This window comes from Janthinobacterium sp. SUN137 (assembly GCF_030587265.1).
GTDB lineage: Bacteria > Pseudomonadota > Gammaproteobacteria > Burkholderiales > Burkholderiaceae_D > Janthinobacterium > Janthinobacterium kumbetense.
This window is the reverse complement of the sequence record NZ_JAPWHZ010000001.1, coordinates 1,027,217-1,142,301: the sequence shown is the minus strand read 5'-3', so window position 1 is coordinate 1,142,301 and position 115,085 is coordinate 1,027,217. Positions and strand designations below refer to the sequence as shown.

The window sequence follows — 115,085 nt, the reverse complement described above, 5'->3', positions numbered from 1 at the left end:
GCTGCCCAGGCCCGTCGCCAGCATGGCCGGCGTCAGCCCCAGGGCGGCCACCGTGGCCGTCATCAGTACGGGACGCATGCGGTCGCGCGCGCCTTCCAGCACGGCCTCGCGCAGGCTTTTTCCCTCGTCGCTGCGCAAGCGGTTGATCTGCGCCAGCATCAGCACGGCATTCAGGACGGCCACGCCGAACAGGGCGATGAAGCCGACGGCGCTTGACACGTTCAAGGTCATGCCGCGCAGGTGCAGCGCGGCCAGGCCACCGAGCATGGCCAGCGGCACGGCCAGCAAGACCAGCGCGGGCTGGCGCAGGTTGCGGAACTGGCCAAACAGCAGCAGGAACATGGCGCCCAGGGTCATCGGCAGGATCAGCGCCAGCCGGCTTTGCGCGCGTTGCAGGTTTTCGAACTGGCCGCCCCATTCGACGCTGATGCGCTGGTGTTCATCGGCCACGGCTTGCGCCACCAGCGGGCGCGCTTCGGCCAGGAAGCTCGCCAGGTCGCGCCCGCGGGCATTCAGGCGCACGATGATGTGGCGCCGTCCCATTTCGCGCACGATCACGCTTTCGCCCGAGGTGGTGCTGATGGTGGCCACTTGCGCCAGCGGAATCCTCGCGCCGTTGGCGGCGTTGAGCTTCAAGTTGGCGATGGCGTCCGGGCTGGAACGCGTGGCCGGCGGGAAGCGCACGGCGATGTCGTAGCTTTTCTCGCCCACGTACACTTGGCCGATGGGCGCGCCGCCGATGCCGGTGGCAATCAGGTCGACCACGTCCGCCGCGTTGATGCCGTAGCGGGCCGCCTTTGCCCTGTCCAGTTCCACCTTCAGGTTGGGCAGCGGCGGCTCCACGTCCACCGCCACGTCGGAGGCGCCAGGGATAGTCTTGAGGACATTTGCCACCTTGCCGGCGATGCCGCGTACTTCGTCGAGGTCATTGCCGAAGATTTTCACCGTCAGGTCGCTGTGCGCGCCCGACAATTTATCCTGCACGCCGTCGATCATCGGTTGCATGAAAGCCACGGTGACACCGGGCATGCTGGCAAAGCGCGCGTTCATTTTGGCGATCAGCTGCTGCTTGCTCATGCCTGACTTCCAGCTCTTGTACGGATGCAGGCCCACGCTCGCTTCGATGTGCGACGGCGTCCAGTAATCGGTGCCGTCGTCGTTGCGCCCCGTCTGCGTGACGATGGTCGACACTTCGGGGAATTCCAGTGCGGCGCGCCGCAGTTCGCTGGCCATCTCGGACGCCTTGTCCAAGGTGATCCCGGGCGGCATCTGCACCTGCAACCACAAGGAGCCTTCATCGAGGTAGGGCAGGAAGTCGCGCCCGATGCTGCCGCCCAGCAGCGCCAGGCACGCCAGCGAGGCGGCGCACACCATCGCCACCCAGCGCTTCTTGCCCACCATGCGTTCGAGGAAACGCCCGTACGCGCCCGCCAGCTTGTCCAGCGCGCGGTTATGGAAGGTGCGGCGCGGCTTGCGCAAGGCCAGCCAGGCCAGGCCCGGGATCAGCACCAGCGCCACCACCAGCGCGCCCACGAGCGCTGCGCCCACCGCATACGCCATCGGCGAAAACAGCTTGTATTCGATGCGCTGGAAGGCGAACAGGGGTAAATAAGCGGCGATGATGACGGCCATGCCGAACATGATGGGGCGCGCCACCTGCAGGGTCGCATCGATGGCGTCCTGCAGGGTGAGAGGCCGTTCCTGTTCCCGTTCGCGGCGGCGCAGCATGTTTTCCAGCACCACCACGGAACCGTCGACGAGGATGCCGAAGTCGATGGCGCCCAGCGACAGCAGGTTGGCGGGAATTTTAAAATGGTGCATGAAGATGAAGGCGATCAGCAGGGCCAGCGGAATCGTCAGCGCGACGATCGCGGCCGCGCGCGGGCTGCCCAGATACAGCAGCAGCACGAGGGCGACGAGCAGCATGCCTTCGCCCAGGGTGTAACTGACCGTGTGCAAGGTGGCGTCGATCAGCGAGCTGCGGTCCAGGTAGGGCACGACCTTGACGTCCTTCGGCAGCAGATTGGCATTCAGGTCGTCGACGGCCGCATGGATGCCCGCCAGCGCCTCGGACGGGTTGAAATCCTTCAGCAGCAGGGTGATGCCTTCGATGGTGTCGGGATTGTCGTCCTTGCCGAGGATGCCGCGCCGCTCCACGTTGCCGTAGGCCAGCTTGCCCAGGTCTTTCACCAGCACGGGCACGCCATTCTTGCTGCTGACGACGACGTTGCCCACGTCATCGAGCGAATGCAGCAAGCCCACGCCGCGCACCACGTACGATTGCTGGCCGCGGTCGATGACGCTGCCGCCGCCGCTGATGTTGTTGGCGTTGATGGCGTCCTTGACCTGCGCCAGCGAAAAGCCGTAGCTGTCGAGTTTTGCCGGGTCGAGTTCCAGCATGAATTGCGTGGTCAAACCGCCGAAATTGCTCACATCGGCCACGCCGCGCACCTGCTTCAGGCGCGGGATCACGGTCCAGAACTGCAGCTCGGACAGTTCGCGCAGGCTGCGCGACTTCGATTCCAGCGTATAGCGGTAGATCTCGCCCGTCGGCGAGGTATAGGGATCGAGGCCCGGCTTGGCCTCATACGGCAGGTTGACGCTGGCGAGGCGTTCCTGCAGCCGCTCGCGCGTGAAATAGCCGTCGCTGCCATCCTCGAACACCACCGTGATCAGCGACAGCGCGAACAGGCTGCGCGTGCGCAGCACGTGCATGCCTGGCGTGCCGAGCAGGGCGCGTTCGAGCGGAATGGTGATCTGCTGCTCGATTTCCTCGGCGCCCAGGCCCGGCACCTGCGTGACGATTTGCGAGGTGACGTCGGCGATGTCGGGATACGCTTCGATGGGCAGTTGCTTCCAGCAGTAGACGCCGTAGGCGGCGACGAACAGCAGTACCAGCCAGACGATGCCGCGCCGCTGGCAGCAGGTGGCGATGAAACGGTCAATCATTGAGCAGCACTCCTTCCTTGACGACGATGCGTTCGCCCGCCTTCAGGCCGGAGACGATTTCCACCTGGTCGCCATGGCTGGCGCCCACTTCCACCGCGCGCGGCGAGAACACCAGCGCGCTGCGTTCGACCATCACGCGCGTCGAGGGCCCGCTTTGCAGCAGGGCGGACGCGGGCACGAGGAGGGCGCGGCGGCTGGCGCCGGCGAACCCCGCGTGGGCGAACATGCCGGGCTTGAAGGCACCGCTGCGGTTGTCGATGGCCACGCGCACCTTCACCGTGCGCGTCTCGGGGTCGAGCACGGCGCCCACATACGCGACCTTGCCTTCGAAAGCCTTGCCGGGCCAGGCGTCGACGGTGATGCTGGTCGTTTGTCCCACGGCGACCTGCGCCAGGTCCCTTTCGGCCACGTTGGCCGACAGCCACACGGTGGACAGGTCGGCCACCGTCATCACGGGCGCGTTGATATCGTTCCAGTAGCCGCCCTGGGCGCCTTCCATGGCGATCACGGTGCCGGCGATCGGCGAACGCAGCACATAGTCGCGGCGCGACCCGCGCGCTCCGGCGCCATACTGCGCCAGCTTGTCGGCGCTGGCCTGGGCGTCGCTGCCGGCCTGCGCAAAAGTGGCCTGCGCCGCCTCGTACTCCTTGCGCGCGGCGATTTCCGCCTCGAACAGGGTTTTCTGGCGTTCCAGTTCCTGGCGCGCCTGCAGCAGGGCGGACCTGGCTTTGCTGTCGTCCGCGTAGGCGGCGCTCAGTTCCGCCGAGTCCAGCGTGAACAGCGGATCGCCCGCCTTCACGCTATCACCCAGGGCGCGCTGCAAGCGCGTGATGCGCCCGGCCAGGGGCGGCGTGATCTTCACCAGCTTTTCCGGCATGGCTTCGATGCTGCCCGGCGCTTCCGTCTGCGTGGCGATGTCCTGTTCCAGCACGGCGGCGACCTGCAGGCGCTGGCGCAGCGGCGACATCTTGTCGACGGCGATGCTGCCGTCGTCCAGATGCATCGCTTGGACGGGCGGCGTGGCTGCCGCCGTCGGCTTGGCGCAGCCGGCCAGGGCCGAGCAGGCGAGAGCGAGGGCGCAGCTGGCGCCCAGGGCGTTGCGGGTGGTCGTGTTCATCCCGTGTTTCCTTGTTATTGATGGTGAGGGGGCATGCGTGGATGCCGTGCCCAGGCGGGCAATGAGAGGGGCGCAGGTGGCGCAGGCAGCGTCACAACAGCGCCGGGAAAGCATAGCAATGTGGTCCTGAAGAAGCGCCCAAGAACGCCTGAATCATTCTTCAGGTTCCGTGCGCGCACGGTGCGGCGCGGTAAAATGCCAGCATGGAAAACACGGCGCAATGCGAAAGGCAGGCATGAGAATCCTCCTGGTGGAAGATGACCGCAAGGCGGCGCGCCTGCTGGCGCGCGGCTTGCAGGAAGAAGGCTTTGTCGTCGACGTGGCGCACAGCGCGGAAGAGGGCGAGGACGAAAGCTACGCCGTCGACTATGACGCAATCGTGCTGGACTGGATGTTGCCGGGCAAGCAGGGCATCGATTTTTGCCGCGACTTGCGCGCGCGCGGCATCCAGACGCCCGTGCTGATGCTCACGGCGCGCGACGCCACGGCCGACCGGGTGGCGGGCCTGAACACGGGCGCCGACGATTACCTGACCAAGCCGTTCGAATTCGAGGAGCTGCTGGCGCGCATCCGCGCCTTGCTGCGCCGCTCCGACATCAGCCGCCCGCTGGTGCTGGCGCTGGCCGACCTGACGCTCGATCCCGTCAGCCACCAGGCGACGCGGGCCGGCACGCCGCTGGTGCTCACGCCCAAGGAGTATGCGATCCTGCTGATCCTGCTGCGCCAGGCGGGCGAAGTGGTCAGCCGCGCGCGCCTGGCCGAGCAGATCTGGCAGGCGGACCTGATCGGCATCGATAACCTGATCGATGTCCACGTGCGCAACCTGCGGGGGAAAGTGGATGCGCCGGGCTTGCCGGCCTTGATCCACACGGTGCGCGGACGCGGCTTCCGCCTGGCGGAAAACAACGGTGGCTAGCTTTCGCCAGCGCCTGCTGCTGGTACACCTGGCCGTCATCCTCGCCATCGTCGCCTGTACGGCGCTGGCCGGCTACTGGGGGCTGTCGCGCGCCGTGCACGGCCAGCTCGATGCGGCCCTGCTGGCGCTGGCCGAGACGGAAATGGCCATGCTGCCGGCCGCGCCACGCCAGCCCGTGCAGGTGCACGAGGTGGCGCCGGGCCAGGCGCCGCCGTCGTTGACGCGGCTCGACCGCCTGGTGCAGATCATCGATGGCGAAGGCCGCGTGCTGGCGCGCAGCCGCAACCTGGAGGCGGCGCAATTGCCGGCCCCTCCCGCCTTGCTGGCGCGCCTGGCGGCCGGCGAAACCATTTTCGAGACCCTGCCCAAGTTCGGCGAAGAGCCGCTGCGCATGGTCTCGATTCCCGTGCCTTCGTCCGGCGCGCGCCTGGCGGTGCAGGTGGCCGGTTCGCTCGACGACACCAATCACGTGCTGGCCGCGGCCACCGTGCTGTTTGGCGCCATGGCGCTGGCCTTGCTGGCGGCCGTGGGCCTGGCCGGTGAAATGCTCACGCGCCGCGTGCTGGGCGCCATCGACGACGTGGTGGACCAGGCGCATTCGATCGGCGAAGCCAGCCTGCACCAGCGCCTGCCCCATCCCGGCACGCAAGACGAGATCGGCCGCCTGGTCGATACCCTGAACGCCATGCTGGACCGCCTGGAGCACGGCTACGACGCGCAGCGCCGCTTCACGGCTGACGCTTCGCACGAATTGCGCTCGCCCCTGTCGCGCCTGCGCACGGAAATCGAAATCACCCTGCGCCGCCCGCGCGAGTCGCCCGAATATGTCGATGCGCTGGCATCGTGCCTCGATGAAGTGCAGCGCCTGACGACCCTGGTGGAAGAGCTCTTGATGCTCACGCGCCTGGATGTGGGCCAGGAGCGCAACGCGGTGGAAACCATCGCACTCAATCCGCTCGTGCGGGCGGCGGCGCAGCGCCTGGAAAAGGCGGCAGCGCAGCGCGGCATCCGCATCGTCTTCGATGCAAGTGCAGACGTGCAGGCCAGGGTGGCGGCCGGCCCGGTCGACCTGGTGCTGGCCAATTTGCTGGATAACGCCGTGAAGTTCTCGCCGCCCGACAGCGTCATCAGCGTGCACGTGGCGCGCGATGGCGCGCATGCGATCGTCGGCGTGGCCGATGCGGGACCGGGTATCGGCGTGGAAGACTTGCCGCACCTGTTCGAGCGGTTTTACAGGGGCGCCCAGGCGCGCGCGGGCGAGGCGCCCGGTTTCGGCCTGGGCCTGGCCCTGTCGCAAGCCATCGTGCACGCGTATGGCGGCAGCATCGAGGCGCAGAACCGCCCGCAAGGCGGCGCGCTGTTCCTCATGCGCCTGCCCGCCTCAAGCTGAAGGCGCGACGCCTTCCCAGCGCACTTGCCGCACTTGCGGCCAGGCGCCCGCGCGGTTGACGAAGCGCACCAGCACGGCGCGCTGCATGGCCTGGCACAGCACCGTGGCGATCAGCTGCACCACTTGCCGGGCTTCGTCCCAGCTGCGCAGCATCTGCGACGGCGCCAGGCCAGCTCCCTTGAGTTCGGCCAGCAGCAGACGCACGACGTGGTCGGCCTGCGCCGCGGGGCAGGTGACGGTCAGGCGATAGGTGGCGACGGCAGGCCCCCGTTTGGCAAACCACAGCATCCATTTTTTCATCATCACACTCCCCGTTCGGCGACAAATTCCGCGTTGTTGACCAGCGCCCAGCGCACGGCCGAGACGCTGCCTTCCAGGCTGACCTGGCTGACGATCTGCTCCAGCAATCCCAGGCTGGACACGGGCGTAAGCAGGTCGGCCCGCACTTCGATGCGTCCGGCGTGCGCGGCATCCTCGCTGTGCAAGGATTGCAGCATCAGGGCCGGCATGCCGCTGATCATGCGCAGCATCAGGTTGCGCACGAGGATTTCCTGCTCCGCCTCGCACACGGCTGTCACGCGGTAGATGCTTTCCGTCTCGATGCCCGCTTCGCTGCCGTGCGCGTTGATGCGTTGCGCCAGGTGGCGCAGCACGAGGTTGGCCACCAGGACAAATCCCGTGCCGATGGCCGCTTCCAGCGCGAAGCCCAGGCCGCACAGAATGCCGATGGCAGCCGAGCACCACAGGGTGGCGGCCGTGTTCAAGCCGCGCACCGTCATGCCTTCGCGCATGATGACGCCGGCGCCCAGGAAGCCGATGCCGGAGACCACCTGCGCGGCGATGCGCATATGGCCGGCGCTATCGCCTTCGAGCACGGAAACCATCACGAACAGCGAGGCGCCGACGGAGACCAGCGCGTTCGTGCGCAGGCCCGCCATGCGCTGGCGCAGCTGGCGTTCGGCGCCGATCATGGCGCCCAGGGTCAATGCCGCGGCAACGCGCAGCGCAAAGTCAAATACCACCATCAGTTTCTCCCGGCTGGGGAGGAACAGGCGAGTGCAGGGGCGAAGACAATTCGCCCCGAAAGGGGGCAGCAGACGATAACGGTGGAACGATGAGGAGGGAAGTGGCGGCGAGAGAGTACTGCCGCTGATAAAACCGCACCTTGCCATGGGCAGGGCGGGCGGAATGCGCGCGTCTTGCCTAAGGCCGATCGCCGATGGTCAATCGACTACTGTCACTGGAACAAGCACCCACGAGTCACTCCATATCATTGATAACGGGGACAGTCTAGCCAGTGGGGCTGCTTTGGTCAACTGAAGCTCTCTTCAGGAAGCCGCCGCGTCGTCCCCGCCAATGCGGGGACGGTGAAGGCGACCGGTCAATCAGTGGGCGTGTGCTTTGCCGTCGTCGTCGGAGTCGGCGTGCTCGCCGCTGCCGCCGAAAAAGCGCGCGGCGCGCTTGCCCAGGCTGTCGAGGTAGGTGTAGGCGACGGGCACCACCACCAAGGTCAACAGGGTCGAGGTGATCACGCCGCCGATGACGGCGCGGCCCATCGGCGCCTGCGATTCGCCGCCGTCGCCCATGCCGATGGCCATCGGCAGCATGCCGAAGACCATGGCCAGTGTCGTCATCAGGATGGGGCGCAAGCGCACTTGCCCCGCTTCCATCAGCGCCTCGAACTGGCCCAGTCCTTCGCGCTGGCGCTGGTTGGTGAAGTCCACCAGCAAGATCGCGTTCTTGGTCACCAGGCCCATCAGCATGATGAAGCCGATCACGGAGAAGATGTTCAGGGTGCTGCCCGTAATGAGCAGGGCGGCCAGCACGCCGATCAGCGACAGCGGCAGGGACACCATGATGGCGATCGGCTGCAAAAAGCTGCCGAACTGCGACGCCAGCACCAGGTAGATGAAGATCACGGCGATCCCCAGCGCCATCATGGCGCCGCCCATGGTTTCGGCCATCTGCTGCGCATTGCCGGCCACGTCGAAGCGCACGCCGGGCGGCAGGTCGATGGACTTGATGGCTTTCTGCACGTCGGCATCGACGTCGCCGGCAGGGCGGCCCTGCGTGCCTGCATAGATGGCGACCCGGCGCTGCAAGGCCTGGCGCTTCAGCACCTGCGGGCTTGATGACGGCACGAAGTCGACCACCTGGCGCAGCGGGATCATGACGGGCTTGCCGTTCGCGTCAAGCTTGCTCGAGGCCAGCGACAGGTCGGCCAGGTCGGCCACCTTTTGCCGGCCCGACTTGGGCAGCTGCACGTTGACGTCGTAGTTTTGCCCGTCGCTGGCTAACCAGTGGCTGACCGTGTCGCCCGCCACGAACGGACGCAGGGCATTGCCGATCTGCTGCACCGACAATCCCAGGTCGCTGGCCAGTTCGTTATTGATCTTCACGGTGGTCGACGGATTGGCGCCTTCCTGGCTGTATTCCATGTCGGCCAGGCCCTTGATGCCGCGCATCTTGTCCATCAGGGTATGCGCCACCGCATCGAGCTTGCCTTCGTCCGTGCCCAAAATGGCGATGAAGATGGGGCGCTGGCCGACGGACAGGGTGATGCCGGCAATCGGCGCCAGGCGTTCGCGGATCAGCTTTTCCAGCTCCTGCTGCGAGCGGCGTTTGTGCTTCTTGATGTCCGTCAACTTCAGGTTCACCTCGGCCGTGTTGCGCCCGTCCTGCGTGCCGACATTGGCCACCAGGCTGTCGATTTCAGGGAATTCCTTCAGGGCCGTTTCGATCTGGCGCACCTTGGTATCCGTGTATTCGAGGCTGGAGCCGACGGGCGTCTTGAAGCGCAGGTTGACCCAGCCCTGGTCCGTTTCCGGGAACATCTCGCCGCCGATCATCGGCACGAGCATCAGGCTGCCCGCGAACAGGGCGACGGCCGTGGCCAGGGTCGTCTTGCGCCAGCGCAAAGCGACAGCCAGCACCTTGCCATACCATACATGCAGGCGGTCGATGCCCGTCTCGATCCAGGCCATGAAGCGGCCCAGCCACGGCGCGTACTTGAAGCGGTCCTTGACGGGGTCGCGCCAGACGGACGACAGCATGGGGTCGAGCGTGAAGCTGACGAACAGGGAGACGAGAACGGCGACGGCCACGGTGATGCCGAACTGCAGGAAGAAGCGGCCGATGATGCCGTCCATGAAGGCGACGGGGACGAACACGGCGACGATGGCGAAGGTGGTGGCCATCACGGCTAGGCCGATTTCATTGGTGCCGTCGTTGGCCGCCTTGTAGTGGTTCTTGCCCATGCCCAGGTGGCGCACGATGTTTTCGCGCACGACGATGGCGTCATCGATCAACAGGCCGATGCACAGCGACAGCGCCATCAAGGTGAGGAAGTTCAGGGTGAAGCCGAAGGCCTTCATGGCGATGAAACTGGCCAGCACGGAGATCGGCAGGGTCAAGCCCGTGATGATGGTCGAGCGCCACGAATGCAGGAACAGGAAGACGATCACCATGGTCAGCACGGCGCCTTCGATGATGGTGCGCTTGACGTTATCGAGCTGGCTTTGCACGCGCTCCGATTCGTCGTCCAGCACGCGCAGGGTGATATCGGGCGGCAGCGTTTTTTGCAGGTCCGCCGCCACTTTCAGGATGCCGGTGCCCACTTCGACCACGTTGGCGTCCTGCACCTTGGTGATTTCCATCGTCACGGCCTGCTGGCCGTTCATGCGCGAGATCGACAGTTCTTCCTGCTCGCCGTCGACGACGGTGGCCACCTGGTCCAGGTAGACGGGGCCGACGGCGCGGCGCGCGACGATGATCTTGCCGAATTCGCGCGCATCCTTGATCTTGCCTTCCACGCGCACCAGCTGTTCGGCCGCGCCATGGCTGATGGAGCCGGCCGGCAAATTGGTATTCGTCGCCTGGATGGCGCGGATCACTTCATCGACGCCGATGCCCTGGGCATTGAGTTCGATCGGCTTCATGCTGATGAGGATCTGGCGCGCGCGCAGGCCGCGCAGCTTGACTTGCCCCACGCCGGCCACGCCCTGGAAGCGCTTGCTGATGATCTGTTCCGTCATGGTCGACAGCGAACGCAGGTCATGCCCGGTGGACGTCAGCACGATGGTGGCGATGGGGCGCTCGTTGTCGCCTTCTGCTCGCGCGATGAACGGGTCCTTGGCTTCCTTCGGGAAGCGGGGACGCACCAGGGCCACCTTGTCGCGCAAGTCCTGCATGGCCTTGTCCATGTTCGTCGATAGCTCGAATTCCAGGTAGACGCCGGCGCGTCCTTCCCACGAGTTGGCGCGGATGGTCTTGATGCCGCTGACGGTGTTGACGGCGTCCTCGATGGGGCGCGTGATGTCGTTTTCCACGGCTTCGGGCGAGGCGCCCGGATAGTTCACTTCAATGGCGGCGAACGGGAACTGCACGCTGGGCATGCTTTCCACGCCCAGGCCCCGGTAGGAGAAGATGCCCAGTACCACCAGCGCCACCATGACCATGGTGGCGAAGACGGGGTTCTGGATACTGACTTTGGTCATCCACATGGCTTAATCCTTCCGTGCCAGCACGGCTGCCGGCGCGGCAGGGGCGGCGGCCGGTGCGGCGAAGGTCACGCCATGGCCCGGCTTGACGCCATCGAGCCTGGCGATGATGACTTTCGCGCCCGGCACCAGGCCGGATTTGACTTCCGCATAGCCTTCATCCTCGTTGCGCAGCCCCAGGGTGACGGGCTGGGCGACCACCTTGTTGTTCACCAGCGCGTACACGACGGGGCCCTGCTTTTCGTTGCGCACGGCCGTCAGGGGCACCAGCGGCGCCACGTTTGACCGTTCGGTGACGATGCTGCCCTTGGCGAACATGCCGCCGCGCAGCGCGCCATCGCCATTGTCGACGGCGATGTAGACCAGCATGGCGCGCGAACCGCTCTCGGTGGTGGGGTTGATGCGCGTGACCTTGCCGGCGAAGTCGCGCGCGCCGAAGCCGTCGACCTTGAAGTGCACGTCCTGGCCCAGCTTGATGCGGGGGATTTCCGCGCTGGGCACGGGCGCTTCCAGGGTCAGCTGGGCCAGGTTGACGATGGTGTAGACGGGCATGTCGGGCGAGACTTTTTCCCCGGCCTGCAGGTGGCGCTTGCTGACGATGCCGGCCATCGGCGCGCGGATCACCGCATCGGCCAGCGCGATGCGGGCGATATCGACCATGGCGGCGGCGGACTTGACGTTGGCGCGCGCCAGGTCGACCGAGTTTTGCGTCGTGTCGTACGCCGTCTGCGAAATGTATTTTTGCTTGAGCAGGGCCTGGCTGTTCGCTTCATTCTTGCTGGCCATCGACAAGCGCGCCTGCGCTTCGTCGAGCATGGCTTGCTGCTGCGTCAGGCGGGCGCGCAGGTCGGCCGCGTCCAGGCGCACGAGGATTTGCCCATTCGCCACTTGCTGGCCTTCCTGCAAGGTCGTTTCCTGGATCACGCCGGAAACCTTGGCCTTGATGGTGGCCTGGGTCACGGGCGCCAGCGAGCCGGACAGGGGCAAGCTGATGCTGAGCGCGCGCGCCGCGATGGCGGCCACGTCGCCCTGCGCCAGTTCATGCACGGGCGTCTTGGCCTGCTCCTTCTTCTTGCTCGCTTGCAGTTCGGCCGCCTTGGCGGCTTGTTGCTTCGATTGCATCACCGTCCAGCCGCCGCCGGCCAGGCCCAGCACGACCAGGATCAGCACGGGGGTGCGCCAGCGCCGGCGGCGCGTGGCTGCAAGGGGAGAGGCGGGGGGCAGGGTCTCGTTTTTCATAGGTATTTTTGGTCAGGAGCGGCGCAGGGGTTCGGCGCCAGGTCTCGGTGCGGACCCGGCCTGTCGCTGGCCGGGGGAATTCGGGTAGCGCATCACCGTGGCGGCCGCAGACAACACGCCTGCCGCTGCAGCCGTTCACGGCGATGCGCATGTTGCCACTTTAGGAAGAATCCAGCCCGGCCGCCATCGCCGTGCGACAGATTGCACAAAATCGGGGCTGGAATGCAAAAAACGGCGACCAAAGACACTGCCGGCATCGACGCCGTGCGCGTCACGATGCTTGCGCATCCTCAAGAAGCCGATTCGCCGGCGCGCAAGAATGGGTGGGATGGTTGCGCCACCGGACAGGCCATTCGCCCGCCGGTTGCCGTGCGGCCGCGCCACGGGGGGCTGATGTCTGAACGGATTGCCGGAGCCGCCCCGTCGCCGGGCCGTTTGCTGGCCGCTGCCGAACCGCAGGCGGGAGCGGCCGGCAAGGCGCTCGATCTGCTGTCCATCATCGTTGCCGCCGTCGAGCAGGCACCGGGTTTGGCCGTGCGCGGCATCGACCGCGATGGCATCGTGCGCTACTGGAGCTTGGGTGCGGCGCGCCTGTATGGCGTGACGGCCGAGCTGGCGCTGGGCCAGCCGTGGGCCAGGGTGGCCGCCTCGCTGCCGGATGCCACCCTGGCCGAGGAGCTTGCCGGCGAACTGGCGGCTGTGTGGGACAGCGGCAAGGCGCGCAGTGCGCGCCTGTGGAAGCTCGGCGCCGATGGGGCCGCGCCGCGCTGCATCTGTTCCACCGTGTTTCCTGTCATCCAGTCCGGGCGAGTGCGGCAAGTGGTCTGCATCGACGTGGACATCACGGCCAGCGGCCAGGATGGCGCCGCGCAGGGCGCCTTGTTGCTGATGGGCGACAATTTCCGCCAGTTGTACGAGAAATCCGCCGATGCCATCCTGCTGCTGCGTGACGAACATATCGCCGACGCCAATCCCGCCGCCATCGTCCTGTTTCAATGCGAGGGCCAGCCACGGCTGCTGGGGCGCCGCCTCAGCGATTTTTCGCCCTTGCGTCAGCCCGATGGCGAATTGTCAGCGTTGCGCGGCACGCAACTGGCGGCGCAGGCCCACGCGGACGGCAATTGCCGCTATGACTGGCGCTACCAGACGTGCGCGGGCGAGCTGTTCTGGGGCGAAGTGCTGCTCACTTCCGTCACGCTCGACCACACCTATCTGTTTTACGCCGTGATCCGGGATATTTCCTCGCGCAAACTTGCCGAGCGCGCCCTGTACCTGTCGGCGCAGGTGGTCGAGCATGCGCGCGAAGCCATCGTCGTGCTCGATCCGCAGCAGCGCGTGGTCAGCATGAATCCTGCGTACAGCGAGATCAGCGGCTATAGCCTGGACGACATGCTGGGCAAGCCCTTCGTCCTGCACGGCGCGGAGCCGGACGCGCCGGCGTTTTTCGACCACGTGTGGGACGAAGTCGGAGATAACGGATATTGGCAAGGAGATATCGTGGGCCAGCGCAAGGCGGGCGGGCGCTACCCGGCCTGGCTGTCGCTGACGGCCATCCGCGATTCGCAGGGGCAATTGAGCAATTACCTGGCCATCCTCAGCGATATCAGCGAGCGCAAGAAAAACGAGGAGCACACGCGCCACCTGGCCGAGCACGATTTCCTCACCGACCTGCCGAACCGGGTGCTGTTGCTGGACCGGCTGTCGCTGGCGCTGGCGGCCGCGCGGCGCAAGCTGAGCATGCTGGCCATTTTGTACCTGGACCTCGACCACTTCAAGCACATCAACGACAGCATGGGCCACCACGTGGGCGACTTGCTGCTCAAGGAAGTGGCGCGGCGCCTGGTGCGCTGCGTGCGCGGCGTCGATACGGTCAGCCGGCATGGCGGCGACGAGTTCGTCATCATCCTGGCCGAGGTGGGCGGCATCGACCAGGTGGCCCACGTGGCGTCCAGCTTGCTGCATGCCGTCACGCAGCCCTATCAGCTGGGTGAATACGAATTGCATGTGTCCACCTCGATCGGCGTGGCCATCTTTCCCAGCGATGGCGACAGCATCGATAGCCTCGTGCATAACGCCGACATCGCCATGTACCACGCCAAGGAAAGCGGGCGTAACAATTTCCAGTTTTTCAATGCCGAGATGAATGCGCAGATCGTCGAGCGGGCCAGCCTGGAGCAAGGCTTGCGCGAGGCGCTGGGTCGCGAGGAATTCGTGCTGGAATTCCAGCCTGCGCTCGATGTCGCCAGCGGGCAGATCGTCGGCGCCGAAGCGCTGTTGCGCTGGCGCCACCCGCAACTGGGCGTGCTGCCGCCCGAGCGCTTCATCGCCGTGGCCGAGGAGTGCGGCTTGATGGTGTCGATAGGCAACTGGGTGCTGCGCCACGCCTGCCTGCGCGCGCGCGCCTGGCACGACGCGGGCCATGCCTGGCGCGTGGCCGTGAATCTGTCGCCGGCGCAATGTCTGCACAATAACTTGTTGCTCAGCGTACAAGAGGCGCTGGCCGTGTCGGGCTTGCCTGCCGGCTGCCTGGAACTGGAAGTGACGGAGTCCTTGCTGATGAAGGGCGGCGCGCGCCTGGCCGGCGTGCTGGCGCAACTGCGCGCGCTGGGCGCCAGGCTGGCCATCGACGACTTCGGCACCGGCTATTCGCGCCTGGCCAATCTGCGCCATTACCCGGTGGATAAACTCAAGATCGACCCCTCGTTCCTGCCCGCCGCCGCGGACGGCGCGGCGGGCGAGTCCGACACGGCCGTGGCCGCCACCATCATCGCCATGGCGCGCGAGCTGCAATTGACGGTGATCGCCGAAGGCGTGGAGACGGCGCAGCAGCTGGCGTATCTGCGGGGGCAGGGCTGCCAGCAATACCAGGGGCGCTATGCCAGCGCGCAAGTGGAGGGCAGCGCGCAGGCGAAGTTGCTGCATTAGTGACTGAGTTAGTCAATATTTCCCAGCAGCTTGATGCGTGCCAGCACCTGGCCATGGTCGGAGGCGTGCCGCAAGCCCAGCAGCAGATGGTCGTTGAGATAGGTCACTTCCTGCAGCACGCCGATGGCGCGCGGCGAGGCGGGATGAAAATGTTCGGAAACGAGGATGTGGTCGATCGTCATGTAGGCGCTGTCGTGGATATTCGTGTAGCCCACGTGGCGCAGGGCGTCCTGGCGCTGCTGGATGGCGTTGGCGTCGTACAGGCGTTCGCGCATCTCGGCACCAGCTTCGCACGGCGCGCCCGCGCCCATGACGATGGCCGTGGTGACGGCATTGGCAATGTCGTTGAAGTCGCCCAGCACGATGCGGGGACGGCCGCTGTGGCCCAGTTCGCTTGCCAGCACGCGCAGGGCCACGGCTTCCGCGCCGCGCCGCTGCAGCGAGCGCAGGTTGGCCAGCGCGTAGGCGGTGGCATCGTTGCCGTCGCCATGGCGGTAGTCGGGGCGGCGCGATTTCAAATGCACCACGACCACGTCCGTGAGTTGTCCGCCAGGCAAGATGACCTGGACATGCAGCGGCGCGCGGGCGAAGCGGCCAGCATCGTCGTCGGCAGGCACGCTCACGCCGGCGGGAAAATTCGCCCAGGCAACACCGGCGCCAGCCAGCGGCAGCCGCGACACGAGCGCCACCGTGGGCAGCATGCGTCCGGCGGCATCGATGGCATCGTAGCCGGCCAGGGTGGCTGCGCGGTAATGGCGCGTGCGCGACAGCACGTCGCGCAGGGCAGCTTGCGAGAAAATTTCCTGGAAACCGATCACGTCGGCGTCGAGCAGGTCGATTTGCCGCGCCGTCCATTCCGCCTTGGCTTCGTATTGCGCCGGGCTCAACGGTTCCAGGTTGTCATACAATTTCGCCCCGGCGGGGGCAAGGTTGCAGACATTGAATGTGGCAAAGCGGATTTCTTCCTGCATAATTAGCACTCCTCACTGAACGATCAGCGTATCACGCATGGCTAAAAAAGAGCATATTTCCGAAACCCAGGCGACGCAGTTGCTGCGCAAGCATCAAGTTTCCTTCGAAGAACATCCGTATCCTTACGAGGAGCACGGCGGCACCAGCGTCTCGGCGCGCGAATTGAACGTGCCCGAACACGCAGTGATCAAGACCCTGGTGATGCAGGACGAGGCGGCCAAGCCGATGATCGTGCTCATGCATGGCGATTGCAAGGTGTCGACCAAGAATCTGGCGCGTGGCATCGGCTGCAAGTCCGTCGAGCCGTGCAAGCCCGAAGTGGCGCAGCGCCATTCCGGCTACATGATCGGCGGCACCTCGCCCTTCGGCACGAAGAAGGCCATGCCCGTGTACGTGGAGCAATCGATTCTGGCGCTCGAACGCATCTATATCAATGGCGGGCGGCGCGGTTTCCTCGTCTCGCTGGCGCCGCAGGTGCTCGTTGATTTGTTGCAAGCCAAACCGGTGCAGTGCGCCTTGCAGGATTAAGAGAGCAAGAAAGCGGGGCTCCGCCCTGTCCCTGGATGGGGCGCTGGTGTATATTCTGCTGCGCCAGCCTCGATGCTGGTGCAATAAACACAATAAAGGGAAGAAATGAATCCAGTAATCACAACCGTGGCAATGACAGTGGCCGCTTACTTGCTCGGCTCGATATCGTTTGCCGTGGTGATGAGCAAGGTCTACGGCATTGCCGATCCGCGCACCTATGGCTCGAAAAATCCGGGCGCCACCAACGTGCTGCGTAGCGGCAATAAGGGCGCCGCCATCATGACCCTGCTGGGCGATGGCGCCAAGGGCTGGCTGGCCGTGTTCCTGGCCGACCATTTTGCCAGCGCGCTGGGCGTGGGCGACACGGCCGTGGCCCTGGTGGCCATCGCCGTCTTCCTCGGCCATTTGTGGCCCGTGTTCTTCCGCTTCGTCGGCGGCAAGGGCGTGGCCACGGCCCTCGGTGTGTTGCTGGGCATCAATCCCTGGCTGGGCCTGGCGACCCTGGCCACCTGGCTGATCATCGCCTATGCCTTCCGCTATTCCTCGCTGGCAGCCCTGGTGGCGGCCCTGTTTGCGCCGTTTTACTATGGCTTGCTGTTCGGCGTCGATCCCATCTTGCTGGCCGTCATCGTCATGAGCGTGCTGCTCGCGTACCGCCACAGCCAGAACATCGCTAACTTGCTCTCTGGCAAGGAAAGCAAGATCGGCGGCAAGAAGGATGGGGCCAAGGCGCCAGCCAAGAAAAAGTAAGCGCTTGATTTCCCGCGGGCCGCACGCATATGCTGTGCTTGCGGCGCCGCGCGGTGCGGCCGCCACCGACTCGCGCAAAGGCTGCCCACCATGAGTTCCACTCCCGCCACACCTACCCCCATCCGTATCGATTTCGTTTCCGACGTTTCCTGCCCCTGGTGCGTGGTCGGCCTGAAATCGCTGGAGCAGGCGCTGGACACGCTGCAAGGCACCGTCCAGGCCGACATCCACTTCCAGCCCTTCGAGCTGAATGCCAACATGCCGCCCGAAGGCGAGGATGTCGGCGAACACATCGCCCGCAAATACGGCTCCACCCCGGAACAGATGGCGCAATCGCGCGAAGCCATCCGCGCGCGCGGCGAACAGCTGGGCTTTACCTTTGCCATGGACAAGCGCGGCCGCATCTACAACACGTTTGACGCGCACCGTCTGCTGCACTGGGCCGGACTGGAAGGGAGCCAGAAGGCATTGAAAATGGCGCTGTTCGATGCGTATTTCACGCAGGGACAGGATCCGTCCTCGCACGCGGTGCTGCTGGCCGTGGCCGGCAAGGTGGGGCTCGATAGCGTGAAAGCGGCCGAGGTGCTGGCCTCCGGCGCGTATGCGGACGAGGTGCGCGCGCAGGAACAGTTCTACCAGCAGAACGGCATCAATTCGGTGCCCGCCGTCATCATCAACGAGCGTCACCTGATTTCCGGCGGCCAACCTCCCGAAGTGTTCGAACAAGCCTTGCGCCAGATCATCGCCGGCGCTTGAGCGGGGCGCCAATGGCGCGCGCCATGGCGGACTTTTTGCGCTACACTCGGCGCAGAAGGAGGATGGTCAAATGCCAACAGCCAGCTGGAATGGCGCCGTCATCGCGCAAGCCACCGATGCGCAGGTGCAAGTCGTTGAAAACAATGTATATTTTCCTTTAGCTACCGTGACGCAGGAATACCTGCGTCCCAGCAGCCACACGAGCATCTGCCCGTGGAAGGGCACGGCCAGCTATTACGACCTCGTCGTCGATGGCCAGACGAATGCCAACGCGGCCTGGTATTACCCCCAGCCCAAGGATGCCGCCAAGCAAATTGCCGGCCACGTCGCCTTCTGGCGCGGCGTCAGCGTCGAGCGCTGACGCTTTCTTACGACCAATCAACCTGAAAGCAGACGATGGATTTACGCCTCGCCGTGTACCAACTCGCCTCGGACTATGCGCTCGATGCTCAACAAACCCGGCAGTTGCAGGAAGTGGCCGGCTTCCAGCGCGAACCCGCGCGCCTGGCCTACTGGCTGCCGCGCGGCGTGGCCGTGCTGGGCGCCGCACTGCTGGGCATGGGCTTGATCTGCTGGGTCGCCGCCAACTGGGAAGAGCTGGGCCGCATGGGCCGCTTTGCCCTGCTGCAAGGGGTGCTGGCCGCCGCCTGCGTGGGCGCTTTCGCCGTGCCCAAGGCGCGCGTGCCCTTGCTGCTGCTGGCCTTGCTGGCCATCGGCGGCCTGTTTGCGTATTTCGGCCAGACGTACCAGACGGGCGCCGACCCGTGGCAGCTGTTCGCCCTGTGGGCCGTGCTGGCCTTGCCCCTGTGCCTGGTGGCGCGCAGCGACGTGCTGTGGACGCCATGGATGCTGATACTGTCAACGGCCGCCACCCTGTGGATGCAGGCGCAGGCGCGCCACAGCTGGCGCATCGATTCGGCCGATCTGTCCATTTTCGTCAGCGGCTGGCTGGCCGTGCTGGCTGGCTGTGCGTTCGTCTCGCCCCTGCTGGCGCGCTGGACGGGCGCGGGCAACTGGGCCTTGCGTCTGGGCCTGGTGCTGGCCACCTTCCTCATCACGGGCACGGCCGTCAGCGCCCTGTTCGGCAGCGAGATCGAATCGCCGTACTGGGCCGGTCTCGGCTTGCTGGCCGTCGCCGGCGTCCTGCTGGCCACGCGCCAGTTCTTTGACGTGTTCGGCCTGAGCGCCGTCGCGCTGGGCCTGAACACCTTGCTGGTGTGGGGACTGGGGCACGTGCTGTTCCATGGCGGCGGCAATGGCGATGGCATCGGCAGGCTGGTGATGCTGGGCTTGTTCGCGGCCGTGCTGCTGGCGCTCACCGTGCAAGGCATTTTGTGGCGCACGCGCCGGGAGGCGGCATGAGCCATATCAATAGTCAGCGAGCCGATGCGCTCGCCACCCTGATCGACGATGCCACGCGCGCCGGCCTATTGCCGTCCGGCGCCGCCCGTCCCGTGCAGGATGTACGGCCGTGGCCGCTGGTAATGATGACGGCCCTCGGCGCCTGGCTGGCCGCCATCCCCCTGGTCCTGGCGCTGGGCGCGGGCCTGGAAAGCGTCGTGCGCCACGGCCCCGGCGCGTATGTCGTGGCCGCCATCGTGCTGGTGGTGGCCGTGCTGCTGATCCGCACGCGCGGCGTGGCGTTGTTTGTCGAGCAACTGGCCGTGCCATGCCTGCTGGTGGGCGGCAGCCTGCTCGGCTATGCCCTGTTCCGCGACTATGCCACGCAGACGGCGTCGCTGTTGATGTGCCTGGCGTGCCTGCTGACGGCCGCCGCCTTGCCGCGCGACTGGCTGCGTGTGCTGCTGGGACTGGTCGCCTGCGGCTTGCTGGGGCTGGGCATCATCGATAGCACGCGCGACTGGATTTTCGAGAACGACCCCACGCAGCTGTACAGCGCCTGGATGCTGGCCCTGGCATTCTGGCTGGGCGCCCACTGGCTGCAAAAGCAGGCCTTCAACGATGGCCGCGGCGCGTCCATCGCCACCTTCCTTGAATCGCTGTCGACGGGGTGGGTCCTGGCAATCTTGCTGGGGCTGGTCTTCTGGTCCGGCATGACCTTCATGCTGGGCGGTGCGCTGGGCGGCGGTATTGTCGGCGACGTGGCGCGCGAAGCGACCCGGCACCAGGCCGTTGCCTGGTATGCGCAAGTGTTGAATGGGGTGTCCCTCGTGCTGGCCACGGCGGCTGCCGCCTGGACGGGATGGCGCTGGCCGGCGCTGCGCCAGTTGCCCGCCATCGGCGTGGCGCTGGTGCTGATCGTGCTGGCGTGGTTCATGCCGGCGCTGGGGCCCGTGCTGCTGATCCTCGCGTATTGTTTGACGAGCGGGCGTTCGCGCGTGGCCGTGGCGGCAGCGCTGGCGGCGGCGTGGATACTCGGCAGCTTTTATTATCAGCTGGCCTGGCCGCTGGCCAGCAAGGCGGCGTTGCTGGCCATGGCCGGCGCGCTGCTGTGCGCCCTGTCGTGGCTGGCCACGCGCGGCGCCGTGCTGCATTTGGTGGAAAGCAAGCCGGCGGACGCGGTGCTTGAGCACCGCGCCGCGCGTCTGGGCGTACTGGGGGGCTTGCTGCTGGTGTTGCTGGTCGCCAATGGCGGCATCTGGCAAAAAGAGCAGCTGATTGCCAAAGGGCAAGCGATCTTCGTGGCGCTGGAACCCGTCGATCCCCGTTCGCTGATGCAGGGCGACTATATGCGCCTCAATTTCGTCAACCTGGGCGTCCTGTCCACCCTGGCCAGCGTGGACCGGGCGCCTGGCCGGCCCCTCGTGGTGGCGATGCGCGATGCGCGCGGCGTGGCGGAATTGCTGCGTCCATACACCCAAGAGGCGCTGGCGCCCGGCGAATTCCTGCTCGAACTGACGCCGAAGGATGGGAACTGGGTGCTCGTCAGCGATGCCTGGTTCTTCAAGGAAGGCGAGGCGGCGCGCTGGGAAAAGGCCCGCTATGGCGAGTTCCGCGTGCTGCCCGACGGCCGCGCCTTGCTGGTGGGCATGCGTGGCCCGGAGCTGGAGAAGCTGTAGCTTTGTCGCGCAGGCAGTCGTGCAAGAGCACGCCAGGGCGGGCATCCTGTAAAATTGCCCTATGGATAATATTACGCATTCGGTCATCGGCCTCGGGGTCGGCGAACTGGTACACCGCAGCCTGCCGCCCGAGCCGCAGGCCCCCGCACAGCGTACCCGGCGCGCGCTGTTTTTATTTTCGGCATGGTTTGCCAGCAACGCGCCCGACCTGGACCTGGTGCTGACCAGGCTGTTGCCGCGCCCGTTCGGCTACATGTTGCACCACCGCGGCCACACGCATACCTTGCTGCTGGCCTTGCCGCAGGCGCTGGTGTTGCTGGCCATGCTGTGGCTGCTGTGGCCCGGCGCGCGCCGGCTGCTGAAAAGCAGCGTACCCGCCCGCATCGGCCTGGCCGCTTGCCTGCTGCTGGGCTTTTGCCTGCACATGGGCATGGATTTCCTCAATTCCTATGGCTTGCACCCGTTCTATCCGTTTGACAGCCGCTGGCTGTATGGCGACATGGTCTTCATTGTCGAGCCCATGTTCTGGGTGCTGCTGGGCGTGCCCGTGATCATGTCCTTGCACTACGGCATCGTCAAAAGCGTGCTGCTGGCGGGGTTGACGGCGGCCCTGTGTTTCTTCACCTATAAAACCTATCTGGCGCCCGCTTCGCTGGTCATCCTGCTGGGGCTGGGCGCGATCCTGGCCGTGCTGCAGGGACGGGCTGGCGAGCGGGGGCGCGGACCGCTGCTGCTGGCCTTCGCGCTGGCCGCCACGTTCATCGGCACGCAGGGCGTGGCGTCGGCCCTCGGCCGTGCGCGCATCGAGGCGGCCGTGCAGCGCCTCGATCCCGGCACGCGCGTGTGGGACGTGGCGATGACGGCGTTTCCCAGCAACCCGCTGTGCTGGATCTATGTCTCGCTCGACAGCAAGACGGACGTGTACACCTTGCGGCGCGGCACCCTGAGCCTGCTGCCGGAGGCGCTGGCGCCCGCCGCCTGCCCTGCCGGCCTGGTGGAAACGGGTAAGCAAGGCCAGCAACTGGCGCCCGGCATCGCCGTGTCGGCCAAGGCGGAGGGCAGCCTGGCCGCCTTGCGCGCGCTGCAGGAAGACAATTGCTATGTCTACGCCTGGTTCCGCTTTGCCCGCATGCCCAGGTTGAATGCGGACAAGCTGACGGACGTGCGCTTCAACCCCGGCATGTTGCCTAATTTCACGACCGTCGAACTGCAGCAGTTCCGCAACCGGCCGTGTCCCGCCTACGTGCCAGGCTGGGGCCGCCCCCGCGCGGACATGCTGGCGCCGCCGCAAGCGGTGCGTCCGTAGGGAATTTGTTGCCTTGTGGCAAAATATCGTGTGTGCACTTACTTCGCCATGGCCGCGCATGCGACACGACCAATTCAGCATGAATGATATTTAGTTAGGATTATTTTGGAAGAGCAACACGCCTTACCGTATTTGCGGGAAACCCTGCTGTTTCTCGCCTTGGCCGGGATTTTTATTCCGTTATTGCAACGCCTGAAGGTCAACCAGGTCCTCGGTTTCCTGGCCGTGGGCGCCCTGTTCGGCCCGTTCGGCTTCGGCCTGTGGGCGGGCGACTTCACGTGGCTGACGTATTTCTCGTTCGTGCGTGCCGAGCAGGTCAGCGGCCTGGCCGAGCTGGGCGTGATGTTTCTGATGTTCATGATCGGCCTGGAACTGTCGACGGAACGGCTGTGGGCGCTGCGGCGCTGGGTATTCGGCGCGGGCGTGGGGCAGGTGGCCGTCAGCGCCTGCCTGATCGGCGGCGTCGCGTATTACTTTGGTTTGTCGCTGGAAGCGTCCATCGTGCTGGGCCTGGTGCTGTCGCTGTCGTCGACGGCCGTGGTGATGCAGTTGCTGACCGACCAGCGCTCCCTGCAGACGCCGGCCGGCCAGGCGGGTTTTTCCATTTTGATGTTCCAGGATTTGATGGTGGTGCCGCTGTTCATCCTGATCGACGTGTTCGCCAGCGGGCGCAGCGACGACCTCGCGTATCTGCTCAGCTTTGCGGCCGTGAAATCGGCCGGCGCCATCCTGCTGATCTATCTTCTGGGGCGCCGCGTGATTCGTCCGCTGTTCCAGTTTTTCGTCAAGAAACGCCAGCCCGACGTGTTCATGGCCTTGACCCTGCTCAGCACCCTGGGCATCGCGGGCTTGACTTACCTGGCGGGCCTGTCGATGGCGCTGGGCGCCTTGCTGGCCGGCCTGCTGCTGGCGGAAACGGAATTCCGCCACGAAGTGGAAGTGACGATCGAGCCCTTCAAGGGTTTGCTGATGGGCTTGTTCTTCATGTCCGTGGGCATGCAGATCGACGTGCGCGAAATCCTCAAGTCGCCCGTATTGATACCGTTGGCCGTGCTGAGCCTGTTTGCGCTGAAAACCCTGGTCATCAGCGTGATTTTCCGCATCGGTGGCTTCCACTGGGGGCGCGCCGTGGAAACGGGCGTGCTGCTGGGGCAGGGCGGCGAATTCGCCTTCATCGTCGTCGCGTATGCGCTGGGTACCAAGCTGATCGGCCCGCAGGTGGCGCAGTTCGTCATGCTGGTGGTGGGCCTGAGCCTGTTTGCCACGCCGGCGCTGGCCAAGGCGGCGCGCGCTTTCGGCAACTGGTGGGAGCAGCGCCACCACCATCAGCTGGCCGACCTGGCGCACGGCGCGCCGCCGCCGCAGGGCAGCACCGTCATCATCGCCGGTTTCGGCCGGGTGGGGCAGTTGCTGGCCAAGGTGCTGACGGAGCAGGATATCGCGTATGTGGCGATTGAAAATGATGCGCGCTTGGTGACGACCCTGCATCCGCGCGGCTTCCCCGTGTATTTCGGCGATGCGTCGCGCGCGGAATTGTTGCAAAAGGTCAATGCGGACCGGGCCGCCGCCGTGGTGCTGACGATGGACCATGCGGCGTCCGTGCTGCATGCCGTGAAATCGATCCGCCGCGAATATCCGCAGCTGCCCGTGTATGCGCGGGCGCGCGACGAGGCGCATGCCGTGGCCCTGATACAGGCGGGCGCCACCCTGGTCGTGCCCGAGGCGCTGGAATCGGCGCTGCAGCTGACGGCCACCGTGCTGCACACGGTGGGCCTGTCGGAAGCGCGCACGGCGGACATCGTGCAAGCCGAGCGCGACCGGCGCAATGCCGTGCTGCTGGCGAAAAAGCTGTCGTAGTGTTGCTGTAGTGAAATCTATAGCGCAACCGTGCGTGTCGCCGTGCTTTGTAAATTATCTATACAATAATAGTATATGAGCACATTACCCACATGAAAGCCGCGACGAAGAGCGGAGCGGCGCCCTTGACGCCGCAGCAACTGGCGGCGCAGGAAACGCAGCAGAAATATGGCAAGCCCGAGCGGGGCTGGCGCGAGCAGGTGTACACCGTCATTTTCGAGGCGGAAACGCGCACGGGCCGCGCCTTCGATTTGCTGCTGATCGCCGCCATCTTGATCAGCGTGACGGTGGTCGTGCTCAGCAGTGTCGCCTCCGTGGCCGAGCGCTATGGCACCTGGCTGACGGCGCTGGAATGGTTTTTCACCATTTTATTTACCATCGAATATTTCGCCCGCCTGTCGTGTCTGCAGCATCCGGTGCGCTATGCCAAGAGTTTTTTCGGCATTATCGATTTGCTGGCCATCGTGCCCACCTACATCGGCTTGCTGCTGCCGGGCGCCCACGTGCTGATCGACGTGCGCATTTTGCGCCTGCTGCGCATGTTCCGCATCCTCAAGCTCACGTCGTATGTGCATGAATACACGGTGCTGGGGCGGGCCTTGCTGGCCAGCCGGCGCAAAATCCTCATTTTCTTGTCTTTTGTCATGATGGTGGTCTTTCTGTTGGGTACTGTGATGTACGTGGTGGAAGGACCTGAGAACGGTTACAGCAGTATCCCCACGTCGATTTACTGGGCCATCAGCACCATGACCACCGTGGGTTTCGGCGATATCACGCCGAGGACCGACATCGGGCGCACCATCGCTTCCCTGATGATGTTGCTCGGCTGGGGCATCCTGGCAGTGCCTACCGGCATTATCAGCGCGGAAATGACGGTACAGCGCAGTTCCAAGCTGGTCACCACGCGTACCTGCCCCACGTGCCTGAAGGAAGGGCTCGATGACGATGCCAGTTTCTGCAAGAACTGCGGTGTTGCATTGCCGCCGCTGGCACGCGATTAGTGCATAGACCCTTCATCAACCGTATTTATTTTATTTTGTTAAGGCCAACATGATTCCAGTTCGCCTGATCGCGACGGGCAAGGCCGTGCCGTCGCAGAGTGTGACTTCCGCCAGCCTGGACCTGACTTTGGGCCATCCGGCTGGCTATACCCTGCGCAAGAGCGGCGTGCTGTCGCGCTTTGTCGCCGCGCCCGATGAATCGCAAAGCCAACTGGGCGCCGCCGCCCTGCTCGACGCGCTGAAGAATGCCAGCCTGCGTCCGGCCGACATCGACTTGTTGATCTGCGCCAACGGCGTGCCCGAGCAAGCGTTGCCGAATACGGCTTGCTTCGTGGCCGAACATGCGGGATTGCCACCAGGCACGCAAAGCTTCGACGTCAACGCCAGCTGCCTCAGTTTCATGGCCGCCTTCCGCGTGGCCGCGTCCATGCTGGCGGGCAGCGCCTACCGGCGCATCGCCATCGTTTCGTCCGACCTCGCCTCGCGCGGCGTCGACTGGAGCGAGCCGGAAGCGTCGATGATCTTTGGCGACGGCGCCGCCGCCGTCATCGTCGAGCGCGGCGATGGCAGCGCCGGCATCCGCGCCTACAAGATGGGCACGTATCCGGAAGGGCGGCGCTACTGCGAAATCCGCGGCGGCGGCACCGAGCGCAACCCGCGCAACGGCTGCGAACCGGGCGACTACCTGTTCCGAATGGATGGCAAGGCCGTGTTCCGCCTGGCCGTCAAGGTGATGCCGGATTTCCTGGCGGAATTAATGCTGGAATCGGGCGCGGGACTGGAAAAAGTCGACGTGGTCGTGCCGCACCAGGCCAGCCCGCTGGGGCTCGCGCATGCGGCGCGCATCCTCGACGTTCCCGATGCTAAAATCATCAAGATCTTTGAAACGCATGGCAACCAGGTGGCCGCGTCCTTGCCCACCGCCCTGCACGAGGCGGTGATGACGGGGCGGGCAGTGGCAGGCCAGCGTTTGCTGATGATGGGCACGGCCGCGGGTTTGACCATCGGCGGCATGATTCTTGACCTGTGAAGGTGGTGCGATGAGGCGGATACTGGTCACGGGAGCGACGGGCGGCTTGGGGCGCAATGCCGTGCGCACCCTGCTGGCGCAGGGCGTGGAAGTGCGCGCCACGGGCCGCAACGCCGCCGTCGGCCGCGAACTGGAACGCATGGGCGCGCAATTCGTCGCGCTCGACCTGGCACAGGCATCGCCACGCCAGGTCGATGAACTGGTGCGCGGCATGGACACCGTCTGGCACTGCGCCGCGTTGTCGTCGCCGTGGGGGCCGGAACGCGACTTCATCGCCGCCAACGTCACGGCCACGGGCCAATTGCTGCGCGCGGCCGCCAGCCTGCACGTGGCGCGCTTCGTGCACATCTCCACCCCGGCCATCTATTTCGACTACCGCAACCACCTCGAAGTGCCGGAAACCTTCCGCCCCGATACCTTCGTCAACGCGTATGCGCGCAGCAAGGCGATGGCGGAAAAGCTGGTGCAGGATTGCGTCGACCGCCACCGCGGCATGACGTGCGTGATCCTGCGCCCGCGCGCCATCTTCGGCCCGCACGACCAGGTATTGATCCCGCGCCTGGCGCGGGTGCTGCAGGAGCGCGGCGGCAAGCTGCCTCTGCCCAACGGCGGCGCGGCCACCATCGACATCACCTATGTCGACAATGTCGTGCACGCGATGTGGCTGGCCACCGTGCACAAGACCATCGCTTCCGGCGCCGCCTTCAACATCACGAATGGCGAACCGGCGCGCCTGTGCGACATCTTGCGCACCCTGTTCTGCGACCATCTGCGGCAGCCGTTCGAGATCGTCAGCGTGCCTTACCGCGTGCTGGCGCTGGTCGCGCGCCTGATGCAGTTCGCCTCGCGTTTTACCCGCCGCGAACCATCGCTCACGCCCTACAGCATCGGCGCGCTCAGTTTCGACATGACGCTCGAGAATGCCAAGGCGCGCAAGGTGCTGGGCTACCGTCCCATCGTCAGCCTGCAGGAAGGCATCGTCCTGACGGCGCAGTGGATGCGCCAGGAAGCGGCGGCGCACAAGGTGGGCAAGGAGCGCAATGGCTAGCATCACCGCGTTTCGCGTCGGCCACTGCACCCACCCTTCGTGCATGGTCTTGAAAGGCAGCGGGCTGGCCAGCCGCTGCTTCCCCTCGCGCGCCTACCTGATAGCGACGCGCGCGGGCCTGTACCTGTGGGACACGGGCTACGCCGAGCACTTCCGCGCCGCCACGTCGAAGGGCGTGTACCGCATATATGCGTGGGTGACGCCGATTTCCTTCGATGAGAGTGAATCGTTGCAGGGCCAGTTGCGCGCGCATGGCGTGGCGCCCGGCGATATCCACACCTTGCTGCTGTCGCACTTCCACGCCGACCATATCGCGGGCCTGCGCGACTTTCCCGGCGCGCGGCTGATGGCTTCCCAAACGGGCTGGGACGCCGTGCGGGGACTGTCCGGCGTGGCCGCCGTGCGCCAGGCCTTCGTACCGGAGCTGCTGCCAGCCGATATTGCGGATCGTTTGAGTTTTGTGGAAAGCGTGCCCGAGACGGCCTTGCCGGCGGCCCTGCTGCCATTCACGCACGGGCGCGACGTCAGCGGCACGGGTGAAATTTACATCGTCGACCTGCCCGGCCACGCCATCGGCCATCTGGGCGCCTTCGTGCTGCAGGATAGTGGCTGGACCTTGCTGGCGTCGGACGCGGCCTGGGTGCCGGAAAGCTTCCAGCAGCTGCGCGGACCGTCCGAACTGTCGTTTATCATCCAGCACAAACGCGCGCCGTACTACGCCACCCTGAACCGGCTGCACCAGCTGCACCAGTCGGGCAATGCGCACATCCGCATCACGCATGAAGACACGGCGGACTATGTTCCTGTGGCGGGCCGCCCGTGAAGCGTCTTTTCTGGCTGTTATTGTCGTACTGGCGCACGCGCCGCCTGCGGTTCACAAGCCGCGCGCAGCTGGGCGCCTACCAGCACAAGCAACTGGCGCGTTTCATCGAGGTGCTGTGCGCGCGCAGCGCGTATTTCGCCCCGTACCGCGATCTGCCCCTGGCGCAGTGGCCGACGATGAACAAGGCGCTGATGCTTGAACACTTCGACGCCATGAACACGCAAGGCATCACGCTGGCGCAGGCGATGGACGCGGCCATGGCGGCCGAGCATAGCCGCGATTTTACCCCCGCCGTGGGCGACATCACGGTGGGCCTGTCGTCGGGCACCTCGTCGCGGCGCGCCGTGTTTACCGTCAGCCCCCGCGAAAAGGCGCAATGGGCGGGCGTGATGCTGGCCAAGGCGCTGCCCGACGGCCTGTTTTCCGGCGAAAAAGTGGCGCTGTTCCTGCGCGCGAACAGCAATCTGTACACGGCCGTGCGCTCGCCGTGGCTGACCTTTGCCTTCTACGATTTGTTCGAACCGTTCGACAGCCTGTGCGCGCGGCTTGCGCAATATCAACCTTCCGTCATCGTCGCGCCGGCCCAGGTGCTGCGCCAGCTGGCCTTGCGCGTCATCGACGGCAGCCTGGCGCTGGCGCCGAAAAAAGTCATTTCGGTGGCCGAAGTGCTGGAAGCGCAGGACCGCGCGCTGATCGTGCAGGCGTTTGGCGCCGTGCATGAAATCTACCAGGCCACCGAGGGTTTCCTCGCCAGCAGCTGCGAGCATGGCGTGCTGCACTTGAACGAAGAGTATGTGCACATCGAGCCGCAGTGGCTGGACGCTGAACAGAGGCGCTTCGTGCCCGTGATTACGGACTTCACGCGCATCACGCAGCCCATCGTGCGCTACCGCCTGGACGACATCCTGCTCGCGCGCACCACGCCATGTCCGTGCGGCCGCGCCACGCGCGCCATCGACGGCATCGAAGGGCGCTGCGACGACATGCTGTTCTTGCCATCCTTGCCGTCGGCGAACGGCGGCGCACCCGTCGCCGTGTTTGCCGACGTATTGACGCGCGCGTTTGCGCAAGCCTTGCCGCCGGACGCCGATTACCGCCTGGTGCAGCAAGGCGAATCTGCCCTGCAGCTGCACGCGGCCCTGGATGCTGCCGGCCTGGCCGCCCTGCGCGCGCACCTGGCAGCGGTGCTGCGCGGCCTGGGCGTGGCCGTCGACGGCCTGGCCTGGACGGTGAGCGGCGAACTGCCCCCCTTTGACCCCACCATGAAACGGCGCCGCATCCGGCGCCTCGCAAGCGCATGAATCCTACTTCCATGACCGTACGCGGCCGCCTGCTGCACCTGCTGGCCGGCTGGGGCAGCGTCGGCCTCGTGTATTTTTCCAGCGACCTGCTGCAAGGGCAGGGCGTGCTGCTGCCGGAAACGGCCATCGACCGCGCCATCCCCTACACGGATGCCGCCATCTGGCTGTACCTGTCCTTCTTCATCCTGATTCCCTACGCCTATCTGGCGGCCGATGCGGCGAAGGTACGCTGGCTGGCGCGCGCCATGGCGCTTTCCGCGCTGGCTTGCGGCGTGGTCTTCCTGCTGTACCCGACCACGCTCGCGTATCCGCCCGTGGGCGAGGGCAGTGCCTGGAGCACGCAGGCGCTGCGCCTGCTGCAGGCGGCCGACTCCGCGCAAAACTGCCTGCCGTCGCTGCATGGGGCCCTGACATTGCTGTGCGTGTGGGCCTTGTGCGGCAGGCGCCACCTGCTGCGCTCCGCGCTGGCCGTGGTGCTGGGCGTGGCCATCTGCTATGCCATCATCGCCCTGCGCCGGCACGTGAGCATCGACCTGGCCGCCGGCCTGTTTGTTGGCGTCGCTGGCGGCATCCTGGCGAAAATGCAGGTATCCTTGGCTGCCCGCCGCGCCGTTTCCATAAAAACCGCATCATGATGAATCCCTTTGCCCTGTCGTTTTTGATCATGCTGGCCTTCGTGCTGGCCGAACTGCTGATCCTCAAATGGGTGCGCAAGACCCCCGTGCCGTGGAAGGACGTGATCTTCAACCTCAATTCCGGCCATATCCTGATGTGGGTGTTCCGCGGGGTGGAGGTGGCGGCGTTCGCCCTGCTGCTGCGCCATGCGAACCTGCACCTCGTCGACCAGTGGCCCGTGGCGGCGCAATGGGTCTTCGCCTTCTTTGCCTGGGATTTGTGCTTTTACTGGATGCACCGGCTGCACCATAAAATCCCCCTGCTGTGGGCCGTGCACGTGGTGCACCACCAGGGCGAGCATTTCAACCTGTCGCTGGGCGTGCGCAATTCCTGGTATTCGTCGCTGACGAATTTCCCCTTCATCGCCATCCTGGCCGTGCTGGGCGTGCCGCTGGAAGTCTTCCTCGTCGTCTCGTCCCTGCATTACACGGTGCAGTTCTACAACCACAATGCGCTGGTGAACAAGTCCGGCATCCTGGATAGCTTCATGGTCACGCCGTCGCACCACCGCGTGCACCACGGCACCGATAAACGCTACATCAACCGCAATTTCGGCGGCACGCTGTTGATCTGGGACAAACTGTTCGGCAGCTTCCAGCCCGAACTCGAGGGCGTGGAAATGCGCTATGGCGTGAAGGGCATGACACCAACGCATAACCCGCTGTTGGCCAGCAATGGCAAACTGTTCAAATGGCTGCGCGCGCGTTTCCCCCACTGGCAGTCGCGCGGCACTTTCCACGTGCCCGAGCTGTTCATCGGCACCGGCGGCGTGATCCTGTTTGGCCTGGTGATCTATTACGTCAACCATGAAGCGCTGCTGGCGGGCGCGCAGCAAGCCATCCTGTTTGCGCTGATCTTCGGCGGCACCCTGGCGCTGGGCGGCCTGTCGGATGCGAGACGCTGGGGCGCCATCGCCTGGGTCGCCATCGCCTTGGCCATGCCGGCCCTGTACCTGGGCTGGTATGGCGCGCGCGATGCGTGGGGCATGGCTTTCCTGGCCGCGCTGCTGGCGCATGGCCTCGACGGCGCGCGCCGCCTGTGGTGGCCGGCTGCGGCGAGGACGCGCGCGTGACGCAGCCTGTACCTTCGCTGCCGCCGCTGCGCTTCCAGCCCGCACGCGATTCCGCCTTCCGCTGCGAATTGCGCGCGCGCGCCGACGCCTACCTGGCGGACGAAGGAAAACACCGCTTCGGCGACGCGCGCCTGCATGCGAAAACCGTGTTCCTGGCCGCGCTGACGGTGGGGCTGTATGCGCTGGCGCTGCGCGCCGAAAGCACCTGGCCGTTTGTCGCCAGCTACGTGGCTTGCCTGGTCGCGGCCATGACCTTGGCCATGAATACCCTGCACGATGCGGCCCATAGCGCCATCTTCCGCCAGGGAGCCTGGAACCGCGTGCTGATCCGCCTGGTGAGCTTGCCCGTGGGCGTGGATACGGATTTCTGGACCATCCGCCACGTGCATTTCCATCACACGTATGCGAACGTGGAAGGCTATGACCTCGACACGGAACCGAATCCGTTTTTGCGCCAGACGCCATTCCAACGCTGGTCGCCGCAGTACCGCTATCAATACCTGTACTGGCCCGTGGTGGCGGCCCTGTCGCTGCCCTATTTGAACTGGTATGGCGACTGGCTGGACCGCTTCGGCAAGACGCCCGTGGCGGCGCACAGCCGGCTGCAGGGCTGGCGCGGCTGGCTGTCGTTCCTGGGCTGGAAGCTGGGCCATGTGGCGCTGGTGCTGGCGCTGCCCATGTGGGTGCTGCAGCAGCACGGCATCGGCTGGGGCGTGGTGCTGGGCGCGTATTTTGTGGGTCAGATGATCGCCTCGTGCGCGCTGGTGGCGCTGATCCTGGGCACGCACTGGGCCGAAGTCGAGTTTTTCCAGCCGGGCGCGGACGGTACGCTGCCGCACGACTGGTACCAGCACACGTTTTACACGTCTTGCGACTGGACGCCGCAGCCGCGCCGCCTGCGCTGGCTCGGTTACTGGCTCGGCGGTTTGAACCTGCACCTCACGCACCACTTGTTCCCCACCTGGAACCACCGCCACTACCCGGCGCTGGCGCGCATCCTGGCGGAACTGGCGCCGCGCCACGGTCTCGTGTACCGCGAACTCGGTTACGGCCAGCTGCATGCCTCGCAGCAGCAATTCCTGCGCGCCATGGGCCAGCCGCCCGCAAAGTCCTGACGAATCGTACTTGACTCGGTTTCTGTTCCGTCTTACATTTCTGTAACGACAGAAATAAGAGAAAATCATGAAATCAAGAACGCCTAACAGAACCGTAGCGAGCGGCAGTGATTTGTGGCCGAGAAGCGCAGCTGTGCTTGAGCACAGTGAGCATCGCAGACCGCAAAGCGCGACGCGGAGTAGATTATGGTAGGCGTTCTGAGTCCAACCACGCAAAAATACATTTTGCACTGGGGCGAGATGGGCACCCGCTGGGGCGTCAACCGCACGGTGGCGCAAATCCATGCGCTGCTGTTCCTGGCCAACGAACCCTTGACGGCGGAAGACATCGCGGCCAGCCTGAATGTGGCCAGGTCCAACGTCAGCAACAGCCTGAAGGAATTGCAAAGCTGGGGCCTGGCGCGCATCACGCACGTGATGGGGGACCGGCGCGACCATTTCGTGGCATTGCAGGATGTGTGGGAAATCTTCCGCGTCATTATGGAAGAGCGCAAGCGGCGCGAGATCGACCCCACCCTGACGGTGCTGCGCGAATGCGCGATCGAGGGCGAGCACGATGCGGCGATACCGCCGGCGACGCTGGAGCGCATGGGTGAAGTGCTGGCGTTTTTGGAAATGCTCAGCAGCACCTACAGCGACTATAAAAACCTGCCGCCGGCGACCCTGCAGCGCATGCTGTCGATGGGCGGCAAGGTGGCCAAGTTCCTCAGCCCGGAAGACAAACCGGGCAAGCGCGGGGAATCATGAACGGCCCCTCGGAAGGAGAACTGTTCAAGAAGGTGATGGGCGAGCAGTGGCTGACCCTGCACCCGGACATCCGCCGCCGCTTCGAGAAAAATCCCGCGCCGGGCCAGCCCCTGTACTACCGCGGTGAACTCAGTGAGCTCACCAGCTCGCGCCTGGGGAAATGCCTCGGCTGGCTGACGCGCCCCTTCATCGATGGCGCGCTGATTCCCCATGACGACCACGACTTCCCCGTGGATATCGAAGTCTATTCGCGCCCCGGCTGCCCCTTCATCTTCAAGCAGCGCACCTACCGCCTGCACGGGCGCGCGCCGATCCGCTTCACCTCCTATATGGCCGAAAGCGCGAAGGGCGAAGTGCTCGAATACGTGGGCATGGGCCTGGGCATGAAGCTGCTGCTCCACGTCGAGGATGGCAACCTGCACTTCACCAGCGACGGCTATTTTTGGGACCTGTTCGGCTGGCGCATGCCGCTGCCCGGCGTGCTCACGCCCGGCAAGACCTATCTGTGCCACCGCAACGAGACGCCGCAGCAGTTCAACATCCGCATCGAGATACGCCACGCGCTGTTCGGCACCACGTTCACCCAGGCGGGCGTGTTTCGCGAGTCCGCCGCACCGGAAATGAAGGAAACACCATGAATACGCATCTGCTGGCCCTGCAACTGATGGCGGCGCAAGGCTGCCTGGGCGCCTTCGACACCATCTACCACCATGAAATCACGGAGGCGCTGCCGCAAAAGGCCTCCGCACGGCTGGAATTGACCATCCATGCGACGCGCGCCCTGATCTACAGTCTGCTGTTCGTGGGCCTGGCCGCCTGGGAGTGGCATGGCGCCTGGGCCTGGGTGCTGGTCATCGTGTTTGGCGTGGAAATCGTGCTGACCCTGTGGGATTTCGTCGTGGAAGACCAGACCCGCCTCTTGCCCGCCACGGAGCGGGTCACGCACACGGTGCTGGCGATTAACGCGGGCGCCTTCATCGCCTTGCTGGCCCTGAACAGCAGCGAGTGGGCCACGTTGCCGACGGCCCTCGTGTGGCAGCCGTATGGCTGGCTCAGCGTCTTCCTCGCCCTGTGCGGCGTGGGCGTGGGCTTGTCCGGCCTGCGCGACGCGTATGCCGTGTGGCAGCTGGGCCGGCGCAAGGTGCAGGAAAAGCAAGAGCAGGAAGAGCACCTGCGCTTTGCCGTCGCGCCGCAGTCCGTGCTGGTGACGGGCGCCACGGGTTTCATCGGCCAGCAACTGGTCAGCGCCTTGCTGGCCGATGGCCACGCGGTGACGGTGCTGACGCGCCAGCCGAAACAGGCCGCCTGGACTTTCGATGGCCAGGTGCGCTGCATCGATTCGCTGGACGCATTGGCGGATGCGCAGCGCATCGACATGGTGGTCAACCTGGCCGGCGCGCGCATCGTCGGGCGGCGCTGGACGGAGGCGCGCAAGGCGGCGCTGCGCCGCAGCCGGGTGGCGCTGACGCAGGAGCTGGTGGCGTGGATCGCCCGCGCGCAGCACAAGCCGCGCGTACTGCTGTCGGCGTCGGCCATCGGCTATTACGGCGTGCAGCCGCAGGGCGACGCGACGGAGTTGACGGAGGAGAGCGCGCCGCAAGCCATCTTCATGTCGCAGCTGTGCCAGGAATGGGAAGCGGCCGCGCGCCAGGCGGAGGCATTTGGCGTGCAGGTGGGCTGCATGCGCTTTGGCCTCGTCTTCGGCCACCAGGGTTCGCTGCCGCAGATGCTGCTGCCGATCCGCTTCGGCGTGGGCGGCCCGCTGGGCAGCGGCAAGCAGTGGGTCACGTGGGTGCACGTGCGCGACGTCATCCGCGGCATCGCCCACCTGGCGCGCCGCAGCGAAGACCACGCGGTGAGCGGCGCGTATAACTTCTGCGCGCCGGAAGCCATCGAGCAGCGCCGCTTCGCCCGGGTGGCGGGCGCCGTGCTGCACCGCCCCAGCTTCCTGCCCACGCCGGCCTTCGTCATGCGCGCCATGCTGGGCGAGCAGGCCGACTTGCTGGTGGAAGGCCAGCGGGTCGCGCCGCGCCGGCTGCTCGGAGAAGGCTTTGCCTTCCGCTACCCACAGCTGGAAGGGGCGCTGCGCAGTTTATAAGTTGGCGTAAGATGGGGATGGGAGGAACCGAACCATGCCCCGTTTCAGCCATACGATAGACCACCATACCTATGCCTTCGCCAGCCTGAAGGAACTGCTGGCGAAGGCCACGCCGCCCCGTTCGGGCGATGTGCTGGCCGGCGTGGCGGCAGCCAGCGCGCGGGAGCGGGTGGCGGCGCAGCTGGCGCTGGCGGACGTGCCCTTGTTGACCTTTCTCAATGAGGCGCTGGTGCCGTACGAAGACGATGAAGTCACGCGCCTGATCATCGACAGCCACGAGCGCGCCGCCCTGGCGCCGATTTCCCACCTGTGCGTGGGCGATTTCCGCGACTGGCTGCTGGACGACGCGACGGATACGCCAACGCTGTCCCAGGTCGCCGCCGGCATCACGCCGGAAATGGCGGCCGCCGTCTCAAAAATCATGCGCCTGCAGGACCTGGTGCTGGTGGCCCGCAAGTGCAAGGTCGTCACGGCCTTTCGCAATACCCTGGGCCTGGAAGGCCGCCTGTCCACGCGGCTGCAGCCGAATCATCCGACGGACGACGCCACGGGGATTGCCGCCTCGATCCTCGATGGCCTGCTGCTGGGCAGCGGCGACGCCGTGATCGGCATCAATCCGGCCACCGACAATGTGGCGCAGGTGGTCTCGCTGCTGCACCTGCTCGATGCCGTCATTGATCAATATCAGATTCCCACGCAGTCGTGCGTGCTCACCCACATCACCAATACGCTCGAGGCGATACGCCGCGGCGCACCCGTCGACCTGGTATTCCAGTCGGTGGCGGGCACGCAGGCGGCCAACCGCAGCTTCGGCATCGACTTGTCCCTGCTGGCCGAGGGCCAGGCGGCGGCCCTGTCGCTGGGGCGCGGCACGGTGGGCAACAACGTCATGTATTTCGAGACGGGGCAGGGCAGCGCCCTGTCTGCCGGCGCACACCACGGCATGGACCAGCAAACGTGCGAGGCGCGCGCGTATGCGGTGGCGCGCGCCTTCCAGCCGCTGCTGGTCAATTCCGTGGTGGGCTTCATCGGTCCCGAATACCTGTACGACGGCAAGCAGATCATGCGCGCGGGGCTGGAAGACCATTTCTGCGCCAAGCTGCTTGGGCTGCCCATGGGTTGCGACGTGTGCTACACCAACCACGCGGAAGTGGACCAGGACGACATGGATGCCTTGCTGACCATGCTGGGCGTGGCCGGCTGCAATTTCATCATGGGCGTGCCGGGCGCGGACGACATCATGCTCGGCTACCAGAGCACCTCGTTCCACGACGCCCTGTACGCGCGCCGCGTGCTGGGCCTGCGTCCCGCGCCCGAATTCGCGGCCTGGCTGGCGCGCATGCGGATCACGGATGCGCAGGGGCGTCTGAACACGGCGCTGGCGCCCGCCTTCCAGGCGGCCCTGCTGCGCCTGGGCGACTAGGGAGGATACATGGACGAGAAAAGCCCGTGGCAGGCGCTGCGCGCGCATACGGCGGCGCGCATCGCGCTGGGGCGCCGCGGCGTCAGCGTGCCGACCAGCGCGCAGCTGGCGTTCCAGCTGGCCCACGCGCAGGCGCGCGACGCCGTGCACCTGGCGCTCGATGGCGGCGCCCTGGCGCAGACGCTGGCAGAACAGGGGCAAGCCTGCGTGCAGCTGCACAGCGCGGCCGCCACGCGTGCCGACTATCTGCAGCGGCCCGACCTGGGCCGCCGGCTCGACGATGCTTCACGCGTGCGGCTGGCCGCCTTGCCGCAAGGCGTGGATCTTGCGCTGGTGGCGGCCGATGGCCTGTCGGCGCTGGCCGTGCAGCGCCACGCGGCGCCCTTCCTGGCCGCCTTGCGCGCACGGCTGGCGCTGGAAGCGTGGACGCTGTCGCCGCTGCACATCGTGGCGCAGGGACGGGTGGCCATCGGCGACGAAATAGGGGAGTTGCTGAAGGCGCGCGCCGTGCTGGTGCTGATCGGCGAGCGACCGGGATTGAGTTCCCCGGACAGTCTGGGCCTGTACCTGACGTGGGCGCCAAAAACAGGCTTGCTGGACGAGCGCCGCAACTGCATCTCGAACGTGCGCCCGGAAGGGCTGGCGTATGCGCAGGCGGCGTACCGGCTGCATTATCTGCTGTCGCAGGCGTTCAGCCGGCAGCTGTCGGGCGTGGGCTTGAAGGATGAAACGGTGGCGGAAGGCGCGGCCCTGGCGGGCGCGCGCAACTTCCTGCTGGCGTGATCAGACTTCGCGGATTTCGTCCAGCGGCCAGCGCGGGCGCACATTGAACGAGTAATCGTGCTTGGCCGCCTGCGGGTTGATTTGCAGGCGCATGGCGCCGGCAAAGGCGATCATGGCGCCGTTATCGGTACAGAATTCCAGCTCCGGGTAATACACTTTGAAGCGCTTCTTGGCGGCGGCCGCGTTGAGCGAGGCGCGCAATTGCGCGTTGGCGCCCACGCCGCCGGCGATCACCAGGCGTTTCAAACCCGTGTGCTTGAGGGCCGCCACGCATTTGGCCGTCAGCACGTCGACGATGGCGTCGACGAAGCCGCGCGCGATGTTCGCCTTGTCCTGTTCGCAGATATTCGCGATGACTTTTTCTTCATGGTTCTTGACCACCGTCAGCACGGCCGTCTTCAAACCGGAGAAACTGAAATTGAAATCCTTCGAGTGCAGCATCGGGCGCGGCAGTTTATAGGCCAGCGGGTCGCCGAATTCGGCCAGGCGCGAAATGGCGGGGCCTCCCGGATAGCCGAGTCCCAGCAGCTTGGCCGACTTGTCGAACGCTTCGCCGGCCGCGTCATCGAGCGTTTCGCCCAGCATCGTGTACTGGCCCACGCCATCGACGCGCATCAGCTGCGTATGGCCGCCGGACACCAGCAGGGCGATGAAGGGGAATTCCGGCGGTTCCGACGCCAGCAATGGCGACAGCAGATGGCCTTCCAGGTGGTGGATGCCCAGCACCGGCTTGTTGATGGCCAGGCCCAGGCTGCAGGCTACGGAGGAACCCACGAGCAGCGCGCCGGCCAGGCCGGGCCCCTGCGTATAGGCGATGGCGTCGATCTCGGGCAGGGTGATGCCGGCCTTGGCCAGGGTTTCATCGAGCAGCGGGATGGCGCGGCGGATATGGTCGCGCGACGCCAGTTCCGGCACCACGCCGCCATATTGCTCGTGCATGGCTACTTGCGAGTAGAGGGCGTGCGACAGCAGGCCGCGTTGCGTGTCGTACAAGGCCAGGCCGGTTTCGTCACAGGAGGATTCGACGCCAAGAACAATCATGAAGGTACTGAATAGGGAGGAGTAATCCGCCATTGTAAAGGAAAGCCGGCTGGTCCACCGTGCGGCGGGCGCACCATTTCGGCGGCAGTGTGCACTTGCGCAGTGCGCCGCGCTGGGGTTTTTCCCCGCATGTTGGCCATTTTTCGCTCGTGCGGTACTGGCACCGCTCTTGCTTAGACAGGCGTGTGCCTTTCTCGAGGGAGCTAGCGATGTCGGAACAATGGAAAATGATTTGCCGCCTGAAGGACATGCCGCCGGCGGGCGCGCGCATGGTGCAGCGGGGCTTGGCGTGGCAGGACTTGCCCGGAGTGGCGTTGTTTCGCGCCCTGGATGACACGGTGTATGCGCTGCTCGACACGGTGCCTTGCCTGGGCGGCCCGCTGGCGCACGGGGTGCTGATGGAGAAAAACCTGATGGGGCCGAAGAACAGCTGGATCATCGAGCTCGATTCGGGCCGCCTGGTGGCGCCCGTGCAGGGCATGGCGCGCACGTACGCCGTGCGCATCCTGGACGGGCGCATCTACCTGGACGTCAATGAACTCAATATCCCGGCCAGCAAGGCGGAACAGGCGCTGGCGGGATCGTTCGCCGTGCTGCCGCATGTGCAGATGGCAGTGTGAAAAAAAAACGGCGCACAGGGCGCCGTTTTTCGTCTCCGCGAGAGGCTTACGCCGGGCGGTTCAACAAGTGCGCATGCGCGTCGCGCAGCATGGTCGCCGTCGTGTCCCAGTCGATGCAGCCGTCGGTGACGGAGCAGCCGTAGGTCAGTTGCGACAGGTCTTGCGGGATCTTCTGGTTGCCGCCGACGATGTTCGATTCGATCATCACGCCCACCAGCGAGCGGTTGCCCTGGCGGATCTGGTTGACCACGTCGGCCATCACCAGCGGCTGCAGTTCCGGCTTCTTGTAGCTGTTCGCGTGCGAGCAGTCGACCACCAGGTTGGCGGGCAGCTTGGCCTTGGCCAGTGCCTGTTCGGCGATGGCGATCGACACGGAATCGTAGTTCGGACGGCCGTCGCCGCCGCGCAGCACGACGTGGCCGTACGCGTTGCCGCGCGTGCGCACGATGGCCACGTTGCCTTCGCCGTTAATGCCCAGGAAGGAGTGCGGGTGCGCCGACGACAGGATGGCGTTGACGGCGATGCTGATGTCGCCATCGGTGCCGTTCTTGAAGCCGACGGGCGTCGACAGGCCGGACGACATTTCGCGGTGCGTCTGCGATTCCGTGGTGCGCGCGCCGATGGCCGTCCAGGCGATCAGGTCGCCCAGGTATTGCGGCGAGATGGGGTCCAGCGCTTCGGTGGCGGTGGGCAGGCCCAGTTCGCACACGTCGAGCAGGAACTGGCGCGCCTTTTCCATGCCTTCGTTGACCTTGAACGAGTCGTCCATGTACGGGTCGTTGATATAGCCCTTCCAGCCCGTGGTGGTACGCGGTTTTTCGAAATACACGCGCATCACCAGCAGCATCGTGTCCTTGACTTCCTCTTGCAGCGCTTTCAGGCGGCGCGCGTAATCGAGGCCGGCGACGGGGTCGTGGATCGAGCACGGGCCGACGACGACGAACAGGCGCTGGTCCTTGCGGTCGATGATGTTGCGCAGCGCTTCGCGGCCGCGGCTGACGGTGTCGAAGGCGCTTTCCGACAGGGGCAGCTTGGCGTGCAGTTCGGCCGGTGTCGGCATGGGCGCGAAAGAGGTGACGTTGATATTTTCGATGTCTGGCGTATTCATGATTCTGGCTCGGCTTTCGCTATTGCGTTCTTTAAGAGGCAATAGTGTAGCGGAAATGCGGCCTGGCGGCGGGGATGGGGCCAAAACTGGAATGGCTGAGTTGTTTTTATGGCAGGGCCGGCACGCCGCCGGCCCCTTGCTTCCGGGCGCTCAATGACCGCCGGCCAGGCTGGCGCCAACGCTGTAGCGGGCGATGCGCGGGTAGTTGCCGGCCAGCTCGGGCGGCCGGGACAGGCCGGGATGGCGCCGTACATGCGCGAGAATGGCGCTTTCGTGCTGGCGTATCTGCGTATCGAGGCAGGCGATTTGCTGGCGCAGCAATTGATGCAGCGCAATCTGGCCCGCATGGAAATGGGTTTCCAGGCGCGCCATTTCCTGTTGCCGCAGCTGCCGCACGGCTTGCAGGCGGCGCAGCCACTGGCGCAGCTCCATGTAGGCGGGCGAAGGCGGCGTCCAGGGGACAGGGCGTGCCGCCGCGCAATACTTGGCCAGCACCACGGCGCCGCGCACCGCGCCGCCGGGCAAGCCGCAGCCGCGCGCATACGCTTCCAGCCGCCCGGGCTCGGCATCGCAGACCAGCATGCCCATGCCGGCCAGCGCGCTGGCGGCCGCCTCGCTGTGCGCCTCGTTCACGCGCATGCAGACGCGCAAGCCCATGACGGACACGTCGTTCCTTTGCAGCCAGCTGCGCAGCCAGCGGTAGCCGGCCACGTCGTTTTCCAGCACCTTGCACAGCACTTCGCCGCCCGAGAGCAGCACGGCTTTCAGCAGCAGCTTGCTCGTTTCGATGCCGACGAAGGCCGTTTCCTGTTTGCTTGCGTGTTCCATGATGAGTCCTCCTGTGCAGTCTTATACGCAGCGGTGGCGCGTTTGGATGCAGTTCCATCCAAGAAATAGCTTGAAAGACTGTTGCATTGGCGTCCATGGCGGCTTCCAGCCCGTCTGCAAGGGGGAGAATCCGTGTAAACTGGCGCCATGACGACTGTTTCCATCCCCCATACCGATGTGGCCGGCGAGCCATTCCCCGCAGCACGTTTCATCAAGGAAATAGGGCGCGGCAAGAACGGCGCGCGCAGCATGACGCGCGATGATGCCCGCGCCCTGTACCGCGCCATGCTCGAGGGCCGCGTGTCGGACCTGGAATTGGGCGGCATTTTGTTGTCGATGCGCATCAAAGGCGAATCCGTGGACGAGATCGCCGGCTTCCTCGACGCGGCCGAAGCGTCATTCGTCCCGCTGGCCGCGCCGGCCGGCGAATTCGCGCCCATCATCATTCCCAGCTACAACGGCGCCCGCAAGATGGCCAATCTGACGGCCTTGCTGGCGCTGCTGCTGGCGCGCGCGGGGGCGCCCGTGCTCGTGCATGGCGTGACGGGCGACCCGGGCCGCATCACGACGGCCGAAGTGCTGGCCGCGCTGGGCGTGCCCGCCTCGCCCGACCATGCGCAGGCCGAGGCCGCCATGGCGCGCGGGGAAGCCGCCTTCCTGCCCATCGCCGCGCTGGCGCCGCGTCTGGCACACATGCTGTCCCTGCGGCGCGTGCTGGGCGTGCGCAATTCCACGCACACCCTGGTGAAAATCATGCAGCCGTTCGCCGGTCCCGCCCTGCGCCTGGTGTCGTACACGCACCCGGAATACCTGGAAATGCTCGGTGAATACTTCCTGACGGCATCAGATCCTGGGCGCGGCGACGCTTTCCTGATGCGCGGCACGGAAGGCGAAACGGTGGCCAATGCCAACAAGGCGCAGCAGATCGACTGGTTTCACGGGAGCGAACGCACGGTGCTGGTGGAAAAACAGTTGCTGGTGGAAGAGTTGCCGCACTTGCCGGCCGAGCGCGATGCAGTCACCACGGCCGCCTGGATCGCCGCCGTGCTGCGCGGCGAGGTGCCCGTGCCGCCGTCGATCGCCGGGCAGGTGGAGCAATGCCTGATGGCGTCGCGGCAGATTGCAGCACGGCCGCGCTAGCCGCGCCGCCGCAGTTTACAATGGCGTCTTTGTAATCAGCGGTGACCGGAATTCTTATGGCAAAACAATTTGATGTGGCAGTGATCGGCGCGGGCGCGGCCGGCATGATGTGTGCGGCTGTTGCCGCCCAGCAAGGCAAGCGCGTGGTGTTGATCGATCATGCGGCCAAGCTGGCCGAAAAAATCCGCATCTCGGGTGGCGGGCGGTGTAATTTCACCAATATTAACGCCACGCCACAAAATTTCCTCTCGGAAAACCCGCATTTCTGCAAGAGCGCCCTGTCGCGCTACACGCCGCAGGATTTCCTCGCGCTGGTGAAAAAATACCGGATCGGCTACCACGAAAAGCACAAGGGCCAGCAATTCTGCAATGAATCGGCCGAGCAGATCATCGAGATGCTCAAGGACGAGTGCGCCGCTGGCGGCGTGCATTGGCGCATGCCGTGCAAGATCGATAATGTTGCGCAGCAAGAAGATGGCGGCTTCGTGCTGCAGACGGACAGCGGCGACATCGAGACGGCCAGCATCGTCATCGCCACGGGCGGCCTGTCGATCCCGAAGATCGGCGCCACGGATTTCGCCTACCGCATCGCCAAGCAATTCGATTTGATGATGGTCGAACCCCGTCCGGCCCTGGTGCCGCTGACGTTCGACCCGGCCAGCTGGGCGCCGTTCGCGGAACTGTCCGGCATCGCGCTGGAAGTGGATGTGGAAACGGGCAGCTTGAAAGGCCGCAAGGCCACGGGCGCGCGCTTCCGCGAAGATTTGCTGTTCACCCATCGCGGCTTGTCGGGCCCGGCGATTCTGCAGATTTCCAGCTACTGGCTGCCGGGCGAGCCCATCGTCGTCAACCTGTTGCCGGAAGTGGACGTGGCGCAGACCTTGATCGAAGGCAAGGGCACCTTGAAGAAGCAGCTGGGCAATATCGTCGCGCAATGGCTGCCGCAGCGCCTGGCCGACTGTTTGCTGGCCGTCAACGGCCTGGCGCCGGATGCGCGCATCGCCGACATGCCCGACGCGCAGCTGCGCAAGCTGGGCCAGGCCATCAATGCCTGGTCCATCGTGCCGAACGGTTCCGAAGGCTATCGCAAGGCCGAAGTGACGCGTGGCGGCATCGACACGCGCGAACTGTCGCAGCAGACCATGATGGCGAATAAGGTGCCGGGCCTGTATTTCATCGGTGAATCGGTCGATGTGACGGGCTGGCTGGGCGGTTACAACTTCCAGTGGGCCTGGGCTTCCGGCGTGGCGGCAGGTATTGCCTTGCAGTAAGCAAGTCTGTAGGATGGGGTTCTGGCGCCCGGTGCGCCGACCCCGGTGCGTGGTTTACGCCACATTCCGGCAGCGACCGCAGGCTGCATGCCGCACGCAAGTGGGGGAGGGGCTTCCCTTTCCGAATAAAAGCTGCTACTATCTATCTCTTCCTATACACCACCTCAACGGTTTGAATTTTACATGACCACTATTCGCCTTAAAGAAAACGAGCCGTTCGAAGTCGCAATGCGTCGCTTCAAACGCACCATCGAAAAAACGGGTCTGCTGACCGAATTGCGCGCACGCGAATTCTACGAAAAGCCAACAGCTGAGCGCAAGCGCAAGCTGGCAGCTGCTGTCAAGCGTCATTACAAACGCATCCGCAGCCAACAACTGCCGAAAAAATTATTCTAAGACTGTTCAGTCAGAACCAACCCGGGTAGTTCGGCGCATTGTTCGCCACGGGTTTTGTTTTGATTCGCCTGAAGTGATACTTCAGATGAGTCGCATACCCGCTCCGGTTCGCCGCAGCGGGTTTTCGCTTTTGTGGCTGCCTGCTTGGAGAGCACAGATCAGCATCGAACCCCACTTACCAACACGAGGATTGCCATGAGCTTGAAAGAACAAATTACCGAAGACATGAAAAACGCCATGCGCGCCAAGGAAGCGGGCAAGCTGGGCACGATTCGCCTGTTGCTGGCGGAAATCAAGCGCAAGGAAGTCGACGAGCGCATCGAATTGACGGATGCCCACGTGACGGCCATCGTGGAAAAGATGATCAAGCAGCGCAAGGATTCGATCACCCAGTTCGAAGCCGGTGGCCGTGCCGACCTGGCCGACATTGAAAAAGCCGAGCTGGTACACCTGATCGGCTACATGCCTGCGGGCCTGTCGGAAGAAGAAGTGGCGGCCGAAGTGGCTGCCGCCGTGGCCGCCTCGGGCGCCGCCGGTCCGCAAGACATGGGCAAGGTCATGGCCATCGTCAAGCCGAAGCTGGCTGGCCGCGCCGACATGACGGTGGTGTCCGCCCTGGTCAAGAAAGCCTTGACGCCGGCAGCGTAAGCATACAATAGTAGCAAGGGCTGCCAGCCGTCGCGCTGGCAGCCTGTTAACAGCCCACACGTTGACCTGGCTCAACCTCAGGCCGCGTGCGGTAGTATAGTCTGACCTATAACAAGACCCGCCCTAGCCAGTGATACCTCAATCCTTCATTTCCGATTTGCTCAACCGCGTCGATATCGTCGACGTCGTGGGGCGCTATGTGCAACTGAAAAAAGGTGGCGCCAATTTCATGGGCTTGTGCCCTTTCCACAGTGAAAAATCGCCCAGCTTTACCGTCAGCCCCACCAAGCAGTTCTATCACTGCTTCGGCTGTGGCGCGCATGGCACTTCGATCGGCTTCCTGATCGAGTACTCGGGCATGGGCTTTGTCGACGCCGTCAAGGACCTGGCGCAGAACGTGGGCATGGTCGTGCCGGAAGCGGACGACAAGATCCCGCCAGCCCAGCGCGCGCAGATCCAGGCGCAAAGCCTGGCCCTGTCCGACGCCATGACGCAGGCGTGCGATTATTATCGCGGGCAATTGCGCCACGCACCGGAAGCCATCGCCTACCTCAAAAACCGGGGCTTGACGGGCGAAGTGGCCGCTCGCTTCGGCATGGGCTTCGCGCCCGGCGGCTGGGACAACCTGCGCTCCGTCTTCCCCGACTACGATGTGGTAGCCCTGGCCGAAGCGGGCCTGGTGATCGACAAGGTCGATGAAGAGGGCAACAACCGCAAGCGTTACGACCGTTTCCGCGAACGCATCATGTTTCCGATCCGCAATACCAAGGGCCAGGTCATCGCCTTTGGCGGCCGCGTGCTCGACCATGGCGAACCGAAATACCTGAACTCGCCGGAAACCCCCTTGTTTTCCAAGGGTTTCGAACTGTATGGCTTGTTCGAGGCGCGTCAGGCCATCCGCGACGCCGGCTATGTGCTGGTGACGGAAGGCTATATGGACGTCGTTGCCTTGGCGCAAATGGGTTTCCCGCAAGCCGTGGCCACCCTGGGCACGGCGTGCACGCCCACCCACGTGCAAAAACTGCTGCGCCAGACGGATAACGTGATTTTCAGCTTCGACGGCGACAAGGCCGGCCGCCGCGCCGCGCGCCGCGCGCTGGAAGCGAGCCTGGCCCACGTGTCGGACAATAAAACCATCAAATTCTTGTTCTTGCCGTCGGAACACGATCCGGACAGCTACATCCGCGAATTCGGCGCCGAAGGTTTCGAGCAGCAAGTGCATGAAGCCATGCCGCTGTCGCAGTTTTTGCTGAAAGAAGTGTCGGGCGAGCATGATCTGTCGGAGCCGGAAGGGCGCGCCCGCGTGCAGTTCGACGCCAAGCCGCTGCTGCAGCTGATGGCGCCGTCGTCCCTGCGCCTGCAGATCGTGCGGGGACTGGCGCAGCTGACGCAGTCCACGCCGGCCGAGATCGAAGCCCTGTTCGAGCTGGCGAAACCCGTTGCCGTGGCGCACCGCGCGCCGCCGAAATCGGGCCGCCCCGTGCCTGTCGGCCTGGAATTAAAGATCATGCGCATGCTGGTGGCGCATCCGCCGCTGACCATGCGCATCGACGAGGCCGCCCTGGCCGCCTTCCAGCACCTGGGGCCGGATGCGGCGCACAGCCTGGGGCAACTGGTGGCCGTGGGCCAGGCGCTGGGCGAGCACGGCAGTTTTGCCGCGCTGGCGCAGCAGTTGAAGGAGCTGGGCAGCGAGTACGATGAGATCATCGGCGAGATCGCGGCCGGTACGGAATCCGATTACGACAGTGAATTGTCGTGGCTGGTGAGCACCATCCGCGAGATCAAATTGAATGCCTTGAAGGCGGAATTGCAGCAATTGTTTGCGTCGGGTTTGCCATCCGAGAAAATTGGTGTACGCTACCGCGAAATCATGCAGGAGCAGGGGGCGCTGGAGCGCGAGCGCGATGCCGAGTTGGTGAATCGCTAACCTTGCCTTGAGGGTATGGCGCGCACTGGAAAAACATTTTTCGCGTGCTATAATTAAATGCTAAGTATTGTGTGCTTTGGCAAGCTAGTTCTGTTTCGTAAATAGTATTTGTTTTCAGTAAGTTAGGCTCTTGATCGGCGCGGTGGATCGTGTCGGCAGCCAGGGCCAACTGGCGTTTTCGGCGTTGCGGGCAAGGCTCGCAGACGCTGGCAAGCCGCGCCAGGCTCTCGCTCCCAACGCGGTCGATGCAGGAATTTTTGCCGAGGCGGCTGGCAACAGCCGGTGGACAGGAATTGCTGCGCTTCCCGCGGATCGTGGCCGATGAGGTGTAAGTAACGTAACAGTGTCGAATTTGCGTAGTCGGCAGGTTCGAAGATGGTGGTTCCCGCAGGTAGACAGGGAACTGGCAGCAAACTTTATCCTAATCCACCGTAAAGCAAGTCGTTGTGTAATCGAAAGCGCCTGTGCCAATCAAGAAACCCGAATCCAAAGCGGCTGCAAAGCCCACTAAAGTTACCACGAAAGCCGAAAAGGCGCTCGACCGGCCAGAAGCGCGCGTTACCAGCGCGCCCGTGGTCAGCCAGACCACCGACGCTGCCACCCTGGCAGCCATCGATACGTCCGGTTATGTCTTGCCGTCGGTAAAAGTGCCAGGCCGCCGCGGCCGCAAGCCAAAAGAATTCCAGCCAGAAAATGATGAAGTCGCCGCCCTGAACGCCGTCGAGCGGGCCGAACTGAAGGCCGTCGACAAGGCCAAGGCCAAGGACCGCAAGGCGAAAGAGCGCGCGCTGCTGAAGGACGCGTTCTCGTCCGATACGGAAGCGAGCGAGGAAGAACTCGAGCGCCGGCGCCAGAAACTCAAGACCCTGATCAAGTTCGGCAAGGAACGCGGTTTCCTCACGTACGCGGAAATCAACGATCACTTGCCCGAAAACATAGTCGATCCGGAGGCCATCGAAGGCATCATCGGTACCTTCAATGACATGGGTATCGCCGTCTACGAGCACGCGCCCGATGCGGAAACGTTGTTGCTGTCCGATAACGTTGCCGTCGTCACCAGCGATGACGAGGCGGAAGCTGCGGCCGAGGCCGCATTGTCGACCGTCGACTCCGATTTCGGCCGCACCACCGACCCCGTGCGCATGTATATGCGCGAAATGGGCTCGGTCGAGCTGCTGACGCGCGAAGGCGAGATCGAGATCGCCAAACGTATCGAAGATGGCTTGAAAGACATGATCCAGGCCATTTCCGCCTGTCCCGTGACGATCGCTGAAATCATCGCCGCTGCCGACCGCATCGCCAACGAAGAGATCAAGATCGACGAAATCGTCGACGGTCTCGTCGATGAAAACGAGCCGCTCGCCGCCGCCCCTGTCGTCGCCGCTCCCGTCGAGGAAGACGAGGAAGAAGGCGAAGCGGAAGAAGAGGAAGAAGAAGAGGAAGAAGAAGCGAGCGCTTCGGGTGCCGCCGGTTTCTCCGCGGAACAGCTGGAAACCCTGAAACGCACGGCGCTGGAAAAATTCGCCGTCATTTCTCAGCAATTCGACAAGATGCGCCGCGCCTTCGAAAAAGAAGGCTACAACTCGAAACCGTACGCCAAGGCGCAGGAAGCCATTTCGCAAGAATTGCTGGGCATCCGCTTCACGGCCAAGGTGGTGGAAAAGCTGTGCGACACCCTGCGCGGCCAGGTCGACGAAGTGCGCCATATCGAAAAGCAAATCCTCGACGTGGCCGTGAACCGCTGCGGCATGCCGCGCGCCCACTTCATCAAGGTCTTCCCGGGCAATGAAACCAACCTCGACTGGGTCGATGGCGAAGTCAACGCAGGACACGCGTACAGCGCCATCTTGGGCCGTAACATTCCGACCGTCAAGGAACTGCAGCAACGCCTGATCGACCTGCAGGCGAGGGTCGTGTTGCCGCTGCCGGACTTGCGCAACATCAACCGCCAGATGGCGGCCGGTGAAATGAAGGCGCGCAAGGCCAAGCGCGAAATGACGGAGGCCAACTTGCGCCTGGTCATTTCGATCGCCAAGAAATACACGAACCGCGGCCTGCAATTCCTCGATTTGATTCAGGAAGGCAATATTGGCCTGATGAAGGCCGTCGACAAGTTCGAGTACCGCCGCGGCTACAAGTTCTCCACGTATGCGACGTGGTGGATCCGCCAGGCCATCACGCGCTCGATCGCCGACCAGGCGCGCACGATCCGCATTCCCGTGCACATGATCGAGACGATCAACAAGATGAACCGGATTTCCCGCCAAATCCTGCAGGAAACGGGCGCGGAACCCGATCCGGCCACCCTGGCGATCAAGATGGAGATGCCCGAGGACAAGATCCGCAAGATCATGAAAATCGCCAAGGAACCGATCTCGATGGAAACGCCGATCGGCGACGACGACGATTCCCATCTGGGCGACTTCATCGAGGACAACAACACCCTGGCGCCGGCCGACGCGGCCCTGCACGCATCCATGCGGGGCGTGGTCAAGGACGTGCTCGATTCTTTGACGCCACGCGAAGCGAAAGTGCTGCGCATGCGTTTCGGCATCGAGATGTCCACCGACCACACGCTGGAAGAAGTGGGCAAGCAATTTGACGTGACGCGCGAGCGCATCCGCCAGATCGAAGCCAAGGCGCTGCGCAAGCTGCGCCACCCATCGCGCTCCGACAAGCTGAAAAGCTTCTTGGAAGGCAACTAGAAGCCAATAGGGCTTGACGTGCGCCCCTGATACCCCTATCCTCGCGTGTCCGTTTCCAAAACGGCCGCGCGAGGCGAGCATCAACAGCGCCGCCACGCCGCAGTCCCCGGGCCTCTAGCTCATGCTTGGTTAGAGCAGCGGACTCATAATCCGTTGGTGCCGTGTTCGACTCACGGGAGGCCCACCAATTAAATCAAGGACTTAGGTGAAAACCTAAGTCCTTTTGTATTTCTACTGTCAACAAAGTGTCAACCGAGTTTTATCGTTTAGCTAGCGCTCTTGGGCGGTCACGTTTGAGACTCAAGCTGCTTTAAGGCTGGCCAATGGGTTGAGGTGTTTTGCCTCTTGCAAATGTTCTGGGGCCAGGTGCGCATAGCGCATTGTCATTGTCAGACTTGCGTGTCCTAGGATGCGTTGCAAGACTAAGATATTACCGCCATTCATCATAAAATGACTGGCAAACGAATGCCTAAGGCAGTGCGTCAGTTGGCCGTCTGGAAGTTCGATTCCTGTTCTTCCAACTCCCTCCCGAAATGCAGAATACGCATAGCCAAATATTCGCGCACCATCCCCGTGTGCTTTGTAGTGTGCTTCGAGGTCGCTTTGCAATTCATCTGAGATTGGAACGGACCTTACCTTGCCGGACTTCGTTTTAGCGAATTGAATTTGTCCGTCTCTTACTTGGGTAGAGCGTAGCTCTTCCGCTTCGCTCCAGCGAGCGCCAGTACTCAAGCACACTCGGGTCACCAAGAAAACATGTGGGTTCTGTGCTGTTTTTAGTTCTAACAACAGCTTTTCTATCTGTTCGTAGGTTAGATATGAAAGTTCAGTTTGCTGGACCTTGAACTGTCGTAATTTTCCCAGTGGATTTTCCGCATTCCAGTAGCCTAGCCTTGCTAGCTCATTGAAGACAGAGCGTAGGTAAGCGTGTTCTCGGTTCATGCTATTCGCAGACAGACCTGCTTCTAGCCGTCTTGTTCGATACTCAGCGAACATGCTTGCATTAAAATTGCTGGCGATGGGGTCGCCGATCGCGTTAGCCATTGAGAGCAAGCGTTGTTTGGTATCCACCCCGGAACTGAGTCCAGTACCGTGGTAATCGAACCATAGGCCGATTAGGGCAGATAGCTTTCTTAAGTCTTTCTTCTTCGGTGCCCAATCTGCATCTTGACTTACCTGAGACTTGAGCCAAGCCTCATGCGCCTTCGCCTCTGCCTGCGTCTTGAATGTCTTCCGGAAGCGTTTTCCTCCTCTGCCGTTCGGTTGAGAGTCTACTAACCATCCACTGCTACTTTTTTTGATCGCCATCTGTTTTGCCAGCCTTATGTCTGAAATCGGGAAGATCATCTAGGTAGTTCTCCTCCGATTCTGGATATCTCTCGGTGTTCCGCGCTTGCCTAAAGCTTGAAATGTAATGTTCAATTTCTTTGAAACGCATTTCTTCCGTGCCGATTAGGGCTATTCTCTCCGCGCTGGATATTCCTCCGTCCCCCTTGTCATTCCTGCGTTGGTCAATCACTTCCCTCGTGGAAATTACTTCTCTGAAAAAACGACTGGAATAGGGTGATGCCTTGTCCTCCCACAACCCTAAATAGTCGAGCGTTTCGTCCTTGTTGGTGGCGATGCCAACGTGACCTGCGACTGGATCAGGGGTGCCAGTTACTAGCCAAAATGCATGTTCTGGCCATACTTTACTGACGCTTTCGATCATCTCTGCCGTTGGTCGTTGTCCCTTAGTGAATGCTTTCCGCCAGCTGACTGCGGCGATTCCAGATACCTCCTCTAGTTCTTTGAAGCGACGTGCTTCATGCGTTTTGGCACTAATAAGCGCCTGAAATCTATCAAAAAGGGTTTTTGAGCTTGACATTGGGTATTTATGGTATTAATGTGCGTACCATTGGTACTCGGCAGAGTACGTTTTGGGCGAATGTTAGGGTCATTATGGTCAATTCTCAAGTAAATTTCCAGTCGATTCCAGTGCCATTGATGACGCGCGAAGCATTTGCGTCTGCTATTGGCCTGCCACTCGGTGTTTTAGTCGGTCAGTGTGAGCGAGGCTATTGGCCGCAGGTAACCATCGGCAAGAGGGTATTCGTGAATGTTGAGGCTGTTCGCATGCATGCCGCGCAACGTGGTCAGGAGTTCTCGTTGTGACTAAATTTTCCTTTCCCTTTAAAGCTGACTGTGCATTTGCTTTAACAATGCAAGGCGTTGCTCAAATTGTGGATTTTGAGCACGGAGGGACAGCATGAGACCACCACGTCACTCCTTGGTAAAGCGCGTGCTTAAGAATACGTACAACCCTTATGCCGAAGCTTCTGGCTGTTCGACGCGATCCCGTGTCCCTGATTCACAAATGTATGGCGTCGGCGAACCTTCGCCAGGTCGCGCTGACCGTGCCGACAGCGCGCCAGCGCTGCCGGTGCGGAGCAGCGCGATTGCCGAAAACGCCCAGTTAGTGCCGAAAATATCGCATGTAGGCGCCACAGAGTGTTATCCCTTTAATAACATGGGGGAAAACTTAGAAGGCGCCTATTCTGACTCTTGGGAAAGCGTCTGTGATGAAGATTTCGGAGAAGTGAAGCTAGTTTTGGCTGGCAAAGGCGAAACGAAGACTTTGCTGGTTCGTCGTCCATCGTCAGCTCAATGCTGCGTAATCGATTGGATGAATTTCACGTTATCAGAAGATACCTGGTCAAAGACTGCTGGACGAACACTGATTAGTGACGAGGAATACCTAGAAGAGGCCAGTCGTCATTTCGAAAAGATTTTTGGTTTTGGCGTTACAACGCATCGTGGTCAGAGGCTAAATTTCTATACAGATTCGTGGGTACTTGGCGATGGTATGGGGTTTGTCGGCTTCGGAAAGCAAAACAGAACCATGTTGATCATGCTTTCGGGCCAGGGTTGTATGAATGCAATCCCAGGTTGGGAGAAGCGTCTGTATGACTTCCTAACGCAGGTAGCTGTACGTCCGTCGATCTCTCGTATAGACCTCGCACATGATGATTTTGACGGCTCATACCTATCCGTAGATTGGGCTTATCAACAGTGGAAGGATGGTGGTTTTAACTTTAGAAAAGGTGGTCGCCCGCCTGAAATTCAGAAGCTTGGAAATTGGGACCGTCCTAGTGGCAAGGGCCGTACGCTCACAATTGGTCAGCGTACTTCGAGCAAGTATTTCCGTTTTTACGAAAAAGGTAAAAAAGAAGGTGACAAGTCATCTCTGTGGGGGCGTGCTGAAGCTGAGTTGAAAAATAATAACACCATCATAGACATGGCAGTTTTACTGAATCCAAGTAGTGTCTTTGTTGGGCTATATCCATGTTTGGCACAGTTTGACAGCAGGCAGACCCCAGTGCGGTTGGTTGTTAAGGCCCGCGCTCAGAGCATTACGATTGAGGACTCCATTGCGATTACAAAGCGCCAGTTCGGAAAATATATACGTGTTTTTCGGGCGTTGTTCGGAGACAAGGAAACGCTCGATTTTATTACCAATGAGGACGAAAACGCCTTTCCAAAGCGACTTAAACCGTTTCTCAGTTTTGCTGATAGTGGACCGGTTCCAATGCATAAGGAAACACCGGTAAACATCCCCGAATTTATTTTTATTAAATCCGTCCCCGTCTTCCGGCCTAACGGGGCGAACGGTTTTGCATAGGCCAAGAAACTAAGGATATCCAATGAAATTTAGCTCAACACTCAAAGTCACCGGCATGAAGTTCAGCAAGGGAACAATGGAGAACGGCCAGTCTTACGACAGCACCAAAGTGTATGTCGAGACTGCGCTGGACAACAGCAAGGACTCTGCCATGGGAACTGCTTGCGCAGAGTACGGCCTCGGTAAAGCAGACGAGTACCAAAAATACAAGCACCTCGCCGATGCGTTTCCTTTCATGGCGTTGGCCGAAATGGAAATCGTCACGAACGGCAAGCTCCAAAAAACTGTAATTCATTCGCTGCGTCCGGTTGAGGCAGCCAAGGCAGCTACGCCGGGTGCCAAACATGTTGCCGCATGAGGTTGCGGTTAAGTTCGTAGTCCAAGATGAAGAGTCGGGATGTTTTTTGCTTCCTGTCCAGGGCGACGTAGGCTTTACCCGTTGGCTTCATGAAGCCGGACAGTTTGACGGGTATGACGAGGCTTGCGATACCGCCTCTGTGAACTGTCACGAAGGATATTTTGTGTCGCAGGTCTTATGCGCGGAGGTGTGTAAGTGGATTCAGTAACGCCAGAAATACTGATCAGCATCTCTGTCGTAGTTCTCTTCGCTCTCGGTTGGATTGCGGGAGGCCAACGATGACCGGCCTGTTCAAGTCGCTCGGGCCGATCCTATTCCTGACAGGACTATTTGTCGCCGCCGTCTATCTTGTCAAGTACGTCATTCATCGGATTGTGGACCACAAATGACCATTTACCAGGTTGTCGGCTACTGCCTAACTGCGTTCGGCCTGGGCTATGCGGGAGGCGCGATTCGACGTATTGCGCGTCAGGCTATCGAGTCGCTTGATTAAGCCTGTGATTTGTCACGATAAAGTTTTCGAAGCACTCCCCGGCATTGCCAAACCGGGGTTTTATTAACGGCATTTTTTAGAGAGTCACACATGAAAGTAATCACTAAACAGGCGCTGGTCGCCGCTTCCGCAATGGCCGCTACCGGTGCAGCCTTCGCAGCTGGCGATCCAGGCGTCGAGGCCATTACTGCGTTGTCCGCGGTTGGCCAGACGTATATCACCGCCGCTTTTGCTGTCGCCGTGACGGTCGCTGGTGGCTTCTGGGGTATCAAGATGATGAAGAAGGCTTTCGGTAAAGCTGGCTAATCCTATTCTGGGATTTTACCTTCGGCCAGCGTTTAGCGACTCTGGCCGTTTTTTATGCGCCTCACACCATGACATCTATCAAGAAAATTATCGCTGTCACTCTTGTTTCCGCCGCGCTTGTGGTCGTTCCTATGCGCTCGCAGGCTATCGTCCCCATCATTGCAGCTTGGCTGCTTGAGCTGACTGGCGGTTCTATCCTGATCGGTGACTTGATTGCGGGCCAGACCGGCATCATCAGTGCGATTCTTTGGTGGGACTGCAATAAATTCGCCTTGAGCGCACCTTGCACAAGCAAGACGCCTATTGCCTCAACCCAGCAGCCGAAGCCGGCGATTACGGTGAGTCTCAAGCCTGATACCAAGCGGCAGAATCCTGACCCGAAAAAGTTCAATGATCCTGCAGCCGGTAGTGCCAAGCGCGATGTGACTCCTAAGCCCGTCATCGCTGCTTCTGGTAAAGGTCCTCCAGCTAGTGCCCAGGAAGTTCCTGGTGTTCCAGTTGGACCTTCCGATATCGGAGTGCTTAAGCAGGCGAATATCGGAGTCGCAGGTACGGATGCTGAAGTGCAGCGTGCTCAATACAACGGATCATATTCCGCAGGCGGTCTTGTGACCGGGATTTTAGTCGTTCCCCAAAAATTACCGGCATCGCCGCTAGCCATTCCGTTCATTGCATTGCAAACCACGTGTGTGACTAAGAAGGATCAGGATTATCCAGATTGTGTCGGTCCTCTACGTGCCACAGAGAATTATCTTCAGCAGTTCAACGGTGGCAAGTTTATCAGCCAGGCTGTGATCGAGTGCTGCACCGGTAATGTCTATCGTTATGTCAGTGTCGCCTACCTGTTCGATCGGTCTACCGATGTGACTTTGGCGTGTGATCCTGGCTATGTTGATAGTGGTCAGGATCGTAGTGGTAATTATCAGTGCAGTTTGACCGACATTAGCAAGGTAAAAAAGCCGATTGATACCACTTGTGAAGTGTTATTTGATCCGGCTACAAAGCTATTTATGACTGATCGGGCTAATCCAGCCTGTGACGGCATTGACGATACGTCCAAGCTGACGCTCTCATCTGCTGACGGTTCCAAGTCTGTTGAGGTCGGAGCAAACGTTGGTAATGGTTTCGATATTGGGATTACAAAGCAGGACGGTAGTAAGACTGGCCTAGACACTGGAGTATACGACCCTGGGACCGGGGGCTATGTCATCGTTCACGTCAACATTACTCCTCCTGAGAAACCCGATAACGGCTTGGGTTGTGGCGGTCCCGGTCAAAGCGCGTGCAGCGTTGAGTTTGCGCGTGACGATGCCACTAATATTAAGTCCAGTGATACCAACGCCGCCAACCGTACTGCGGACACGGGCATGAAGGGCAAGCTCGATGCAATTAGCTCAAGTCAGTTCAACTGGTCTTTCATTCCCTCGATACCTACGGCGGTCTGTAAAAATCCGTCGCTCAAAAGTCCCATAGGCAACGTTACCATCAACATGGATATTTGCATCTGGTTTGACCGTCTCTCGTTCTTTATCAACGCTGTGCTTGGTGTGCTGTGCGTTTACGGTTGTGTTAACCAAATTCAATCGGCCATTCGGGACTGATCATGAGACGATTCCCTTTCCTAATGCTGGGTTTATCCGTTATATGCCTTGCAATGACAGCCTCTGCTAATGCGCAGACCACTAGCACGGCATGTGGTGGCTCTTCGCAGCCTCGTTGTCAAGTCACGGCACCTGCCGATCAAGCCACAACCGATTACACGAAATCAAACACGGACAATATCGGCTCTTGGAATACTTATTCTCAGTCGCAGGTCAATGTCGCATCGAGCCGTTTCACTTGGTCGTTTGTACCCAAAATTCCGACTGCGGCCTGCGTCAATCCCATGATTGATAGCCCCAATGATGGTGGTGCGGTGATGATGGAAATTTGCTCCCCACTTGCCACTTTTCAGACGTTCATTAATGGCGTCTTGGCTTTCTTCTGTCTACTGGGCTGTGTCCAGCAAATTCGGGCCGCACTGGCCGTCAACTAGGAGCATCATCATGTGGGCAACTCTTATTGGTTATCTCGGCTTCGAGAATACCGCCAAAGTCGGGATGCGCGTTTGGGCCGTCACCACGCTAACGGCAATGGTCGCAGCGTTATGGGCCGCTGGCCAGGTCTGCGCAAACGTTGTTTGCGGTCCCGTCATTCAAGGCATTAGCCAGTCTCACCCTAACTTCGCTGTGGGCTTGTCGCTTGCATTCAACCCGGTCACGTACACGCTCTCCAGCGTGTATTGCAGCGTGTGGGCAGCATGCGCCCTATACACGTATAAGAAGACCATCCTCGACAAGCTGATCTGACATGGCCGTTTACGCTATCACTGGCAAGCTCGGAAGCGGTAAAGGCAAGGGCGCGATGAAGCGGTTGCGCGACTACCTGCGCGCTGGCAAGCGCGTTGCGACTAACTGTGACGTGTTCATGGAGCATATGATGCCGGGGCAGTCGAAGCAGACCGTTATTCGTGTGCCGGACAAACCCACGGCAGCGGACCTGTACGCCATTGGCTCAGGCAACCGCTTCATCGACTTCGAGCCTGTGCTCAAATACACCGCCAAGGGGATCGAGTACACGCCGCCCGCGCCGCAGCTTCTCCCCGGTTTCGATGAGTCGCACAATGGGGCGCTGTTCCTCGACGAATGCGCGTCCTGGTTGAATACCCGGGACTTTCAAGCTGGCGGACGGAAGGAGCTGCTGGAATGGGCGATCCATGCACGTAAGTACGGATGGGATGTGTACTTCATCTGCCAGAATATCAGCCAGATTGACAAGCAGTTGCGCGACAGCCTGTTCGAGTACGTGGTGCGCATGAACCGACTCGACCGGATGAAAGTGCCGTTTGTTTCGGCCGCCTTCAAACTGATCACGGCTGGCTTCAGCGACGGCTCACTGCCCCGCATGCATATCGGCGTGGTGCGCCTCGGCTGCTCACCGGATGGCGTCGTAGCCGACCGCTGGCACTTCCGGGGTGATGACCTGAACCGGGCTTATAACACCACACAAGTGTTCTCGGACAGCTACCCGCATGCTATCCATTGCTTGCTGCCTAGCTGGCACTTGCAGTCACGCACCGGCATCCGTCCTGGCTTCGTTGGCCCGGTACGTATTCCCCAGGACTACGAACTTCTCGCAGTCCGCCCGATTCCTCCCAAACCACCGCACAAGCACATGACCAAGTTTCTCGCAATCGCTCTAATATTTGGCCTCGTACTCGGGGGCGTAGGCTCCCATGTACTTAGGCCGATGTTTTTCACCCCCTCTGTCGCCGTAGCCGATGCTGCCAAGCCGGTCAAGTTCTCCGAGACCGTTACTGGCAAAGGGTTTCTCACCAATTCCGGTTCCGTGAGCGTGGTTCTTTCCGATGGCCGTGTTGTATCGCCGCTGCGCTTCAAGTCTGGTGCCAGCGGCTGGGAGGCCGAAATCGAGACAGGTTTATGGGTCAGAGGAGGCGCGCAATGAGACGCTTCCTGTCGGCCCTGATCCTTGCCCCGGTCTTGGCGTTTGCCGCACCTGCCCCAGCTCCGGTTTCACTGAGCTTTAATGCCACGCCGCTGATGGCGTTCGGCGAAGCTATGTTTAAGGCGATCATGCATCGGGACTTCGTGGTATCCCCCGACGTCATCGGAATCGACAAACGAATTACGATCAACGTAAAGAACATCGACGCCGCCGAACTGCCACGCTTCGTTGAAGATCTGCTGCTGCGCGAGGGAATTACGACGACGCTCAAGGGCGGTATCTACTATCTATCACTGAACCGTGGGAGCGGCCCTCAGGATGTCATTGCAAGCCAGCAGCTACCTGCGCACTCGGCTAGTCAGGCAATGAGCCTCAGTAGCCCGCAAATCGCGCCGATGGGCATGGACGGTCACGTGATGCAAGATGCCGCAGGTTTTCAAACGAGGAAAGAAGACGAAGAATCGGAACTCTTTGCTCCCATTCACCGGACCAGCGAATTTGTGAGCGCAGTTGTCGCCGCTGGTTTTGGTGCTAAGGCTGCCACCGTCGCTGGCGAATTGGTGGTGCTTACTGGCTCTAAAGCAGCTGTTTCCAAGATGCTTTCGTTGTGCCGCAGTCTCGACACGCACGCCAAGATGGTCGACGTCTCGGCATCGTGGATTGAAGTCACTAACAGCAGCGGCTCTGGCCGTGGCATTTCATTGGCGGCTTCCTTTCTGGGGGCCAAGCTGGGAGCCTCGCTCGGTACAACTAATTCGGGTTCGGTCATCAGTCTGAAGAACACACGCTTTGAGCTGGTCATCGATGCGCTGAATAGCGATACCCGTTTCAAACAGGTTACGAACAGCCGTCTTGTTGGCTATGACAGGACCAAGCTTAAATTGACGGTGGGTGACAAGACGGCCACTGTTTCCAGTAGTGGCAACGACAATGCAGGCAATCGGGTTCAAAACATCGTGTATACGCCGTCCGGGGTCATCATTGATGCCTTGCCTCGCGTGTTGGGGAGCGGAGAGATTAGCCTGGACGTGGATGCGCAGATCAGTAGCTTTAAAGCAAATAGTAGCGGGCTTATCGGGTCCCCGACACTCATCCTGCGCCAGTTGACCACCACTGTAGGTCTTAAAGATGGTGACGTAATACTGCTGGGCGGATTGCAGGATACCCAGTCGTCGGAGTCGAAATCCGGGTTGAGTATCCTGCCTGCATCCTGGTCCGCTGGGTCGGACAGCAAGACTCAGACCGATCTAGTGCTCGTGGTATCTGCAAAAGTCTTGGCGGACTAGGGTAAATTGTATTGCTATTTGCAACAGCTGTAACAAGCTGATGAACGAACGTTTCATCGCCGTATGTTGTTGCGATTGTGGGATTATCATGGGATGGTTGGACGGGGTAAAGGCTCAACTAAATGAGGATGGCAACTCGGCTCAATCACGACGCGCACTCGACTTCTGAGTGTTTATGCGTACATATTTTGGGCTTCGTCCGTCAGGAAACTTTGAAGGCATTGACCGGTTTTATCAACGAGAATTTACCGTGAAAAGTCGCTAGTACCTAGCTATCGGCACTGACACCGAAGCGACCAAGGCGATGGGGAATCGTTGCCCCGTACCAATGATAAAAGGAAAAATAATGAAAACATATGTTCGCCTGACTGATGTCGGTTTCGCCGCCAAGATGGAAGATGGGCGTTGGATCGAGCGCTCCGATTTGCTTGACCTGGCTCATGAGCTACACGCCGCTGGTGTAAATGCTGACGATGTGTATTGTGGCGATTGGCGCGAAGGAGAGAATATTTTGATGTCAGGCCAACAGGTCGCCTTGAAATTTGAGTTGCGCCAACTTGGGTTGCGCACATGATTATATTCTTGGATTTTGGCGCTGAAGTCGAGTTGCCCTTCAGCGTCAAACCCGAGTGGCTCTAGCGATCTGAGTGTTTATGCGTGAAAATTCCTCGGTACGCCAGTCAATGGAGCGTTCAATATCATGCGCCGTTTCATCGACGAGGATATACCGCCAACTGCTTCTCAGGACCTAACAATAGATCGCCTGGAAGGAGGTGCGATTTCGATCGAAGACTGACCTAAAGCCAGGAGCGTTTAAGTATGAATTTACAAGAGCTAGCTTACGTCGTGCCGGTTTATATGCATGCTGGCCGACGATACTTTATTCGGATTCAGGAGATTCCTGGTCCTTGGCGCGACCACTTTACGAAGGCGCTACGTGGTTCAGCGTGTCCGGTGCTGGAAGGTGAAGGAGCGTTGGCGTATGTTTGGGATTGGGAGGCATGGATTGAGGGGCGTTGGGCTGGTCGTCCACCTCCAGCTGCCTGAATCAAGGAAAGTGGCCTAGCTAGCGGCATAAGATATCTGAGTGTTTATTCGTTGCATTCTGAGTGTTTATGCGTGAGCAGTCTCCGACACATTTGTCATCTTGAACGACTTCTTTTGCCAAATCGTGGTCTATTTAGGACGTTGTAAGCATGGAAAAGAAATTGGTTTTGTTTTTGGATTTTGATGGCGTTTTACATCCAGACGCCACCTATCTTGTACGCGGCCGTCCCATCTTGCGTGCCGATGGGCATCTGTTCATGTGGGCCGACCGCTTGATTACTTTGCTGGCACACAGCCCTAACGTGGATATTGTCCTTTCCACAAGCTGGGTGCGTGATCTGGGCTTCTCGCGCGCGCGTGCTTATTTGCCCGTGGAACTTCAACACCGTGTTGTTGGTGCTACCTGGCACTCAGCTATGGGCCGGAATGCGGATGGTTTTAAAAAATCTGTAGCTTGGTGGGACAATGTTAGTCGTTACGAGCAGATTAGACGCTGGGTTGATCGAGCAGATGTTCAGAATTGGATCGCTGTTGATGATCAACCTTCTGGTTGGGCCGTGTCTGACCTAAGTAATTTGATTCAGACAGATAGCGACGTAGGTCTTTCTGGTCATACATCATTTTTCAATCTTTCAATGGCTCTTCAGAACTTGGCCTCTCGTCAGTAGCTGAGTTTATATTTCTGACGGAAATGAGCGTTTACGCTGAATGTCGATGCAATGCCTGAACGGAGAAGGAGTCAAGGGGACGTGGAATACCGCAGCCGGGTTCATCGGCGAGGATATGCCGCGAAAGCCCCTTGACTCCTTCGCAGTGACCCACGCTTCAAGCAAGGGGCAGGGAGGTTCTTCCCCTGCTCCCGCCGCCTCGCAAGCGAGAGACCCCCGGTAGGGCCGTCGGAGACGGTCTACAGACCATTTAGCAACTTTATGCTACATGATATTTCCTTAAGAACTTAAATTCTGTGATAATTTCCTGTTTGCAATCGATCATAGGGGGAAATTTGGGAATCAATGTTGTTGGAAAGGTTGTTTCTTATGATGGCTCGCATCAAAAACTTATCAACACTGCTCCTGCTTCCAACCCTACAGTGTCGATTACGCAGGGATTGACTATTCACTCTGTTTTTCAACGGATGCCGGCTCGGAATAGGTCAGGTGACGGTAATCCATTAATGTACGCACTTAAGAATTTGAGGAAGTATACGATTGCTCGCTCTGAGGTAATTCAATTTCTTCCCAGTTTTTACGAGATTCTTGTCAAGCTTCAGGCAGAGTATGGTGCCGCTACGTTGCTTCCGATGCCATCCAGTCATCCACTGGCGTTATCCTTAGCGCGGCGTGCTCAAAGGTTGCTGCCAGGAGCAAGTATTTCGAAAAACTTGCTTTTGAAAAAGACATGTGGTCAGGTTCACGGTGAACTCGTTCTCACAACGCCGCCAGCGTCCCATCAACAAGAATTTACGCAGTTGCTGGCCTACTTGATGAAAAATGCCAATCTGCCGTTGTCACTGAAGGAGGTTGATGTAAAATTGAGACATCTGACCGATCCCTTGATTATCAATAATCAGGTGCCGGTGCCGAACTCACCGATTGTTCTGGTAGATGATCTTATGGCAACAGGAACGACATTATTACGGGCCAGAGACCTGCTTCGAGCACAGGGAGTTACAGCGGAGATCAAAGCTCTTTGCTTGTTTAGTAAGCTGTAAATAGCGTAGTCGTTGACTCATTCGCGCACCTGTGCTACTCTATATGCATCGTATTAAGACCGCGCCTATGCCCGGCGGTCTTTAAAAATCAAAGCGCAGAGAGTTGTTGCTCTGTGGGTCCGTGCAAGCACCGTGGAACGAGGTCAGGCTTAAGCGCAAGTATCGTTCAGTTAGGCAACGGCTAACACTATGGGGGAACTCTTGGAAACAAGCGTTCCCCTTCCTTTTTCAGCGGTGAGAATTTTGATGTCGTGGAGAGCTAGTTTTAGTGATGGCTGGCAACGTCAACGAAGTGTCAACGGCATAGCTGGACAATGCGAGTGCAAAGCGGCATCGAATGACCGTAAGCCACTGATTTAATGGATAAAGTGGTTGTATAGCAGGCTTAATTTAACGACTCATAATCCGTTGGTGCCGTGTTCGACTCACGCGAAGCCCACCAGAATTTGCAATAATAAAAAAGCCCCGGCGGGCAACTGCCGGGGCTTTTTTCGTGCTGTCGTACAATCGCGGCATTGTGATTTATCAAGGGTGAAATGAGATGACGGCTGAAGTGAAGATGGACGATATTGTGGTGGGTGACGGCAAGGCGGCGGCGCGCGGTACGCTGATTACGGCGCACTATCGGGGCTGGCTGGAAGATGGGACGGAGTTTGATTCGTCGCACAAGCGGGGCGAGCCATTTCGCTGCGTGTTGAGCAATAACAAGGTGATTCAGGGCTGGATTCTGGGTTTGCAGGGCATGCAGGTGGGCGGCACGCGCAAGCTGTGGGTGCCGGCGGCGCTGGCGTATGGCGAGCGGCAGGTGGGCTTGATTCCGCCAAACTCCAATTTGATCTTCGAGATTGAATTGCTGGAAGTGCTGACGCGCGATTGATGTCTAGATGATGTAATCAGGCCGATACGACGCCGGCTTTTTTCAGCAGCAGTTGCTCGACATCGGCGCGCAGCGCTTGCTGCGTGGGGAAGTTGGCATAGCGCAAGGTCACGTAGCCGGCCAGCCTGAGCATGGCGTCGCGTTCCCTGTCCTGGCGTTCGCGGCCGTTGTGGCTGCTGTCATCGAGCTCGATCACGGCGATGACGTTCAGTTGCTGGCTGCACAAAACAAAATCGGCCACCTTGCGGTCAAAACGGTTTCTGTTCGCCCATCCCTTCGCCGTCACCAGCGCGGAAAACGCCACTTGCGCCAGCACCGTGCATTCCGGCAAGGCCGTTTGCAGCAGGTGGTACATCTGCTGCTCGCGCGCCGTCATGACGGGTTTTTTGTGCAGCCGCAGCGGCGCACGGGACTTCGCGTTTCCGCGCACGGCCAGCATGGCAAAGAGCAGGAGCAAGGCCGCAATGGCGAGCAGGACGGTATAGGAAGGCATGGGCTGGCATCAGGATGGACGAGTCATGATGGTACGCGAACAGCGGCGTGTTTTCGTGCCGCTGCCGACGTATTTCAGGTGCAGCCTTTGTTGAAGATCAAGCCTGTTTCAAGTTGATCTGCATCACGTCCAGCGCTGGCACGATGTCTTGCAGGCTGGCCACTTCATAGGTAGGGATGGCGGCCGAGGTATTGGCCATGCTGTCCGGGTTGAACCAGCAACTGTCGATGCCGTAACGGTTGGCGCCCAGGATGTCGGCGTCCAGCCGGTCGCCGATGATGATGGTCGTATCCTTGCTGCATGCGCGCGCCATGTTGGCCGCGTATTCGAAGAAACGCACATCCGGCTTGGCGTGGCCGCACGCTTCGGAGGTGGCGACGAAGGAAATGTAGTCGCCCAGGCCGGAGGCGGCGATGCGGCGGTTCTGGATGGACTCGACGCCGTTGGTGATGATGCCCACTTCGCCTATGCGCGACAAGGTTTCGCACACTTGTTTGGCACCATCGATGAGCACGACCGTGTCCGGCAGGGAATCCAGATACAGCCGGCTGGCCAGTTCCGGGGCGATGGCGATGCCGTTCAGTGCAAACGTCTTGCGGAAGCGCTCCACCTTCAGGAAATCCTTGCTCACGTCACCCGTTTCGAAACGTTTCCACAGGTCGACGTTGATCGCCTGGTATTGGGAAAACAAGCCGTCGATGCCGTCGCGCAAGCCCAGTTCGTGCATGGTGTGCAGGAACGAGCGTTTTTCGGACGCACGGAAGTCGAGCAGGGTATCGTCCAGGTCAAACAGGAATAATTTGTATTTCATGGCGTGTTGTTGAAAGCGTGGAAATCTATCTTGCATCGTAGCACGTAGCGCTGAGTTCGGTTAGTCGTGCCCTGCGCGAGCGATCCGCTACAATCGCTGCCACACTTGTTACCCTCATTCCATTCCCCCACATGACCCAGCTCTCCGTCAACGTCAATAAAATCGCCTTGCTGCGCAATTCGCGCGGCCGCAACTTCCCGGACCTGCTCGCATTCTCCGCGCGCTTTCTCGACCTGGGCGCCGCCGGCATCACCTTGCACCCGCGCCCTGACCAGCGCCATGCCCGCTACGACGATGTTGCCCCGTTGCAGCGCCTGTGCGCGGAGCGGGGGCGCGAGCTGAATGTGGAGGGGTATCCGACGGCGGAATTTCTGCAAATCGTGAAAAGTGCGCGCCCGGCGCAGTGCACCCTGGTGCCGGACATGCCGGGGCAATTGACGTCCGATCACGGCTGGGACATCGAACAGTCCGCAATACTATTGCGTCCCGTCATTGCGGAATTGAATGACCTGGGCATCCGCGTCAGCCTGTTTGTTGATGCCGACTACCCGGCGCTGGAATGGGCGCGCGAAGTGGGCGCGGCGCGGGTCGAGCTGTACACGGAGCGGTTTGCCGAAAGCCATGGCAGCGAGCATGGCGATGCCGTATTCGATACCTATCTGCAGGCGGCGCGGCGGGCGCAGGCGCTGGGTCTGGGCGTGAATGCCGGGCATGACCTGGATTTGCACAACCTGGCGCGTTTCCTGGACATTCCCGGCATCCTGGAAGTGTCGATCGGCCACGCGCTGGTGGTCGAGTGCATCGAGCAGGGCATGGACAAGGTGCTGGGCCGCTACCTTGAGATATGTCAATCCTAGGAGTCTTGGAGGACGATGCTGGCCGGCCGCTGCAGCCTGAAGCGGACTGGCCGTTCTTCGATGCCGATTTTTCCGTATCGGCACAGATGCGGGCGCAAGTGCAAGCGTTGATGCCCCATGCCGCGGCGCAGTTATGGACGCGCCATGTGTCGGCCCAGCCCGATGAAACGCACCCGATGCAGTTGCGCGATGGACACCGCCTGCAGCCAACGGTATCGGGGCCGGACTGGCTGGCCGAGTTTGACGCCGTTTCCAGCGAGCACCCGGCGCAATCGGGACGCGTGGCCGCCTTTCTCGCTTCCCACTTTCACGCTGCCGGGGCGGCACCCGTCCTGTTCATGGCCAGCCGGGAGCGCGCCTATGCGCTGACACCCGCCGCGCTTGCCGCATGCTGGCCTTGCTTGCTGGCCATTTCCGATGAAAGCCCCTTGCTGTACCAGCCAGTGACAGGCAAGTTCGTCTGGTGCCGGCCGCATGGGGCGCTGGCGGGTGGCGAGGACGGGCCGCAGTCCGATTCTTGAGTGGCGATTAGCTATCCACCCACCAGTTGAGCAAGGTTTCATCATCGTCGTCATCGAGGTTGACGTAGATATTGGCAAAGTACCATTCCACGCCCGTCGCTTCGCGGAAGGCGTCAAAGGGACCGTTGACGTTGTAGATGCCGTGGTGTCCCGGCACGCTGAAGGTGAGGTTGCCCTTGTACTGGCCATCCAGAGTGCCGCCCAGCTGGCTTTGCACGTCGCGTTCGAGCTGGTCCACTGCCTCTTGCGACACGTCGTCGGCGTCGTAGATATGGATGCAGAAGTTGCCGCCGCGCTTCAGTACTTCGGCGGGGGCGAGCGGGTCGGCGATGTTGACGATGTCGCCGCGTGCCAGGTTCAGGGTCAGGCCGGGCGAGGCCAGCAGTTCGTAGACGTGCTCGTCGATCTGGCGCGCCGGCAGGGTTTCATACACGGGACCGCTGGTGTTTTCGCCTGCCAGTACGCGGATGTGCGGCAAGCCTTCGCAATTGATGTCTTCCATTTATTCTTTCATAGTGCCGGCGGCACGCACTTTGGGCTGCGCCAGGGTGGGTTTATGGCAATATTGTACCGGGTACGTATCTGCAGGCAGGGCACGCAGCGGTGCAAACGAGGAGACGCGATGGAGAATGTGGTGCAAACAGGCGGCTGTTTATGTGGCGCGGTACGCTTTGAAGTGACAGGCGAGGGCAGCAATCCGCACAGCTGTTCCTGCCGCAATTGCCAGCAGCATACGGGCGCGCCGACGGTGGCGTGGGTGGAGTTTGCGCGCGATCAAGTGCGCTGGACGGGTTCGGCCGGTGCACCGGCAACATACCGTTCTTCCGAGTATTCCAGCCGGGCGTTTTGCGCCGCGTGCGGCAGTTCCATCGGCGCCATCGACGATGCGCCGACGGTGGCCTTGCTGGTGGGCAGTTTTGATGATCCTGCCCGGGCGGCCTTTGCGCCCGACTATCACGCGTTTGACGATGTCAGGCCGCTCTGGTGGCCGGCTGCCACTGTTGCGGCTGATTAGCTGGCCTGCGGCACTTGTCCGGTGCCCAGGACATGAAAAAGGCACGCCGTAGCGTGCCTTGTATTTTGCCTGACGGCTTCGTGTCTGGCGGCGTGCTTAGAAGCGGTAGCTGGCGCTGATGCGTAGCACTGGGTAAGCCTTGAAATCCTTGACCTTGTCGGCCAGTTTTTCGTTTTCAGCAGCAACGTCCGTTTTCAGGGCGGCGCATACCAATGGGTCGCAGCCGGTATTGCGCAGCGAGGTTTTCGGCGAACCCTGGAACAAGACACCGATGTCGCTGGAAATGCCCCAGCCCGCTTCCTTTACCGGATTACCCCAGCCGATGCCGATGTAGGGCGCGACCTTGCGGAAATCGATGGTGCCGTCCAGCTGGCCTGCGCTGGCTGCCGTATAGGTGTTGCCGTTCAGTGTGTAGCTGCCGTTTTTGTTCGGCTTGCCTTTGGCATCGATTTTATTGCCGTTGTACACGACGCCGGCGCTGACGCGGAAGACGCCGTCCATGGGGAAGTAGTCGAGCAGGGCGTCGACGGTGCGCAGCTTGAGTTTCAGCTTGTAGTCGACATCATCGGTGCTGGAGTCGTAGGAGTAGTTCAGGAAGCCGACGCCAAAACGGGCATTCAGATTCGATTGCAGTGGCACGCTCAGGTGCGCGCCGACGCCAGTCGTGCCCAGGTCGGCCGCGATGGCCATTTCTGCCTGGGCTTGGCTTGCGCAGAACATGCCGGCTAGCAGGGCGGCGATCAAGTGTTGCTGTTTCATGCTTACGGACTCCAGTTGTTAGTCAAACCAAGCGATAAATGTTCCAATTTGAAACTAAAGTTTCTAATTGGTAATTTTTCAAGGATGATAGAGTCTGGAATGCTGTAAGGCAAGTCTTGCGGTGCGAGGTGTTGCTTTCCTGCCGCAACCCCCTGCATTTGTTTACTTCCTCAGCCTAGTTGTGTGCGCTGATGCCGCTGCGGAATTGTTCGAAACCGGCGCGGGCTGCCTTGTAGCAATTGCCGGCGGCCGCTTCCAGTCCCTCGCGGTCGAGCACTTCGACCGTGCCGCGGCGGTACTGGATCAAGCCTTCGTCCTGCAGCTTGCGGGCCGTGACGGTGACGCTTTCGCGGCGCACGCCCAGCATGTTGGCCATGGTGTCTTGCGTCACCTTCAGCTCGTTCGACAGCGAACGGTCGAGGCGGTCGAGCAGCCAGCGGCACAGCTTTTGCTCGATGCTGCAATGACGGCCGCCCACCACGTTCTGTGCCATTTGCGCAAACATGGCGCTGGTATAGCGCATCAGCAATTGCGCCAGCGCGCCGCCTTCATTGAACACTTCGCGCAGGAAGGCCGTTTTCAGGCGGTAACCGTAGCCGGCCGTTTGCACGATGGCCGTGCAGGTGGCGCGTTCGGCTTCGTACAGCACCACGCCGGCCACGCCTTCGCGGCCGATGACGGCGATCTCGGTGGTGGCGCCGTCTTCCATCACATACAGCAGGGAAACGATGGCGTTGGTGGGGAAGTACGTGTATTCAATCTTGCCGCCACAGTCGAACAGGTGCTTGCCGGCAGGCAAAGCGACCAATTCCAGTTGGCAAAACAGGCGCTCCAGATCGGCGCGCGACAAGGCGCGCAGCAATTCGTTCTGTTGCGCGCCCGTGATGCTGATCATGGGCGTGGCGGGAGCGGCTTGCCAGTTGTGCTGGACGGTTGCATGGGTATTCGTTGCTGGTGTCAGGTTGCTATAAGCTTTGTACATGGTAGGGCCTCGTCTTCTGATTTTGTTGGATGGCGCTGCTTTTCTGGCTTGCTAGCGTTGTGCTGAATCTTGTATCCACTATAGAACCGGGGGCTGCGCACGGGCATCGGATGAGCCGACGCGCTTATGTAGGCTAGGAACATTGCCTCGTGTCATCCGACTCCTACGCCTGTTCCTGCATTTTTCCCTGTGGAAACAGCAGCATTTGGGCAAAAATACGCCGCGCTATCCGCGAACTTTGGCCGCATGCCGCGATCAAACCACTCTGCGTCTGGTGCGACGGTGATAAAATGTTGCACTGCGGAAATTTGGTTTGTGCCGGTATGAGTGCTGCACTTGCTCTCCACCACTGCTCCCTTTCCCGCAGCCTGCCCTCACTGCGCGCGCCGTGCCTTTGCCAGCGCGCGGCTGCCTTGTCCCGCGGTCTTGTCCCGTTTACCCGTTTATGAAGGAAAGCAACGCATGAAATGGTTTTTTGATTTGAAAATTGCCACCAAGCTGATCTTGTCGTTTGGCGCCGTGCTGCTGTTGACGGCCGCGCTGGGCGTGTCGGCGATCTTTTCCATGGCGCGCATCAATACCGCGTCGACGGATCTGTCTGATAATTGGATGCCCAGCGTGCTGGCGGCCATGTCCATGCGCAGCGACGTCAGCGATTTCCGCCGCTGGGAACTGGCGCACATGCTGGCCGCACAGGATGCCGACATGGCGCAGAATGAAACGCGCATGACGGAAACCCAGGCCAAGCTGAAGGTGGACGGCGACAAGTACCGCAGCCTGATCTCGGAACCGGGCGAGAAGGAAGTGTTCGAGCGCTTCCTGGCGCTCAACGATGAATTCATGCGCCTGCACGCAACCATGCTGAGCCTGTCGCGCGAGATGAAAAAGGAAGAGGCGCGCGCCCTGGCTGTGGGGCCGTCGGCCCAGGTCATGACGGACATGATGACGGTCCTCGATAAACTGGTGTCGATCAATACGGATGGCGGCGTGCGCTCGAGCGCCAGCGCCGACGCAACCTATGCGGCCTCGCGCGCCAGCCTGATTGGCTTGCTGGTGGGCATCGTCGTCATCGGCATGCTGCTGGCGCTGTGGGTGGCGCGCAGCGTGGCGCGTCCTTTGATCGCGGCCGTAGACGTGGCGCGCCAGGTGGCGGCCGGCGATTTGACTGCGCATATTGTTGTGCAATCGCAAGACGAAACGGGGCAATTGATGCAGGCCCTGAAAGACATGAATGCCAGCCTGCAGACGCTGGTGGGCCAGGTACGCAGCGGCACGGATACCATCGCCACGGCGTCGAGCCAGATTGCCGCCGGCAACCAGGATTTGTCGTCGCGTACGGAAGAGCAGGCCAGTTCGCTGGAAGAAACAGCCTCGTCGATGGAAGAGCTGACGTCGACCGTGAAGCAGAATGCGGACAATGCGCGCCAGGCCAACACCATGGCGCTGACCTCGTCGAGCATCGCCATCGAGGGCGGCAAGGTGGTCGGCGAAGTGGTGGGCACGATGGCGTCGATCAATGCTTCATCGCGCAAGATCGTCGACATCATCGCCGTCATCGACGGCATTGCTTTCCAAACCAATATCCTGGCCCTGAATGCGGCCGTCGAGGCGGCGCGCGCGGGCGAACAGGGGCGCGGCTTTGCCGTCGTCGCCACGGAAGTGCGCAACCTCGCGCAACGCTCGGCCGCCGCGGCCAAGGATATCAAGGTCCTGATCGGCGATTCGGTCGAGAAAGTCGAGGCGGGATCGAAACTGGTGGACCAGGCGGGCCGCACGATGGATGACATCGTTGCCAGCATCACCCGCGTGACGGACATCATGAGCGAGATCACTGCCGCCAGCAGCGAACAGAGCGCCGGTATCGAGCAGGTGAACCAGGCCATCGCCCAGATGGACCAGGTGACGCAGCAAAATGCGGCCCTGGTGGAAGAGGCGGCGGCAGCGGCCGAATCGATGCAGGAGCAGGCCGCCAGCCTGAGCGCCGTGGTCAGCATCTTCAAGCTCGACGCGGCCAGCACCTTTGCAACCGGGCCGCGCGCGCCCGCCGCCGTCAAGGCGCCGGCAGCGGCGCCGCGTCAACTGGCCAGCACGGCGCGACGTGCCGCGCCAGTGGATGAGTGGGAAAGCTTTTAATTAAGTAATAAATTAAGCGCGCTTGCGCGCTTTCTTGACGCCCTGGGTGGCGGGGGCGGCCGCGGCTTGCTGGCGCTGTTGCCATGCCCTCAGGGCCTCTTCGTAGGCGGCCAGGTCTTCCTGGTACATTTCCAGAATGCAAAAGGTGCAGCCGCTGTGGCAGCACTCGTCATTGCCCGGTTTGCTGGGCGCTTGCGGTGGCGGATCGTGGGGCAGAGGCGGGGTGGGCATGGTGAGGGCAGGGGGCGGCGGAAGAGGCATCGGAGCTGGCATTGAAGTTGCCATCATACGGCATCCCGGCGGGCCTTTGCTGGAACGCTTTTTGCTCAAAAATCACGGTTTCCGTGTACAGTTGCGGTGAATTAGGGTATCGTTTACAGCACTGATATTGTATCTTCTGCGCGCGATGTTCCGCCGGCGCGATCTCCGCCGCCATCGCAGCACATCTCTTCGACGCTCCCGCATACGCCCTACAGCATGTCCCGGAGCACGGAGGTGCCGCAAGAACAATGATCCATGGCTTGCAAGACGGAGCTGCCTGTGCCCCGAAATGTTGTTTATTGAGAAAGCATGGCTTCCGCAGTGCGGAGGCACACCAGAAAATTTATGTCTGAAACCGAATCGACTCCTACGCCCAGCCCGGCGATTGCCCCTGAAGCGGCGCCCGCCGCCGCTACGCCTGCACCAGCACCTGCCGCATCCGCTGCTCCCAGCCTGACTTTTGCCGACTTTGGCCTCGCGCCTGAAATCCAGCGCGCACTGACCGACCAGGGTTACACCCATCCGACACCGATCCAGGAACAAGCGATCCCCGTTGTGCTGCAAGGCCGCGATGTGATGGGTGCCGCGCAGACGGGCACCGGCAAGACAGCGGGTTTCTCTTTGCCGATCATCCAGTTGCTGATGGCGCATGCCAGCAGCAGCATGTCGCCGGCGCGTCACCCGGTGCGCGCGCTGATCCTCACGCCAACGCGTGAACTGGCGGTGCAGGTGGCCGAAAACGTCAAGGCCTACGCCAAGCATACGCCGCTGCGTTCGACCGTCGTCTTCGGCGGCATGGACATGAAGCCGCAAACCGTCATCCTGCGCGGTGGCGTGGAAATCGTCATCGCCACGCCGGGCCGCTTGCTCGACCATATCGAGCAAAAGAACATCAGCCTGAGTCAGGTGCAGATGCTGGTCATGGATGAAGCCGACCGCATGCTGGACATGGGCTTCTTGCCGGACTTGCAACGCATCATCAACTTGCTGCCGAAACAGCGCCAGAACCTGATGTTCTCGGCCACGTTCTCGCCAGAAATCAAGAAGCTGGCTGCCACGTTCCTCAACGATCCGCTGACGATCGAAGTGGCGCGCAGCAACCAGACGGCCGACAAGGTCACGCAAGTGGTGTACAAGGTGACGGAAGACCAGAAGCATGCCCTGGTCGCCCATCTGCTGCGCCAGCGCGACCTGAAGCAGGTCATCGTATTCTCGAATACCAAGATCGGCGCCTCGCGCCTGGCCCGCGTGCTGGAACAGGAAGGCATGAGCGCCACGGCGATTCATGGCGACAAGAGCCAGCAGGAACGCATGGCGGCGCTGGAAGCGTTCAAGAAGGGCGAGATCGACGTGCTGGTGGCCACCGACGTGGCGGCGCGCGGCCTGGATATTTCCGACTTGCCTTGCGTCATCAACTTCGACTTGCCGTACAACGCGGAAGACTATGTGCACCGTATTGGCCGCACGGGCCGCGCCGGCGCCTCGGGCGACGCCATTTCGATCTACTCGGATAAAGACGAGCGCTTGCTGGCCGATATCGAGAAACTCATCAAGCAAAGCATCAAGCGCGGTGAATTGACGGGCTTCAATCCGGCTCCTGCCCGCAGCAGCGACAGCGAGCGCCGTCCGCCGCGCCGCAGCGAAGGCGGCGAGGCGCGTCCTGCGCGCGCACCCGAGAGCCGCCATGCGGGCGAGAGTCGCGACAGCCGCTCCGCCGAGCGCGGTGCGCGTCCCGCCTTTGGCCCCGGCGCCCGCCGCGAAAAGGCCGATCCCTGGTTCCTGAAGCCATATGAGCCCGCCAAGGCAGCAGCCCCGGCTGCCGCCAGCATGGCGCCTGCCGCGGCCAAGCCGAAGCAGAAGGTGGCCGCGTTGCTGGGTGGGTTGTTGAAGCAATAATAAGAACTGCCAGCAAGCAGCGTTTGCTGGCGTGCCATGCAGTTGCCAAAAAACGTTCCGACGCCACGATATGTTGAAGACGTGGCGACGTCATGATTTTCCTTGTAATGGTATCGACTAGCGCGCCATCGCATCAGGCATTTTCATGCCAATGCGATGGCGCGTTTTGCATTTTGGCACGCACTGAATGGTGCTGAACGGCGGGAAAAATAGGGGGGGGCACCGGCTTTTAATCAAGCGGCGCTAGAGGGGGGCCTGTTTGCCAGTCCGGCAGGCCGGACTGGGTAATCTTGCGACAGATGAATACCATGCTGCCGGCATCACATTCTTAGTCAGCTAACTGCTCGCGGTTCGCTATCCACCATTGCCGCCCCAGTGCAATCAGGCAGCCGAGGAAGAGACCGAGCAAGGCACTTATTACTAGGGATGTTGACAATCGGGTCGTACGGTTTTCGGGCAAACTCGGGCCGGCGATGAAGCGGCTTTTTTCCAGATACAGATTGAGCGAGTTCTGATTCTCGACGGTGATTTTGTTGTACACCTCCTTGACCAGTTCGTCATTCAAATCTTTGGATTTGAAGGCGCGCTCCTTGCTGCCTTCCAGTGCACGTAGCACTGCTTCGCCTGATTTGTTGGCATCGAGTGTTGCTTTTGCACTATCGTAGTAATCACGCAACAAAAGATATTGTTGCTGTTCCCGTTTAGCCTGATAAATGGCTTCTTCTGCCGCACTGGCTTCGACCTCGGCACTCATCAGTTGCGTCACTGGCGACAGGTAGCGCGAGTTTTCATCCGTCACGGTGACGACTTGCGATGTGTTTTGCACGTCGGCCTTGGGGTAGCGCGCGACGATTTGTTTGAGGTCCTTGATGCGCCTGCCGTATTCCGCCAGTTTCTGCTTGCTGCCAATGATGTCATTGTCAAGTTTGGTGATTTTTGCTGTAATTTCCAGATGCTTGAAGCGTAGCGAGTCCGTATAAATCAGGTAAACAATCGTGTCCATGGTATAACGGCCTAGCAGGGCGACGATACGTTGCGCCTCTTCAGGGGTGCTGGCATCGTAGTTGATGCGCAAACCGATCACATTATTGCTGTTTTCCTTCGGCTGCTCCATCAAATCCTTGGCATCGAGTTTGGTAAACGGGAAAATGGGCTCGATGATGGCATTTAAGTTTTTTTCGCTGGTGATGTTCTTGCGCAGACTAGCGATGCCTGGAGTATTGTCGAGTTTGGCGGCATGTACAAAGTCATCGAAACGGCCGCTACTGCCAAATGCTGCCGAATAGCGCTTGTAGTCGCTGAGCTGAATGCCGAAGGCGGCTTCCTTGACGTCTTTTGTCTTTGCCGTTTTTTCTGGCTGCAAGGGGATGGGGCCGCCAAATTGCAGGAACCCTTCACTCTTGTACTTGGCCCAATACACTGTGCTGCTCACACCCAGTGCGATGCAGGCCACGGTCATGCCAATAATCATGCGACGCGCGTGCCACAGCGTACTCAGAAGCTCTGTTGGTGAAATCAGCGAGCCATCCTGTTTGGTAGTGCGTTGAGTGAACTTTTCCTGCGTTTCCATATGGTTTCTCAAATTGTGTGTGGATGAATAATATGCCCGAAGGAGCCAATCAGGCCTTTTGCCAGGCAGCCGGCGTGGTATTTCTCCCGGGCTGCGTTCCAATCAGTGCGACGCCTGCGTTTTGTTTTTTTCGGACCAGATCAAATCTTCAATACCGCATTGTGGCGAATATTCCTTCACCGCCTTCAGTAGTGCCATGCGCACATCTTCATAGGCGAAACGCGTACAGGCATCGTCGAGTTCGCGCAGCAGTAGCTGTAATTCGGCGTGCGGAATTTCAGATTCCTGAGCGCGCATGATCAGCGGGTGCTCGGTGCCTTCGACATTGTCGCCGATGAGTAGTTCTTCGTATAGCTTCTCACCGGGCCGCAGGCCGACATGGACGATTTCGATGCCGTCCGGGGCCGACTTGCTCTTTACTTCCAGCCCGCTCAGATGCACCATGCGTTCGGCCAGATCCACGATCTTGACGGGTTCACCCATGTCAAGCACGAAGACGTCACCGCCTTCTCCCATGGCGCCAGCTTGCAGCACTAATTGCGCCGCTTCAGGAATGGTCATGAAATAGCGTGTGATCTCGGGATGCGTCAGGGTAATGGGGCCACCTGCCATGATCTGTTTGCGGAAGAGCGGCACAACCGAGCCGGATGATCCTAGTACGTTGCCAAAGCGCACCATGCAAAAACGCGTCTTGCCGCGTTCCTGTGCAAATGCCTGCAAAATCAGTTCCGCCAGGCGTTTTGTCGAGCCCATCACATTCGTCGGACGTACGGCCTTGTCTGTTGAAATCAGGACGAAGCATTTGACGCCTGCGTCCATTGCCGCGCGTGCGATACTTAAGGTGCCAAAGACATTGTTGCGCACGCCTTCAATCGGATTGTGCTCGACCAATGGCACATGTTTATAGGCTGCCGCGTGATATACGGTTTCGACCTGGAAAGTGCGCAAGATCATCGCGCACTTTTCCGTATCCAGTACGGAGCCAAGAAAGGGCACCAACTCGAGTTCCAGCCCTTGCGCGTGCTTGAGTCCCTTCAATTCCTGCTTGATTGAGTACAGTGCGAATTCGGACATTTCCAGAAGTATGAGTCTGGAGGGGCGCAGGCGGATGATCTGACGGCACAGTTCGGAACCGATCGATCCGCCCGCACCAGTCACCAATACCGATTTTCCGGTGATGCAAGTGGCGACCAGATCTGTGTCCGGAGCCACCTGATCACGTCCCAGCAAGTCCTCTATCTCAATGTCGCGTACGTCCTGCAGGCGAAGCTCACCGTTGACGAGGCTGGCAACAGGTGGTGTCACCTTGATCTTGACCTTGAGGGGTTCGATTTTGTCGAGAATGTGTTTCTGCTGGCTCTTCGGTATCGATGGCATGGCCAGCAGGACTTCGCTGATGTTCAGTTTTCCGATCAATTTGGGCAGACTCGAGGGCGGATAAACCCGGATGCCGGCAATCGAGGCGCCTTGCAGTTCGGTTTTGTCGTCGATAATGGCAACCGGAAGGTACTCACGGCCGCCACGCAGAACACTTGCCAGTTGGGATCCGGCCTTGCCGGCGCCATAAATGGCTACGCGTACGGCCTGTTTAGGGCCTTTTACGTGCAATAGAAAGCCGCGGGTCAGAAAGCGACTGGCCACGACGTAAGTAATTGCGCTAATCCAGTAAATACCGAAGACGCCGCGCGAAAGTCCCGCCATGTGAGTGACGAACGCGGCCAGCGCCACCAGGCTGGCAACCGACAAGGTGACGCCAAGAATGACGACGTAGACGATCTTTTGGTCAATGAAACGTATCACGGCCCGATACAAGCCGAGACGGATGAAAATAGGGATTGAAACCAGGGGGGCTGCAATTATGAGCCATAAGTAACTGCGGTAAACGTCAGTATTGATGACGTCATACCTGAGGATAATTGCCAAACAAAAAGTTAAAGGTAACAAGAAAAAATCTGCCGTTATGGCGATAATTTGTTTTTGGAATCTGGATAAATCAAGAAATATTTTCATTTTACTCACTGATGAGTCGCCGGGTAGTCAATTTGCAGGTAATCGACCCGAACAATTTCATGTGCTTTCATATATATAATGAATGGAGACTCATTTGCCGACTGGCGGATTGGGGTATCGAGTCCGTGCGCGCATGGCGATGGTGCAACTGCTCTGTGGCCTCGATCTTGGTGGTGCCGTGAATCTATAGGCCTGATACATCTGTAGGGGGAGCTGCGCGCGGCAGATATTTTCGAGCTGTGATGATAGCGTGCCGGGGGCGGTTCTGCAATGATCATCAGGCGTGCGCGGATGCAGAAATGCTTGTGTTACCATAAAAAAGTGTAACTTTATGTGACCAAATGGAGCCTGAATTTTCCTGCTTACAGTAGTAAAAGCGTCACATTAGTCCATGGCGCGCGCCTGTGTTGCCGCCCTTTTCCGCCTCGAGGTCTATCCAGATAGGCTCGGAGTCGTTATACTGGATCACCCTTTTACAATCTGGCTCTCCTCTTTCTTTATATCATCTTTCTTTCTTGATGTCCTAACGTGCGGCACGTGTCCGTTTCGTTTTTTCGGGTGGTGTAATTGTTGTAATTATCTAAGAATTTAAACCTAAAAATGAACGATAGCAAAAACAAGAAGTTTCTAAATCAACTTATTTCGAAATTCGAAAATGGCAATGCGGTTATCGGCATTGTGGGTTTGGGCTATGTTGGTCTGCCTTTGATGCTGCGTTATGCCGATGTCGGTTTCAAAGTGCTGGGTATCGATATCGATATGGTCAAGGTCGATAAGCTGAATCAAGGGATCAGTTACATCGAGCATATCTCCGCCGAATCCATCAGTGAGGCGCGTGCCAAGGGTTTCGAGGCTACCACTGATTTTTCGCGCGCCACCGAGGCTGATGCGTTGATTATCTGCGTGCCCACTCCGCTGAACGATTACCGTGAGCCAGACCTGAGCTATGTCCTGAATACAACAGAAGCGCTGGTGCCGCATATGCGTGCAGGTCAGATCGTTTCACTGGAAAGCACCACCTACCCTGGAACCACCGATGAAGAGCTCAAGCCGCGTATCGAGGCTGGCGGTTTCACGGTCGGCGAAGATGTATTTCTGGTGTTCTCGCCCGAGCGCGAAGATCCGGGCAACCAACATTTTGAAACCCGTACTATTCCGAAAATTTGCGGCGGCACTACCGAAGCCTGCCAGCAGGCTGGCATTGCACTTTACAGCCCAGCCATCGATACCGTCGTGCCGGTCAGCTCGACGCGCGCGGCCGAGTTGACTAAGTTGCTGGAAAATATACACCGTGCCGTCAATATCGGTTTGGTCAATGAAATGAAAATCATTGCCGACAAGATGGATATCGACATTCATGAAGTCATTCGTGCCGCAGCCACCAAACCCTTCGGCTTTACGGCCTATTATCCCGGCCCCGGCCTGGGTGGTCACTGCATCCCGATCGACCCGTTCTACCTGACGTGGAAAGCACGTCAATATGGTCTGCATACCCGCTTCATTGAACTGGCGGGCGAGATTAACAGCGACATGCCGCATTGGGTCATCAGCAAGCTGGCCGATGCCCTCAATGATCGCTCGCGTTCGATCAAGGGCAGCAAGGTGCTGGTCCTGGGTATTGCTTACAAGAAGAACGTGGACGATATGCGCGAGTCGCCATCGGTGGAATTGATGGAGATCCTGCGCGACAAGGGCGCCGATATCGCTTACTCGGATCCGCACGTGCCGGTCTTCCCGAAGATGCGCGAACACCATTTTGACTTGTCCAGTGTTGCACTGACCGCCGCCACAATCGCGTCCTATGATGTGGTGCTGCTGGCCACCGATCACCGTGCCTTTGATTATGCCTTGATTCAGGAGCACGCGAAATTGATCGTCGATACGCGTGGTGTCTACCTGACGCCGGCATCCAATGTTGTCAAAGCCTAATTCCGAAAGATTATTGAATGCGCCATTTTCCACCTCCGGTCACTGACCGCAAGATCCGCTTTGCCCTGGTCGGCTGCGGACGCATTGCCAAAAATCATTTCGGGGCGATCCAGCAGCATGCTGACCGATGCGAACTCGTCGGCGTGTGTGACATTAGTCCGCAAGCGCTGGCTGAAGCTGCCGCTAGTACGGGCGCCACGCCTTATACCAGTCTGACCGAGATGCTCGCGCATTGCCAGGCTGACGCGTTTATTCTGACGACACCGTCTGGCATGCATCCGGAGCAGGCGATCCAGATTGCCGAGGCTGGCTACAGCGTTATCACCGAAAAGCCGATGGCAACCCGCTGGGATGATGCCAAGCGCATGGTCGAAGCCTGTGATGCTGCCAACGTGCGGTTGTTTGTTGTGAAACAAAATCGCCGCAATGCGACCTTGCAGTTGCTTAAGAAGGCCGTCGAGGAAAAACGTTTTGGCCGTATTTACATGGTGAACCTGAACGTTTTTTGGACCCGCCCCCAGGAATACTATGACAGCGCGAAATGGCGTGGTACCTGGGAATACGACGGTGGCGCCTTCATGAATCAGGCCAGCCACTATGTCGACCTGATCGACTGGGTCATCGGCCCCGTCGAGAGTCTGCATGCCTACACCGCCACGCTGGAGCGTGACATCGAGGTCGAGGATACCGGCGTCATCAGTTTGCGCTGGCGTAATGGCGCGCTCGGTTCGATGAACGTGACCATGCTGACCTACCCCCGCAATCTGGAAGGCAGCATCACCATCCTGGGCGAAAAAGGCACAGTACGTATCGGCGGCGTTGCCGTCAACGAAGTGCAGCATTGGGAGTTTTCCGAGCCGCACCCGGATGACGAGAAGGTCAAGGAAGCCAGTTATCAAACCACGTCGGTGTATGGTTTTGGCCATCCGTTGTATTACGACAATGTCATCAAGGTCTTGCGTGGCGAAGCCGAACCTGAGACGGACGGCCGTGAAGGCTTGAAATCGATGGAAGTGCTGATCGCTACCTACCTTTCAGCGCGTGATGGCAAGCGTGTCGCACTGCCCTTGGAGTATTAAGATGGCGGCCACAGTACATTCCAGTGCAATCGTGGACACTGGTGCGACGCTTGGGGACGCTACCCGCGTCTGGCATTTCGTTCATGTTTGCGGTGGCGCACGCATCGGCGCAGGCTGCTCTTTGGGGCAAAACGTTTTTGTCGGCAATGACGTTGTCATTGGTAATAACGTCAAGATACAGAACAATGTCTCCGTGTACGATGCCGTGACCATCGAGGACGACGTGTTTTGTGGCCCCAGCATGGTATTTACGAATGTCTACAACCCGCGCTCGGCGGTAACCCGCAAGGATGAATACCGCAAGACGCTGGTCAAGCGCGGCGCCACGCTGGGCGCCAATTGCACCATTGTTTGTGGCAGTACAGTGGGTGCCTACGCTTTTGTCGGCGCCGGTGCCGTAATCAATCGTGACGTGCCGGACTTCGCCCTGATGGTGGGCGTGCCGGCGCGTCAGGTCGGCTGGATGAGCCGTTTCGGCGAACGGTTGGCGCTGCCTATCGCCGGTGACGGCGAAACCGTTTGCGAGCACACCGGTGAGCGTTATACATTGCAAGATGGCATTTGCGCCTTAATCAACAACTAACATAAAAGCCAATATGGAATTCATCGATCTCAAGGCGCAATACGTAGCCCTGCGTGACAAGGTTAACGCACGCATCCAGGCAGTTCTCGATCATGGCCAATATATTATGGGGCCGGAAGTCAAGGAGTTGGAAGGCAAGTTGCAGGAATATACAGGGGCGAAACACTGTATCACTGTGGCTTCTGGTACCGAAGCGCTATTGATTGCGCTGATGGCCATTGGCGTCAAACCGGGTGATGAAATCATCACCACACCATTTTCTTTCATCGCCACGGCTGAAGTGATCGTGCTGTTGGGGGCCAAGCCTGTATTTGTCGATATCGAACCTGACACTTGCAATATCAACGCGGCTCTGATCGAAGCTGCAATCACGCCACGCACGCGCGCCATCATGCCAGTTTCCTTGTATGGCCAACCGGCTGACATGGATGAGATCAATGCCATCGCGGCGCGTCATGATCTGGTGGTCATCGAAGACGCGGCGCAAAGCTTCGGCGCAACCTACAAGGGACGCAAGAGCTGCAACCTGTCGACGATAGGCTGCACGAGCTTTTTCCCGAGTAAGCCTTTGGGCTGTTACGGCGACGGCGGCGCTATTTTTACTAGTGACGATGAACTTGCCCAAGCCATGCGTGAAATTCGGGTGCATGGTCAGTCGAAACGCTATGTGCACACGCGTATTGGTGTTGGCGGCCGTATGGACACGCTGCAATGTGCGGTGGTGCTTGCCAAGTTCGAGCGTTTTGAATGGGAAGTGGCGCAGCGGCTGGAAATTGGTCAGCGCTACAATGAATTGCTGAAAAATAAAGTCGAAACGGTCAGCCAGCGTGCCGATCGCAGCAGCGTGTACGGCCAGTTTACCGTGTTGGTCGAGTTGCGCGACGCTGTTCAGGAACGCTTGAAGGCAGCTGGAATTCCGACGGCGGTACATTATCCAGTGCCCATGCATTTGCAGCCAGCCTATGCCGGCTTCGGCGACAAGGGGGCCTATCCGCATGCCGAGCGCGCTGCACAGCGCGTGATGAGTCTGCCGATGGGGCCAGATTTGACTGCACAGGAGCAGGAACAGATCATCTCTGCGTTGGCATAAAGAGGGCGCATGAAGTTACAGCGGCAACTGGGGCTCGCGCTCTTGATTCAAGGCTTCGGTGTGGTTGCGACTTTCCTTGTCTCTGTAGTGATTTCACGTCGCTTTGGGCCCGAGGGGCAAGGTTATTTCAGTACTTACCGTTCGTGGATCGACTTGATCTCCGTGCTAGGCCTGTTTGGTTTTTCCCAGGCGCTGACCTTTCACATCAACGCAGGGCGGATCAGTCCGCTCCGCGCAGCCGGCCTGATCGCGCGTTATGGCCTTGCTCTGGCTGTGCTCCTGGTGCTGGTGGGAACGTTTGGCGGCGCATATTTGGCCCAAGTGACGGCATTAAGTCTGCGCGACGTATGGCTGATGTTTGCCTGCGCGCTGGCGATGGTGCTGCATGGATTGTTCCGCGCGGTCGCTCTGAGCAACTCCAGCCCGCTGCTGTTTAATCTGATTACAGCAAGCCCAGGCTTGATTTGCCTGCCGTTGATATTTTTCCTTGGCATCGGTAACGACTTCACAATCTTGCCCCAATTGCTTATGTGGAGTTTCGTCTGCGCTGCCTTGTTCGCCAGCGCGGAAGTGGGGCGAACGGCAGGTTTCGGCTTGCGTGAGGGCGGTGCGCTGGGGGCCGACTGCCGTATCCTGATGAAAGAGGGGGCTTGGTCCTTTATTCCAGCCATTACCACTACCATCGTGCCTGCACTGACCTTCTGGATGTTGGCCCGGGCCGCAGGCAGCCATATTGAGGCTGGCTATTTCGGTATGTCGCTACTGTTTTTGAATGCCATGGTGACTGCCTTGAATATGGTCGCACCGGTGTTATACAACCATTGGTCGAAGAAGGGCAATGGCGCCGCTGCGCAGGCCGAATATGAAAAGCTGGCGCTCGGTTGCAGTCTGTTGGGCATGCTGGCTCTTCCTCTCGGATGGTTGGCGCTACCACCTATGATTTCTCTGGTTTTTGGCGCCAGTTTCGCCCCTGCGGGTGCTTCGGCACTTTGCTTCATCGGCGCCAGTTTTTTTTGGCTGCACAATCGTATCTTGCCTCCGATGCTGATGGCACAAGGGCGTCATCAGAGTGTCGCCTATGCCAATATCGTGCGTTCGGTTTTCATCGTGTTGGCCATTCTTGTTTTGCGTCCGACCAGTGCCCGCGACATCGCGCTGTGTTGGGTGGCTGGAGAGGTGTGCTGCTTTGGCTATATGGCGTATTGCCTGAAGAATATTTTTAGCTGCAGTTACGGCCGCCTGATTGGCTTGCCGTCGGCCTTGCATACCTGACCAGGATCCGCTTCTACCATGATTTCTTTCCTGTCGGCATTGGTTCTCTTGCCCAGTATTCTGTATTCGATATCGAAATCCCGATACTATTCGATTTTATTGATGGCATTGTTTTATTACACGCTCTCGGTCAACGAGGCGTCCATCGAGGCCGCCTATGGTACTCGGGTGCTGTACGCAGGAATGCTGTTTCTATTTGCTTGCAATGTCCTGTTCTGCATATTTCTATACCTGCTGGGCGGCTGGCTTCTGCCGCGCAGCGGCTCTTATCGTAAGCTGGTTTTTGACGAACAGGACTGGAAACGGCTGTTTTTTTTGGTTACGGGGATATTTGTCATCATTGCGTTGATCAAGGCCCGTAATGGCCTCGATTTCTTGATGCTCAATTGGTCGGAGCAGCGTAGCGAAGGCCTGACTCTGCTCGATGGCGTATCCAATTTGCTAGGACTAGTGGCATTTTCCCTTGCACCCGTGTTCTATAAAAGCCGCATCAGATTTGTTTTTCTGGTGCTGTGTTGCCTGGGTGTTTTCATGGTAACCGGTTCGCGGGCCATGCTGTTCTGTCTTGGTGGCTATTTCTACTATGAGTTGTTTTTATCTGATCGCATCAGTTTTTCTCGCCGTCTGTACGTTTTGTTAGGTGGCGCAGTGGCGGCGCTGTCGATGCATGTACTGTCGCGCGCTGCGCGTGGCATCGGTCTGAGCGCCATGCTGAGCATGGATTTCTCCAGCCTGCTCGATGCGATTGGCAGCTCCGTTGACGGGGGCGGCCTTTTTGGCGGCGAAGACAATATCATGAAGTATTACTTTTACATCGTGCACAAGTACCTGGAAGGCTGGAGTGCGGGTCCAATGCCGACCCTGCATCGAGCCTTGCTTATTCTGTTGCCGCGCGAACTGGCCGATATTTCCCTCAAGCCGTTGGACGTAACCTATCAAGTCTGGACTGCGGCCTTGAACGATGGATTATTCAATGATAATCCTTGGCTAAAAGAAATGATCGATAGTTCGCATCAAGGCATTCCCGGGTCCCTTCACTTTTTGATTTGGGGTGATGCATTGCTTAACGCTGGCTGGTTCGGCGCCCTTCTTTACCCGTTGCTATTCGCGTTTTTACTGACGGTGTTTGAATCGGTGCTGCAGCGGGCGCCGCCGGCCATGAGTGCAGTCCTGCTTGGACTTGGACTGCCTGCATTGCTGATGATTGCTCGTGGAAATATCGTGATCGGTCTCGGCTATATTATTTATACGCTGCCCCTCATTTATCTGATTTGCCGGTTGATGGAGTGGGGCGCTGCGGCTACGCCAAATTGGCAAAAAACTGACAACAACAAAAACGAAACATGAAAATAGCCATTCTTGGTCCAGGCAATTCGATCCATATCAGCCGCTGGTGCAATGCGATGGTGGAGCAGGGTATCGAAGTGCACTTGATTACACAACACGATTTTGATGCGCTTCAGTACTCTGATCGCGTACATGTTCATATGTTGCCTTACCGCGGCGGGAAGGGCTATTTTTTGAATCGACGCGCCCTGGGCAAGGTGCTCGCCGATCTGGCGCCGGACCTGCTCAATTGTCATTACGCTAGTGGCTACGGTACGCTGATGGCCGGTGTCTGGCGTGGATCTTCGCTGTTGTCGGTATGGGGCGCGGATGTCTACGAATTCCCCTATGAGTCGCGTTTCAAGATGTGGTTGATTAAGCGCAATTTACTGGCGGCCACCCGTATTGCGTCCACGAGCCATGTCATGGCGGAACAGACGCGCTCTTTATGCCCCCAGTTGGCGCCGATTTTTATCACGCCGTTTGGTATTGATACCACACGTTTCGTTCCCGTACAGAAAACGGATGATGCCCGCCTGGTGATTGGTACCGTCAAGACAATGGCCAGGAAGTACGGTATTGATATTCTGATCAAGGGCTACGCTCTGCTGAGGCAACGCTTGCAGGCCGAAAAGGCCGATGATCTGCTGGGGCGTCTTGAACTGTTGCTGGTCGGTGGTGGTGCAGAGACTGCAGCACTGCAGGCGTTGGTCGAGCAACTCGGTCTTGGTGCGAGTGTTACTTTCACGGGTCAGGTTGATCATGCGGCCGTGCCGGACTGGCTGAACCGCCTGGATATCTATGTGGCGGCCAGTCGCAACGACAGTGAGAGCTTCGGCGTGGCCATATTGGAAGCGTCGAGTTGCGCGTTGCCGGTAGTAGTGTCTCGTATGGGCGGGCTGCCAGAAGTTGTTGCGGAAAACGAAACTGGCTTGATCATTCCAAACGAAAATCCACAAGCGTTGGCTGATGCCTTATATCAGTTGGTGCAAGACAGTGCCTTGCGTACACGTCTTGGCGTGGCGGGCCGCGCCAGAGTATGCCAGCAATTTTCCTGGGAGCATTGTGTAACATTGATGCGCGATGCTTACGTACAAACATTGGCGGGCTAAGTAGTTCAGCGGCGCAGGTAAAGCGGAAACGCCGGGGGGGCTGTCCCTGTCGTAACCTTCCCGGACGGGGATACTCCAGTGGGCAGGCAAGGTAGGTTTAATAATTTATTGAAGGAGCAGATGACATGGCTGATACCCAAAGAATAAGAACCTTGCAGGTGCTTGCATCCCGTAGCGGCGATGGTGAATTTGGCTATGGTGTAAACCAGAGCGAAATCTGTCAATGATGTCTGACACGCAGGACACAGGGGATTTTCTACCGAGGATCAATCGATACTGCGCCATTTTCCGCTGCTAACCCAGCTTGTTTCCTGATCAAGAAGAGTTTTTAGGTAGTTTTTATGAATATATTATTGATCAACCACTATGCCGGAAGTCCCCATTACGGCATGGAATATCGGCCCTATTATATGGCGCGTGAATGGGTGCGGGCGGGCCACCGCGTGCGCATCGTGGCCTCGGCGCAATCCCATGTGCGCGCCAGACAGCCTGCACTGGAAGGCGCTACGACACGACTAGAAACCATCGATGGTATTGAATATCTATGGTTTTCCGGTCCGCAGTATGCTGGTAACGGTTTGAAGCGTGTCTGGAACATTATGCGTTTCGTTGCTGACCTGTTTTTGCGGGGCCGTGACATAGACGCCTCGTTTACGCCCGATGTGGTGATCGCGTCGAGCACCTATCCCATGGATATCTGGCCGGCGCGGCGTATCGCACAACGCGCCAAGGCCAAGCTGGTGTTCGAAGTTCATGATCTTTGGCCATTGTCGCCGATGGAACTGGGGGGAATGTCGAAATGGCACCCCTTCATCATGATGGTGGCGGCGGCGGAGGGATATGCTTATCGCCATGCAGATACCGTCGTTTCCATGCTGCCGAAAGTGCGGACGTATATGGAGTCGCGCGGTATGCCGCCTGATCGCTTATATATCGTGCCAAATGGTATCGATCCGGACGAATGGCAGGCCGACAGTCCCCGTTTGCAGGCCGACGTTTATGAGCTACTGTCCGGTTTCAAGGCGCGTGGCCTGTCCATCGTCGGTTATGCCGGCACGCATGGCGTGGCGAATGCGATGGACGTTTTGTTGGATGCGGCCGCGTGTATCGATGACGACCGCGTCGTGTTCGTACTCGTTGGTGGTGGGCCTGACAAGGAAGCGCTCAGGCAAAGGGCTGCGGCGGAACACTTGAGTAATGTGTTTTTCGTCGATCCGGTCAAGAAGGAGCAGATTCCTGCCTTGCTGGAGTGGTTCGATATTGCTTACATCGGTTGGCATCGGCAGCCGCTTTACCGTTTCGGTATTTCTCCGAACAAATTGATGGACTATATGATGGCCGCGCGGCCGATTTTGCATGCTGTTGAAGCGGGAAATGATCCTGTTGGCGAGGCTGGTTGCGGCCTGACCGTGGCGCCTGAGGATCCGCGCGAGATCGTGCGCGGCATCCACGCTTTACTGAAATTTAGCGTGGACGAACGAACCGCGATGGGGCAGCGGGGTAGGCAATTCGTATTGGGAAACCATACCTATCCGGTGCTGGCACGGCGTTTCGTCGATGCGTTCGGCCAGTCGGCCGAGGCGCGTGAATAATGGCATTACAATCCTTATTCGTTATTATTTCCAACCACAATCGCTGCACCCCTTAAGAAGGTATTGCGGCGTCGCAAAACAAGAGACTTTGAGACCTATATGACAGAGCAAAAATTTTTACCATTCGCCCTACCTGAAATCGGCGATGAAGAAATCCAGGAAGTCGTCGAGTGCCTGCGTTCCGGCTGGGTGACCACAGGCCCGAAGACCAAGCAGTTCGAACAGGATTTCGCCGCCTATATCGGCAATGGCGTCGAGGCGATCGCTGTCAATTCGGCCACCGCAGGTTTGCACCTGGCCCTGGAGGCGCTCGGCGTCGGTCCTGGCGATGAAGTGATTGTTCCAACCATGACGTTTACCGCCACGGCCGAAGTGGTGCGCTACATGGGGGCCGATCCGGTTTTTGTCGATACCGACCCGGTCACGCTGAACCTGTCGCTGGAGGCGATTCGTGCTGCCATTACACCACGCACGAAAGTCATCATGCCGGTTCATTACGCCGGCTTGGCCTGCGATATGGACGCCATCCTGACGTTGGCGCGTGAGCACAAATTGCGTGTCGTTGAAGATGCTGCGCATGCATTCCCAACGCGCTATAAAGGACGCTTGATCGGCACGCTGGACAGTGACGTTACCGTGTTCAGTTTCTATGCCAACAAGACGATGACCACAGGTGAGGGCGGCATGGTCGTCACGCGTGACGCCGACATCGCCACCCGCATCAAAATGATGCGTATTCACGGTATCAGCCGCGATGCCTTTGATCGTTTCGTTTCGAAGACGCCGGCCTGGGCCTACGAAGTGGTCGCACCTGGTTACAAATACAATCTGACCGATATCGCGTCAGCGATGGGCATTCACCAGTTGCGCAAGATCAATGCGTTTTCGGCCCGCCGCCAGCAACTCGCGCGGCGCTATTTTGAGGGGTTGGCGGATCTGCCGTTGCTGCTGCCGGCAGAGGCTGCCGATGGTGGCGAACATGCCTGGCACCTGTACGTCGTGCGCTTGACCTCTGCGGCGCCGATTGGCCGCAATGAGCTGATCCAGAAGCTGTCCGATCACGGTATCGGCACCAGCGTCCATTACATTCCGCTGCACCGTCATCCTTACTGGCGTGATACGTATCATCTTGCGCCGGAACAGTTCCCCGAGGCGGAGGCGGCCTATCATGCGATGGTCAGTTTGCCTTTGTATACGGCCATGACGGACGAGGATCAGGAACGCGTGATCCGCACGCTGCGCGAGTTGCTGTGCTGATCAAGCGTATCTTCGATGTCATCGCGGCGCTGTGCGGCTTGCTGCTGCTGGCGCCGTTGCTGGTGCTGATTGCCGTGTGGGTGAAGGTGGACTCCGCAGGGCCGGTGTTTTTCCGCCAAGAACGGGTAGGACAGTATGGTGTCCTGTTTCGCATTTTTAAGTTCCGTACGATGACGGTCGGCACGGAAGCGCAGGGGCAGATCACCATCGGACGCGACGCGCGTATTACTGGTGTCGGCCACCGGCTGCGTCACTATAAACTTGACGAGTTGCCGCAACTGCTCAATGTGTTCATCGGCGACATGAGCCTGGTCGGGCCGCGGCCGGAAGTGCCGAAGTACGTGGCGCTGTATACGCATGCGCAGCGCGAACTGGTGCTTTCCGTCAAACCGGGAATCACGGATCTAGCCTCGATCACCTATCGTGATGAAAATCGCCTGCTGGGTGAGTCGGCCGATCCGGAGCGCACTTATATCGAGGAAGTCATGCCAGTCAAGCTGCGCTTTTATGAAGAGTATGTGCGCCAGCGCTCCTTAGCCTTGGACATACATATCATTTTCATGACGATCGGCAAGTTGATTCGCTGATGTGCCTTTCCGGGCTACCTGCGGGTCTTTCTCTACTTGAAGACCCTTCCCATTCCCCTCCGTGTGAGGGGAATGTCGTTTCTGCGCCGCTTGGCATGAGGACTATATGCAGGGCCGTATAGTGCTTATGCGCGAGGGCGTGATTTGTGCCGCCGTCCATGCATGTAATTCCAGTTTGCAATCAGACTTGCCTTCATATATTTTCGTACAATGACTTCTATCAGGCAAAAGAGCAGCGTGGTCGCGAAATAGATGGGCTATATTCTTAGAAACCGATAGTCCAGAACTGGAAAGTATTGTCCAGTGCGAGGCGGCATTTTGTGTGGAGAGCACCAGGATAAAGCCGCTCTGCATGAAAAACAGATCGACGGCCTTGGGCTCGGATGCAAAAAACCACTGTGAAGTGGCATTATCAGACCCGACAGGCACATGCGATGTGGTGTGGTGAATTGCGAGATAATCGCCGCCAAACCGCGTAATGCCTGGATAAATCGCATCTGGGTCTGGCTGGTGGATTTCAAAGTGACAGTGAGGATAAAAGCTTAAGCATGTCAGCCCGCCGCTTCAGGATTGCAGCGGGCAACACAAGGCAATAACTAGCTGCCTTGCCTGTTGTAGCAGTGCGGGCAAGACACTTCATACACATATTCCGGCGCCAGCTGCTGGCGCGGCGTGACGACGGCGCGGCAGACGAAACATTGCACGGTTTCCGTCGGTTCCAGTTTCGGGTTCAGCGCCGTGCGGTAATCGAAGACAAAGCAGTCGCCCGTGTAGTGCTCGCCGCCGACCTCTTCGAAGTATTTCAGGATGCCGCCGTCAAGCTGGTACACGCTGTCGTAGCCGATTTCCTTCATGTGGATGGCCGCCTTTTCGCAGCGGATGCCGCCGGTGCAGAAGGTGACGACGGTCTTGCCTTCCAGCTCATCCTTGTGCGCGGCAGCCACGGCCGGGAATTCCGTGAACTTGTCGATACGGTAATCAAGCGTGTTGTTGAACGTGCCCACGTCCACTTCAAAGGCGTTGCGCGTTTCCATCATGACCACAGGTTTGCCCGCATCGTCGACGCCGGCGTCAAGCCAGCGCTTGAGCGTATGCGCGTCGACGGACGGGGCGCGGCCCAGTTCCGGCTTGATCAGCGGCATGCGCATGGTGATGATTTCTTTTTTCAGCTTGACCAGCATGCGCTTGTGCGATTGTTCGTTCGACAAGCTTTCCTTCCATTCCAGATCGGCCAGGCGCGCGTCGCTGCGGACCCAGGCGAGGAAGGCATCGATATGCTCGCGCGTGCCCGACAGGAACATGTTGATGCCTTCCGGTGTCAGCAGGATCGTTCCCTTCAGTTCCAGCGCCAGGCATTGCTCCTGATACAAGGGACGCATGGCTTCCGTATCGTCGAGCGTAATGAATTTATACGCGGCGATATTGACAAACGTGGCGGCGGGCGCACTGACGGCGGCGGAAACGGCGGGTGTTGCTGGGGTGATGGCTTGCATGATGGCGATCGGCTTAGACTGAACAGCCGATATTATAAGCCCGACAGGCCTGGCGGGATACCCGGCCAGCCACGTTTTGCCGTGCCGGCGGGCTGTGCACGGCAGGAATTTCTTGCCCGCAATAGGGGGGCGCACCGCCGGTCCGGGGCCGCGACGCGGTAGAATAGACCCCATTGAATTTTGCACGAAACGGTACACAGGATGGAAATGGTAATGCAAGAGGCCGGCGCTCCGGCAGGTTCACAGCAAGCGATGCAGCCCGGTCCTGCCTTCGTCCATTTGCGCGTGCACTCGGAGTACTCGATCGTCGATGGCCTGGTGCGCATCGATGACGTGGTCAAGGCGGCGGCGAAGGACAAGCAGGTGGCGCTGGCCGTCACCGACCTGTCGAACCTGTTTGGCATGGTCAAGTTCTACAAGGAAGCGCGCGGCAAGGGCATCAAGCCCATCGTCGGCGTCGACGTGTGGATCACGAATGACGACAACCGCGAAAAGCCGTCGCGGCTGCTGCTGCTGGCGAAGAATCGCATGGGCTATCTGCAACTGTGCGAATTGCTGTCCACGGCCTGGCTGACGAACCAGTACAAGGGCCGCGCCGAGCTGCGCATCGAATGGCTGCAGGCGCTGGCGACGAATACCTATGAGCTGTATCCGGGCGAAAGCGCGGCCAATGGCTTGATCGTCCTGTCCGGCGCGCATTTCGGCGATGTTGGCACGGCCATCGAGAATGGCAACCTGGCCCTGGCCGAGCGCAATGCGCAGCGCTGGGCCGAGATTTTCCCCGGCCATTTCTATGTGGAAATCCAGCGCGGCGGCCAGGCCAACCAGGAAGCGCAGGTACGCCATGCGGTGGCGCTGGCGGCCAAGCTGGGCTTGCCCGTGGTGGCCACGCATCCCGTGCAATTTATTTCCCCAGAGGAATTTATTGCCCACGAAGCCCGCACCTGTATCGCCGAAGGCGAAATGCTGGCCAACGCCAAGCGGGTCAAACGCTTCAATGACAGCCAGCGCTTCCTGTCGCAGGCCGACATGGCGGAGCTGTTCGCCGACTTGCCGGCCGCGCTGGCCAATTCCGTGGAAATCGCCAAGCGCTGCAATCTGACCTTGACCCTGGGCAAGCCGCAATTGCCGAACTTCCCCACGCCGGACGGCATGACGATCGACCAGTTCCTCGTCGCCGAATCGCAGGCGGGCCTGGAAAAACGGTTGCTGCAGCTGTATCCCGATCCGGAAAAGCGCGAAAAGGAGCGTCCGCGCTACGAGTCGCGCCTGAAATTCGAGACGGACACGATCTGCAACATGAAGTTCCCCGGCTACTTCCTGATCGTGGCCGAGTTTATCCAGTGGGCCAAGGAAAACGGCGTGCCCGTCGGCCCGGGCCGCGGTTCGGGCGCCGGTTCGCTGGTGGCGTATTCGCTGCTGATTACCGATCTTGATCCATTGCAATACAACCTGCTGTTCGAGCGCTTCCTGAATCCCGAACGCGTATCGATGCCCGACTTCGATATTGACTTTTGTCAGGAAGGGCGCGACCGCGTCATCCAGCACGTCAAGGATTTGTACGGCAAGGAGGCTGTCTCGCAGATCGCCACCTTCGGTACCATGGCGGCCAAGGGCGCGATCCGCGACGTGGGCCGCGTGATGGATTTCGGCTACAACTTCTGCGACGGCATCTCCAAGCTGATCCCGTTCAAGCCCGGCAAACCCGTGTCGATCGCCGACGCCATCGAGGAAGAACCGTTGCTCAAGGAACGCCTGGAAAACGAGGAAGAGGTCAAGCAGCTGCTGGACCTGGCGCAGCAGGTCGAAGGCATCACGCGCAATATCGGCATGCACGCGGGGGGCGTGCTGATCGCTCCGGGCAAGCTGACGGATTTCTGCCCGCTGTACACGCAGGGCGGCGATTCGGGCGTCGTGTCGCAGTACGACAAGGATGACGTGGAAGCCGTCGGCCTCGTGAAGTTCGACTTTTTGGGCTTGACCACGCTGACGATTCTCGACCGCGCCGTGCGCTACATCAAGCAGCTTGATCCGGCGCAAGCCAATTTCGATCTGGCCACCTTGCCGCTGAACGATAAGCCATCGTATGACTTGCTGACCAAGGCCAAGACCGTGGCCGTGTTCCAGCTGGAGTCGCGCGGCATGCAGGGCATGCTGAAAGATGCCCGTCCCGACCGCTTCGAGGATATTATCGCGCTGGTGGCGCTGTATCGTCCGGGCCCGATGGACCTGATTCCGGATTTTTGCAAGCGCAAGCACGGCGAACGCTTCGATTATCCCGATCCGCGCACGGAATCGATTCTGTCCGAAACCTACGGCATCATGGTGTATCAGGAGCAGGTGATGCAGATGGCGCAGATCGTCGGCGGCTACTCGCTGGGCGGCGCCGACATGCTGCGCCGCGCCATGGGTAAAAAGAAAGCCGAAGAGATGGCCGAGCACCGCGAGATCTTCCGCGCCGGTGCGGCGAAAGATGGCTTGACGGCGGAAAAGGCCGACGAGATCTTCGATTTGATGGAAAAGTTCGCTGGCTACGGTTTCAACAAATCGCACGCCGCCGCCTATGCCTTGCTGTCGTACCACACGGCTTACCTGAAGGCGCACCACACGGCCGCCTTCATGGCCGCCAACTTGTCGCTGGCCATGGACGACACGGACAAGATCAAGATCCTGGTGGAAGACTCGCTGGAAATCTGCAAGCTGACCTTGTTGCCGCCGGATATCAACGAATCCGATTACCGCTTCATGCCGAGCGGCGCTGCGCCATCCGTGAGCGGCAAGAAAGTCACGCAGATCCGCTATGGCCTGGGCGCCGTGAAGGGCTCGGGCCAGAATGCCATCGAAGCCATCATCGCCGCGCGCGAGGCGGGCGGTCCATTCACCAGCCTGTTCGATTTCTGCAAGCGCGTTGATAAAAAGCAAATCAACCGCCGCACCATCGAATCCCTGATTCGCAGCGGCGCCTTCGATTGCCTGAAGGTCGACCGCGCCATCCTGCTCGCGTCCGTGGCGTTCGCCATGGAGTGCGCCGACCAGGCGGCCAAGGCGGCGAACCAGGTGAGCCTGTTCGGCGGCGATGACAGCGACATGGTGGCGCCGCCCGAGTACGTCAAAGTTCCCGTGTGGACGGACAAACAGCGCCTGACGGAAGAAAAGATCGCGCTGGGCTTTTACCTGTCCGGCCACTTGTTCGATTCGTATGCGCCCGAGGCACGCCGTTTTGCCCGCACGAAACTGTCGGAACTGTCGCCGTCGCGCGAACCGCGCATGATGGCGGGCGTTATCACGGGCTTGCGCACGCAGATGACGCAGCGCGGCAAGATCCTCATCGTCACGCTCGACGACAAGAGCGGCACGGTGGAGGTGACGGTGTACGGCGAATTGTTCGATTCCAACCGGAAAATTTTCAAGGAAGATGAATTCCTCGCCGTCGTGGGCAAGGTGTCGGAAGACCGCTTTTCGGGCGGCTTGCGCATCACGGCCGAGAGCGCCTTCGACATCATCTCCGCGCGCGTGCAGTATGGCCGCCAGCTGGGCTTGACTCTGCCCACGACGCTGGACATGAAACGCATCAGCGACGTGATCATGCCGCACCGGGCTGCGGACGGTCTGCCGATCGCCGCCAAGGTCAGCCCGCAAGGCGTCAGTTGCGTGCTGCAGTTCGGGGACGAATGGAAAGTGGCACCATCGGATGAATTGCAGCTGGCGCTGGAGCAAATGCTGGGCGCGCAAGAAGTGGCGGTCGAATACTGACCGGCACTGCCCGGCGCATGCAACAAAGCCAAACCGCAGACATGCTGGTTTGGCTTTTTTTTGTTTACATGTCTTTCAGGCCCGTGATCGCATAGCCCTTGGCTGCGATCTGCTGGTGCGGCTGTTCGATATGGTAGTTGGGCAAGATCTCGGCATCGTCGGCCACTTCACTGGCGCGTACTTCCAGCTGCCAGTCGGTATTGGTAACTTCTTCCGGAATAAGCTTTCCTTCCGGCACGGCGAGGTAGGAAAAAATGCCGTCGTGCTCGGCCCGGCGGTAGATGTCTACGCGCATGACTTGCCTCCTAGTAAGCGTTGGGGGAACCGGTGCGCCAGGAATGCACACCGATCTTGCTAGCGTAACAGGAATGTGCGGCGCATGGTTTTTGCGCACGTGCGGGAGGCGAACTGGGGTATTGCGTGGAGGAATGACTGCGGGCGCGGGCGCGGGGGCGGGGCGCCTGGCCAATACCAGGGAGAGGGTCAGGTTGCGGCGGAAAAGTGCTCGTCGTCGAATTCGGCCGGATGCTGGGTGTCATTGGCGGCCATGGCGATGCCGGGCACGGCGACGTGGACATGGCTGCGATGCGATGCCAGGCCGTTGCGCAGGCTGTCGATCATGTTCAAGGTCAGTTCGTGGCGCTTGCGTGCTTCCGAACGTTTTTTGGACGCGATCTCTTCGAGGACGAGCGCAGGAAGCGTTTCGCATGGCAACTCAAAGTCGCCATCGCTGCGGGCCGTGGCGCCAAGTTCTTGCCACAATGCATTGTAGTCAGCGAGCAGCCGTCCATTCTTCTTTGCCGAATGGTGGCCGGCCCGGTTGGCATTGCCGACCAGAAGCATGGTGCGGCAACCGTGCTCGTATGCCAGTTGACGTACCAGGCGTATCATCAGGAACTTGGGGCGCATGCCGTGCAGGTCGCGCGTGGCTTCACGCACGCGGCGCAAGCCTTCCGCGCCCTGCGGACCCTGGATGCAGCCGATGCCCACGCCGGTATCGCTGGGTGCGCGCGTGCGGCAGCCGAAGAAGGTAAAGACCACTGTGTAGAGCACATCGTCATCATGGATCAGTTGCAAGACCATCTCGCCTTCGCGGTCCATGCGGAACAGCGAAGACAGGCGCAGATGGTAGAGCGAACCGGATTTTCCCGGTACCGTGGCGAGCATGACCGGTTGGTGCGCAGCTTGTACCATCAGCTTGCCCCAGCCTTGCTGCAGGATGAAATGATAGTGGTCGACCAGCATGGAGACTCGTTGCTGGCAGGACAGGCTTTTGCTCAGGTAATGCCGGTACACCTTGTGGACCAGGCGCGGGTAGGCTTGCAACAGGTCGCCAAAGACGGGGTGGGAATTGAGCAACTTGAGCCAGATGCGCGTCTGCCGCTGCTGCAGGCGTGCCCGCAATTGCAGTTTGAACAGCTCGCGCAGGCGGGCGATGCCCGGGGGCATATTGGTGAGACCAGCATGCAGAGTAATCGCTTGTGTCATCAGGCATTTTCCTTGGTGAATGGGAACGGTGGTGGCTGCGGGCCGTGCTTCAGCGCAGCGGCGGGCAGCTCATGCCATCGGTATTGGCCAGCAGCACGGTGGCGCTACGGCTGGCGCGGGCCAGCTTGCGCGCCAGGGCGTCCGAGAATCGGTTTCGCCAGGAACTTTTCTTAATGGCAGGTAAGACAATTTCATGGCATCCCAGCATTTCGGCCGTGTCGAGTATCGTAAAAATGATTTCGCCGGAAAAAATGTGGGTGGTGAAGTCAATATGTGAACGGCTCAGGTACAAGCCGGCCTCGTGCATGATTTGCTCGGTTGCCAGCGTGAGCGTACTGCCGGCGTCTTCAGCTGCGTCTTGCTGCGGCAGGCCTATGGCGGGGCGTGCCTGCGCTGGCGTCACATGCAGCAGGCTGACACTCACGCATATCCCCCATTCCTGTAGCCGCTTGGCGTAGCGCGCACCAAAGACGATGTCGCTGGCCCGTTTGACCGGCAGCAGGAGCTGCAGCGTATCCTGGCTCCCGGTGCCGTGGGTGGCCGCGGCGCTGTCTGGGGCGCGGTCATGGCGTTGCGGAGCAAGGCGCGAAGCATGCATGGAGGGACGTCAAGGGAAGGGGGAAACCGCGCCATCTTATCGGTGCCCTTTCCCTCTGTAAATTGGCGAAACAGCGTACGGGTTTCCCTTATGCCGTCACGGTTTTAATAGCGGTAGGTGACGTACACGGCGCCGACCGGGGAGGTCTTGCGCTGCACGATGGGGCTCTTGGCCGCGTCGCCCAGGCGGCTCTCGACGCCGACCAGGGTATTGATGCCCCAGCGCGCATCGAAGCGGTGCTCCCAGTTGATGGTGGCCTGTGCTTCATAGAAACCGCCCTTGGGCGTGTATTGCTTGAACGAGGTGTTCGCGGCCTGGGTGGCCGTCACGCCATACATGGTCTGCACGTACTTGCGCTCGCCCCAGCCCAGCTGGCCGCCGATGGTCACGCTGTCCTGCTGCGCGCCCTTGGCATCGGTCCGGCCGTAGATCTGGCCCGCCGCGCCGAAATGCACATTCGCGCCATTTTCGCGGTTCGACAGGGGAATGTCGCTCGACACGCTCAGCGACAGGCCCGGCAAGGGCGAATAGCCCGCGCTGAGCAGGGCGCTGGCGTTGCCCTTGACTTCGCCCATGCCCTTCAGGTAGTCGCTGCCGCCCCAGCCATTGGCGCCATTGCGCTTGTGGTCTTCTCGGTTGCCGCGGTAGCCCAATGCAGCGCTGTAGCTGAAGGGGCCGGCCTGGCCGCCATAGCCGATGCCGCGCGAAGTGCTGAAGAACAGGCCATTGGCCATGGCGTAGTCGAGGATGATCAGGGGCGAGGCCGACAGCTTGTCGGCGCCGGAATAGCTGGACACGGCAGCGACGCCGCCGCCGATGGTGAAGACATTTTGCGGGGCCGGTTCGGCCGCGGCGGCGGCCAGCGGGTTGAGGATCATGCCGCTGGCGAGTGCCAGCGCGGTCAGCAGGGTTGTGGGTGCGTGCATGGAATTTTCCGTCAGGTGGAGAACCGAGTCCGGAGTGGCTCGATTGACTGCCGACAGTATCTATCCTTGCCATGAAGGAAAAATGAGCCTTTTATTAAGATTGGATGAAGAGCGCTTCTTTACCCATTCTTCAGCTTGCGGTGGTTTAATACTCACCATGAAGATACTGCTGATTGAAGACGATATGGACCTGGGCAATGGCGTGCGGATCGCCCTGCGCGACCAGGGCATGCAAGTGGTCTGGGTGCGCAGCCTGGAGGATGCGGCGCGCAGCATCGAGCACGACAGTTGCGAACTGGTGCTGCTGGACCTGGGATTGCCCGACGGCGATGGCCTCGATTTGCTGGCCCGGCTGCGCGCGGTGCGCCTGCCGGTGCTGATCCTCAGCGCCCGCGATACGCTGGAGCAGCGCTTGCGGGGCCTGGACGGCGGCGCCGACGATTATCTGGTGAAGCCCTTCGTGCTGGCCGAGCTGCTGTCGCGCGTGCGCGCCCTGGCACGCCGCAGCTACGGTTTCGATGGCGACACCATCGAGTTGCGCGGCCTGCTGCTGCAGGTGCCCACGCGCAGGGTCAGCGTGCATGGGCGGCCCGTGGAACTCACCGCCAGTGAATATGCCCTGCTGAAAACCTTGCTGATGCGCGCCAACCGGGTCATCACGCGCCGCGTGCTGGAAGAGCATATCCTGCCCGGCGGGCTGGCCAATGCCAGCAATACCCTGGATGTGCATATGGGCAACTTGCGCCGCAAGATAGGCGAGGGTTATATCCGTACCGTGCGCGGCGTCGGCTATGTCATCGATCAGCAGGGCGAGACATCCGTCCCGCCGGGGGCCGGCGCATGATGGGGCGTTTCTGGGCCATGCTGCGCCGGCCCACCCTGGTGCGCCGCCTGATGATGGCGCAAATGCTGATGCTGACCGTGCTATGGAGCCTGGCCGTGGCATATGTGCTGTTCGAGGGCACGAGCGAAGCGAGCAATGTGACCCGCGGGGTCTTGCACGCCATTATCAGCGTGACCGACAACCTGGCCGACCAGCCCGTGCGCCAGGAGCAAAGCTTGCGCGCCATCGACGAAGCCTTGCGCGAAGAATTTGAAATGGGGAAAGTACCGGAACTGGCGCCGCGCATCCTGGTCTGGCGCGAGGGCAAGTTGGTCTACAAGTCGCCGAGTGCGCCCAGCGGCATCCGCAGCGCCGGTCCGGAACAGATGGAAGTGGTGTACGTCAAGGGCCAGGCCTGGCGCAGCCGCAGCCTTGCCGAAGGGGCCACCCGCGTGACCGTGCTGGAAGTGGGCGGCGCCTGGCAATTTTTCATCACGATCAATTCACGCGGCTACTACCTGCTGCCGTTGCTGATCAGCCTGCCGTTCCTGCTGGTGCCGGCCTGGCTGTCGATCCGCCTTGCCATGCGCCCGTGGCGCAAGGTGGCGCAGGAGGTGGCGGCGCGCGGGCCGCAGGATTTGCGTCCGCTGACGTTCAAGCCGCCGCATGGCGAACTGGCGGCGCTGGTCGACAATATCAATGCCCTGCTGCAGCGGGTCGATGCCAGTGCCGCGCGCGAACGCAGCTTCATCGCCGACGCCACGCATGAGCTGCGCACGCCGCTGGCGGCCATGCGCGTGAATGTCGAGGCCTTGCAGGGACAGGCGCATGATGCTCGCCAGCAAGAGCTGCTGGACGGTATCTTGAACAGCGGCAACCGGGCCGCGCGCCTGGTGGGGCAGTTGCTGCAGCTGACGCGCAGCGAAGTGCAGGCCGGCGGGGGCGAGCTGCCGCGGCGCCAGGCGCTCGATACCTTGCTGCAAGACCGCCTGGCGGCCCTGTCCGGCCTGGCTCAGGCGGGCGATATCGAGCTTGAATTGCAAGCCAGCGTTTCGCTCAGCGTGCCCGGTCAGCGCGAGAGCCTCGTGTCGCTGATCGACAATCTGGTGGAAAATGCCATCAAGTACAGCCCGCGCGGCAGCAGCGTGACGGTGTCGCTGCATGCGGAGCGGGGCCAGGCCGTGTTGCATGTGGCCGACCAGGGGCCGGGTATCGCGCCGGCGCTGTATGAACGCGTGTTCGACCGCTTTTTCCGCGCGCCGCAGCAGGCGCAGCCGGGCAGCGGCCTGGGCTTGTCCATCGTCGCTTCCGTCGTGCAACAGCATGGCGGCACGATTCAGTTGCACAGAGGCAATGGTGGCCTGGGCTTGCTGGTGGAGGTGCGCTTGCCGCTGGCCGAGGCCTGATTCTGTCGGCGCGCGTTGCGATATTGCATGAAAATTATTTTGTGTGCTTATAACGCAAGATGGCATGGCGTGGCGCACGCTTGCGATGCATAATGCGGGACAGTTAAAAAACACCGTTATGCGCCCATTCCTGTCCCGCTACCTGCCGTATCCCGCCTTTGTCGGCCTGTATCTGCTGTTTGACTGGGCCACGTATATCGATCCGATGTACGGGCTGAACATCACCCCGTGGAATCCCGATCCCGCGCTGGGCCTGGTATTTTGGCTGATTCACGGCCGCAAGGCGGCGCTGCCGTGGTTTATCGCCCTGGTGGTCGGCGAGGTGCTGGTGCGCGGCATGCCGGCAGGCCTGCCCCTGACCTTGCTCTGTTCGGCGTGGCTGATGCTCGGCTATGGCGGTATCGGCGCAGTCTTGCGCCGCAGTTTCAGCAGCAGCGACATTTTCGACAACCGGCGCCGCCTGAGCGCCTGGGTTGCCATCGTGCTGCTGGGCACCGTGCTCAATGCGCTCGGCTACATTTCCCTGCTGTCGCTGACGGGACGCATTCCGGCTGGCGAATGGGGGACGGCAGTCTGGCGCTTCGGCATCGGCGACATGGTCGGCATGCTGGTATCGATGCCGCTGATCTGGGTGCTGTTCAGCGAGCGCGGGCGCGAACGCCTGCATGCAGCCGTCTGGCGCTGGGAAACCCTGGCGTATCTGGCCCTGGCCAGCTTCGTGCTGTGGAGTCTCTTCGGCTCCATCGTGCGTTCCGAATACAAGCATTTCTATTTCCTGTTTCTTCCCGTGATCTGGGCCGCCTCGCGCCAGGGCTTGCATGGCGCCGTGCTGGCCGTGTTTGTATTGCAACTATGCATCATTACCCTGGTGAAATGGACGCATGCGGTCGATATCCAGTTTTATGAATTGCAGCTGCTCGATGCCGTGCTGGCGCTGGTGGGGTTTTTTATCGGCATCGTCGTCGATGAAATGCGCCAGGTGGCCGACGAACTGAAACACACGATGCGCCTGGCGGCCGCCGGCGAGATGGCGGCGGCGCTCGCGCATGAGCTGAACCAGCCGCTGACGGCCTTGTCGACCTATGGCAAGGCGTGCGAATACCTGCTGGAACGGGGCGAGACTGGCGCCTTACTGCAGGGCGCCGTGGGACATATGATCGTCGAATCGGGACGCGCCGCGGACGTGGTGCGCCGCCTGCGCGACTTTTTCCGCACCGGCGCGATGCAGCTCGAAGCGGTGGAGGCGAGCGCCTTGATCGAGGGCATGGCGCGCCAGTTCACGCCGCTGTTTCATGAACATGGCATCGAACTGGTGCTGGCGCCGCCGTCGCCGCTGGCCGTCAACGCCGACCGCCTGCAAATCGAGCTGGTATTGCGTAATTTATTGGCCAATGCGCAGGATGCGGTGATGGGCCAGCCGCGCGGCCGGCGCCGCATCACGGTCTCTGCCGAGCGGCTCGAAGGCGGGCGGCTGCGCCTGTCCGTGGAGGATAGCGGCCCCGGCATTTCCAATAGCCTGGCGGCACGCCTGTTCGAACCGTTCGTCTCGACCAAGGCCAGCGGCCTGGGCCTGGGGCTGGTGCTCAGCCGCAGCATCGTCGAAGCGCATGGCGGCCAGCTATGGGCCGAAGTGGGCAGGCATGGCATTTTTCGTTTTGTCCTGCCCCTGGCGCGCGCCAGCGCGGCCGCTACAGGAGAGTATGGTGACAAGTAATTTGACAGTGTTTATCGTGGATGACGATCCCGCCGTGCGCGATGCGCTGGGTTTGCTGCTGGGCATACGCGGCTATCGCACGGCCCTATTTTCCTGCGGCGAGGATTTCCTGCACAGCTGGCGGCCCGAGTGGGCCGGCTGCCTGCTGATCGATATCCGCATGTCCGGCATGGATGGTCTGAGCCTGCAGCGCCGCTTGCTGGAGCTGAAATGCATGCTGCCCATCATCATTATCACGGGGCACGGCGACGTCACCCTGGCACGCCAGGCTTTCAAGGCGCAGGCCAGCGATTTCCTGGAAAAACCGTTTGACCACGACAAGCTGCTGGCCGCCATCGACGAAGCGTTTTCGCGCGAGGCGCATGCGCGCGGCCAATTGCTGCGCCAGGTGGAGGGGCAGGCCTTGCTGCGCGCCCTGACGCCGCGCGAGCGGGAAGTGATGCATCTGGTGGTGACGGGCCAGCACAACCGCGATATCGCCCCGGCGCTGGGTATTTCCGTGCGCACGGTGGAAGTGCACAAGGCGCGCCTGATGGACAAGCTGGGTGTCGACAATGTGGCCGACCTAGTGCGCATCAGCATGCTGGGCACCGGCTAGCCGCTGCCGCGTTGTCTAGGCGATGGTCTGCAATACCTGATCGACCGAAATCGCCTTGACCCAGTCGCTGCGCCGGGCCACCGTGATGACGGTGCTGTTGGCGCTGTCGAACGGCGCCCATTCCGGATTCTTCTTGCGCATCAGCGCCACTACGGGTACATGCACGGCGTTCGCCAGGTGCATGATCGACGTTTCCACCGAAATAATCAGGTCGCATTGCGCCAGCATGGCCGGCAGCTGGAAAAAGTTGTCGACGGCGCTGAAGGCTTGCGTACGCGGCAAGCCATGCGCCTGCACGACGGCATTCACCTTGGCCAGTTCCTGCGGCATGGCATTGATCAGGAAACAGGCATTTGCCCACTTTGGCATCGCCTGCATGCGCGCGATCAGTTCGGCGATGCGCTCCAGCGGCCAGCCGCGCTTGTGCGACTTGGCAAACGGATTCAATAGCACCAGCGGCCCCTGGCGCGGGGCAAAGCCCCAGGCGGCCAGCTGCTCCTGCGCCTGCTGCAGTGCGTGCTCGGGAATGTGCACGAAGGGATAGCGCTCGGCCTCGGGAATGTCGAGGCCCGTCAATTGACGGAACCAGTCCGCATATACGCTGCTTATATGGTGCTCGCCCGCATCCTGTCCCGCATACGAGGCCAGCACGGCATCGATCTTGCGGTAGGCCAGGTAATGCCAGGGGCGCAGCGGACTGAACGGTTTGCGCGTGCCGATCACCAGCCCGTGCGGGCTGATCGCGCGGGCAAGGTCCGCATACTGCTGTGGCCGCACGTGGGCCAGCGACACGACGACAGGATAGTGTTCCGCCTGGGCTTCGCGCAGTGACTCTTCGTACAGCGCCGGGCTGTAGGTCTTGCGGTACACCTTGGCGAACAGGCCCGATTGTTCCACCCAGTCGTACAGCGAATAGGTGCGCAAGCCTTCCCATTGCCTGGAGTCGGACGTGCGGCGGACTTCATCGACCCACAGGTGGATCTGGATATGGGGATAGGCCGCGGCAAAGGCGCGGAAACCGTTTTGCAGGTAGGTAAAGTCTCCCAGCGCCAGATGGGCGATGAAAAGAATTTTGTCCGACTTTTGTAGAAGTTCGGCGGGAATCAAAGGCGTCATGTATCAGTACGATTTCAGGTATTCGGTCGATGGTGTCAAACCACTTGCTGGGAAAATTGCAGGCGATGCAGATTGGCATACGCGCCGTTGGCATCCAATAATTGCTGGTGACTGCCGGTTTCCATTATTTTCCCATGTGACAATACCACGATACGGTCCGCACGTTCAATTGTTGATAGCCTATGAGCAATAACTAAGGTGGTTTTTCCTTGCATCAGGTGTTCCAGTGCCGCTTGCACGGCCCGTTCCGCCTCCGTATCCAGTGCCGAGGTGGCTTCATCGAGGATCAGGATGGGCGCATCCTTGTAGATGGCGCGGGCGATGGCCACGCGCTGGCGCTGGCCGCCGGACAGGCGCGAGCCATTGTCGCCCAGGCGCGTTTCCAGGCCATCGGGCAAGCCGTCGATGACGTCCGACAGGAAGGCGGCGGCGGCGGCCGCCTCGATGCGCTGCCGGTCCGGCGTTGCATCGCCATATGCGATATTCGCGGCCAGGGTATCGTCGAACAGCACCACCTGCTGGCTGACCATGGCGATCTGGCTGCGCAGGCTGGTCAGGGCGATGGCATCGATATTCTGCCCATCGAGCAAGATCTCGCCACTGCTGGCCGAATAAAAACCGGGCAGCAGGCTGACCAGGGTCGATTTGCCGCCGCCGGACATGCCGACAAAGGCGACCGTTTGTCCTGGCGCAATGCTCAGGTCGATGTGCCGCAGAGCCGGCTCCTGATGTCCGGGGTAGGCAAAGCTCACGTCCTTGAATTCGATGCGACCTTTGCTGCGGCCGGCGAGCGGCGTGCCACCCGTGCGTTCCGGCGTCTTGTCGATCAGCTGGAAGACTTCCTCGGCGGCGGCCATGCCGCGCTGCAAGGGACCATTCACCTCGGCCAGCTGTTTCAACGGTGTCAGCAGCATCAACATGGCCGTGATGAAGGATACGAAGCCGCCGACCGTGATCTGCCCCTGCTCCGACTGGAACAGGGCCATCACGATGACCAGGGCCACGGCGGCTGCCGTGATCACCTGGGTGATGGGCACGGTGGCGGAAAAGGTCGTGGTCATGCGCATGCTGTAGCGGCGCAATTGCTCGGCACGCTCTTCGAAGCGCGCTTTTTCGTAGTCCTGACCACCGAAGATCTTGATCACTTGCTGGGCGCGCGTGGTTTCCTCGATGACCTGGGTCAGCTCGGCATTGACGGCCAGCGAGTCGCGGTTGAGTTTTTTCAGGCGCTTGCCCGTGGTGCGCACGACGATGGTCAGCAGGGGCAGCAGCACCAGGGTCACGAGGGTCAGCACCCAGTTCAGGTACAGCAGCCACGCCAGCAGGCCCAGCACGGTCAGCGAGGAGCGCACGATCGAGGTAAACACCTTGGTCACCATCTCGATGATCTGCTGCACCTCAAACATGATGGAGTTGATGACCTTGCCCACCGTGTGTGTGTTGTAGAAGTCGATGGGCAAGTTGAGCATGCTGGCAAACATCCGGCGCCGCAACTCGTTGAGGATGCGCGTGGAGACATAGCTCATCAGGTAGCTGCTGGCGAACGTCGACGCGCCGCGCATGGCAAAGATGCCGATGACGATCAGCGGTACCAGCCAGAAGGAAAAATTCACCTTGCCGCCAAAGCCATTGTCGAGCAGCAGCTTGAGCGCATATGGCAGCAGCGGTTCCGTGGCCGCCGTGACGACCATCGCCAGCAAGGCCAGGGCCAGGTGTTTCTTGTAGGGCGCGTGCAGCGCGGTGAGACGCTTCAGGTCGGGCGTGAGCATCGGTATGGTTCCTTGCAGGGGACAGCAAAAACGGTCAGGCGAAAAACGAGCTCAGGCAGTGCGTTCCTGCTGGCGCAGCATGGCCCATAGCATCACCATCGGGAAGACCAGCATGATGATGCCGATATTCAGGGTGAGCGAGCTCGTCGTCAGACCAAAAATCATGTAGCAGGTGCACAGTACCACGCCTGCCAGCGCATATGGCTGAGCTCCAGGGGCACTGTGGCGCAGGGCGCGGGCAAACAGGGACAACGGAACGAGGAAGAGCGCCAGCAAGGCCAGGACACCAATAATGCCGCGCTTGACCAAGGCATCGAGGTAGTCGTTGTGGGCATTGGTATGCCTGCGTATGGAAATGTTCGCTTTGCCTTCAGCCACCAGCATCGATTTTTGTTCCATATACCCGTTGCGGCCCAGGCCTGTCCAGGGGTGTTGCTGGGACATGTCGATCGCGGTGCGCCACATTTCGATCCTTTGCCCGATGGAGGTATTGACTTCACCACGATCCTCAAATGTGTGCAGGTTGGAAATGCCGAGGGTAATACGTTCTTTGATCGTCGAATGTGGAAAAACGTAGGCCACGATGGAAAGGCCCGCCAGGGCCAGTAGCCCAATGACCAGATAGCGTTTTCCATGCTTCTTGCTGTGGTGTATAACCAAGAAAATCAGGCAGACGGGCAAGGCGATCCAACCACCGCGACTGCCGCTGATGATGGAACCGACGATGCCTGCCAAACAGCCCAACAGCAAGACGGCTCTCCATAACCAGCGGTGAGGTTGCGTGCTGGCCCAGTCGAGCCCGCACATGGCCAACATACCAAGCAAGATGCTGATATTGCCATAATGAATCGCGTTACTGGTTGCTGCAAGAGGACGTGGCATATCCTGCATAAAAAATTGCCAAATTGCTAATATTGTGCCTGCAACCGCACCGATGGCTACACCTGCCCACCAGGCCTCTGCCCGGGGCGGATATGCCAGCAGCAGCAGCAGGACAGGTACGGCCAGCAGTGCCCGCAAGGGCATGTCGAGTTCTCGCGCCGGATCTGCGTGGTACAGCATGTTGGCAGTGAAAACACAGAAATATAGCAACAGGGTGCTCAGCAGCAGATAATCCTGGCGTTGCAAGTTCAGGCGGGGACGTTTCCATAGCAGGCAGGTGCTCGCGAGCAGAAGGGCCAGGGCTCCGAATGAATATCCGCTGGTGACAGCCAGCGCCAATGCCGAAAAGAGAAAAACACAAACAGAGGTCAGGCCGAGCATGAATATCCTTGGTAACGCACGTCGTCGCCATTATGGCAACTGTAGCAACATAAAGTAGGCGTCATTGTAATCGAAGGTGGCAACAAAAACGTCCCTGGAATTTTACTCTTTGATAACTGCACGGGCGATCTCAAGGGGGAAATGAAAAAAACCATGGTTTTCAGCCATGGTTTTTTTGTAAGCAATGGTAACTTGCTGTTATTTTGCCAAGGCCGCAAGGCCGGTCATGCGTTTCAGGCGGTGGCTGGCACGCGGGTGGCCACGCCGGTGGCGATGGCCGCTTGCGACACGGCAGGCGCGACCCAGCTGCGCAGGCGCTCGTCGAACGGCGATGGAATCAGTTGCAGCGGCGTCAGGGCGCTGGTGCTATGGCCTGGCAATGGTTCCTTGGCCAGCGCGGCGATGGCGCGCACGCAGGCCAGCTTCATCTCTTCATTGATGGTGGTGGCGCCCACGTCGAGCGCGCCACGGAAGATGTACGGGAAGCACAGCACGTTGTTGATCTGGTTCGGGTAGTCCGAGCGGCCCGTGGCGACGATGGCGTCGTCGCGCACGGCATGCACTTTTTCCGGGGCGATTTCCGGATGCGGATTGGCCAGGGCGAAGATCAGCGGCTTGGCGGCCATCGATTCGACCATCTGCGCGCTCACCACGCCGCCCTTCGAGACGCCGATGAAAATGTCGGCGCCAACCATGGCGTCGGCCAGGTCGCGGTCGCTGGTGTCGTTCGCGTAGCGCGCCTTGTTCTCTTCCATATTGGCATCACGGCCCGGGTAGATCACGCCCTGGCTGTCGCACACTTTCAGCAGCGATTTATTCAGGCCCAGCGAGACGAGCAAGTCCAGGCAGGCGATCGATGCCGCGCCAGCGCCCGAGACGGCCACTTTCACGTTGCCGATATCCTTGCCCACCAGTTCCAGGCCGTTCAGGATGCCGGCCGCGACGATGATGGCCGTGCCATGCTGGTCGTCGTGGAAGACGGGAATGTTCATGCGCTTGCGCAATTGCTGTTCGATATAGAAGCAATCCGGCGCCTTGATGTCTTCCAGGTTGATGCCGCCGAAGGTCGGCTCCATGCGCACCACGGTGTCGATGAACAGGTCGGGATCGTTCTCGGCCAGTTCGATGTCGAACACGTCGACGTCGGCAAATTGCTTGAACAGGCAAGCCTTGCCTTCCATCACCGGCTTGCTGGCCAGCGGACCGATATCGCCCAGGCCCAGCACGGCCGTGCCGTTGGTGATCACGGCCACCAGGTTGCTGCGCGACGTGTAGGTGCCGGCCGTGCGCGGATCTTCCACGATCGCTTCGCAGGCGAAGGCCACGCCCGGCGAGTACGCCAGGGTCAGCGCGCGGGCGTCGCCCAGCGGTTTGGTTGGCGTGACGGAAATCTTGCCTGCGCGAGGTTCGGCGTGATAGGCGAGGGCGGCTTCTTTCAGGTTGAAGGTTTCGCCGTTCTGTTCGGCGTGCTTGCTGTGCGAAGTAGACATAGGAATTCTGGGAAGGGCATACAGGGCCCGAGTGGTCAATCCGAGCCATGTTATGCAAGCGTTTGCACGCTGTCAAGGCTGGATTGTACTTAAGAGTGTCAAAACCGCTTTGGGAAACGGCTTTATCTTAATGCAAGCGTTTGCTCGGTTTTTGACGGAATGGGGAATTTTTACGATAAAATCACGGTATTGCGATCCGGGAAGCCCATGACAAACAAGAACCCCACCTTAAGCGACGTCGCGCGGGCCAGTGGCGTGCACTTTTCCACCGTTTCACGCGTGATGAACCCGGCAACGCGGCAAATGGTCAGCGCCGAGGTGGCCGCGCGCGTGCTGGCCGAAGCAGGCCGGCTCGGTTACCGGCCGAACCGCGCCGCCTCCACCCTCGTCACGCGCAAGTCGCGCATCATCGGCGTGGTTTTGCCCGACATTACCAACGCGGTTTTTCCGCCGATTCTTCTGGGCATCGAGGAAGGCTTGCGCAAGCATGGCTACCTGGCCATCGTCGCCAATGTCGGCGCCGACGAGGAAGAGCAGCTGTTCGTCATCAACCGCCTGCTGGGGCAGCAGGTCGATGGCCTGATTTTGGCTACCGCACGGCGCGACGATCCCGTCATCAAGATGTGCATCGACCAGAATGTGCCGGTGGTGACCGTCAACCGCAGCGACGAGACGGGCGTCGCTTCCTGCGTCGTCAGCGACGACGTGGTCGGCATGCGTCTGGCCGTGGAACACTTGCTGGCGCTGGGCCACCGGCATATCGCGCATATTGCCGGCCCGGAAAACCTGTCCACGGGCCACGTGCGCCGCCTCGGTTTCCTGGCCGCCATCCAGGCCAGCGAACTCGATCCCTCGCAAGCCTTCGTGTTTGAAAGCAGCGGCTATTCGCGCGAATGCGGCAAGGCAGCCCTGCTGGAGCTGCTGCGCCAATCGCCGCGGACGACGGCCGTGGTGACGGGCAGCGACCTGGTGGCCCTCGGCTGCTACGACGCCATCCGCGAACTGGGCTTGAGCTGCCCTGAAGATATTTCCGTGGTGGGGCACAACGACATGCCCTACATGGACATGATCCGCCCGCCCCTGACTACCATCCGCATCCGCCACCACGGCATCGGCACGGAAGCGGCCCGGCTGATCCTGCAAACCATCGATTCGCCCGACTCCGCCGTGCTCGACGTGCGCCTGAAACCCGAGCTGGTGGTGCGCGAATCGACGGCCGCTCCCCGGGGCTGAGGCCGCGCCTGGGGCCGCGCCGCTGCAAGGTGGTACACTGGCGCCCCTCAACGTATTTTGCCCCTCTATCGCCATGACCAAAACCAACACGCCTTCCCCGAAACGCCGCGAAGAGGGTGTCGCCAAGCTGACCGTCAATCCCTTCCTCGATGCCGAGTTTTACGCGCGCATGCGCGACTACACGGAGCGCGATGCGGCCATCATCAAGGAATTGAAGGCGATCGCCGAGATTCGCGCCGGCAACAAGCAGCCCGACCCCCGCCTGGCGCCGTCGCTGGAAGCCCTGCGCAGCACCGTCAAAAAAGGCTTGAGCTTTGGCGAGATGCTGGAGCGCATGGCCGCCGGCAAGGAAAAAGGCTTGTGGGAGCCGTGGATGACGACCTTCGGCATTGAAATTCGCGCCGTCAACTACGGCACCGGCCCACGCAACGCCTGCCTGGTGCTGGACCTGGCCGCGAATGCCCCCGCGCACGCCATGTTCGCCAAGGCGGGCATCCAGAACTGGCGCAGCCTGGCCGCCGACGACTGCTCCGTCGTGCGCTCGGAAAAGGCGACGGAAACCACGCCCTTGAAAGTGTATGCCGTGTTTTATCTGGATCCGTTGCCAGCCTGATCCGCCAGCAGCACCAGCGCCAGCACGATCAGCACCACGCCCGACAGCCGTTCCAGCGACGGCAGCGCGCGCGCAAAGCGCTGCCGCAGGGCGGCGCTGCCGATGGCCAGCGCCACCGCCATATCCCACGCCAGCACGGCAAAGACCATCCACGCGCCATACGCCACCATCGCAATGGGACTCGTCTGCCTGGCGGCCAGCACGGTGGCCAGGCTGACATAGAACAGCGCATTCTTCGGGTTCAGGATGGCGGAGACAAACCCCATCGCGACACCGCCGCGCCAGCGCGCCTTGCCGGTGGCGGGCTTTGCCTCCAGGCTGCTCTTGCCCGCATGGCGCAGGAACAGCCAGCCCAAGTACAGCAGATAGGCGCATCCCGCCAGCCGCACCAGCATGAATGCCGTGCTGCCCGCCCGCAGCACCGATAGTCCCCCAAACGCCGCCACGATAAACACCGCATTGGCCACGGTAATGCCCATGCACGTGCCGGCGGCGCCGCGCCAGCCGTGGGCCAGCGAGGTGCGCGCGATCAGGAAAAAATCGGGACCTGGCGACAGCAGGGAAAGAAAGTGGGCGGCGGCGATGAAGAGAAAATCCTGCATGGAGTTTGGCTCCGGCAATGGCGATGCGCGAGTATGCCGGGGCTGGCGACAGCCTGTATTGAAGAAAATTGCAGGCGTTCTAGCTGCCCTGGCCGCGATAGCGCCCCGGCGTGATACCCGCATGCGCCTTGAACACGCGCTGCAGGTGGCTCTGGTCGGCAAAGCCGAGCTCATGCGCCAGTTGCGCCAACGCCGTCCCGGCCTGCAAGCGGCTGCGCGCGCGGTTGACGTGCATATTCAGCTGGTAGGCATGCGGCGTCAGGCCCGTGGCGGCGCGAAAGGCGCGGATCAATTGATACTGGCTCAGGCTTGCTGCCTCCGCCAGTTGCCGCAGGCTGGCCGAGGGCAGCGCCTGCAGCGTTGCGAGCACGGGCGCCAGCTGCTGCGGCAGCGGCTTGCGTTCCGAAGGCAGCAGATCCGCACAGGCGCTGGTGCAGGCGACCAGAAACGCCAGCAGCGCCGCATTTTTCTCCACCGCGCTGACCGTTGAAAACAGCAGCGTATTCATGGCGCAAAACTGCGCGTACAGCAGCGGGCACTGCAACACCGCCGCCGTATCGCCATCGAGCGCCGGCGCGTGTGCCTGCAGCCATTGCGCATCGAGATGCAGCATCTGATAGCTCCACAGGGCGTCAGGCAGGGGATTGCAGGCGTGTACGCAGCCGGCCGGCACCAGCACCAGGCTGCCATTGCCGAGTGCGACCTTGCCGTCTTTGCTGCCCGTGAAGATGCTGCCGCCAGAGTCGACGGCGCCGATGGAAAACGTGGGATGGCTGTGGGGCTTGTAGCAAGCCCGGCTGTGGCAGGCGCGCCGGCTCTCCACGTGAGGGAGAGACGGGTCGCGCCAGAAGGCGGTGGTGCCCGGCATGACTACATCAGGATCACGTCGTACTGCTCCTGGTGGTAGGCATTCTCCACCTGCAGCGAAATTTTCTTGCCGATGAAATCGCCCAGCATGGCCAGGTGCTGCGATTCTTCCTCGAGGAATAAATCCACGACTTCCTGCGAGGCGAGGATGCGAAATTCGCGCGGGTTGAATTGTTTCGCTTCGCGTAGCAGTTCGCGCAGGATTTCATAGCAGATCGTGCGCGAGGTCTTGACTTGTCCCTTGCCGGCGCAGGCCGGGCACGGTTCGCACAGGATATGGGCCAGCGATTCGCGCGTGCGCTTGCGCGTCATTTCCACCAGGCCCAGCGGCGAGAAATTGCTCACCGAGACCTTGGTGCGGTCGCGCGACAGGGTGCGTTTCAGTTCGGCCAGCACGGCGTTGCGGTGCTCGGCGTTGTCCATGTCGATGAAGTCGAGGATGATGATGCCGCCCAGATTGCGCAGGCGCAGCTGGCGCGCGATGGCGTGCGCCGCTTCCAGGTTGGTCTTGAAAATCGTGTCGGCAAAATTGCGTCCGCCGACGAAGCCGCCCGTGTTGACGTCGATGGTGGTCATCGCTTCCGTCTGGTCGACGATCAGGTAGCCGCCCGATTTCAGGTCGACCCGGCGGCCCAGGGCGCGCAGGATTTCCTCTTCCACGCCGTACAGGTCGAACAGGGGGCGCTCGCCCGTGTAGTGCTGCAGGCGCGTCAGTTCGCTGGGCGTGTAGATTTCCGCGAATTCGCGCAATTTCACGTAGTTTTCGCGTGAATCGACCTGGATGGTGGCCGTTTCATCGCCGACGAAGTCGCGCAGCACGCGTTGGGCCAGGCTCAAGTCCTGGTGCAGCAGGCTGGTGGCGGGGCGCGTGCGCGCACCGTGCGTGATCGTGCTCCAGGTTTTTCTCAGGTAGTCGACGTCCGCCTTCAAGTCCGCGTCGGACGCGTCTTCAGCCATGGTGCGCACGATGTAGCCGCCCTTTTCATCGGTGGGCAGCAGGCTTTGCAGGCGCACGCGCAGCTGCTCGCGCTCCGCTTCCTTCTCGATCTTCTGCGAGATGCCGATGTGCTTGTCCTGCGGCAGGTACACCAGCATGCGCCCGGCGATGGAAATCTGCGTCGACAGGCGCGCGCCCTTGGTGCCGATCGGGTCCTTGATTACCTGTACCGTCAGTACCTGGCCGTCAAACAGGATTTTCTCGATGGGCGCCGGCGTGGCGTTCTGGCCGTCGTGGCCGCGCGCTTCCCAGATGTCGGCCACGTGCAGAAAGGCGGCCCGTTCCAGGCCGATGTCGATGAAGGCCGACTGCATGCCCGGCAATACGCGCACCACTTTGCCGGAATACACATTGCCGGCCAGGCCGCGCGTGAGCGTGCGCTCGATGTGCAATTCCTGCACGGCGCCCTGCAGGATGAGGGCGACGCGCGTTTCTTGCGGCGTGATATTGATCAGGATGTCTTCGTTCATGGAGGCGCGGGAGTGGAGGCAACGAATGACATCATACCCGATCAGGGCAGGGGCAAACCTGCCAGTCGTAGCAACTGTGCAGTTTCGTACAGGGGCAGGCCCATGATGCCGGAATGGCTGCCTTCGATGTGCTCGACGAACAGCGCGGCGCTGCCCTGGATGCCATAGCCGCCGGCCTTGTCGTACGGTTCCGGCGTGGCGCAATACGCGGCGATCGAGGCGGGCGACAGCACGCCGAAGCGCACTTGCGAAATCTGCGTACGCTGCTCGGCGACATCCTTGTAGTGCACGGCGATCGAGGTGAGCACCTCGTGCGTGCGGCCTGACAGCTGCTGCAGCATGGCCACGGCCTCGGCCCGGTCGGCCGGCTTGCCGAGGATGACGCCGTCGATGGTGACGGTGGTGTCGGCCGCCAGCACGGGGCGCGGCGTCAGGTGGCGGCGGCGCACCAGGTCCCAGGCGAAGGCGGCTTTTTCATTCGCCACGCGGGCCACATAGTCGAGCGCCGACTCGCCGGGGAAGACTTCCTCGGTGACGTCGGCGCCGCGCGGGCCGTCGCTGCGCAGCAGCAGCAACTCGAAATCGACGCCGATCTGGCGCAGCAGTTCGCGCCGGCGCGGGCTTTTGGAGGCGAGATAGATCTTGTTGTCGGCCGGTTTCATGGGGGAGTTCAGACGCGGTGGTAGGGGTGGTTTTGCGTGATCGACCAGGCGCGGTACAGCTGCTCGGCGAGGATTACGCGCACCACGCCGTGCGGCAGGGTCATGCTGGAAATGCGCAGCATGCCTTCGGCACGTGCCTTGAGTTGCGGATCGAGGCCGTCGGCGCCGCCGATCAGGAAGGCCGTGTCGCGGCCATCCTGCTGCCACGCCATCAGCTGCTGCGACAGGCCGACGCTGGTCAGGTCCTTGCCGCGTTCGTCGAGGGCGATGATGCGCACGCCCTTGGGCAGGACGGCTTCGATGCGTTCGCGTTCCAGCGCCATCGCCGTGGCGGCGGTCTTGCTGCCGGAACGCTCCACCGGCTTGATTTCTTTCAGCACGATGCGCAATTCCGGCGGCATGCGCTTCGCGTATTCCGCGAAGCCCGTCTCTATCCAGGCCGGCATTTTATGGCCGACCGCAGCGATGATGAGCTGCATCGAGGCTTACGCTTCGACTTTTTTGATACGCTTGATCACGGTTTTTGCCGGTGCAGCATCGGCTGCCGGCTTGGCCGCGCGTGGGGCGCGCACTTTTTTCTCCGGCAGCGCTTTCAGGGCTTTCACTGCGGCCGCTTCGGTCTTGGTTGGCGCGACTTTCACGGTCTTGCCGACGGCTTTGGAAGCAGTGGCTTTTTTCGCCGGGGCTTTCTTGGCGGCGGTGGTTGCCGCAGCTTTCTTGGCAGGCGCCTTTTTCTCGATCACGGGCGTCGCTTCCACATTGGCTTTGCTTGCTGCCAGATGGCCGCTGACCTTTTTCGGTTCGTCGCCGGCCGCTTTTTTCGGCGCGCGCTTGGCGGCACCCAGCTTGACCGGGGTGTCGCCCCAGATTTCTTCCAGGCGGTAGTAGGCGCGGATAGGCGCTTGCATGATGTGGACGATCATGTCGCCCAGATCGACCAGCACCCATTCACCGGTGTCCTCGCCTTCCATGCCGATGATGTCGCCGCCGGCATCCTTGACCTTGTTGCGCACCGAGGCGGCCAGCGCCTTGGTTTGACGGTTCGAGGTACCGGAAACGATCGCGATGCGGTCGAACAGGCTGGTCAGGTGACTCGTTTCGAAGACGGCGATGTCTTGGCCTTTGACGTCTTCAAGGGCGTCAACGACGAGGGTTTGCAGTTTTTTGATGTCCATTTAGCTTTTGTATAAATTATGTTGTTCAATATAGTCTAGCACTAGCGGGGAAACAAGCGGGTTTGCCCGATTCCCCCGTTGTAATGCCGCACGTATTTCGGTGGCGGAGATATCCACCGCGAAGTCCTGTGCCAGATAAGTCAGACCGTGCGGCGTGTTGCGGATGCTTTCCAGTGACCCCAGGCGGCGCGAAAATTCTTCGGCGACCACTTGCGGCACTGCGGTGTCATTCAGCGCGAAGCCGGGGCGGGCCGCGACGCAGATATGCGCGTATTCAAATAATTGCTGCCATTCGCGCCATGTCGCGAGCCGCTGCAGCTGGTCTGCGCCCATCAGGAAAACGATGGAAGCGCGCGGGCCCAGCTCGGCGCGTACCTGGCGCAAGGTATCGATGGTGTAGCTGGCCTGGCCATGTTCGCTGCGCGCGATTTCCTGGCGGTCGATCACGACCGGCAGGGGCAGGCCGGCAAACGCCAGGCCGGCCATTTCGGCACGCTGCTGGCCCGTGGCGCCAAGCTTGCTTTTTTGCCAGGGCGCGCCTGCCGGAATCACGCGCAGTTCATCGGCGTGCAGCAGGCTGGAAAAATGCGTGCCCAGCGCGACATGCCCCATATGCACCGGATCGTAGCTGCCACCGAGCAGCGCCACGCATGCCCTGCTACCTGGGTTCACGCCTTCAGCCAGTCGCGATGCACGAGGAAGTCAGTATACAACGCCGCTTCGGGACTGCCCGCTTCCGGGTGCCAGTCGTAGCGCCACTTGACCACGGGCGGCATCGACATCAGGATCGCCTCGGTGCGTCCGCCCGACTGCAGGCCGAACAGGGTGCCGCGGTCGAACACCAGGTTGAACTCGACATAGCGTCCGCGCCGGTAGCACTGGAAGTCGCGTTCGCGTTCGCCGTAGGGCGTGTCCTTGCGGCGCGCCAGGATCGGCACATAGGCGTCGATGAAGGCGTCGCCGGCGCTGCGCATCATCGCAAAGCTGTCGTCAAAGCCCAGGGCATTGAAGTCGTCGAAGAAAATACCACCCGCGCCGCGCGCTTCGCGCCGGTGCTTCAGGTAGAAGTAATCGTCGCACCACTGCTTGAACTTCGGATGCAGTTCCTCGCCAAACGGCGCCAGCGCGTCATGGCACACCTGGTGAAAGTGCTTCACGTCGCCCGCGTCGCCATAATACGGCGTCAGGTCCATGCCGCCGCCGAACCACCATACGGGTTCGCCATCGGCATTCACGGTGGTGAAGAAACGCACATTCATGTGCACCGTGGGCGCATACGGATTACGCGGATGCAGCACCAGCGACACGCCCATCGCTTCCCACGCCTTGCCACCGAGTTCAGGGCGCGCGGCCGCTGCCGATGGCGGCAGTGCGGCGCCGGTGACGTGCGAAAAATTCACGCCGCCACGCTCGAACACATTGCCTTCCTCGATCAGCCGCGAAATGCCGCCGCCGCCCTCGGGGCGCTGCCAGGCGTCGGTCAGGAAGGGCTTGCCGTCCTGCGCTTCGAGCGCCTGCACGATACGGCTTTGCAAATCGAGCAAATAGGCCTTGACGGCCGAAGGAGAGGGAGTTGACGACATCGCGTGGGCCGACGAGGCCGAAATAAAAAAGTAAGGACGGATTGTACCCTGTTACGCGTTTTTGTGATAGGGCGGCGCTTGCGCTGTGCGTTTGTGTTGTGGATCAGCGTGCCGGTGGCGTGGCATCGTCCTGCACCACCGTGATGGACAGGTCCGCGCCGGCGCCGGGCAGGCGCGCGCTTTCCACGGCGTGCACGGCGCGCTGCTGCAAGTCGGGCCGCTCGACGCCCTGCCCGGTGACGGGGGCTGCGGCGGGGGAGGGTGCCTGCCAGGAGACGATGGCGCGGCCGGCAAAGGCCAGTACCAGAACCAGCAGCGCGGCCATCACCCACGTTCCCGGGCGCGCATAGGCGGGGCGTTCCCGGCGGGCCTGGCGCGCGGTGCCATCGACGATGATGCGGCTCAGCTCCGAGCCGTGCTGGCGCGTGCGCAGTAGCTCGAATTGCTGCGCCGTCAAGGTGCCTTGCCGGAGCATCTCGCGCAGTGCGTCAATCGGCGAGGCGAGCAGGCGCTTCTCCGGCAGGCTGGCGTGGGCGGCATCGCGCTGCCACTGGTTGATCAGGTCTTCGTCGTACAGGGTGTCGATGGCCTGGCCGTTGACCAGCTTTAGCGCGTCGGCGGCCAGTTGCTGGCGCTCGAGCAGGGCTTCGCCGCCATGCCGGCGCGGCAGATCCTGTATGCGTCGCAGGAAGTCGTCCTGTGGCAGCAGGTCAGTGCGCAGCAGCCATGCCAGGGCCTCGGCGGGACCGGCGCCGGCGGCCAGTCGTGGCATGTCGACGTCGTCTTCCTCGTCCAGGGCGAGGATTTCCAGTTCGGCGATGGCGTCGTCGAGTTCATTGTCCGTGATCAGGCGGAGTTGGCGAACCTGAGCGAGGGCGGGATGGACGTGGCTGGTCATGGGCTGTAACTTTGTCTGAAAGGCAAAATCTTAGCGCAAGGTCCGTTTTCCCGGCGCGCCAATCAAAACAGGGCCGGGGCGGATGCATTCCGCGCCGGCCCTGCCGTTTGCCGCCTGTGGCGTGCTTAGTGCTTCAGGCCGCGCCA

104 protein-coding genes, 1 tRNA gene and 1 pseudogene (2 of these 106 running past the window's edge) are annotated in these 115,085 nt (G+C 61.0%); 67 read left to right on the top strand and 39 right to left on the bottom strand.

Annotated features, from left to right (window positions below):
- Positions 1-2,949 carry the 5' portion of an efflux RND transporter permease subunit gene (locus O3298_RS05175; RefSeq protein WP_305058682.1) on the bottom strand. The gene continues 156 nt to the left of window position 1, outside the view, so only the first 2,949 of its 3,105 coding nucleotides appear in the window; its start codon is at positions 2,947-2,949; its stop codon lies off the left edge, out of view.
- Positions 2,942-4,066 (bottom strand): efflux RND transporter periplasmic adaptor subunit, encoded by a 1,125-nt coding sequence (locus O3298_RS05170; protein ID WP_305058681.1) that lies wholly within the window; start codon positions 4,064-4,066, stop codon positions 2,942-2,944. The genes O3298_RS05175 and O3298_RS05170 overlap by 8 nt, the downstream gene beginning before the upstream one ends.
- A gap of 235 nt (positions 4,067-4,301) precedes the next feature.
- On the opposite strand from O3298_RS05170, the gene O3298_RS05165 reads away from it, so the two are divergent.
- Together O3298_RS05165 and O3298_RS05160 are read left to right on the top strand one after the other, a co-directional pair.
- A complete protein-coding gene (locus tag O3298_RS05165) occupies positions 4,302-4,982 on the top strand; it encodes a response regulator transcription factor (protein ID WP_305055861.1) in 681 nt (226 codons plus the stop codon).
- Positions 4,975-6,372, top strand: coding sequence for a cell wall metabolism sensor histidine kinase WalK (locus O3298_RS05160; RefSeq protein ID WP_305058680.1), 1,398 nt, complete (start codon positions 4,975-4,977; stop codon positions 6,370-6,372). The genes O3298_RS05165 and O3298_RS05160 overlap by 8 nt, the downstream gene beginning before the upstream one ends.
- Here the strand turns inward: O3298_RS05160 and O3298_RS05155 are convergent.
- The 4 genes from O3298_RS05155 to O3298_RS05140 form a co-directional block, all read right to left on the bottom strand.
- Positions 6,364-6,675, bottom strand: a complete 312-nt coding sequence (locus tag O3298_RS05155) for a hypothetical protein (protein ID WP_305058679.1) — start codon at positions 6,673-6,675, stop codon at positions 6,364-6,366. The two genes, O3298_RS05160 and O3298_RS05155, sit on opposite strands and share 9 nt — an antisense overlap.
- Complete coding sequence (locus O3298_RS05150) at positions 6,675-7,397, bottom strand: MgtC/SapB family protein (RefSeq protein WP_305058678.1); 723 nt, start codon at positions 7,395-7,397, stop codon at positions 6,675-6,677. The genes O3298_RS05155 and O3298_RS05150 overlap by 1 nt, the downstream gene beginning before the upstream one ends.
- 360 nt (positions 7,398-7,757) lie before the next feature.
- Positions 7,758-10,874, bottom strand: a complete 3,117-nt coding sequence (locus tag O3298_RS05145) for an efflux RND transporter permease subunit (protein ID WP_305058677.1) — start codon at positions 10,872-10,874, stop codon at positions 7,758-7,760.
- A gap of 3 nt (positions 10,875-10,877) precedes the next feature.
- Positions 10,878-12,110 carry an efflux RND transporter periplasmic adaptor subunit gene (locus O3298_RS05140; protein ID WP_289911403.1) on the bottom strand — a complete coding sequence of 411 codons (1,233 nt, stop codon included), beginning with the start codon at positions 12,108-12,110 and terminating at the stop codon, positions 10,878-10,880.
- Between the two features lie 393 nt (positions 12,111-12,503).
- Between O3298_RS05140 and O3298_RS05135 the strand changes: the two genes are divergently transcribed.
- On the top strand, positions 12,504-15,035 hold the full coding sequence (locus tag O3298_RS05135) for an EAL domain-containing protein (RefSeq protein ID WP_305058676.1): 2,532 nt from the start codon (positions 12,504-12,506) through the stop codon (positions 15,033-15,035).
- 8 nt (positions 15,036-15,043) lie between these two features.
- Here the strand turns inward: O3298_RS05135 and O3298_RS05130 are convergent, their stop codons facing one another.
- The gene (locus tag O3298_RS05130) at positions 15,044-16,006 is read right to left on the bottom strand and encodes an endonuclease/exonuclease/phosphatase family protein (RefSeq protein WP_305058675.1); all 963 of its coding nucleotides are present in this window, start codon (positions 16,004-16,006) and stop codon (positions 15,044-15,046) included.
- A gap of 37 nt (positions 16,007-16,043) precedes the next feature.
- On the opposite strand from O3298_RS05130, the gene ybaK reads away from it, so the two are divergent.
- The 21 genes from ybaK to eutC all read left to right on the top strand — a co-directional run bounded on the left by ybaK (position 16,044) and on the right by eutC (position 37,340).
- Complete coding sequence (gene ybaK, locus O3298_RS05125; RefSeq protein WP_251351753.1) at positions 16,044-16,535, top strand: Cys-tRNA(Pro) deacylase; 492 nt, start codon at positions 16,044-16,046, stop codon at positions 16,533-16,535.
- Positions 16,536-16,640: 105 nt separating this feature from the next.
- On the top strand, positions 16,641-17,285 hold the full coding sequence (gene plsY / locus O3298_RS05120; protein WP_230539942.1) for a glycerol-3-phosphate 1-O-acyltransferase PlsY: 645 nt from the start codon (positions 16,641-16,643) through the stop codon (positions 17,283-17,285).
- A gap of 90 nt (positions 17,286-17,375) precedes the next feature.
- On the top strand, positions 17,376-18,041 hold the full coding sequence (locus O3298_RS05115) for a DsbA family oxidoreductase (protein ID WP_305058674.1): 666 nt from the start codon (positions 17,376-17,378) through the stop codon (positions 18,039-18,041).
- 70 nt (positions 18,042-18,111) lie between these two features.
- Positions 18,112-18,402, top strand: coding sequence for a DUF427 domain-containing protein (locus tag O3298_RS05110; RefSeq protein ID WP_077408361.1), 291 nt, complete (start codon positions 18,112-18,114; stop codon positions 18,400-18,402).
- Positions 18,403-18,437: 35 nt separating this feature from the next.
- Positions 18,438-19,403, top strand: a complete 966-nt coding sequence (locus O3298_RS05105) for a DUF2157 domain-containing protein (RefSeq protein WP_305058673.1) — start codon at positions 18,438-18,440, stop codon at positions 19,401-19,403.
- Complete coding sequence (locus O3298_RS05100; protein ID WP_305058672.1) at positions 19,400-21,061, top strand: GDYXXLXY domain-containing protein; 1,662 nt, start codon at positions 19,400-19,402, stop codon at positions 21,059-21,061. The genes O3298_RS05105 and O3298_RS05100 overlap by 4 nt, the downstream gene beginning before the upstream one ends.
- Before the next feature lie 61 nt (positions 21,062-21,122).
- Entirely contained in the window at positions 21,123-22,367 is a 1,245-nt protein-coding gene (locus O3298_RS05095) for a metal-dependent hydrolase (RefSeq protein ID WP_305058671.1), read from the top strand.
- 105 nt (positions 22,368-22,472) lie between these two features.
- Positions 22,473-24,224 (top strand): cation:proton antiporter, encoded by a 1,752-nt coding sequence (locus tag O3298_RS05090; protein ID WP_099666623.1) that lies wholly within the window; start codon positions 22,473-22,475, stop codon positions 24,222-24,224.
- A 92-nt stretch (positions 24,225-24,316) separates the two neighbouring features.
- Positions 24,317-25,225: an ion transporter gene (locus tag O3298_RS05085; RefSeq protein WP_099666624.1), complete on the top strand. Its 909-nt coding sequence runs from the start codon at positions 24,317-24,319 to the stop codon at positions 25,223-25,225.
- Positions 25,226-25,274: 49 nt separating this feature from the next.
- Positions 25,275-26,255, top strand: a complete 981-nt coding sequence (locus O3298_RS05080) for a 3-oxoacyl-[acyl-carrier-protein] synthase III C-terminal domain-containing protein (RefSeq protein ID WP_289903648.1) — start codon at positions 25,275-25,277, stop codon at positions 26,253-26,255.
- Between the two features lie 10 nt (positions 26,256-26,265).
- Positions 26,266-27,303: an NAD(P)-dependent oxidoreductase gene (locus O3298_RS05075; protein WP_305058670.1), complete on the top strand. Its 1,038-nt coding sequence runs from the start codon at positions 26,266-26,268 to the stop codon at positions 27,301-27,303.
- Complete coding sequence (locus O3298_RS05070) at positions 27,296-28,126, top strand: MBL fold metallo-hydrolase (protein WP_305058669.1); 831 nt, start codon at positions 27,296-27,298, stop codon at positions 28,124-28,126. The genes O3298_RS05075 and O3298_RS05070 overlap by 8 nt, the downstream gene beginning before the upstream one ends.
- The gene (locus O3298_RS05065; protein WP_305058668.1) at positions 28,123-29,427 is read left to right on the top strand and encodes a F390 synthetase-related protein; all 1,305 of its coding nucleotides are present in this window, start codon (positions 28,123-28,125) and stop codon (positions 29,425-29,427) included. Before O3298_RS05070 ends, O3298_RS05065 begins: the two co-directional genes overlap by 4 nt.
- Positions 29,424-30,062: a phosphatase PAP2 family protein gene (locus tag O3298_RS05060; protein ID WP_305058667.1), complete on the top strand. Its 639-nt coding sequence runs from the start codon at positions 29,424-29,426 to the stop codon at positions 30,060-30,062. Before O3298_RS05065 ends, O3298_RS05060 begins: the two co-directional genes overlap by 4 nt.
- On the top strand, positions 30,059-31,174 hold the full coding sequence (locus tag O3298_RS05055) for a sterol desaturase family protein (protein ID WP_305058666.1): 1,116 nt from the start codon (positions 30,059-30,061) through the stop codon (positions 31,172-31,174). The genes O3298_RS05060 and O3298_RS05055 overlap by 4 nt, the downstream gene beginning before the upstream one ends.
- The gene (locus O3298_RS05050; protein ID WP_305058665.1) at positions 31,171-32,289 is read left to right on the top strand and encodes an acyl-CoA desaturase; all 1,119 of its coding nucleotides are present in this window, start codon (positions 31,171-31,173) and stop codon (positions 32,287-32,289) included. The genes O3298_RS05055 and O3298_RS05050 overlap by 4 nt, the downstream gene beginning before the upstream one ends.
- 186 nt (positions 32,290-32,475) lie before the next feature.
- Positions 32,476-33,036, top strand: a complete 561-nt coding sequence (locus tag O3298_RS05045) for a GbsR/MarR family transcriptional regulator (RefSeq protein ID WP_257218865.1) — start codon at positions 32,476-32,478, stop codon at positions 33,034-33,036.
- Positions 33,033-33,674 carry a DUF4166 domain-containing protein gene (locus O3298_RS05040; RefSeq protein ID WP_251351739.1) on the top strand — a complete coding sequence of 214 codons (642 nt, stop codon included), beginning with the start codon at positions 33,033-33,035 and terminating at the stop codon, positions 33,672-33,674. The genes O3298_RS05045 and O3298_RS05040 overlap by 4 nt, the downstream gene beginning before the upstream one ends.
- Positions 33,671-35,134, top strand: a complete 1,464-nt coding sequence (locus O3298_RS05035; RefSeq protein WP_305058664.1) for a TIGR01777 family oxidoreductase — start codon at positions 33,671-33,673, stop codon at positions 35,132-35,134. Before O3298_RS05040 ends, O3298_RS05035 begins: the two co-directional genes overlap by 4 nt.
- A gap of 34 nt (positions 35,135-35,168) precedes the next feature.
- Positions 35,169-36,557 carry an ethanolamine ammonia-lyase subunit EutB gene (locus O3298_RS05030; protein WP_305058663.1) on the top strand — a complete coding sequence of 463 codons (1,389 nt, stop codon included), beginning with the start codon at positions 35,169-35,171 and terminating at the stop codon, positions 36,555-36,557.
- A 9-nt stretch (positions 36,558-36,566) separates the two neighbouring features.
- Positions 36,567-37,340, top strand: coding sequence for an ethanolamine ammonia-lyase subunit EutC (gene eutC / locus O3298_RS05025; protein ID WP_305058662.1), 774 nt, complete (start codon positions 36,567-36,569; stop codon positions 37,338-37,340).
- Here the strand turns inward: eutC and tsaD are convergent, their stop codons facing one another.
- On the bottom strand, positions 37,341-38,381 hold the full coding sequence (gene tsaD / locus O3298_RS05020) for a tRNA (adenosine(37)-N6)-threonylcarbamoyltransferase complex transferase subunit TsaD (protein WP_251351735.1): 1,041 nt from the start codon (positions 38,379-38,381) through the stop codon (positions 37,341-37,343). It abuts the gene before it with no gap.
- 209 nt (positions 38,382-38,590) lie between these two features.
- Between tsaD and O3298_RS05015 the strand changes: the two genes are divergently transcribed.
- Entirely contained in the window at positions 38,591-39,001 is a 411-nt protein-coding gene (locus O3298_RS05015; RefSeq protein WP_099666638.1) for a nitrite reductase (NAD(P)H) small subunit, read from the top strand.
- 46 nt (positions 39,002-39,047) lie between these two features.
- Here O3298_RS05015 and O3298_RS05010 read toward each other — a convergent pair whose 3' ends face one another.
- Both O3298_RS05010 and O3298_RS05005 read right to left on the bottom strand, forming a co-directional pair.
- Positions 39,048-40,109, bottom strand: a complete 1,062-nt coding sequence (locus tag O3298_RS05010; RefSeq protein ID WP_099666639.1) for a 3-deoxy-7-phosphoheptulonate synthase — start codon at positions 40,107-40,109, stop codon at positions 39,048-39,050.
- Positions 40,110-40,259: 150 nt separating this feature from the next.
- Positions 40,260-40,937, bottom strand: a complete 678-nt coding sequence (locus tag O3298_RS05005; RefSeq protein ID WP_305058661.1) for a hypothetical protein — start codon at positions 40,935-40,937, stop codon at positions 40,260-40,262.
- Positions 40,938-41,084: 147 nt separating this feature from the next.
- Between O3298_RS05005 and ybiB the strand changes: the two genes are divergently transcribed.
- The 7 genes from ybiB (at position 41,085) to O3298_RS04970 (ending at position 49,211) form a co-directional block, all read left to right on the top strand.
- Positions 41,085-42,077 (top strand): DNA-binding protein YbiB, encoded by a 993-nt coding sequence (gene ybiB / locus O3298_RS05000; RefSeq protein WP_305058659.1) that lies wholly within the window; start codon positions 41,085-41,087, stop codon positions 42,075-42,077.
- Positions 42,078-42,133: 56 nt separating this feature from the next.
- A complete protein-coding gene (locus O3298_RS04995) occupies positions 42,134-43,348 on the top strand; it encodes an NAD(P)/FAD-dependent oxidoreductase (RefSeq protein WP_305058658.1) in 1,215 nt (404 codons plus the stop codon).
- Positions 43,349-43,531: 183 nt separating this feature from the next.
- Positions 43,532-43,744 carry a 30S ribosomal protein S21 gene (gene rpsU, locus O3298_RS04990; RefSeq protein WP_008451879.1) on the top strand — a complete coding sequence of 71 codons (213 nt, stop codon included), beginning with the start codon at positions 43,532-43,534 and terminating at the stop codon, positions 43,742-43,744.
- Between the two features lie 195 nt (positions 43,745-43,939).
- Positions 43,940-44,392: a GatB/YqeY domain-containing protein gene (locus O3298_RS04985; protein ID WP_076567823.1), complete on the top strand. Its 453-nt coding sequence runs from the start codon at positions 43,940-43,942 to the stop codon at positions 44,390-44,392.
- Positions 44,393-44,522: 130 nt separating this feature from the next.
- Complete coding sequence (gene dnaG / locus O3298_RS04980) at positions 44,523-46,319, top strand: DNA primase (protein WP_099666643.1); 1,797 nt, start codon at positions 44,523-44,525, stop codon at positions 46,317-46,319.
- Between the two features lie 464 nt (positions 46,320-46,783).
- The gene (gene rpoD, locus O3298_RS04975; protein WP_305058657.1) at positions 46,784-49,024 is read left to right on the top strand and encodes an RNA polymerase sigma factor RpoD; all 2,241 of its coding nucleotides are present in this window, start codon (positions 46,784-46,786) and stop codon (positions 49,022-49,024) included.
- A 108-nt stretch (positions 49,025-49,132) separates the two neighbouring features.
- Positions 49,133-49,211 (top strand) — tRNA-Ile (locus O3298_RS04970).
- Positions 49,212-49,324: 113 nt separating this feature from the next.
- Here O3298_RS04970 and O3298_RS04965 read toward each other — a convergent pair.
- Positions 49,325-50,371, bottom strand: a complete 1,047-nt coding sequence (locus O3298_RS04965; protein WP_305058656.1) for a tyrosine-type recombinase/integrase — start codon at positions 50,369-50,371, stop codon at positions 49,325-49,327.
- Complete coding sequence (locus O3298_RS04960) at positions 50,313-50,891, bottom strand: hypothetical protein (RefSeq protein WP_305058655.1); 579 nt, start codon at positions 50,889-50,891, stop codon at positions 50,313-50,315. The genes O3298_RS04965 and O3298_RS04960 overlap by 59 nt, the downstream gene beginning before the upstream one ends.
- Positions 50,892-51,272: 381 nt before the next feature.
- On the opposite strand from O3298_RS04960, the gene O3298_RS04955 reads away from it, so the two are divergent.
- From O3298_RS04955 to O3298_RS04900, 13 genes are all read left to right on the top strand, one after another.
- Positions 51,273-52,685: a replication initiation factor domain-containing protein gene (locus O3298_RS04955; RefSeq protein WP_305058654.1), complete on the top strand. Its 1,413-nt coding sequence runs from the start codon at positions 51,273-51,275 to the stop codon at positions 52,683-52,685.
- 22 nt (positions 52,686-52,707) lie between these two features.
- On the top strand, positions 52,708-53,043 hold the full coding sequence (locus O3298_RS04950) for a hypothetical protein (protein WP_102294180.1): 336 nt from the start codon (positions 52,708-52,710) through the stop codon (positions 53,041-53,043).
- A 195-nt stretch (positions 53,044-53,238) separates the two neighbouring features.
- Complete coding sequence (locus tag O3298_RS29150) at positions 53,239-53,325, top strand: tail virion protein G7P-2 (RefSeq protein WP_219891698.1); 87 nt, start codon at positions 53,239-53,241, stop codon at positions 53,323-53,325.
- 301 nt (positions 53,326-53,626) lie between these two features.
- Complete coding sequence (locus tag O3298_RS04945) at positions 53,627-53,842, top strand: major coat protein (protein ID WP_215405249.1); 216 nt, start codon at positions 53,627-53,629, stop codon at positions 53,840-53,842.
- 68 nt (positions 53,843-53,910) lie between these two features.
- Positions 53,911-55,443 (top strand): hypothetical protein, encoded by a 1,533-nt coding sequence (locus O3298_RS04940; RefSeq protein ID WP_305058653.1) that lies wholly within the window; start codon positions 53,911-53,913, stop codon positions 55,441-55,443.
- A 2-nt stretch (positions 55,444-55,445) separates the two neighbouring features.
- Positions 55,446-55,877 carry a hypothetical protein gene (locus O3298_RS04935; RefSeq protein WP_305058652.1) on the top strand — a complete coding sequence of 144 codons (432 nt, stop codon included), beginning with the start codon at positions 55,446-55,448 and terminating at the stop codon, positions 55,875-55,877.
- Positions 55,878-55,887: 10 nt separating this feature from the next.
- Positions 55,888-56,190 carry a hypothetical protein gene (locus O3298_RS04930; RefSeq protein ID WP_305058650.1) on the top strand — a complete coding sequence of 101 codons (303 nt, stop codon included), beginning with the start codon at positions 55,888-55,890 and terminating at the stop codon, positions 56,188-56,190.
- A gap of 1 nt (position 56,191) precedes the next feature.
- A complete protein-coding gene (locus tag O3298_RS04925) occupies positions 56,192-57,346 on the top strand; it encodes a zonular occludens toxin domain-containing protein (protein WP_305058648.1) in 1,155 nt (384 codons plus the stop codon).
- The gene (locus tag O3298_RS04920; protein WP_305058646.1) at positions 57,343-58,632 is read left to right on the top strand and encodes a type II secretion system protein GspD; all 1,290 of its coding nucleotides are present in this window, start codon (positions 57,343-57,345) and stop codon (positions 58,630-58,632) included. The genes O3298_RS04925 and O3298_RS04920 overlap by 4 nt, the downstream gene beginning before the upstream one ends.
- 346 nt (positions 58,633-58,978) lie before the next feature.
- Positions 58,979-59,206 (top strand): hypothetical protein, encoded by a 228-nt coding sequence (locus O3298_RS04915; RefSeq protein WP_305058645.1) that lies wholly within the window; start codon positions 58,979-58,981, stop codon positions 59,204-59,206.
- Between the two features lie 622 nt (positions 59,207-59,828).
- Positions 59,829-60,347: an HAD domain-containing protein gene (locus tag O3298_RS04910; protein WP_305058644.1), complete on the top strand. Its 519-nt coding sequence runs from the start codon at positions 59,829-59,831 to the stop codon at positions 60,345-60,347.
- A 335-nt stretch (positions 60,348-60,682) separates the two neighbouring features.
- Positions 60,683-61,390: a phosphoribosyltransferase gene (locus O3298_RS04905; RefSeq protein ID WP_305058643.1), complete on the top strand. Its 708-nt coding sequence runs from the start codon at positions 60,683-60,685 to the stop codon at positions 61,388-61,390.
- A gap of 541 nt (positions 61,391-61,931) precedes the next feature.
- On the top strand, positions 61,932-62,267 hold the full coding sequence (locus O3298_RS04900; protein WP_305058642.1) for an FKBP-type peptidyl-prolyl cis-trans isomerase: 336 nt from the start codon (positions 61,932-61,934) through the stop codon (positions 62,265-62,267).
- Between the two features lie 16 nt (positions 62,268-62,283).
- Here the strand turns inward: O3298_RS04900 and O3298_RS04895 are convergent, their stop codons facing one another.
- Together O3298_RS04895 and O3298_RS04890 are read right to left on the bottom strand one after the other, a co-directional pair.
- Positions 62,284-62,760 carry a DUF2726 domain-containing protein gene (locus O3298_RS04895; protein ID WP_289903670.1) on the bottom strand — a complete coding sequence of 159 codons (477 nt, stop codon included), beginning with the start codon at positions 62,758-62,760 and terminating at the stop codon, positions 62,284-62,286.
- Positions 62,761-62,857: 97 nt separating this feature from the next.
- The gene (locus tag O3298_RS04890) at positions 62,858-63,571 is read right to left on the bottom strand and encodes a YjjG family noncanonical pyrimidine nucleotidase (protein WP_289917121.1); all 714 of its coding nucleotides are present in this window, start codon (positions 63,569-63,571) and stop codon (positions 62,858-62,860) included.
- A 131-nt stretch (positions 63,572-63,702) separates the two neighbouring features.
- On the opposite strand from O3298_RS04890, the gene O3298_RS04885 reads away from it, so the two are divergent.
- Positions 63,703-64,428 (top strand): pyridoxine 5'-phosphate synthase, encoded by a 726-nt coding sequence (locus tag O3298_RS04885; protein ID WP_305058641.1) that lies wholly within the window; start codon positions 63,703-63,705, stop codon positions 64,426-64,428.
- A gap of 5 nt (positions 64,429-64,433) precedes the next feature.
- A complete protein-coding gene (locus O3298_RS04880; RefSeq protein WP_305058640.1) occupies positions 64,434-64,949 on the top strand; it encodes a DUF2947 family protein in 516 nt (171 codons plus the stop codon).
- Between the two features lie 7 nt (positions 64,950-64,956).
- Here the strand turns inward: O3298_RS04880 and O3298_RS04875 are convergent, their stop codons facing one another.
- Positions 64,957-65,451, bottom strand: coding sequence for a DUF4265 domain-containing protein (locus O3298_RS04875; protein ID WP_305055885.1), 495 nt, complete (start codon positions 65,449-65,451; stop codon positions 64,957-64,959).
- Positions 65,452-65,571: 120 nt separating this feature from the next.
- On the opposite strand from O3298_RS04875, the gene O3298_RS04870 reads away from it, so the two are divergent.
- Positions 65,572-65,964 carry a GFA family protein gene (locus tag O3298_RS04870; RefSeq protein ID WP_305058639.1) on the top strand — a complete coding sequence of 131 codons (393 nt, stop codon included), beginning with the start codon at positions 65,572-65,574 and terminating at the stop codon, positions 65,962-65,964.
- A 96-nt stretch (positions 65,965-66,060) separates the two neighbouring features.
- Here O3298_RS04870 and O3298_RS04865 read toward each other — a convergent pair whose 3' ends face one another.
- Complete coding sequence (locus tag O3298_RS04865) at positions 66,061-66,723, bottom strand: hypothetical protein (RefSeq protein ID WP_289917111.1); 663 nt, start codon at positions 66,721-66,723, stop codon at positions 66,061-66,063.
- A gap of 175 nt (positions 66,724-66,898) precedes the next feature.
- The gene (locus O3298_RS04860; protein WP_035828139.1) at positions 66,899-67,618 is read right to left on the bottom strand and encodes a Crp/Fnr family transcriptional regulator; all 720 of its coding nucleotides are present in this window, start codon (positions 67,616-67,618) and stop codon (positions 66,899-66,901) included.
- 549 nt (positions 67,619-68,167) lie between these two features.
- Here O3298_RS04860 and O3298_RS04855 point away from each other — a divergent pair.
- Positions 68,168-69,838: a methyl-accepting chemotaxis protein gene (locus O3298_RS04855; RefSeq protein WP_305058638.1), complete on the top strand. Its 1,671-nt coding sequence runs from the start codon at positions 68,168-68,170 to the stop codon at positions 69,836-69,838.
- A 12-nt stretch (positions 69,839-69,850) separates the two neighbouring features.
- On the opposite strand, the gene O3298_RS04850 is transcribed toward O3298_RS04855, so the two are convergent.
- Complete coding sequence (locus O3298_RS04850; RefSeq protein WP_305058637.1) at positions 69,851-70,069, bottom strand: oxidoreductase-like domain-containing protein; 219 nt, start codon at positions 70,067-70,069, stop codon at positions 69,851-69,853.
- Between the two features lie 375 nt (positions 70,070-70,444).
- On the opposite strand from O3298_RS04850, the gene O3298_RS04845 reads away from it, so the two are divergent.
- Positions 70,445-71,995, top strand: a complete 1,551-nt coding sequence (locus O3298_RS04845; RefSeq protein WP_305058636.1) for a DEAD/DEAH box helicase — start codon at positions 70,445-70,447, stop codon at positions 71,993-71,995.
- A 328-nt stretch (positions 71,996-72,323) separates the two neighbouring features.
- On the opposite strand, the gene O3298_RS04840 is transcribed toward O3298_RS04845, so the two are convergent.
- Both O3298_RS04840 and O3298_RS04835 read right to left on the bottom strand, forming a co-directional pair.
- Positions 72,324-73,565 (bottom strand): lipopolysaccharide biosynthesis protein, encoded by a 1,242-nt coding sequence (locus O3298_RS04840; protein ID WP_289917103.1) that lies wholly within the window; start codon positions 73,563-73,565, stop codon positions 72,324-72,326.
- 102 nt (positions 73,566-73,667) lie between these two features.
- On the bottom strand, positions 73,668-75,575 hold the full coding sequence (locus O3298_RS04835; protein ID WP_289917101.1) for a nucleoside-diphosphate sugar epimerase/dehydratase: 1,908 nt from the start codon (positions 75,573-75,575) through the stop codon (positions 73,668-73,670).
- Positions 75,576-76,175: 600 nt separating this feature from the next.
- On the opposite strand from O3298_RS04835, the gene O3298_RS04830 reads away from it, so the two are divergent.
- From O3298_RS04830 to O3298_RS04785, 10 genes are all read left to right on the top strand, one after another.
- Positions 76,176-77,504, top strand: a complete 1,329-nt coding sequence (locus O3298_RS04830) for a nucleotide sugar dehydrogenase (RefSeq protein ID WP_305055892.1) — start codon at positions 76,176-76,178, stop codon at positions 77,502-77,504.
- A gap of 17 nt (positions 77,505-77,521) precedes the next feature.
- Positions 77,522-78,583 carry a Gfo/Idh/MocA family protein gene (locus tag O3298_RS04825; protein ID WP_289917098.1) on the top strand — a complete coding sequence of 354 codons (1,062 nt, stop codon included), beginning with the start codon at positions 77,522-77,524 and terminating at the stop codon, positions 78,581-78,583.
- Between the two features lies 1 nt (position 78,584).
- Positions 78,585-79,166, top strand: coding sequence for an acyltransferase (locus O3298_RS04820; RefSeq protein ID WP_305058635.1), 582 nt, complete (start codon positions 78,585-78,587; stop codon positions 79,164-79,166).
- 13 nt (positions 79,167-79,179) lie between these two features.
- On the top strand, positions 79,180-80,256 hold the full coding sequence (locus tag O3298_RS04815; RefSeq protein ID WP_305058634.1) for a DegT/DnrJ/EryC1/StrS aminotransferase family protein: 1,077 nt from the start codon (positions 79,180-79,182) through the stop codon (positions 80,254-80,256).
- A gap of 9 nt (positions 80,257-80,265) precedes the next feature.
- Positions 80,266-81,528 (top strand): lipopolysaccharide biosynthesis protein, encoded by a 1,263-nt coding sequence (locus O3298_RS04810; protein WP_305058633.1) that lies wholly within the window; start codon positions 80,266-80,268, stop codon positions 81,526-81,528.
- 18 nt (positions 81,529-81,546) lie between these two features.
- The gene (locus tag O3298_RS04805; protein WP_289917092.1) at positions 81,547-82,875 is read left to right on the top strand and encodes a hypothetical protein; all 1,329 of its coding nucleotides are present in this window, start codon (positions 81,547-81,549) and stop codon (positions 82,873-82,875) included.
- On the top strand, positions 82,872-83,966 hold the full coding sequence (locus O3298_RS04800) for a glycosyltransferase (RefSeq protein WP_289917089.1): 1,095 nt from the start codon (positions 82,872-82,874) through the stop codon (positions 83,964-83,966). The genes O3298_RS04805 and O3298_RS04800 overlap by 4 nt, the downstream gene beginning before the upstream one ends.
- Before the next feature lie 341 nt (positions 83,967-84,307).
- Entirely contained in the window at positions 84,308-85,558 is a 1,251-nt protein-coding gene (locus O3298_RS04795; RefSeq protein ID WP_305058632.1) for a glycosyltransferase family 4 protein, read from the top strand.
- Between the two features lie 99 nt (positions 85,559-85,657).
- The gene (locus tag O3298_RS04790; protein ID WP_289917086.1) at positions 85,658-86,815 is read left to right on the top strand and encodes a DegT/DnrJ/EryC1/StrS aminotransferase family protein; all 1,158 of its coding nucleotides are present in this window, start codon (positions 85,658-85,660) and stop codon (positions 86,813-86,815) included.
- Positions 86,812-87,402, top strand: coding sequence for a sugar transferase (locus O3298_RS04785; protein ID WP_305058971.1), 591 nt, complete (start codon positions 86,812-86,814; stop codon positions 87,400-87,402). The genes O3298_RS04790 and O3298_RS04785 overlap by 4 nt, the downstream gene beginning before the upstream one ends.
- A gap of 596 nt (positions 87,403-87,998) precedes the next feature.
- On the opposite strand, the gene O3298_RS04780 is transcribed toward O3298_RS04785, so the two are convergent.
- Positions 87,999-88,895, bottom strand: a complete 897-nt coding sequence (locus O3298_RS04780; RefSeq protein ID WP_305058631.1) for a sulfurtransferase — start codon at positions 88,893-88,895, stop codon at positions 87,999-88,001.
- Between the two features lie 213 nt (positions 88,896-89,108).
- Between O3298_RS04780 and dnaE the strand changes: the two genes are divergently transcribed.
- Entirely contained in the window at positions 89,109-92,648 is a 3,540-nt protein-coding gene (gene dnaE, locus O3298_RS04775; protein WP_305058630.1) for a DNA polymerase III subunit alpha, read from the top strand.
- A gap of 64 nt (positions 92,649-92,712) precedes the next feature.
- Here dnaE and O3298_RS04770 read toward each other — a convergent pair whose 3' ends face one another.
- The 4 genes from O3298_RS04770 to O3298_RS04755 all read right to left on the bottom strand — a co-directional run bounded on the left by O3298_RS04770 (position 92,713) and on the right by O3298_RS04755 (position 95,660).
- On the bottom strand, positions 92,713-92,943 hold the full coding sequence (locus O3298_RS04770) for a DUF6139 family protein (RefSeq protein WP_092713976.1): 231 nt from the start codon (positions 92,941-92,943) through the stop codon (positions 92,713-92,715).
- 188 nt (positions 92,944-93,131) lie between these two features.
- Entirely contained in the window at positions 93,132-94,136 is a 1,005-nt protein-coding gene (locus O3298_RS04765) for a VirK/YbjX family protein (protein WP_305058629.1), read from the bottom strand.
- A 49-nt stretch (positions 94,137-94,185) separates the two neighbouring features.
- Positions 94,186-94,734, bottom strand: a complete 549-nt coding sequence (locus O3298_RS04760; RefSeq protein WP_305055904.1) for a universal stress protein — start codon at positions 94,732-94,734, stop codon at positions 94,186-94,188.
- Between the two features lie 104 nt (positions 94,735-94,838).
- Complete coding sequence (locus tag O3298_RS04755) at positions 94,839-95,660, bottom strand: MipA/OmpV family protein (protein WP_305058628.1); 822 nt, start codon at positions 95,658-95,660, stop codon at positions 94,839-94,841.
- A 157-nt stretch (positions 95,661-95,817) separates the two neighbouring features.
- Here O3298_RS04755 and O3298_RS04750 point away from each other — a divergent pair, with 157 nt between their 5' ends.
- The 4 genes from O3298_RS04750 (at position 95,818) to O3298_RS04735 (ending at position 100,201) form a co-directional block, all read left to right on the top strand.
- The gene (locus tag O3298_RS04750) at positions 95,818-96,504 is read left to right on the top strand and encodes a response regulator (protein WP_305058627.1); all 687 of its coding nucleotides are present in this window, start codon (positions 95,818-95,820) and stop codon (positions 96,502-96,504) included.
- Positions 96,501-97,889: an ATP-binding protein gene (locus O3298_RS04745; protein ID WP_289903714.1), complete on the top strand. Its 1,389-nt coding sequence runs from the start codon at positions 96,501-96,503 to the stop codon at positions 97,887-97,889. Before O3298_RS04750 ends, O3298_RS04745 begins: the two co-directional genes overlap by 4 nt.
- A gap of 118 nt (positions 97,890-98,007) precedes the next feature.
- Complete coding sequence (locus O3298_RS04740) at positions 98,008-99,603, top strand: ATP-binding protein (RefSeq protein ID WP_305058626.1); 1,596 nt, start codon at positions 98,008-98,010, stop codon at positions 99,601-99,603.
- 7 nt (positions 99,604-99,610) lie between these two features.
- Positions 99,611-100,201 (top strand): response regulator transcription factor, encoded by a 591-nt coding sequence (locus O3298_RS04735; RefSeq protein WP_305058970.1) that lies wholly within the window; start codon positions 99,611-99,613, stop codon positions 100,199-100,201.
- 15 nt (positions 100,202-100,216) lie between these two features.
- Here O3298_RS04735 and O3298_RS04730 read toward each other — a convergent pair whose 3' ends face one another.
- The 4 genes and pseudogenes from O3298_RS04730 to O3298_RS04715 all read right to left on the bottom strand — a co-directional run.
- Positions 100,217-101,317 carry a glycosyltransferase family 9 protein gene (locus O3298_RS04730; RefSeq protein ID WP_289917072.1) on the bottom strand — a complete coding sequence of 367 codons (1,101 nt, stop codon included), beginning with the start codon at positions 101,315-101,317 and terminating at the stop codon, positions 100,217-100,219.
- A 35-nt stretch (positions 101,318-101,352) separates the two neighbouring features.
- On the bottom strand, positions 101,353-103,086 hold the full coding sequence (msbA, locus tag O3298_RS04725; protein WP_289917069.1) for a lipid A export permease/ATP-binding protein MsbA: 1,734 nt from the start codon (positions 103,084-103,086) through the stop codon (positions 101,353-101,355).
- Between the two features lie 51 nt (positions 103,087-103,137).
- Positions 103,138-104,349 (bottom strand): O-antigen ligase, encoded by a 1,212-nt coding sequence (locus O3298_RS04720; RefSeq protein WP_305055908.1) that lies wholly within the window; start codon positions 104,347-104,349, stop codon positions 103,138-103,140.
- Positions 104,350-104,600: 251 nt separating this feature from the next.
- Positions 104,601-105,839 (bottom strand): annotated as a pseudogene (locus tag O3298_RS04715) (malic enzyme-like NAD(P)-binding protein); the annotation flags it as partial.
- A 207-nt stretch (positions 105,840-106,046) separates the two neighbouring features.
- On the opposite strand from O3298_RS04715, the gene O3298_RS04710 reads away from it, so the two are divergent.
- Complete coding sequence (locus O3298_RS04710) at positions 106,047-107,072, top strand: LacI family DNA-binding transcriptional regulator (protein ID WP_099666682.1); 1,026 nt, start codon at positions 106,047-106,049, stop codon at positions 107,070-107,072.
- Positions 107,073-107,145: 73 nt separating this feature from the next.
- Complete coding sequence (locus O3298_RS04705) at positions 107,146-107,685, top strand: hypothetical protein (RefSeq protein WP_305058625.1); 540 nt, start codon at positions 107,146-107,148, stop codon at positions 107,683-107,685.
- Here O3298_RS04705 and O3298_RS04700 read toward each other — a convergent pair.
- The 10 genes from O3298_RS04700 to purD all read right to left on the bottom strand — a co-directional run.
- Entirely contained in the window at positions 107,661-108,287 is a 627-nt protein-coding gene (locus tag O3298_RS04700) for a LysE family translocator (RefSeq protein WP_305058624.1), read from the bottom strand. The two genes, O3298_RS04705 and O3298_RS04700, sit on opposite strands and share 25 nt — an antisense overlap.
- Positions 108,288-108,366: 79 nt before the next feature.
- Entirely contained in the window at positions 108,367-109,155 is a 789-nt protein-coding gene (locus tag O3298_RS04695) for an AraC family transcriptional regulator (protein ID WP_305058623.1), read from the bottom strand.
- A 2-nt stretch (positions 109,156-109,157) separates the two neighbouring features.
- A complete protein-coding gene (gene rng, locus O3298_RS04690; protein WP_099666686.1) occupies positions 109,158-110,621 on the bottom strand; it encodes a ribonuclease G in 1,464 nt (487 codons plus the stop codon).
- Between the two features lie 41 nt (positions 110,622-110,662).
- Complete coding sequence (locus O3298_RS04685) at positions 110,663-111,283, bottom strand: nucleoside triphosphate pyrophosphatase (RefSeq protein WP_289917063.1); 621 nt, start codon at positions 111,281-111,283, stop codon at positions 110,663-110,665.
- Between the two features lie 8 nt (positions 111,284-111,291).
- Entirely contained in the window at positions 111,292-111,762 is a 471-nt protein-coding gene (gene rlmH, locus O3298_RS04680; protein ID WP_034747108.1) for a 23S rRNA (pseudouridine(1915)-N(3))-methyltransferase RlmH, read from the bottom strand.
- Positions 111,763-111,768: 6 nt separating this feature from the next.
- The gene (rsfS, locus tag O3298_RS04675; protein ID WP_289903725.1) at positions 111,769-112,458 is read right to left on the bottom strand and encodes a ribosome silencing factor; all 690 of its coding nucleotides are present in this window, start codon (positions 112,456-112,458) and stop codon (positions 111,769-111,771) included.
- Complete coding sequence (gene nadD / locus O3298_RS04670) at positions 112,459-113,106, bottom strand: nicotinate (nicotinamide) nucleotide adenylyltransferase (protein WP_257218867.1); 648 nt, start codon at positions 113,104-113,106, stop codon at positions 112,459-112,461.
- Between the two features lie 20 nt (positions 113,107-113,126).
- A complete protein-coding gene (hemF, locus tag O3298_RS04665) occupies positions 113,127-114,041 on the bottom strand; it encodes an oxygen-dependent coproporphyrinogen oxidase (RefSeq protein ID WP_289911344.1) in 915 nt (304 codons plus the stop codon).
- A 103-nt stretch (positions 114,042-114,144) separates the two neighbouring features.
- Positions 114,145-114,939, bottom strand: coding sequence for a hypothetical protein (locus O3298_RS04660; protein ID WP_305058622.1), 795 nt, complete (start codon positions 114,937-114,939; stop codon positions 114,145-114,147).
- A 125-nt stretch (positions 114,940-115,064) separates the two neighbouring features.
- Positions 115,065-115,085 carry the 3' portion of a phosphoribosylamine--glycine ligase gene (purD, locus tag O3298_RS04655; protein ID WP_289917055.1) on the bottom strand. Its footprint extends 1,248 nt past the window's final position, so 21 of the gene's 1,269 nt are visible here — the last part of the coding sequence; the start codon falls outside the window, past its right edge; it ends in the stop codon at positions 115,065-115,067.

Coding starts and splice junctions, on each gene's coding strand:
- ybaK (WP_251351753.1), top strand. CDS start 16,044: ATGGCTAAAAAAGAGCATATTTCCGAAACCCAGGCGACGCAGTTGCTG.
- O3298_RS05115 (WP_305058674.1), top strand. CDS start 17,376: ATGAGTTCCACTCCCGCCACACCTACCCCCATCCGTATCGATTTCGTT.
- tsaD (WP_251351735.1), bottom strand. CDS start 38,381: ATGATTGTTCTTGGCGTCGAATCCTCCTGTGACGAAACCGGCCTGGCC.
- O3298_RS04870 (WP_305058639.1), top strand. CDS start 65,572: ATGGAGAATGTGGTGCAAACAGGCGGCTGTTTATGTGGCGCGGTACGC.
- O3298_RS05165 (WP_305055861.1), top strand. CDS start 4,302: ATGAGAATCCTCCTGGTGGAAGATGACCGCAAGGCGGCGCGCCTGCTG.
- O3298_RS05130 (WP_305058675.1), bottom strand. CDS start 16,006: ATGCAGGAAGAAATCCGCTTTGCCACATTCAATGTCTGCAACCTTGCC.
- O3298_RS04835 (WP_289917101.1), bottom strand. CDS start 75,575: ATGAAAATATTTCTTGATTTATCCAGATTCCAAAAACAAATTATCGCC.
- O3298_RS05170 (WP_305058681.1), bottom strand. CDS start 4,066: ATGAACACGACCACCCGCAACGCCCTGGGCGCCAGCTGCGCCCTCGCT.
- O3298_RS04770 (WP_092713976.1), bottom strand. CDS start 92,943: ATGCGCGTAGACATCTACCGCCGGGCCGAGCACGACGGCATTTTTTCC.
- O3298_RS05055 (WP_305058666.1), top strand. CDS start 30,059: ATGATGAATCCCTTTGCCCTGTCGTTTTTGATCATGCTGGCCTTCGTG.
- O3298_RS04745 (WP_289903714.1), top strand. CDS start 96,501: ATGATGGGGCGTTTCTGGGCCATGCTGCGCCGGCCCACCCTGGTGCGC.
- O3298_RS04955 (WP_305058654.1), top strand. CDS start 51,273: ATGAGACCACCACGTCACTCCTTGGTAAAGCGCGTGCTTAAGAATACG.
- O3298_RS05110 (WP_077408361.1), top strand. CDS start 18,112: ATGCCAACAGCCAGCTGGAATGGCGCCGTCATCGCGCAAGCCACCGAT.
- rng (WP_099666686.1), bottom strand. CDS start 110,621: ATGAACGAAGACATCCTGATCAATATCACGCCGCAAGAAACGCGCGTC.
- O3298_RS05070 (WP_305058669.1), top strand. CDS start 27,296: ATGGCTAGCATCACCGCGTTTCGCGTCGGCCACTGCACCCACCCTTCG.
- O3298_RS04720 (WP_305055908.1), bottom strand. CDS start 104,349: ATGCTCGGCCTGACCTCTGTTTGTGTTTTTCTCTTTTCGGCATTGGCG.
- O3298_RS04895 (WP_289903670.1), bottom strand. CDS start 62,760: ATGCCTTCCTATACCGTCCTGCTCGCCATTGCGGCCTTGCTCCTGCTC.
- O3298_RS04865 (WP_289917111.1), bottom strand. CDS start 66,723: ATGAAACAGCAACACTTGATCGCCGCCCTGCTAGCCGGCATGTTCTGC.
- O3298_RS04765 (WP_305058629.1), bottom strand. CDS start 94,136: ATGACACAAGCGATTACTCTGCATGCTGGTCTCACCAATATGCCCCCG.
- O3298_RS04845 (WP_305058636.1), top strand. CDS start 70,445: ATGTCTGAAACCGAATCGACTCCTACGCCCAGCCCGGCGATTGCCCCT.
- O3298_RS04960 (WP_305058655.1), bottom strand. CDS start 50,891: ATGTCAAGCTCAAAAACCCTTTTTGATAGATTTCAGGCGCTTATTAGT.
- O3298_RS04695 (WP_305058623.1), bottom strand. CDS start 109,155: ATGCCGGGCACCACCGCCTTCTGGCGCGACCCGTCTCTCCCTCACGTG.
- O3298_RS05045 (WP_257218865.1), top strand. CDS start 32,476: ATGGTAGGCGTTCTGAGTCCAACCACGCAAAAATACATTTTGCACTGG.
- O3298_RS04710 (WP_099666682.1), top strand. CDS start 106,047: ATGACAAACAAGAACCCCACCTTAAGCGACGTCGCGCGGGCCAGTGGC.
- O3298_RS04885 (WP_305058641.1), top strand. CDS start 63,703: ATGACCCAGCTCTCCGTCAACGTCAATAAAATCGCCTTGCTGCGCAAT.
- O3298_RS04685 (WP_289917063.1), bottom strand. CDS start 111,283: ATGAAACCGGCCGACAACAAGATCTATCTCGCCTCCAAAAGCCCGCGC.
- O3298_RS04825 (WP_289917098.1), top strand. CDS start 77,522: ATGCGCCATTTTCCACCTCCGGTCACTGACCGCAAGATCCGCTTTGCC.
- O3298_RS04930 (WP_305058650.1), top strand. CDS start 55,888: ATGTGGGCAACTCTTATTGGTTATCTCGGCTTCGAGAATACCGCCAAA.
- O3298_RS05080 (WP_289903648.1), top strand. CDS start 25,275: ATGATTCCAGTTCGCCTGATCGCGACGGGCAAGGCCGTGCCGTCGCAG.
- O3298_RS05035 (WP_305058664.1), top strand. CDS start 33,671: ATGAATACGCATCTGCTGGCCCTGCAACTGATGGCGGCGCAAGGCTGC.
- plsY (WP_230539942.1), top strand. CDS start 16,641: ATGAATCCAGTAATCACAACCGTGGCAATGACAGTGGCCGCTTACTTG.
- O3298_RS05100 (WP_305058672.1), top strand. CDS start 19,400: ATGAGCCATATCAATAGTCAGCGAGCCGATGCGCTCGCCACCCTGATC.
- ybiB (WP_305058659.1), top strand. CDS start 41,085: ATGACGACTGTTTCCATCCCCCATACCGATGTGGCCGGCGAGCCATTC.
- dnaE (WP_305058630.1), top strand. CDS start 89,109: ATGCAAGAGGCCGGCGCTCCGGCAGGTTCACAGCAAGCGATGCAGCCC.
- O3298_RS04920 (WP_305058646.1), top strand. CDS start 57,343: ATGAGACGCTTCCTGTCGGCCCTGATCCTTGCCCCGGTCTTGGCGTTT.
- O3298_RS04740 (WP_305058626.1), top strand. CDS start 98,008: ATGCGCCCATTCCTGTCCCGCTACCTGCCGTATCCCGCCTTTGTCGGC.
- O3298_RS04945 (WP_215405249.1), top strand. CDS start 53,627: ATGAAAGTAATCACTAAACAGGCGCTGGTCGCCGCTTCCGCAATGGCC.
- O3298_RS04705 (WP_305058625.1), top strand. CDS start 107,146: ATGACCAAAACCAACACGCCTTCCCCGAAACGCCGCGAAGAGGGTGTC.
- O3298_RS04750 (WP_305058627.1), top strand. CDS start 95,818: ATGAAGATACTGCTGATTGAAGACGATATGGACCTGGGCAATGGCGTG.
- O3298_RS05155 (WP_305058679.1), bottom strand. CDS start 6,675: ATGATGAAAAAATGGATGCTGTGGTTTGCCAAACGGGGGCCTGCCGTC.
- msbA (WP_289917069.1), bottom strand. CDS start 103,086: ATGCTCACGCCCGACCTGAAGCGTCTCACCGCGCTGCACGCGCCCTAC.
- rpsU (WP_008451879.1), top strand. CDS start 43,532: ATGACCACTATTCGCCTTAAAGAAAACGAGCCGTTCGAAGTCGCAATG.
- O3298_RS05140 (WP_289911403.1), bottom strand. CDS start 12,110: ATGAAAAACGAGACCCTGCCCCCCGCCTCTCCCCTTGCAGCCACGCGC.
- O3298_RS04780 (WP_305058631.1), bottom strand. CDS start 88,895: ATGCAAGCCATCACCCCAGCAACACCCGCCGTTTCCGCCGCCGTCAGT.
- O3298_RS05060 (WP_305058667.1), top strand. CDS start 29,424: ATGAATCCTACTTCCATGACCGTACGCGGCCGCCTGCTGCACCTGCTG.
- O3298_RS04860 (WP_035828139.1), bottom strand. CDS start 67,618: ATGATCAGCATCACGGGCGCGCAACAGAACGAATTGCTGCGCGCCTTG.
- O3298_RS05105 (WP_305058673.1), top strand. CDS start 18,438: ATGGATTTACGCCTCGCCGTGTACCAACTCGCCTCGGACTATGCGCTC.
- O3298_RS04820 (WP_305058635.1), top strand. CDS start 78,585: ATGGCGGCCACAGTACATTCCAGTGCAATCGTGGACACTGGTGCGACG.
- O3298_RS05150 (WP_305058678.1), bottom strand. CDS start 7,397: ATGGTGGTATTTGACTTTGCGCTGCGCGTTGCCGCGGCATTGACCCTG.
- O3298_RS04950 (WP_102294180.1), top strand. CDS start 52,708: ATGAAATTTAGCTCAACACTCAAAGTCACCGGCATGAAGTTCAGCAAG.
- O3298_RS04760 (WP_305055904.1), bottom strand. CDS start 94,734: ATGCATGCTTCGCGCCTTGCTCCGCAACGCCATGACCGCGCCCCAGAC.
- O3298_RS05095 (WP_305058671.1), top strand. CDS start 21,123: ATGGATAATATTACGCATTCGGTCATCGGCCTCGGGGTCGGCGAACTG.
- O3298_RS05135 (WP_305058676.1), top strand. CDS start 12,504: ATGTCTGAACGGATTGCCGGAGCCGCCCCGTCGCCGGGCCGTTTGCTG.
- O3298_RS05040 (WP_251351739.1), top strand. CDS start 33,033: ATGAACGGCCCCTCGGAAGGAGAACTGTTCAAGAAGGTGATGGGCGAG.
- rsfS (WP_289903725.1), bottom strand. CDS start 112,458: ATGGACATCAAAAAACTGCAAACCCTCGTCGTTGACGCCCTTGAAGAC.
- O3298_RS04890 (WP_289917121.1), bottom strand. CDS start 63,571: ATGAAATACAAATTATTCCTGTTTGACCTGGACGATACCCTGCTCGAC.
- O3298_RS05145 (WP_305058677.1), bottom strand. CDS start 10,874: ATGTGGATGACCAAAGTCAGTATCCAGAACCCCGTCTTCGCCACCATG.
- O3298_RS05075 (WP_305058670.1), top strand. CDS start 26,266: ATGAGGCGGATACTGGTCACGGGAGCGACGGGCGGCTTGGGGCGCAAT.
- O3298_RS04730 (WP_289917072.1), bottom strand. CDS start 101,317: ATGACGCCTTTGATTCCCGCCGAACTTCTACAAAAGTCGGACAAAATT.
- O3298_RS04855 (WP_305058638.1), top strand. CDS start 68,168: ATGAAATGGTTTTTTGATTTGAAAATTGCCACCAAGCTGATCTTGTCG.
- O3298_RS04985 (WP_076567823.1), top strand. CDS start 43,940: ATGAGCTTGAAAGAACAAATTACCGAAGACATGAAAAACGCCATGCGC.
- O3298_RS05030 (WP_305058663.1), top strand. CDS start 35,169: ATGCCCCGTTTCAGCCATACGATAGACCACCATACCTATGCCTTCGCC.
- O3298_RS04940 (WP_305058653.1), top strand. CDS start 53,911: ATGACATCTATCAAGAAAATTATCGCTGTCACTCTTGTTTCCGCCGCG.
- O3298_RS04805 (WP_289917092.1), top strand. CDS start 81,547: ATGATTTCTTTCCTGTCGGCATTGGTTCTCTTGCCCAGTATTCTGTAT.
- O3298_RS04830 (WP_305055892.1), top strand. CDS start 76,176: ATGAACGATAGCAAAAACAAGAAGTTTCTAAATCAACTTATTTCGAAA.
- O3298_RS04800 (WP_289917089.1), top strand. CDS start 82,872: ATGAAAATAGCCATTCTTGGTCCAGGCAATTCGATCCATATCAGCCGC.
- O3298_RS05085 (WP_099666624.1), top strand. CDS start 24,317: ATGAAAGCCGCGACGAAGAGCGGAGCGGCGCCCTTGACGCCGCAGCAA.
- O3298_RS04790 (WP_289917086.1), top strand. CDS start 85,658: ATGACAGAGCAAAAATTTTTACCATTCGCCCTACCTGAAATCGGCGAT.
- hemF (WP_289911344.1), bottom strand. CDS start 114,041: ATGTCGTCAACTCCCTCTCCTTCGGCCGTCAAGGCCTATTTGCTCGAT.
- O3298_RS05005 (WP_305058661.1), bottom strand. CDS start 40,937: ATGGAACACGCAAGCAAACAGGAAACGGCCTTCGTCGGCATCGAAACG.
- O3298_RS04795 (WP_305058632.1), top strand. CDS start 84,308: ATGAATATATTATTGATCAACCACTATGCCGGAAGTCCCCATTACGGC.
- O3298_RS04915 (WP_305058645.1), top strand. CDS start 58,979: ATGAAAACATATGTTCGCCTGACTGATGTCGGTTTCGCCGCCAAGATG.
- O3298_RS04840 (WP_289917103.1), bottom strand. CDS start 73,565: ATGGAAACGCAGGAAAAGTTCACTCAACGCACTACCAAACAGGATGGC.
- O3298_RS04965 (WP_305058656.1), bottom strand. CDS start 50,371: ATGATCTTCCCGATTTCAGACATAAGGCTGGCAAAACAGATGGCGATC.
- O3298_RS04810 (WP_305058633.1), top strand. CDS start 80,266: ATGAAGTTACAGCGGCAACTGGGGCTCGCGCTCTTGATTCAAGGCTTC.
- rlmH (WP_034747108.1), bottom strand. CDS start 111,762: ATGCAGCTCATCATCGCTGCGGTCGGCCATAAAATGCCGGCCTGGATA.
- O3298_RS04935 (WP_305058652.1), top strand. CDS start 55,446: ATGAGACGATTCCCTTTCCTAATGCTGGGTTTATCCGTTATATGCCTT.
- O3298_RS04925 (WP_305058648.1), top strand. CDS start 56,192: ATGGCCGTTTACGCTATCACTGGCAAGCTCGGAAGCGGTAAAGGCAAG.
- O3298_RS04815 (WP_305058634.1), top strand. CDS start 79,180: ATGGAATTCATCGATCTCAAGGCGCAATACGTAGCCCTGCGTGACAAG.
- O3298_RS04850 (WP_305058637.1), bottom strand. CDS start 70,069: ATGCCCACCCCGCCTCTGCCCCACGATCCGCCACCGCAAGCGCCCAGC.
- O3298_RS04660 (WP_305058622.1), bottom strand. CDS start 114,939: ATGACCAGCCACGTCCATCCCGCCCTCGCTCAGGTTCGCCAACTCCGC.
- eutC (WP_305058662.1), top strand. CDS start 36,567: ATGGACGAGAAAAGCCCGTGGCAGGCGCTGCGCGCGCATACGGCGGCG.
- O3298_RS05010 (WP_099666639.1), bottom strand. CDS start 40,109: ATGAATACGCCAGACATCGAAAATATCAACGTCACCTCTTTCGCGCCC.
- O3298_RS04755 (WP_305058628.1), bottom strand. CDS start 95,660: ATGCACGCACCCACAACCCTGCTGACCGCGCTGGCACTCGCCAGCGGC.
- O3298_RS04900 (WP_305058642.1), top strand. CDS start 61,932: ATGACGGCTGAAGTGAAGATGGACGATATTGTGGTGGGTGACGGCAAG.
- O3298_RS04910 (WP_305058644.1), top strand. CDS start 59,829: ATGGAAAAGAAATTGGTTTTGTTTTTGGATTTTGATGGCGTTTTACAT.
- O3298_RS05015 (WP_099666638.1), top strand. CDS start 38,591: ATGTCGGAACAATGGAAAATGATTTGCCGCCTGAAGGACATGCCGCCG.
- O3298_RS04995 (WP_305058658.1), top strand. CDS start 42,134: ATGGCAAAACAATTTGATGTGGCAGTGATCGGCGCGGGCGCGGCCGGC.
- O3298_RS04875 (WP_305055885.1), bottom strand. CDS start 65,451: ATGGAAGACATCAATTGCGAAGGCTTGCCGCACATCCGCGTACTGGCA.
- O3298_RS04700 (WP_305058624.1), bottom strand. CDS start 108,287: ATGCAGGATTTTCTCTTCATCGCCGCCGCCCACTTTCTTTCCCTGCTG.